General features: G+C 32.0%; 109 protein-coding genes, 1 pseudogene and 1 riboswitch (1 of these 111 running past the window's edge). Of the genes and pseudogenes, 75 read left to right on the top strand and 35 right to left on the bottom strand.

Annotated features, from left to right (window positions below):
- Positions 1–73 precede the first annotated feature (73 nt).
- Together PYW35_RS11530 and PYW35_RS11525 are read right to left on the bottom strand one after the other, a co-directional pair.
- Positions 74–946 (bottom strand): SDR family oxidoreductase, encoded by an 873-nt coding sequence (locus PYW35_RS11530; protein ID WP_103323187.1) that lies wholly within the window; start codon positions 944–946, stop codon positions 74–76.
- 87 nt (positions 947–1,033) lie between these two features.
- Complete coding sequence (locus PYW35_RS11525) at positions 1,034–1,882, bottom strand: oxidoreductase (protein ID WP_103323186.1); 849 nt, start codon at positions 1,880–1,882, stop codon at positions 1,034–1,036.
- A gap of 61 nt (positions 1,883–1,943) precedes the next feature.
- Between PYW35_RS11525 and panB the strand changes: the two genes are divergently transcribed.
- The 4 genes from panB to PYW35_RS11505 all read left to right on the top strand — a co-directional run bounded on the left by panB (position 1,944) and on the right by PYW35_RS11505 (position 6,488).
- Entirely contained in the window at positions 1,944–2,753 is an 810-nt protein-coding gene (gene panB / locus PYW35_RS11520) for a 3-methyl-2-oxobutanoate hydroxymethyltransferase (RefSeq protein WP_103323185.1), read from the top strand.
- Positions 2,750–3,592 (top strand): pantoate--beta-alanine ligase, encoded by an 843-nt coding sequence (gene panC / locus PYW35_RS11515; protein ID WP_103323184.1) that lies wholly within the window; start codon positions 2,750–2,752, stop codon positions 3,590–3,592. The genes panB and panC overlap by 4 nt, the downstream gene beginning before the upstream one ends.
- A gap of 365 nt (positions 3,593–3,957) precedes the next feature.
- Positions 3,958–4,824: a UTP--glucose-1-phosphate uridylyltransferase GalU gene (galU, locus tag PYW35_RS11510; protein ID WP_103323183.1), complete on the top strand. Its 867-nt coding sequence runs from the start codon at positions 3,958–3,960 to the stop codon at positions 4,822–4,824.
- 17 nt (positions 4,825–4,841) lie between these two features.
- A complete protein-coding gene (locus PYW35_RS11505; RefSeq protein ID WP_103323182.1) occupies positions 4,842–6,488 on the top strand; it encodes a phospho-sugar mutase in 1,647 nt (548 codons plus the stop codon).
- A 423-nt stretch (positions 6,489–6,911) separates the two neighbouring features.
- On the opposite strand, the gene PYW35_RS11500 is transcribed toward PYW35_RS11505, so the two are convergent.
- Positions 6,912–8,053 (bottom strand): IS3 family transposase gene (locus PYW35_RS11500; RefSeq protein ID WP_204107796.1). Its coding sequence is split into 2 segments (ribosomal slippage): positions 6,912–7,783 and positions 7,783–8,053, totalling 1,143 coding nucleotides; the frame shifts between segments, so codons are not numbered across the junction.
- 56 nt (positions 8,054–8,109) lie between these two features.
- On the opposite strand from PYW35_RS11500, the gene PYW35_RS11495 reads away from it, so the two are divergent.
- The 19 genes from PYW35_RS11495 (at position 8,110) to PYW35_RS11405 (ending at position 28,969) form a co-directional block, all read left to right on the top strand.
- Positions 8,110–8,745 (top strand): Wzz/FepE/Etk N-terminal domain-containing protein, encoded by a 636-nt coding sequence (locus PYW35_RS11495; protein WP_420870557.1) that lies wholly within the window; start codon positions 8,110–8,112, stop codon positions 8,743–8,745.
- A 14-nt stretch (positions 8,746–8,759) separates the two neighbouring features.
- Positions 8,760–9,449 (top strand): polysaccharide biosynthesis tyrosine autokinase, encoded by a 690-nt coding sequence (locus PYW35_RS11490; RefSeq protein ID WP_103323313.1) that lies wholly within the window; start codon positions 8,760–8,762, stop codon positions 9,447–9,449.
- Complete coding sequence (locus tag PYW35_RS11485) at positions 9,446–10,210, top strand: tyrosine-protein phosphatase (protein WP_103323312.1); 765 nt, start codon at positions 9,446–9,448, stop codon at positions 10,208–10,210. The genes PYW35_RS11490 and PYW35_RS11485 overlap by 4 nt, the downstream gene beginning before the upstream one ends.
- Before the next feature lie 53 nt (positions 10,211–10,263).
- Positions 10,264–12,066: a polysaccharide biosynthesis protein gene (locus tag PYW35_RS11480; RefSeq protein WP_413481864.1), complete on the top strand. Its 1,803-nt coding sequence runs from the start codon at positions 10,264–10,266 to the stop codon at positions 12,064–12,066.
- Between the two features lie 14 nt (positions 12,067–12,080).
- Positions 12,081–13,106: a nucleoside-diphosphate sugar epimerase/dehydratase gene (locus PYW35_RS11475; protein ID WP_103323310.1), complete on the top strand. Its 1,026-nt coding sequence runs from the start codon at positions 12,081–12,083 to the stop codon at positions 13,104–13,106.
- Positions 13,107–13,119: 13 nt separating this feature from the next.
- Positions 13,120–14,232, top strand: coding sequence for a polysaccharide biosynthesis C-terminal domain-containing protein (locus tag PYW35_RS11470; RefSeq protein ID WP_103323309.1), 1,113 nt, complete (start codon positions 13,120–13,122; stop codon positions 14,230–14,232).
- Between the two features lie 2 nt (positions 14,233–14,234).
- Complete coding sequence (gene wecB, locus PYW35_RS11465) at positions 14,235–15,359, top strand: non-hydrolyzing UDP-N-acetylglucosamine 2-epimerase (protein WP_103323308.1); 1,125 nt, start codon at positions 14,235–14,237, stop codon at positions 15,357–15,359.
- Positions 15,359–15,958, top strand: coding sequence for a CatB-related O-acetyltransferase (locus PYW35_RS11460; RefSeq protein WP_204107861.1), 600 nt, complete (start codon positions 15,359–15,361; stop codon positions 15,956–15,958). Before wecB ends, PYW35_RS11460 begins: the two co-directional genes overlap by 1 nt.
- 30 nt (positions 15,959–15,988) lie before the next feature.
- Positions 15,989–17,098: a glycosyltransferase gene (locus PYW35_RS11455; RefSeq protein ID WP_204107860.1), complete on the top strand. Its 1,110-nt coding sequence runs from the start codon at positions 15,989–15,991 to the stop codon at positions 17,096–17,098.
- A gap of 32 nt (positions 17,099–17,130) precedes the next feature.
- Positions 17,131–18,309, top strand: coding sequence for a lipopolysaccharide biosynthesis protein (locus PYW35_RS11450; protein ID WP_204107859.1), 1,179 nt, complete (start codon positions 17,131–17,133; stop codon positions 18,307–18,309).
- Positions 18,310–19,569: an O-antigen polysaccharide polymerase Wzy gene (gene wzy / locus PYW35_RS11445; RefSeq protein ID WP_204107858.1), complete on the top strand. Its 1,260-nt coding sequence runs from the start codon at positions 18,310–18,312 to the stop codon at positions 19,567–19,569.
- Between the two features lie 11 nt (positions 19,570–19,580).
- Positions 19,581–20,825, top strand: coding sequence for a nucleotide sugar dehydrogenase (locus tag PYW35_RS11440; protein WP_204107857.1), 1,245 nt, complete (start codon positions 19,581–19,583; stop codon positions 20,823–20,825).
- A 79-nt stretch (positions 20,826–20,904) separates the two neighbouring features.
- A complete protein-coding gene (locus tag PYW35_RS11435; RefSeq protein ID WP_204107856.1) occupies positions 20,905–22,101 on the top strand; it encodes a glycosyltransferase family 4 protein in 1,197 nt (398 codons plus the stop codon).
- Positions 22,098–22,988 (top strand): NAD-dependent epimerase/dehydratase family protein, encoded by an 891-nt coding sequence (locus PYW35_RS11430; protein ID WP_204107855.1) that lies wholly within the window; start codon positions 22,098–22,100, stop codon positions 22,986–22,988. The genes PYW35_RS11435 and PYW35_RS11430 overlap by 4 nt, the downstream gene beginning before the upstream one ends.
- Positions 22,989–22,990: 2 nt before the next feature.
- Positions 22,991–23,548, top strand: coding sequence for a sugar transferase (locus tag PYW35_RS11425; RefSeq protein WP_204107854.1), 558 nt, complete (start codon positions 22,991–22,993; stop codon positions 23,546–23,548).
- Between the two features lie 297 nt (positions 23,549–23,845).
- A complete protein-coding gene (locus tag PYW35_RS11420) occupies positions 23,846–24,199 on the top strand; it encodes a hypothetical protein (protein ID WP_103323595.1) in 354 nt (117 codons plus the stop codon).
- A gap of 46 nt (positions 24,200–24,245) precedes the next feature.
- A complete protein-coding gene (locus tag PYW35_RS11415) occupies positions 24,246–25,196 on the top strand; it encodes an accessory Sec system protein Asp2 (RefSeq protein ID WP_239102440.1) in 951 nt (316 codons plus the stop codon).
- A 118-nt stretch (positions 25,197–25,314) separates the two neighbouring features.
- Positions 25,315–26,628 (top strand): glycosyltransferase family A protein, encoded by a 1,314-nt coding sequence (locus PYW35_RS11410; protein ID WP_275068754.1) that lies wholly within the window; start codon positions 25,315–25,317, stop codon positions 26,626–26,628.
- A gap of 22 nt (positions 26,629–26,650) precedes the next feature.
- Positions 26,651–28,969: a bifunctional glycosyltransferase/CDP-glycerol:glycerophosphate glycerophosphotransferase gene (locus tag PYW35_RS11405; RefSeq protein ID WP_204107852.1), complete on the top strand. Its 2,319-nt coding sequence runs from the start codon at positions 26,651–26,653 to the stop codon at positions 28,967–28,969.
- Positions 28,970–29,020: 51 nt separating this feature from the next.
- Here PYW35_RS11405 and PYW35_RS11400 read toward each other — a convergent pair whose 3' ends face one another.
- Both PYW35_RS11400 and PYW35_RS11395 read right to left on the bottom strand, forming a co-directional pair.
- Positions 29,021–29,920: an Mph(C) family macrolide 2'-phosphotransferase gene (locus PYW35_RS11400; RefSeq protein WP_103322511.1), complete on the bottom strand. Its 900-nt coding sequence runs from the start codon at positions 29,918–29,920 to the stop codon at positions 29,021–29,023.
- A gap of 32 nt (positions 29,921–29,952) precedes the next feature.
- Positions 29,953–30,555, bottom strand: coding sequence for a DJ-1/PfpI family protein (locus PYW35_RS11395; protein ID WP_103322510.1), 603 nt, complete (start codon positions 30,553–30,555; stop codon positions 29,953–29,955).
- 161 nt (positions 30,556–30,716) lie between these two features.
- Between PYW35_RS11395 and PYW35_RS11390 the strand changes: the two genes are divergently transcribed.
- The 4 genes from PYW35_RS11390 (at position 30,717) to PYW35_RS11375 (ending at position 33,602) form a co-directional block, all read left to right on the top strand.
- Positions 30,717–31,418 (top strand): alpha/beta hydrolase, encoded by a 702-nt coding sequence (locus PYW35_RS11390; protein ID WP_103322509.1) that lies wholly within the window; start codon positions 30,717–30,719, stop codon positions 31,416–31,418.
- 268 nt (positions 31,419–31,686) lie between these two features.
- Positions 31,687–32,058, top strand: a complete 372-nt coding sequence (locus PYW35_RS11385; RefSeq protein ID WP_016911226.1) for a GntR family transcriptional regulator — start codon at positions 31,687–31,689, stop codon at positions 32,056–32,058.
- Complete coding sequence (locus tag PYW35_RS11380) at positions 32,045–32,926, top strand: ATP-binding cassette domain-containing protein (RefSeq protein WP_103322508.1); 882 nt, start codon at positions 32,045–32,047, stop codon at positions 32,924–32,926. Before PYW35_RS11385 ends, PYW35_RS11380 begins: the two co-directional genes overlap by 14 nt.
- On the top strand, positions 32,919–33,602 hold the full coding sequence (locus PYW35_RS11375) for a hypothetical protein (RefSeq protein ID WP_103322507.1): 684 nt from the start codon (positions 32,919–32,921) through the stop codon (positions 33,600–33,602). The genes PYW35_RS11380 and PYW35_RS11375 overlap by 8 nt, the downstream gene beginning before the upstream one ends.
- Before the next feature lie 86 nt (positions 33,603–33,688).
- Here PYW35_RS11375 and PYW35_RS11370 read toward each other — a convergent pair whose 3' ends face one another.
- Positions 33,689–34,504, bottom strand: coding sequence for a MerR family transcriptional regulator (locus tag PYW35_RS11370; protein WP_103322506.1), 816 nt, complete (start codon positions 34,502–34,504; stop codon positions 33,689–33,691).
- A gap of 153 nt (positions 34,505–34,657) precedes the next feature.
- Here PYW35_RS11370 and norA point away from each other — a divergent pair, with 153 nt between their 5' ends.
- Complete coding sequence (gene norA / locus PYW35_RS11365) at positions 34,658–35,803, top strand: multidrug efflux MFS transporter NorA (protein ID WP_103322505.1); 1,146 nt, start codon at positions 34,658–34,660, stop codon at positions 35,801–35,803.
- Positions 35,804–36,396: 593 nt separating this feature from the next.
- Here norA and PYW35_RS11360 read toward each other — a convergent pair.
- Entirely contained in the window at positions 36,397–37,539 is a 1,143-nt protein-coding gene (locus PYW35_RS11360; RefSeq protein WP_103322504.1) for an aminotransferase class I/II-fold pyridoxal phosphate-dependent enzyme, read from the bottom strand.
- Positions 37,532–38,437, bottom strand: coding sequence for a PLP-dependent cysteine synthase family protein (locus PYW35_RS11355; RefSeq protein ID WP_103322503.1), 906 nt, complete (start codon positions 38,435–38,437; stop codon positions 37,532–37,534). The genes PYW35_RS11360 and PYW35_RS11355 overlap by 8 nt, the downstream gene beginning before the upstream one ends.
- A 218-nt stretch (positions 38,438–38,655) precedes the next feature.
- On the opposite strand from PYW35_RS11355, the gene PYW35_RS11350 reads away from it, so the two are divergent.
- The 4 genes from PYW35_RS11350 (at position 38,656) to mhqD (ending at position 41,369) form a co-directional block, all read left to right on the top strand.
- Positions 38,656–39,087, top strand: coding sequence for a MarR family winged helix-turn-helix transcriptional regulator (locus PYW35_RS11350; protein WP_016913053.1), 432 nt, complete (start codon positions 38,656–38,658; stop codon positions 39,085–39,087).
- Between the two features lie 74 nt (positions 39,088–39,161).
- Complete coding sequence (gene mhqE, locus PYW35_RS11345) at positions 39,162–40,127, top strand: ring-cleaving dioxygenase MhqE (protein WP_016913054.1); 966 nt, start codon at positions 39,162–39,164, stop codon at positions 40,125–40,127.
- Between the two features lie 24 nt (positions 40,128–40,151).
- Positions 40,152–40,760, top strand: coding sequence for a flavin reductase family protein (locus tag PYW35_RS11340; protein WP_103322502.1), 609 nt, complete (start codon positions 40,152–40,154; stop codon positions 40,758–40,760).
- Positions 40,761–40,778: 18 nt separating this feature from the next.
- Positions 40,779–41,369, top strand: coding sequence for a methylhydroquinone degradation carboxylesterase MhqD (gene mhqD / locus PYW35_RS11335; protein WP_103322501.1), 591 nt, complete (start codon positions 40,779–40,781; stop codon positions 41,367–41,369).
- A gap of 87 nt (positions 41,370–41,456) precedes the next feature.
- Here the strand turns inward: mhqD and PYW35_RS11330 are convergent, their stop codons facing one another.
- Positions 41,457–42,752 carry a YhgE/Pip domain-containing protein gene (locus tag PYW35_RS11330; RefSeq protein WP_103322500.1) on the bottom strand — a complete coding sequence of 432 codons (1,296 nt, stop codon included), beginning with the start codon at positions 42,750–42,752 and terminating at the stop codon, positions 41,457–41,459.
- 156 nt (positions 42,753–42,908) lie between these two features.
- On the opposite strand from PYW35_RS11330, the gene PYW35_RS11325 reads away from it, so the two are divergent.
- The gene (locus tag PYW35_RS11325) at positions 42,909–43,523 is read left to right on the top strand and encodes a TetR/AcrR family transcriptional regulator (RefSeq protein ID WP_103322499.1); all 615 of its coding nucleotides are present in this window, start codon (positions 42,909–42,911) and stop codon (positions 43,521–43,523) included.
- Between the two features lie 182 nt (positions 43,524–43,705).
- Here the strand turns inward: PYW35_RS11325 and merA are convergent, their stop codons facing one another.
- The gene (gene merA, locus PYW35_RS11320; RefSeq protein WP_103322498.1) at positions 43,706–45,028 is read right to left on the bottom strand and encodes a hypothiocyanous acid reductase MerA; all 1,323 of its coding nucleotides are present in this window, start codon (positions 45,026–45,028) and stop codon (positions 43,706–43,708) included.
- Positions 45,029–45,217: 189 nt separating this feature from the next.
- On the opposite strand from merA, the gene PYW35_RS11315 reads away from it, so the two are divergent.
- From PYW35_RS11315 to PYW35_RS11285, 7 genes are all read left to right on the top strand, one after another.
- Positions 45,218–46,015, top strand: a complete 798-nt coding sequence (locus PYW35_RS11315; protein WP_103322497.1) for an SDR family oxidoreductase — start codon at positions 45,218–45,220, stop codon at positions 46,013–46,015.
- 28 nt (positions 46,016–46,043) lie between these two features.
- Entirely contained in the window at positions 46,044–47,927 is a 1,884-nt protein-coding gene (locus PYW35_RS11310; RefSeq protein WP_103322496.1) for a BglG family transcription antiterminator, read from the top strand.
- 2 nt (positions 47,928–47,929) lie between these two features.
- A complete protein-coding gene (locus PYW35_RS11305; protein ID WP_016912683.1) occupies positions 47,930–48,400 on the top strand; it encodes a transcriptional regulator GutM in 471 nt (156 codons plus the stop codon).
- Positions 48,388–48,939: a PTS glucitol/sorbitol transporter subunit IIC gene (gene srlA, locus PYW35_RS11300; protein ID WP_016912684.1), complete on the top strand. Its 552-nt coding sequence runs from the start codon at positions 48,388–48,390 to the stop codon at positions 48,937–48,939. Before PYW35_RS11305 ends, srlA begins: the two co-directional genes overlap by 13 nt.
- 10 nt (positions 48,940–48,949) lie before the next feature.
- Entirely contained in the window at positions 48,950–49,960 is a 1,011-nt protein-coding gene (gene srlE / locus PYW35_RS11295; protein ID WP_103322495.1) for a PTS glucitol/sorbitol transporter subunit IIB, read from the top strand.
- Between the two features lie 20 nt (positions 49,961–49,980).
- A complete protein-coding gene (locus tag PYW35_RS11290; RefSeq protein WP_016912686.1) occupies positions 49,981–50,331 on the top strand; it encodes a PTS glucitol/sorbitol transporter subunit IIA in 351 nt (116 codons plus the stop codon).
- 248 nt (positions 50,332–50,579) lie between these two features.
- Positions 50,580–51,998: an MFS transporter gene (locus PYW35_RS11285; protein ID WP_016912687.1), complete on the top strand. Its 1,419-nt coding sequence runs from the start codon at positions 50,580–50,582 to the stop codon at positions 51,996–51,998.
- 883 nt (positions 51,999–52,881) lie between these two features.
- On the opposite strand, the gene PYW35_RS11280 is transcribed toward PYW35_RS11285, so the two are convergent.
- The 3 genes from PYW35_RS11280 to PYW35_RS11270 all read right to left on the bottom strand — a co-directional run bounded on the left by PYW35_RS11280 (position 52,882) and on the right by PYW35_RS11270 (position 55,736).
- Entirely contained in the window at positions 52,882–54,294 is a 1,413-nt protein-coding gene (locus tag PYW35_RS11280; RefSeq protein ID WP_103322183.1) for a DHA2 family efflux MFS transporter permease subunit, read from the bottom strand.
- Between the two features lie 197 nt (positions 54,295–54,491).
- Entirely contained in the window at positions 54,492–54,935 is a 444-nt protein-coding gene (locus tag PYW35_RS11275) for a helix-turn-helix domain-containing protein (RefSeq protein WP_103322182.1), read from the bottom strand.
- 9 nt (positions 54,936–54,944) lie between these two features.
- Entirely contained in the window at positions 54,945–55,736 is a 792-nt protein-coding gene (locus tag PYW35_RS11270; protein ID WP_239102439.1) for an arylamine N-acetyltransferase family protein, read from the bottom strand.
- 105 nt (positions 55,737–55,841) lie between these two features.
- Between PYW35_RS11270 and PYW35_RS11265 the strand changes: the two genes are divergently transcribed.
- The 4 genes from PYW35_RS11265 (at position 55,842) to PYW35_RS11250 (ending at position 59,762) form a co-directional block, all read left to right on the top strand.
- Positions 55,842–56,657: a metallophosphoesterase gene (locus PYW35_RS11265; RefSeq protein WP_103322185.1), complete on the top strand. Its 816-nt coding sequence runs from the start codon at positions 55,842–55,844 to the stop codon at positions 56,655–56,657.
- A 44-nt stretch (positions 56,658–56,701) separates the two neighbouring features.
- On the top strand, positions 56,702–57,145 hold the full coding sequence (locus PYW35_RS11260) for a DUF3995 domain-containing protein (RefSeq protein ID WP_103322180.1): 444 nt from the start codon (positions 56,702–56,704) through the stop codon (positions 57,143–57,145).
- 892 nt (positions 57,146–58,037) lie between these two features.
- The gene (locus tag PYW35_RS11255; RefSeq protein WP_103322179.1) at positions 58,038–59,087 is read left to right on the top strand and encodes an ABC transporter permease; all 1,050 of its coding nucleotides are present in this window, start codon (positions 58,038–58,040) and stop codon (positions 59,085–59,087) included.
- Between the two features lie 12 nt (positions 59,088–59,099).
- On the top strand, positions 59,100–59,762 hold the full coding sequence (locus PYW35_RS11250) for an ABC transporter ATP-binding protein (RefSeq protein ID WP_103322178.1): 663 nt from the start codon (positions 59,100–59,102) through the stop codon (positions 59,760–59,762).
- A gap of 72 nt (positions 59,763–59,834) precedes the next feature.
- Here PYW35_RS11250 and PYW35_RS11245 read toward each other — a convergent pair whose 3' ends face one another.
- Positions 59,835–60,776 (bottom strand): nucleoside hydrolase, encoded by a 942-nt coding sequence (locus tag PYW35_RS11245; RefSeq protein ID WP_103322177.1) that lies wholly within the window; start codon positions 60,774–60,776, stop codon positions 59,835–59,837.
- 183 nt (positions 60,777–60,959) lie between these two features.
- Here PYW35_RS11245 and adcA point away from each other — a divergent pair, with 183 nt between their 5' ends.
- Together adcA and PYW35_RS11235 are read left to right on the top strand one after the other, a co-directional pair.
- Positions 60,960–62,504: a zinc ABC transporter substrate-binding lipoprotein AdcA gene (gene adcA, locus PYW35_RS11240; protein WP_103322176.1), complete on the top strand. Its 1,545-nt coding sequence runs from the start codon at positions 60,960–60,962 to the stop codon at positions 62,502–62,504.
- 138 nt (positions 62,505–62,642) lie between these two features.
- Positions 62,643–63,380 carry a class I SAM-dependent DNA methyltransferase gene (locus PYW35_RS11235; RefSeq protein WP_103322175.1) on the top strand — a complete coding sequence of 246 codons (738 nt, stop codon included), beginning with the start codon at positions 62,643–62,645 and terminating at the stop codon, positions 63,378–63,380.
- Between the two features lie 409 nt (positions 63,381–63,789).
- Here PYW35_RS11235 and phnE (PYW35_RS11230) read toward each other — a convergent pair whose 3' ends face one another.
- The 4 genes from phnE (PYW35_RS11230) to PYW35_RS11215 all read right to left on the bottom strand — a co-directional run bounded on the left by phnE (PYW35_RS11230) (position 63,790) and on the right by PYW35_RS11215 (position 67,206).
- The gene (gene phnE, locus PYW35_RS11230) at positions 63,790–64,599 is read right to left on the bottom strand and encodes a phosphonate ABC transporter, permease protein PhnE (RefSeq protein WP_103322174.1); all 810 of its coding nucleotides are present in this window, start codon (positions 64,597–64,599) and stop codon (positions 63,790–63,792) included.
- Entirely contained in the window at positions 64,596–65,393 is a 798-nt protein-coding gene (gene phnE / locus PYW35_RS11225; protein ID WP_016913047.1) for a phosphonate ABC transporter, permease protein PhnE, read from the bottom strand. The genes phnE (PYW35_RS11230) and phnE (PYW35_RS11225) overlap by 4 nt, the downstream gene beginning before the upstream one ends.
- On the bottom strand, positions 65,393–66,166 hold the full coding sequence (phnC, locus tag PYW35_RS11220; protein WP_103322173.1) for a phosphonate ABC transporter ATP-binding protein: 774 nt from the start codon (positions 66,164–66,166) through the stop codon (positions 65,393–65,395). Before phnC ends, phnE (PYW35_RS11225) begins: the two co-directional genes overlap by 1 nt.
- A gap of 83 nt (positions 66,167–66,249) precedes the next feature.
- The gene (locus tag PYW35_RS11215; protein ID WP_169925667.1) at positions 66,250–67,206 is read right to left on the bottom strand and encodes a phosphate/phosphite/phosphonate ABC transporter substrate-binding protein; all 957 of its coding nucleotides are present in this window, start codon (positions 67,204–67,206) and stop codon (positions 66,250–66,252) included.
- 221 nt (positions 67,207–67,427) lie between these two features.
- Between PYW35_RS11215 and PYW35_RS11210 the strand changes: the two genes are divergently transcribed.
- Positions 67,428–68,963, top strand: a complete 1,536-nt coding sequence (locus PYW35_RS11210) for a DNA-binding protein (RefSeq protein ID WP_103322172.1) — start codon at positions 67,428–67,430, stop codon at positions 68,961–68,963.
- 916 nt (positions 68,964–69,879) lie between these two features.
- Here PYW35_RS11210 and PYW35_RS11205 read toward each other — a convergent pair.
- The gene (locus tag PYW35_RS11205) at positions 69,880–71,418 is read right to left on the bottom strand and encodes a bifunctional metallophosphatase/5'-nucleotidase (protein ID WP_103322171.1); all 1,539 of its coding nucleotides are present in this window, start codon (positions 71,416–71,418) and stop codon (positions 69,880–69,882) included.
- Between the two features lie 243 nt (positions 71,419–71,661).
- On the opposite strand from PYW35_RS11205, the gene PYW35_RS11200 reads away from it, so the two are divergent.
- From PYW35_RS11200 to PYW35_RS11190, 3 genes are all read left to right on the top strand, one after another.
- Positions 71,662–73,386, top strand: a complete 1,725-nt coding sequence (locus PYW35_RS11200; RefSeq protein ID WP_169925668.1) for an ABC transporter ATP-binding protein — start codon at positions 71,662–71,664, stop codon at positions 73,384–73,386.
- 133 nt (positions 73,387–73,519) lie between these two features.
- Positions 73,520–73,900, top strand: a complete 381-nt coding sequence (locus PYW35_RS11195; RefSeq protein ID WP_103322169.1) for an RrF2 family transcriptional regulator — start codon at positions 73,520–73,522, stop codon at positions 73,898–73,900.
- Between the two features lie 70 nt (positions 73,901–73,970).
- Complete coding sequence (locus PYW35_RS11190; RefSeq protein ID WP_103322168.1) at positions 73,971–74,864, top strand: NAD(P)/FAD-dependent oxidoreductase; 894 nt, start codon at positions 73,971–73,973, stop codon at positions 74,862–74,864.
- 127 nt (positions 74,865–74,991) lie between these two features.
- Here the strand turns inward: PYW35_RS11190 and PYW35_RS11185 are convergent, their stop codons facing one another.
- Positions 74,992–75,207: a hypothetical protein gene (locus tag PYW35_RS11185; protein WP_103322167.1), complete on the bottom strand. Its 216-nt coding sequence runs from the start codon at positions 75,205–75,207 to the stop codon at positions 74,992–74,994.
- Between the two features lie 74 nt (positions 75,208–75,281).
- A riboswitch (SAM riboswitch) is annotated at positions 75,282–75,381 on the bottom strand.
- Between the two features lie 128 nt (positions 75,382–75,509).
- Here PYW35_RS11185 and PYW35_RS11180 point away from each other — a divergent pair.
- The 8 genes and pseudogenes from PYW35_RS11180 (at position 75,510) to PYW35_RS11145 (ending at position 84,585) form a co-directional block, all read left to right on the top strand.
- The gene (locus tag PYW35_RS11180; protein WP_103322166.1) at positions 75,510–76,169 is read left to right on the top strand and encodes a PepSY domain-containing protein; all 660 of its coding nucleotides are present in this window, start codon (positions 75,510–75,512) and stop codon (positions 76,167–76,169) included.
- 764 nt (positions 76,170–76,933) lie between these two features.
- Positions 76,934–77,785, top strand: a pseudogene (gene efeO, locus PYW35_RS11175) (iron uptake system protein EfeO).
- A 6-nt stretch (positions 77,786–77,791) separates the two neighbouring features.
- The gene (efeB, locus tag PYW35_RS11170; protein ID WP_103323575.1) at positions 77,792–79,030 is read left to right on the top strand and encodes an iron uptake transporter deferrochelatase/peroxidase subunit; all 1,239 of its coding nucleotides are present in this window, start codon (positions 77,792–77,794) and stop codon (positions 79,028–79,030) included.
- On the top strand, positions 79,005–80,708 hold the full coding sequence (locus PYW35_RS11165) for an FTR1 family iron permease (protein WP_103323574.1): 1,704 nt from the start codon (positions 79,005–79,007) through the stop codon (positions 80,706–80,708). Before efeB ends, PYW35_RS11165 begins: the two co-directional genes overlap by 26 nt.
- Before the next feature lie 573 nt (positions 80,709–81,281).
- Positions 81,282–82,142, top strand: coding sequence for an ABC transporter ATP-binding protein (locus PYW35_RS11160; protein WP_103323573.1), 861 nt, complete (start codon positions 81,282–81,284; stop codon positions 82,140–82,142).
- A 6-nt stretch (positions 82,143–82,148) separates the two neighbouring features.
- Positions 82,149–82,880 (top strand): ABC transporter permease, encoded by a 732-nt coding sequence (locus PYW35_RS11155; RefSeq protein ID WP_103323572.1) that lies wholly within the window; start codon positions 82,149–82,151, stop codon positions 82,878–82,880.
- A complete protein-coding gene (locus PYW35_RS11150; RefSeq protein ID WP_103323571.1) occupies positions 82,880–83,986 on the top strand; it encodes a sensor histidine kinase in 1,107 nt (368 codons plus the stop codon). Before PYW35_RS11155 ends, PYW35_RS11150 begins: the two co-directional genes overlap by 1 nt.
- Complete coding sequence (locus tag PYW35_RS11145; RefSeq protein WP_016913162.1) at positions 83,983–84,585, top strand: response regulator transcription factor; 603 nt, start codon at positions 83,983–83,985, stop codon at positions 84,583–84,585. The genes PYW35_RS11150 and PYW35_RS11145 overlap by 4 nt, the downstream gene beginning before the upstream one ends.
- A gap of 450 nt (positions 84,586–85,035) precedes the next feature.
- On the opposite strand, the gene PYW35_RS11140 is transcribed toward PYW35_RS11145, so the two are convergent.
- A complete protein-coding gene (locus PYW35_RS11140; protein WP_103323570.1) occupies positions 85,036–85,680 on the bottom strand; it encodes a FusB/FusC family EF-G-binding protein in 645 nt (214 codons plus the stop codon).
- A 219-nt stretch (positions 85,681–85,899) separates the two neighbouring features.
- Between PYW35_RS11140 and PYW35_RS11135 the strand changes: the two genes are divergently transcribed.
- On the top strand, positions 85,900–86,925 hold the full coding sequence (locus PYW35_RS11135; protein ID WP_016913107.1) for a hemolysin family protein: 1,026 nt from the start codon (positions 85,900–85,902) through the stop codon (positions 86,923–86,925).
- A gap of 157 nt (positions 86,926–87,082) precedes the next feature.
- On the opposite strand, the gene PYW35_RS11130 is transcribed toward PYW35_RS11135, so the two are convergent.
- Positions 87,083–87,628: a hypothetical protein gene (locus tag PYW35_RS11130; protein ID WP_103323569.1), complete on the bottom strand. Its 546-nt coding sequence runs from the start codon at positions 87,626–87,628 to the stop codon at positions 87,083–87,085.
- A gap of 283 nt (positions 87,629–87,911) precedes the next feature.
- Here PYW35_RS11130 and glpT point away from each other — a divergent pair, with 283 nt between their 5' ends.
- A complete protein-coding gene (glpT, locus tag PYW35_RS11125) occupies positions 87,912–89,273 on the top strand; it encodes a glycerol-3-phosphate transporter (protein WP_103323568.1) in 1,362 nt (453 codons plus the stop codon).
- A gap of 404 nt (positions 89,274–89,677) precedes the next feature.
- The gene (locus PYW35_RS11120) at positions 89,678–90,580 is read left to right on the top strand and encodes a helix-turn-helix transcriptional regulator (protein WP_103323567.1); all 903 of its coding nucleotides are present in this window, start codon (positions 89,678–89,680) and stop codon (positions 90,578–90,580) included.
- 50 nt (positions 90,581–90,630) lie between these two features.
- Here the strand turns inward: PYW35_RS11120 and PYW35_RS11115 are convergent, their stop codons facing one another.
- Both PYW35_RS11115 and PYW35_RS11110 read right to left on the bottom strand, forming a co-directional pair.
- Positions 90,631–91,671, bottom strand: a complete 1,041-nt coding sequence (locus PYW35_RS11115) for an NAD(P)/FAD-dependent oxidoreductase (RefSeq protein ID WP_103323576.1) — start codon at positions 91,669–91,671, stop codon at positions 90,631–90,633.
- Positions 91,672–91,857: 186 nt separating this feature from the next.
- Positions 91,858–92,790: an aldo/keto reductase gene (locus tag PYW35_RS11110; protein WP_016912777.1), complete on the bottom strand. Its 933-nt coding sequence runs from the start codon at positions 92,788–92,790 to the stop codon at positions 91,858–91,860.
- Between the two features lie 662 nt (positions 92,791–93,452).
- On the opposite strand from PYW35_RS11110, the gene PYW35_RS11105 reads away from it, so the two are divergent.
- Both PYW35_RS11105 and PYW35_RS11100 read left to right on the top strand, forming a co-directional pair.
- Positions 93,453–93,944, top strand: coding sequence for an LLM class flavin-dependent oxidoreductase (locus PYW35_RS11105; protein ID WP_226908950.1), 492 nt, complete (start codon positions 93,453–93,455; stop codon positions 93,942–93,944).
- A 23-nt stretch (positions 93,945–93,967) separates the two neighbouring features.
- Positions 93,968–95,109, top strand: a protein-coding gene (locus PYW35_RS11100) for an IS3 family transposase (protein WP_201628971.1) whose coding sequence is annotated in 2 segments (ribosomal slippage) — positions 93,968–94,238 and positions 94,238–95,109 — 1,143 coding nt in all. Because the reading frame shifts where the segments join, the coding sequence is not laid out codon by codon here.
- A 73-nt stretch (positions 95,110–95,182) separates the two neighbouring features.
- On the opposite strand, the gene PYW35_RS11095 is transcribed toward PYW35_RS11100, so the two are convergent.
- A complete protein-coding gene (locus PYW35_RS11095) occupies positions 95,183–96,013 on the bottom strand; it encodes an aldo/keto reductase (RefSeq protein WP_103323063.1) in 831 nt (276 codons plus the stop codon).
- Positions 96,014–96,225: 212 nt separating this feature from the next.
- Between PYW35_RS11095 and PYW35_RS11090 the strand changes: the two genes are divergently transcribed.
- From PYW35_RS11090 to PYW35_RS11075, 4 genes are all read left to right on the top strand, one after another.
- Positions 96,226–96,456: a hypothetical protein gene (locus PYW35_RS11090; RefSeq protein WP_226908932.1), complete on the top strand. Its 231-nt coding sequence runs from the start codon at positions 96,226–96,228 to the stop codon at positions 96,454–96,456.
- A gap of 174 nt (positions 96,457–96,630) precedes the next feature.
- On the top strand, positions 96,631–97,845 hold the full coding sequence (locus PYW35_RS11085; protein WP_103323062.1) for a NupC/NupG family nucleoside CNT transporter: 1,215 nt from the start codon (positions 96,631–96,633) through the stop codon (positions 97,843–97,845).
- Positions 97,846–97,934: 89 nt separating this feature from the next.
- Positions 97,935–98,420, top strand: coding sequence for a DUF1648 domain-containing protein (locus PYW35_RS11080; protein WP_016912765.1), 486 nt, complete (start codon positions 97,935–97,937; stop codon positions 98,418–98,420).
- Positions 98,421–98,430: 10 nt separating this feature from the next.
- Positions 98,431–98,988, top strand: a complete 558-nt coding sequence (locus PYW35_RS11075; protein WP_103323061.1) for a DNA-3-methyladenine glycosylase I — start codon at positions 98,431–98,433, stop codon at positions 98,986–98,988.
- Positions 98,989–99,036: 48 nt separating this feature from the next.
- Here PYW35_RS11075 and PYW35_RS11070 read toward each other — a convergent pair whose 3' ends face one another.
- Complete coding sequence (locus PYW35_RS11070) at positions 99,037–99,477, bottom strand: MarR family winged helix-turn-helix transcriptional regulator (RefSeq protein WP_103323060.1); 441 nt, start codon at positions 99,475–99,477, stop codon at positions 99,037–99,039.
- A gap of 229 nt (positions 99,478–99,706) precedes the next feature.
- Here PYW35_RS11070 and PYW35_RS11065 point away from each other — a divergent pair, with 229 nt between their 5' ends.
- Together PYW35_RS11065 and PYW35_RS11060 are read left to right on the top strand one after the other, a co-directional pair.
- Entirely contained in the window at positions 99,707–100,465 is a 759-nt protein-coding gene (locus tag PYW35_RS11065) for a threonine/serine exporter family protein (RefSeq protein ID WP_016912768.1), read from the top strand.
- A gap of 10 nt (positions 100,466–100,475) precedes the next feature.
- Positions 100,476–100,937 carry a threonine/serine exporter family protein gene (locus PYW35_RS11060; protein ID WP_016912769.1) on the top strand — a complete coding sequence of 154 codons (462 nt, stop codon included), beginning with the start codon at positions 100,476–100,478 and terminating at the stop codon, positions 100,935–100,937.
- Positions 100,938–101,025: 88 nt separating this feature from the next.
- On the opposite strand, the gene PYW35_RS11055 is transcribed toward PYW35_RS11060, so the two are convergent.
- Complete coding sequence (locus PYW35_RS11055) at positions 101,026–101,469, bottom strand: YtoQ family protein (RefSeq protein WP_103323059.1); 444 nt, start codon at positions 101,467–101,469, stop codon at positions 101,026–101,028.
- A gap of 106 nt (positions 101,470–101,575) precedes the next feature.
- Here PYW35_RS11055 and PYW35_RS11050 point away from each other — a divergent pair, with 106 nt between their 5' ends.
- Positions 101,576–102,094: a GNAT family N-acetyltransferase gene (locus tag PYW35_RS11050; protein WP_016912771.1), complete on the top strand. Its 519-nt coding sequence runs from the start codon at positions 101,576–101,578 to the stop codon at positions 102,092–102,094.
- Positions 102,095–102,401: 307 nt separating this feature from the next.
- Here the strand turns inward: PYW35_RS11050 and PYW35_RS11045 are convergent, their stop codons facing one another.
- Both PYW35_RS11045 and PYW35_RS11040 read right to left on the bottom strand, forming a co-directional pair.
- Positions 102,402–103,625, bottom strand: a complete 1,224-nt coding sequence (locus PYW35_RS11045) for an Nramp family divalent metal transporter (RefSeq protein WP_016912722.1) — start codon at positions 103,623–103,625, stop codon at positions 102,402–102,404.
- Positions 103,626–103,652: 27 nt separating this feature from the next.
- Positions 103,653–104,594: an agmatinase family protein gene (locus tag PYW35_RS11040; protein WP_016912723.1), complete on the bottom strand. Its 942-nt coding sequence runs from the start codon at positions 104,592–104,594 to the stop codon at positions 103,653–103,655.
- 311 nt (positions 104,595–104,905) lie between these two features.
- On the opposite strand from PYW35_RS11040, the gene PYW35_RS11035 reads away from it, so the two are divergent.
- Positions 104,906–106,339, top strand: coding sequence for a sucrose-specific PTS transporter subunit IIBC (locus PYW35_RS11035; protein ID WP_103323058.1), 1,434 nt, complete (start codon positions 104,906–104,908; stop codon positions 106,337–106,339).
- A 78-nt stretch (positions 106,340–106,417) separates the two neighbouring features.
- A complete protein-coding gene (locus PYW35_RS11030; protein WP_103323057.1) occupies positions 106,418–106,747 on the top strand; it encodes a hypothetical protein in 330 nt (109 codons plus the stop codon).
- Between the two features lie 52 nt (positions 106,748–106,799).
- On the opposite strand, the gene PYW35_RS11025 is transcribed toward PYW35_RS11030, so the two are convergent.
- Both PYW35_RS11025 and PYW35_RS11020 read right to left on the bottom strand, forming a co-directional pair.
- A complete protein-coding gene (locus PYW35_RS11025; RefSeq protein ID WP_103323056.1) occupies positions 106,800–107,360 on the bottom strand; it encodes a TetR/AcrR family transcriptional regulator in 561 nt (186 codons plus the stop codon).
- Positions 107,361–107,574: 214 nt separating this feature from the next.
- Positions 107,575–108,474, bottom strand: a complete 900-nt coding sequence (locus tag PYW35_RS11020) for an ABC transporter substrate-binding protein (RefSeq protein ID WP_103323055.1) — start codon at positions 108,472–108,474, stop codon at positions 107,575–107,577.
- A gap of 138 nt (positions 108,475–108,612) precedes the next feature.
- Between PYW35_RS11020 and PYW35_RS11015 the strand changes: the two genes are divergently transcribed.
- A complete protein-coding gene (locus PYW35_RS11015) occupies positions 108,613–109,512 on the top strand; it encodes a DNA-3-methyladenine glycosylase family protein (RefSeq protein ID WP_103323054.1) in 900 nt (299 codons plus the stop codon).
- A 39-nt stretch (positions 109,513–109,551) separates the two neighbouring features.
- Here PYW35_RS11015 and PYW35_RS11010 read toward each other — a convergent pair whose 3' ends face one another.
- Complete coding sequence (locus PYW35_RS11010) at positions 109,552–109,968, bottom strand: OsmC family protein (RefSeq protein ID WP_103323053.1); 417 nt, start codon at positions 109,966–109,968, stop codon at positions 109,552–109,554.
- A gap of 408 nt (positions 109,969–110,376) precedes the next feature.
- On the opposite strand from PYW35_RS11010, the gene PYW35_RS11005 reads away from it, so the two are divergent.
- Positions 110,377–111,429 carry an ABC transporter permease gene (locus PYW35_RS11005; RefSeq protein ID WP_103323052.1) on the top strand — a complete coding sequence of 351 codons (1,053 nt, stop codon included), beginning with the start codon at positions 110,377–110,379 and terminating at the stop codon, positions 111,427–111,429.
- 2 nt (positions 111,430–111,431) lie between these two features.
- A complete protein-coding gene (locus tag PYW35_RS11000) occupies positions 111,432–112,109 on the top strand; it encodes an ABC transporter ATP-binding protein (protein ID WP_016913200.1) in 678 nt (225 codons plus the stop codon).
- 113 nt (positions 112,110–112,222) lie between these two features.
- On the opposite strand, the gene nfsA is transcribed toward PYW35_RS11000, so the two are convergent.
- The 3 genes from nfsA to PYW35_RS10985 form a co-directional block, all read right to left on the bottom strand.
- A complete protein-coding gene (gene nfsA, locus PYW35_RS10995; RefSeq protein ID WP_103323051.1) occupies positions 112,223–112,978 on the bottom strand; it encodes an oxygen-insensitive NADPH nitroreductase in 756 nt (251 codons plus the stop codon).
- Between the two features lie 393 nt (positions 112,979–113,371).
- On the bottom strand, positions 113,372–113,734 hold the full coding sequence (locus PYW35_RS10990) for a helix-turn-helix domain-containing protein (protein WP_182475355.1): 363 nt from the start codon (positions 113,732–113,734) through the stop codon (positions 113,372–113,374).
- 392 nt (positions 113,735–114,126) lie between these two features.
- Positions 114,127–115,343, bottom strand: partial view of a homocysteine synthase gene (locus tag PYW35_RS10985; RefSeq protein WP_103323049.1) — the 3' portion only. It continues 67 nt past the right edge of the window; the window shows 1,217 of its 1,284 coding nt (coding positions 68–1,284); the start codon falls outside the window, past its right edge — the gene reads right to left on this strand; its stop codon occupies positions 114,127–114,129.

Here is a 115,343-nt window from a genome sequence, read left to right as displayed (position 1 = left end):
GCTTAAAAATTGATTGTTATCACAAGAAAAATTTTTCAAAACTTTTTTCTTAAAATCATTTTGTCATATAATATTAAGTTGTCATAAAGTCTCCACCATTAATGTGGATGACTTGTCCTGTTACGTAAGTGGAATCTTGTGATGCTAAATAAACATATGCTGGTGCATTCTCACTCGGTTGTCCTCGTCTGCCTAGTGGCGTTTCCGATCCAGCGTTTTCTACTTTGTCTTTATCGAAAGTTGCTGGAATCAATGGTGTATATATTGGGCCAGGTGCGACTGCGTTCACACGAATGCCTTTATCAGCTAATGAAGTCGCAAGAGAACGCGTGAATGAGACAATGGCACCTTTAGTAGCAGAATAATCAATGAGATGTGCGGAACCACGATATGCCGTCACACTTGTCGTATTAATAATGACATCTCCCTTATTTAAATGGGGCAATGCAGCTTGTGATAGATAAAACATACCGAAAAAGTTCGTTTCAAACGTTTCTTGTAGCTGGTCTTTCGTAATATCTTCGAAATGATCTTGTGGATGTTGAATACCACCGTTGTTAACTAATATATTGAGTTGACCAAAGTCTGCGATGACTTTGTCTACAAGTTCTTGAGCATGATTGTCTTTTTTTAAGTCATGTTTATAGGCTTTTGCTTTAACGCCGATTTCTTCAAGTCTTGCCAATGCATATTTGGCATCTTTATCTTCATCGTAATAAGCGATGGCAACATTTGCACCTTCTTTAGCAAAAAGGATAGCAGTTGCTTCACCAATTCCGGAATCCCCACCTGTAACAAGTGCTACTTTTCCTTTTAATTTACCGCCAGCTTTATAATCTTCATCTTCGATAATAGGTTTTGGTTCCATTTCATGTTCTATACCAGGTTGTACCTGTTGCGTATAACCTTCTATTTCTTCATGCTTTTTTTCGAATTTATCTTTCATAAAATTACCCACCTTTATGGTTAAACTTATATTAATTTTTACCCGAATATAGAAAATTAAAACGATTTTACACTGCAGGCATGCTTATTAAAATGTACTTAAAATGGCGTAAGTACTGTCTAAATAGGGTGTGGATAACTGATGTTTTTGACTAAGGTTGTATATATAACCTTGAATATATTGAGTTTCTAAAGGTCGCGCATTAATCATGTCATAATACATGCTTGTTCCCATATCATCTGGGTATCCTTCATAAATTTTCATAATGCTTTCTTCTAAATCATCATCAAAATGTACATTTTCAGCTTTTGCAACACGCTTGCCTTCTACTAATAAGTTATAACAAAGTGTTTTGACTTCGTTAGACTTTAGTACTACGGCAGGTTGTCGCGTCAATGCTGTTACAGTGTTAATACCTAAATTAACGATGAGCTTGTACCACACATGTTCGGGATAATCTTCAAGACACTCGATATTGAGCAAACTGTCTTGTGTAACGGTTTGAAGTTCAAGCGTGTTGTTATCTAGAGGGAGCTTTAAAGTCCAATCTCTAAAATGCGTGACGCTATTTTTATCTTTTTGTCCACTTATATAAACAACTGCATGATATTTATAAGGATGATTTATTTTTTGTAGCTGTCCATAGCCATTTTGAGTTAAAATAATAACACTGTTTGAGTGTATGACATTGTTAAGGTATGGGATGATTGAATCGAGTTGGGTCGTCTTGACGGCAATAAATAAAATATCAACTGGTTCATGAGCATCTTGCAGGGCATGAACCGTAAATTCATGTTGCTCGCTATGATTGTATTCTTGGAAGCTAACGGTGGAATTTGATCTTCCAAATAGCGCAACGTTATGACCAGATTGATTTAATGCATATGCGATAGCTGTGCCAACTGCACCAGGACCGATTATTCCAAACTTTTTCATTTATTATTTTCCTTTCAATGTTAATATATACATAATAACAAAAATGAGAAGGTGGTACCGGATGAAAACCATAAAACAATTGTTGACGATGAAGGAACAAAAAGAGAAAATTTCTATGATCACAGCATATGATTATCCAAGTGCTAAACAAGCAGAACAAGCAAAGATAGACACAATACTTGTTGGGGACTCTTTAGGTATGGTTGTTTTAGGATATGACAGCACTGTAGAAGTAACGATGGAAGATATGATTCATCACGCTAAAGCAGTTAGAAGAGGTGCGCCTGAAAGTTATGTAATCGTTGATGTGCCTTTTGGTGCAGTAGGCGTCGATCAAACGACAGACATGAAGAACGCCATTCAATTATATAAAGAAACGAAAGCAAACGCCGTCAAAATCGAAGGTGTCCATGTAGAATTGATTAAAGGGTGTACGCAAATAGGTGTACCAGTTGTATCACACTTAGGGTTAACACCTCAAAGTGTCGGTATTACAGGTTACAAATTACAGGCTGGCTCAAGAGAAGAAGCAGAACAACTAATAGAAGATGCGAAAAATGTAGAACAAGCTGGAGCCGTAATGCTTGTGTTAGAAGCCATACCGAGTGATTTAGCAGCCGTTATTAGCGCACAATTAACGATCCCAGTAATTGGTATCGGTGCTGGTAAAGAAACAGATGGACAAGTATTGGTATATCATGACCTATTAAATTATGGCTCAGAACATATCGCTAAATTTGTTAAGCAATACGGTGACTTTTCAAATGGCGTAGAAGCATTAAAAACTTACAATCAAGAAGTGAAAAGTGGTGCATTCCCTTCAGAAGCACACACTTATAAAAAGAAAGTGATGGGAGAGACAGATAAGTGACACAAGTAGTCGAGTATGTAAAAGACATGATGGATATCGCATCAACCTATCGATCACAAGGTAAAACAATTGGATTAGTGCCAACAATGGGTGCGTTACATGATGGCCATTTAAAAATGATGAAACAATCAATAGAAGAAAATGATGTAACGGCAGTAAGTATTTTTGTGAATCCATTACAATTTGGTCCTAACGAAGACTTTGATAACTATCCAAGACTATTTGCATCAGATTTAGAAAAATTACAACAAATCGGCGTAGACTATGTATTTCATCCGACAGTAGAAGAAATGTATCCAAGAGAGCTAGGCATGACAATTACTGTAGGGCACTTAGCACAAGTATTAGAAGGAAAGAAACGACCAGGACACTTTGATGGTGTTGTAACAGTCGTTAATAAACTTTTCAATATTATACAACCGACCAATGCATATTTTGGGAAGAAAGACGCACAACAACTTGCCATAATCGAAAAAATGGTAGAAGAATTTAATCATGCAGTTCATATCGTGCCGATAGATATTGTGAGAGAAGTAGACGGATTAGCAAAAAGCTCTAGAAATATATATTTAACTGATGAAGAAAGAAAAGAAGCGGTTCATCTATCTAAAAGTTTAGAATTAGCACAACAACTATATGATCAAGGCGAGAGAGATAGCGATGTTCTCATAAACGAAATCACACAATACTTACAGAAACATGTGAGCGGAGAAATCGTAGAAGTAGCCATATATAGTTATCCCGAATTAGAAGAACAAGTTACAATAAGCGGACAAATATTCATATCATTAGCAGTTAAATTTAGCCAAGCAAGATTAATCGATAATATTATTATTTAGGTTGAGGAGTAGGAGATTAGGTCATCCAAATATTGCGGGAATGAATAAAGAAAAGCCACCAAAGCTGATTTGGTGGCTGTTTTGTTGTGTTGAGAGATATAGTCCAAGTTATTCTATTGAAGAAGGATTAAATGAATACTATCGTTTAATCTTGAAAAGCACATATCATAAAGGTTTATTTATTATAAAATGGGAAATGTATGTTTAAAGATAAGAATGTTGAGTATATGTATAATGGCAACAGATAAACTGAAAATGCTATAATTATAACGTGGTAAAAATGAGAGAGTTTTACTATATTAAAAATAAACACTAATAATAGTTATTATATATTTTTTAAAAGCAATTTTATAAAGGGGATTACTATGACAAAAATAAAAAAAGCAATCATACCAGCTGCAGGTTTAGGGACGCGTTTCTTACCTGCTACGAAGGCGATGCCTAAAGAAATGTTACCGATATTAGATAAGCCTACAATTCAATATATCGTGGAAGAAGCGGCACGTGCTGGGATTGAGGATATTATCATCGTGACGGGTAAACATAAACGTGCGATTGAAGATCATTTTGATATTCAAAAAGAACTTGAAACGACATTGTTTGAAAAGGGTAAACTTGAGCTATTAGATAAAGTTCAATATTCAACAAACTTAGCGAACATTTTCTATGTTAGACAAAAGGAACAAAAAGGATTAGGTCATGCGATTCATACAGCTAAGCAATTTATCGGCAATGAGCCATTCGCTGTGTTACTAGGCGATGACATCGTAGAATCTGACAATCCTGCGATTAAACAATTGATGGATCAGTATGAAGAAACAGGCAAGTCTGTAATTGGTGTTCAACCTGTACCTGAATCTGAAACACATCGTTACGGTGTTATTGCGCCGAAGTCTCAAGAATCGCGTTTATACGAAGTAGAAAAATTCGTTGAAAAGCCTGCACAAGGAACAGCACCATCAAACTTTGCGATAATGGGTCGATACGTTCTTTCACCAAGAATCTTCGACTATTTAGAAACACAAACTGAGGGTAGTGGTGGGGAAATTCAATTAACAGATGCGATAGAACGTTTAAATAAAGATGATAAAGTATATGCATATGACTTTGAAGGTCAACGTTACGATGTTGGTGAAAAAATTGGATTCGTGAAGACAACGATAGAATATGCACTGAAAGATGAAGAAATGCGTGAAGAAATTAAGCGATATATTCAATCATTAGATATTTAGGTAAAGGGGATAGGACTTTGAGAGCACAATGGGAAGAGAAAGTTTCTGAAAGCTTAGTAGAACAATTTTATAAACTTCAATCAGAACAAGAAATTGAAGAAGGGTTTTCAGATGTATTATCCTTTGGAACTGCAGGCATTAGGAGCACCTTTGGTATTGGACCTGGGCGTTTAAATAAATTTACGATTCAAAAGTTCGCTTTAGGTTTCGCTAAATATATAAAGCGTATAACAGCGCAGCCTAAAGTTGTTATCCATTTTGATACAAGATATTTATCTAAAGAATTTGCGATTGAAATAGCGAAAGTATTAGGGACGAATGGTGTGCATGTCATTTTACCTGAAACTTTCAAATCAACACCAGAACTATCATTTGCAGTAAGACATTTAAACACAACAGCAGGTATTATGATCACAGCGAGCCATAATCCTAAGAACTATAATGGCATTAAAGTGTATGGCTCAGACGGTGGCCAACTGCTCACAGATCCATCATTAGAGCTGAGTCAATGTATGGAGACAGTGCAAGAACCATTAAACATTAAAACAACAGACATCGAAGTACTAAAAGAAGAACTAGTCATCGTACCATTTAATGAAGCAACAACAATTGCTTATAAAGCAGCTGTTAAAGCATTAGTAGGTGAATTTAAAACGACATCAACTAAGACTGTTTTGACAAGTTTACACGGGACGAGTCTCCCATTATTATCTGATATTTTAAATGATCTGTTATATACAAACCATGTCGTAGAAGAAGCGCAATCAACACCGAACGGAGACTTCCCAACAGTGAATATTGCGAATCCAGAAGCGGAAGATACATTTGAATTAGGTAAACAATTAGCTGAACAAGAAGATGCACAGTTGATCGTTGCAACGGATCCAGATGCAGATAGAATAGGTATCGTTGAAAGATACGAAGATGGAACGACGAGATATTTCAGCGGAAACGAAATAGGCTTGTTGCTTATTAAAATTAGACATGATGCATTATCAAATGATCGACTAAAGTACATCATTAAATCCGTTGTAACAAGTACATTAAGTGAGAAATTAGCTAAATCATTAGAAATAGGCGTCATTAATGTTCTAACAGGATTTAAATATATATCAGAACAGCTGATGAACTTAGAGAACAACCCATCAAAGCTCGTCTTAGCCTATGAAGAAAGCCATGGTTATTTAGTAAATGATTTCTCAAGAGATAAAGATGCGATACAAACAGCTGCATTGCTTATCAAATATAAAGAACAACTCGCACAAGAAAACAAAACATTTAAAGATGTTATAAATAATATCTATCAAGAACACGGGCATTATAAAGATAGAACACTATCACCAACATTTGAAGGCGCAGAAGGCAGAAGAAAAATTAACAATATTATGCATAACTTCAAACAGCTAGATACCATTGAAATATCAAACTTAACACCATTGTTTATAGAAAACTATATTACGAAAGAATCATTGAATGTTAAAAGTGGTAACAAAGAAATCATACACTTGCCACAAACAGATTTGATCAAGTTCATATTTGAAGAAGGATTTATAGCAGTAAGACCATCAGGAACAGAACCTAAAATGAAATTATACTTCTCATTAGATGTAGAGAATTTAGAAGAAGTCATTGAAGAATTTAAAGAGAAATACGGGTTGGAATAGCATACCTAAAAGCCTCATTGAGATACACTCAATGAGGCTTTTTTATGTGCATTAATACCAATTAATGGAATAATCGATGTAAAAAGTAACTTACTTATTTGTGATTAAAACTTAATTACAATTTAAGAGAAAAATCACAATAAAAATTTTGTAACATAATAAAAATTTAAATATGATTAATAAAAAAATAAATATTTTTAATGGTTCTAAAGTATAAAAAATATTAATCAAAAATTTACAAACAAACAATTGTAAATGTTAATAATTATTGTATAATTAAATAGTATTAAATGTGAAAAAATGGAGGATTTTATGGAAGAAACAATTGATTTAAGTAAATTATTTGCAATATTAAAGAAAAACATGAAGTATTTAATAAGGCACTGCACCCTTACTAAGGGAGCTCAATAAAAACACTATTTTCTAGGCTGCTAATTTCCTATATTCTATAGGGGATAAGTAGCCTAGTTTTTGTTGAATTCTAACTTTATTATAGTTTTCAATGTAATTTTCGACAATATCTATTACAATGGTATTAGAGCTTCTAAGCTCACTGTTTAAGTAGAATGTTTCACACTTTAGAGAGGCATGAAAACATTCTATTGGGGCATTATCAGCTGGCGTTCCCTTACGGGACATGCTTCTGGTAATGCCTTTTTCTGTACATAGGGCATAGTATTCATAAGAAGTATACACACTTCCTTGATCACTATGTAATATAGTACCTGGTTCCAATTGAAGTTGTTTTAATGTCTCATTTACTAATTCTTGATTTTGTTTATTACCGATTTTATATGCCACAATTTCACCATTGTAAGCATCCATGATAGATGAAAGATACAACATTGTATTCCCGAAGGGTAAATAAGTGATATCTGTTAAAAGTACTTCTAAAGGTTTCTCTGCTTTGAAGTTTCTATTTAATAGATTATGTGTTTTATAATATGCATTCCCTGGTCTTTTCGATTTTTTCATTCGTACTTTACAATTTAAATTATGTTTTTGCATAATCCTTTGTACTTTTTTGTGATTAATTGGTTTATTATTTTTTCTATTTAACAAGGCAGTTATTTTTCTATAACCATATGTAAAACGATGTTTCTTACATAGTTCTATAATTTCTCGTTCATCCTCAGATATACTGAAATCTTTGTTTTTCCATCTGTAATAATTTGATTTTGGAATATCTAAAGTTTCTAAAATGACTTTCACTGTATATTTAGATTTCAATTCATTTACTAATTCAACAACTACCTCTGGGACCACTTCCTTTCCAATTCCTTGTACTTTTTTAAAATTTCATTTTCTACTTCTTTGCGCTTTAATTCAATTTTTAGCGTCTCAACAGTACTCAATTCTTCATTTCCTTTTCCGTAGGAATATTGTTTACCTACTTGTTGATTGAATCTATGTGTTTCCCCATTTCTATACCATTTCCACCACACTTTAACTTGAGATTCATTTTTAATATTTAAAGCATCCATTATTTCTCTTGTACTATATCCTTTAAGTTTCATTTCTACTACTTTATATTTTGTTTCAACTGAATATGCCACTCTTTTCATAGAAAAAACACCTCCGTATAAATTCATTTTAATATGAATTCAACGAAAGTGTTTTTATTTTACTCCCACATCATGGGGTTAGCGCAATAATTTTACCGATAGTTTTTCTTGTTTTAAGTATGGTGATGACATTCTTATTTATCACACCTAAATATTCATCTTCAACACAAGTACTTGTTAACCAAAAAGAAACAGACAGCCAAATGATGGCTCAACAAGTGCAATCAGACTTACAACTCGTGAATACATACTCAGAAATTATTAAGAGTCCAAGAATATTAGACAAAGTATCTAAAAATTTAAAAGGGAAGTATTCTAGTAACGAAATTTCAGGCATGCTTACAGTTAGCAATCAAGCAGAATCTCAAATTTTAAACATAGCTGTTGAAAATGAAAGTCGTGAAGCAGCAGGTAAAGTTGCTAATGAAATAGCAAACGTCTTTAGTAAAGATGTTAAGAAAATTATGAGCGTAGATAATGTTTCTATCCTTTCTAAAGCAGATAATAATGGGAGTAAAGTGTCACCTAAACCGCTTATCAACGCAGTGGTCGGTGTATTTTTAGGCTTAATTGTCGCACTTATTATAATATTCTTGAAAGAAATTTTAGATAAGAGAATTAAAACAGAAGAAGACGTAGAAGAATTGTTGGATTTACCAGTATTAGGCACTATACAAGACTTTAGTAAATAAGGGGAGGTAAGAATATGGCTAAAAATAAAAATGTAAAACCACTTATTACAGCAGATAAACCTAAATCAGTAATAAGTGAAAAATTCAGAGGTATTCGTACGAACATTTTATTCTCAACAGCAGATAATGATGTTCAAACGGTCGTATTTACTTCTGAAAAACCATCAGCTGGAAAATCAACAATTTCTGCTAACGTTGCAATTACATATGCACAAGCTGGATATAAGACATTGTTGATAGATGGTGATATGAGAAAACCGACACAACATTACTTGTTCAATACGACGAATATTGATGGTTTATCAAATTTAATCATTAATAAGACGGACTATTCTAAAGCGATTCATAAGACAGATATTTCAGGTTTAGATTTACTTACAGCGGGCCCGATTCCACCAAATCCTTCAGAATTAATAGGTTCAGAAAACTTATTAGAAATATTTCAGTACATAAAAAAGGAATATGATTTTATTATCATTGATACGCCCCCAGTAAATACCGTAACAGATGCGCAATTGTTCTCTGAAATTGCTAAATATGTTGTCTATGTATTAGATGTACAAAAGAATGATCGAAACACAGTTAAAAAAGGTAAAGAACTCATTGAAAAAGCGGGTGCAAAGATTTTAGGAGTTGTGTTAAATAAAGCACCTGAAGATAAATCATCTAGTTATTATTATTACTATGGGAAAGATGAACAATGATCGACATCCATAATCATGTTTTAGTAGGTGTTGACGATGGGCCACAATCTTTAGATGAAACCATTGCTCTATTAAAGCAAGCTAGAGCACAAGGGATTAAAGGTATTGTTGTAACACCACATCATTTACATCCTAGATATGATAATACTTTTGAAATGGTGTTAAAAGGTATTGATGAACTTAATAACATCGAAGAGATAGCGCAATTAAACTTACAGCTTTATCCAGGTCAAGAAATACGTATAACAGATAAGATTTTTGAAGAAATCGAGCAACAAAGCATTTACGGGATAAATAAATCAAGATACTTACTTATTGAACTACCTTCAAATGAAGTACCACACTACACCAAGAAACTTCTATATGAAATTCAAACTAAAGGCTATATACCTATTATTGCGCACCCAGAACGCAATAAAGCGATTGCTCAAAATATGAATTTACTATATGAACTGGTCAATCACGGGGCACTCAGTCAACTTACATCATCATCTTTAACAGGTGAACTTGGTAAGAACATACAAAAATTATCTATACAAATGATAGAACACAATTTAGTGCATTTTGTCGCTTCAGATGCACATCATTCAGATAGTAGACCATTTAGTTTAGGTGCTTTGTTTAGTACGCCTAAATTAAAAAATATTGAATCCGATATAAGCGTGTTACTAGATAATAATGAAGCAATGATTCAAGACAAAAGTGTGGTTACGGGAAGACCCATTGAATTTAAGAAGAATAAATTTTTTGGTCTATTTTAATTAAGGAAATCGGGGAATGAGAATTGAAATATATATCAATTAAGCAAAGACTTATGATGTTGTTGTGCATAGACTCAATAATTGTAACTTTTTCAGTGTTTTTAGGATATTACATCTTAGAACCATTTTTTGAGGGATACTCAATTAACGTGTTGATTTTATCATCACTCATATTGCTTATATCGCATCATGTATTCGCTCAAATATTCGATTTATATCATAGAGCTTGGGAATATGCGAGTGTCAGCGAATTAATATTAATTGTTAAAGCAGTTACAGGATCAATCGTTGCTACCGGGATTATTGTTCCAATATTTACGCAACAAGCACCTTTTTTACGATTGTATTTTATAACTTGGATGATGCACTTATTGTTAATCGGTGGATCCAGGTTGTCTTGGAGAATATATAAAAAGACATTTATTAGTAAAGAAGGTAAAAAGAAACCAACACTTATAGTAGGTGGTGGTAGAGGTGGTTCATTGCTCATTCGTCAAATGATGAATACACCATATATGGGAATGGAACCAGTTCTAGTAGTAGATGACGACCCTAATAAACAAAAAATGTCTATCGCATCCGGCGTTAAAGTTCAAGGTTACATTACAGATATACCAGAATTAGTAAAGAAATTTAAAATTAAAAAAATCATCATTGCGATTCCGACACTTTCACAACATAGATTAAGGGAAATCAATAAGTTGTGTGAAGGTGAAAATGTAGAAGTATTTAAAATGCCTAACATAGAAAATGTTATGTCAGGTGAAATTGAAGTTAATCAATTGAAAAAAGTAGAAGTCGAAGATTTACTAGGAAGAGATCCAGTAGAGCTAGATATGGCATCCATTTCAAAAGAATTAACACACAAAACGATACTTGTAACAGGAGCAGGTGGATCAATCGGTTCTGAAATATGTAGACAAGTATGTAAGTTCACACCAGATAGAATCTTACTACTTGGTCACGGAGAGAACAGTATATATCACATTCATCAAGAACTGATTGGACTATATAAAGAAGAAATAGAAGTAATACCCATTATTGCAGATGTTCAAGATAAAGAGCGTATGAAAGAAGTCATGCAAGCGTATAAACCATACGTTGTTTATCATGCAGCAGCGCATAAACACGTACCATTAATGGAGTACAATCCACAAGAATCAATTAAGAATAATGTTTTAGGAACAAGAAATACAGCAGAAGCAGCTAAATTAGCAGAAGTAAGTAAATTTGTAATGGTATCAACAGATAAAGCTGTAAACCCACCAAACGTGATGGGCGCTTCTAAAAGAATAGCAGAAATGGTTATACAAAGTATGAACAATGAAACAAGTAAGACAGACTTTGTAGCAGTACGATTCGGGAATGTGCTTGGTTCAAGAGGATCTGTAATACCACTATTCAAAAAGCAAATAGAAGCGGGCGGTCCAGTAACCGTGACTCACCCAGATATGACAAGGTACTTTATGACGATACCAGAAGCATCAAGACTCGTCTTACAAGCAGGCGCATTAGCAACAGGTGGAGAAGTATTTGTATTAGATATGGGTAAACCTGTAAAAATAGTAGACTTAGCGAAAAATCTTATTAGATTAAGTGGTTATAAAGAAGAAGATATCGGGATAGAGTTCAGTGGAATTAGACCTGGTGAAAAATTGTTTGAAGAATTATTGAATAAGGATGAAATACATCCAGAACAAGTGTACGAGAAGATTTATAGAGGGAAAGTTAAAGAAACTGACATAAAAGAAGTAGAAGTAATCATTTCAGATTTGCTTAACAATTTCACTAAAGAAAAGATTATTAATTATACCAACAATACTTGCAATAATAATCATGCTAGAAAAATACAATAGTAACGGGTGAGGATATGTTTAAAGGGAAAACAATATTAATTACTGGTGGAACTGGATCATTTGGAAATGCAGTGATGGAGAGATTTCTACATACTGATATTAAAGAAATTAGAGTATTTTCAAGAGATGAAAAGAAACAAGATGATTTAAGAAAAAAATATAATAATGATAAATTGAAGTTTTATATAGGTGATGTTCGAGATGTTGTTAGTGTAGAAAGTGCTATGAGAGGCGTTGATTTTGTCTTTCATGCCGCTGCTTTAAAACAGGTTCCTTCTTGTGAATTTTTCCCAATAGAAGCTGTTAAAACAAATATATTAGGTACAGAAAATGTTGTGCAATCTGCAATAAGAGCTAATGTAAAGAAAGTAATTTGTCTTTCTACAGATAAAGCTGCCTATCCAATCAATGCTATGGGTATTTCTAAAGCGATGATGGAAAAAGTGTTTGTTGCAAAATCTAGAAATGTGGATAAAGATCAAACATTAATTTGTGGAACAAGATATGGGAATGTTATGGCTTCAAGAGGATCTGTAATTCCTTTGTTTATTGAAAAAATCAAAAATAATGAACCATTAACAGTTACAGATCCTAATATGACAAGATATTTAATGAGTTTAGAAGAAGCTGTTGAATTAGTGATACATGCTTTCAAACATGCTGAAACTGGAGATATCATGGTTCAAAAATCACCTGCTTCTACAGTTGGTGATTTAGCACAAGCGCTATTAGAACTTTTTGAAGCGAAAAATGAAATTAAAATAATTGGTACAAGACACGGTGAAAAACAAGCTGAAACACTACTTACTAGAGAAGAATATGCTCAAGCAGAAGACATGGGTAATTATTACAGAGTTCCTGCGGATTCTAGAGACTTAAATTATAGTAATTATTTTGAAGATGGTAGTAAAGAAATAACAGAAGCGTTTGAGTATAACTCAGATAACACTTATCTGCTTTCAGTAGAGGAAATTAAAGAAAAATTACTCTCACTAGATCTCGTGAAAAATGAACTCAATAATCATAAAAATAAAGCTTAAATAGGAGGTTTACATGAAATCAATCGTCATAACTGGTTCAAATGGCTTTGTAGGAAAAAATTTAAAGTTTGATTTAAAGCAAACGACTGATTATCAAATACTTGAAATATCAAGAAATACTTCTATTGAAGAGAGAAATGAATATTTAACTAAAGCAGACTGTATTGTTCATTTAGCAGGTGTAAACAGACCAGTACATGAAAGTGAATTCTATGAAGGAAACGTGTCACTTTTAAATGAAATGTTAGATTCAATTAAGGACAATCCTAATAAACCTTCAATTATTTTATCATCTTCCATTCAAGCAAACGCTGATAATTCATATGGAAAAAGTAAAAATGAAGCAGAAAACTTATTAAAAGATTTTTCTAAAAATAATGGGAATAAAGTTTATATTTATCAATTACCGAATTTATTTGGTAAATGGTGTAAACCTAATTATAATTCGGTCATTGCAACATTTTGTCACAATATTGCTCATGGCAAAGAAATAAGCGTGAATGATAGAGAAATCATGTTATCACTGAATTATATTGACGATGTTATTGCTGAAATCAAGAGAGCAATTGAAGATAAACCTACTATTATTGATGGAAAAGTAGAAGTTCCGAATGTATATAAAGTAAGCTTAGGAAAAATTAGTGATTTAATAGTGTCATTTAAAGAAACAAGAGAAAAAAGAACTTTACCAAATTTAGATGATTCCTTTGAAAAAGCTTTATATAGTACTTATTTAAGTTATTTACCTAAAAATGAATTTAGTTATCCACTTAAAATGCACATTGACGAAAGAGGATCCTTTACAGAGTTTCTCAAAACGCCAGATAGAGGCCAAGTATCTGTCAATGTTTCAAAACCAGGCATAGTTAAAGGAAATCACTGGCATCACACTAAAAATGAAAAGTTCCTTGTCGTATCTGGTAAAGGTGTTATTAGATTTAGATTACCTGAATCAGATGAAATTATAGAATATCATGTGTCAGGGGATAACTTAGAAGTAGTAGATATTCCAGTAGGCTATACACATAATATTGAAAACTTAGGTACAGAAAACATGGTAACGATCATGTGGGTTAATGAGATGTTTGATCCAGAAAACCCTGACACATATTTCTTGGAGGTTTAAAAATGAATAAATTAAAATTGATGACAATTGTTGGAACTAGACCTGAAATTATTAGACTATCAGCTACTATAAAAGCTTGTGATAAATATTTCAATCAAATATTAGTACATACTGGTCAAAACTATGATTACACACTTAATCAAGTATTCTTTGAAGAATTAGAATTAAGAGAACCCAATCATTTTTTAGAAGCTGTAGGTAAAGATCTAGGTGAAACAATGGGGAATATCATAGCTAAATCTTATGAAGTGTTAGCAAAAGAAAAACCTGATGCACTTTTGATACTAGGAGATACAAATAGTTGTTTAGCAGCAGTATCAGCTAAAAGATTAAAAATTCCTGTATTTCATATGGAAGCAGGTAACCGTTGTTTTGACCAAAATGTACCTGAAGAAATTAATAGAAAAATAGTTGATCACGTGAGTGACGTAAATCTACCATATACAGAACATAGTAGAAGATATTTATTAGATGAAGGATTCAAAAAAGAAAATATCTTCGTAACAGGTTCACCAATGCGTGAGGTTTTAGAACAATATGAAGATAAAATTAATACAAGTAATGCACTGAAAACATTAAATCTAGAAAAAAACAAATACATCTTAATTTCAGCACATAGAGAAGAAAACATTGATATTGAAGAGAACTTTAATTCATTAATGAATGCTATTAACGAGATAGCAGAAAAATATCAATTACCAGTAATCTATTCAACACACCCAAGAAGCTGGAAAAAAATCGAGGAAAGATCATTTGAGTTTCATCCGTTAGTAAAACAACTTAAACCATTCGGATTCTTCGACTATAACGCATTACAAAAACATGCCTTTGTTGTTCTTTCAGATAGTGGAACACTGTCAGAAGAATCATCTATGCTTAAGTTCCCAGGAGTGCTAATAAGAACATCTACAGAACGACCAGAAGTATTAGATAAAGGTACAGTAATTGTTGGTGGCATTAAATATGATAACTTAGTGCAATCTGTAGAACTTGCAAGAGCAATGCAAAATAACAATGAACCAATGATAGATGCAATTGACTATATAGATACAAACGTTTCACAAAAAGTAGTGAAGATTATACAAAGTTATACGGAGATTATTAATAGAAATACATGGGGGAAATAATGTTAAAGAAAATATTAATCAATTTATTCCCTAAAAATTTTAAAAATGAGAATGTAAAAATAAATAAGCTTGCTTATGTTACTAACACAAATTTTAGTGGGAATAATTATGTTGACAGATTTTGTAGAATTCGGAATTCATCATTTGGATCTTATAGTTATATAGGATATAACTCTGATATAAATAATGTTCAAATAGGGAATTATTGCTCGATTTCTTCAGATGTGAAAATAGGATTAAACAGTCATCCAATTCATTTATTTAGTACTTCGCCTATATTTTATTCTGATACCAATCCTTTTGGTAAAAAGATAAACAAAATTAGTTATGATGATTCACCTAAAATTACAGTCATAAAAAATGATGTATGGATAGGTACAAATGTAATTATTATGGAAGGAATATCTATAGGGAATGGTTCTATAATTGCTGCTGGAAGTGTTGTTACCAAAGATATAGGCGAATATGAAATTGTAGGTGGTATTCCGGCAAAAATCATAAAAAAAAGATTTGATAAAGAAACAATCAAGAAATTAAGTGATAGCAAATGGTGGGAAAAAGATGCGAAAGAATTAATTAATTCTCAATTTCATCTATAGGACTATTTCAATAAAAAGGAATGAACTTTAATGAGAATTTTAAACATAGTATCTAGTAATATTGTTCAAGATCCAAGGATATTAAAACAGATGGAAACTATAAAAACATTAACGGATGATTATATAGTTTTAGGGAAAAATAACACCAATGTGACTGATGAGAGATTAAATAAATTGAAATTTAATTATAAATTATTTGGTTCAAATAATAATGAAAATTCCATAATCAAAAAAATAATAAATCGAATAAAATTCGGTAAAAATGTAATTCAATTCATAAAACAATATGAACCTAATGTAATTCACGCAAATGATTTTGATGTTTTATTAATAGTTTACTTAAGTAGATATAAAAAAGGGAAAATAATATATGATGCACATGAGATTTATTCGAAAAATTCTTTAGTAAATAAAATTAAAATTGTATCGGCAATTGTTCAATTTATTGAGAAAAAAATCGTCAATAGTATTGATGCTTTTATAACAGTCAGCAATGCAGCAAAAAGTTACTATATTTCACAGGGATATAAAAAAGAGCCTATAGTTATAACAAACGCACCAATTAAAGAAAAAATTGTATTGAAAAATAATAAGAATAATAGTTTTGAAATTGTGTATCAAGGTCAAATAGTTTCTAATCGTGGATATGAAGAATTTTTAGAAGCTGGGAGATATATTAATGATGAAAATATAAAACTAATTATTAGAGGTTTTGGACATTTAGAAGATGAGCTTAAAGGTTTGAAAATCAAGAGGAATATAAAGAATGTCTATATTGAAGGTCCGGTTGAAATGGATCAATTAGTAAAATCTATGAGTAGTAGTGATGTTGGTGTTGTCTTAACCAAACCTGCTTCAATTAATTTTGAATATACAGTATCGAATAAAATTTTCGAATGTTTACATGCTGGTTTGCCAGTGATTTTATCTCCAGTAAAAGAACATATTTATCTTAATGATAAATATGATTTTGGAATTATATTAGACGAAGTAACACCTAAAAAAATAGCTGAAGCCATTCTTAAATTAAAAGAAAATCCAGAATTATATAAAGAACTTAAAAGAAACGCTGTTAAAGCGTCGAATATACTTTCGTGGCAAAATGAGGAACAAAAGTTAATCGATATATATAAATTTTAATTTTTAATAAGTATTATAGAAAAGTGGGGATTATGAAAAAAATAAAAGATATTACAGTTAATATATTAGCGAATATTATTCCGATTATAATTATGCAATTAATACTTATTCCGGTGTTTTCGAGTAACAACAATAGTGAAGATTTTGGGGGATTCTTAGTAATTTTAACCTTAGTAAATATACTTTCAACTATTCTAGGAAATACTTTGAATAATATTAGATTAATTAATAAACATGAAGATGATATTAAAGAGTATACATATATAAACACTTTATTAATATTGATAATAGCCAATATAATTTTTACAACGATTTTTCTTTTCATATGGGGAGTAAAATTCAATGATATTCTGTTAATAAATTTATGGGGATCTTGTTTGTTAATAAGAAGTTATGTTTTTGTATATTTACGCTTAGAATTAAAGTATATAGCAATACTATATATAAATATTATAAGCGCAATAATATTATCCTTAGGTTCATTAATGATTTTTTATAATTTGGTAAATATTTATTTGGTATTATTTGTATCTGAAGCAGTTATAATACTTTCAATGATTCTAAATAGTAAAGGTTACTTTAAAGAATTTAAAATCAAGTTTATAAATCGTGAAAAAATCAAAAATTACAATTCTCTAATGGGTTCTAATATTATATTAAATTTGTTGAATTATTCCGATAGAATTTTAATCGGGTTATTTTTAGGAACTAGATATGTACCATTATTTTTTATTGCTACTATTGTTGGAAAACTTTCCAATCTAGTTATAAATCCAATGGTTACAGTTTTATTAAGTTATGAGGTAGACAATAAAAACACTTATTCAAGAAAAAAATATATTAGAATTTTCTTCATAACGATAATATTTTCAGTAATATTATCAGTTATTATTTCACTAATATCATATATGGTTATCAAAATTTTGTATCCTAATTATCTTGATGATGTAAAGAGCTTAATATTCTTATCAAATCTTGGTGTTATCTTACTATCAACAACTGCAATTTTACAAATGAAAATTGTTGCCAATAGTAAATTTAATTTAAATTTTAAAATCAATATCATTAGCTTAGTTGTATTATCGATTACAGGATATATACTAATGAATTTATATGGTATCTTAGGATTTTCGATAGCACTTGTACTGACTTCATTAATAAAACATCTAGTAATAATTATTTCATTAAATATGAAGTTAGGAGATAAATAAATGACTATATTAATATTTTTAATATTATCTTTTTCTTATGTATATTTCTTATATAAACATAACTTTAGGTTTATTAGTTTATTTTGGACATTAATGTTTAGCATAAGTTTGTTACTTCCAGTTTTAATTGGTAAATATTTTAATTATGGTTATATTATAAACGATGCTATATATAATAAGTTAGATAAAATTTATTTACTATGCTTAATAGTATTTATTATAAGCAATATTCCTTTTCAACTAAAAAAAATAAGGTTTAAAGATGGAAATATAAAATTGATCAAATATAATAATATAAAAGTTTCGAATAACATTTATAGTGTATTATCATTAATTTTAATCATTATGCTTGGTGTTGAAGTTATAACTACAGGTACTGTTTCAACTTTAGAATTAAATTCATGGGTTAAAATGCTACAAGGTTCAATTTTGTTGGGTTTGCTTTATACCTCTTATCTAAGATTTTTGTTCGCTGATAATAAGAAGACAAAAGTTATAAGTCTTTTGATTATTATTATATCCTTACTAATAGTATTAACTTTTATATTCGGAAGAAGAATATTAATATATCCAACTATTGCAGCAATAGTCCTCTATATATATAGAACAGGATATAAACCAAGTATATTAAAAGTAAGTATTTTAAGTATTTTTTCTATTTTTATTGGTTTACCTTTATTAATGAGCATTAGAACATTAGGAATAAAAGATGGTGTTAGTAATTTTATTGAAATAATTAAAGGCGACTATAATCAATATTTGAATTATTTAGCTATAGGAACTGATGTTACCTATTCATACTCTTTAGCAGCAATAATTCTTTCTGAGGATGTAAAGATTACATTCTTAACTTTATTTAAACCTTTATTTATATTTATACCAAGAAGTATTTGGCCAAATAAGCCTGAAGCGCTCTCTGAGGCATTAGTTCATAAAGTGAATTTACCTTTTGAAAAAGGGATGTCTATTCCACCAGGATTAGTTGGTGAGTCGTATGTTTATTTTGGAATAATAGGAGTTATTCTTGTGGGGATTATTTTTGGTGTTATATGTGGGATAGCAGATAATTATAGTCAACATTTAATAAAACAAAAAAATGGAAGAAATAGTATAAATTTAATAATGGTAATTATAGTCATGATACAAATAATTATGGGATCAATTAGAGGGGATACAGCTACAAATATTCAAGAGTCACTATATTTATTTTTACCACTATTATTAATATTAAATTTTTCGAGATATAAATTTAAAATTTAAGGAGTAATAACATGAAATTAACAGTTATAGGGTTGGGTTATATTGGTTTGCCTACAGCATTATTATTCGCTTCAAAAGGGTTAGATGTTACGGGAATAGATGTGAATGAAGCTGTAGTGAAAAAATTGAACAATAAAGAATTACATATTGAAGAGAACGGGATTCAAGATTTATTAGAGGAAACTATAGATAATAAAAACTTCAAGGCTTCAACAGAAGTGAAACATTCTGATTATTACATTATTGCTGTTCCAACTCCTCATTTAAAGGATAACAGTTGTGATGTTTCATACTTAAAAGCTGCTATATTGAAACTGAAAGATGTTATTAAAAAAGACGACACAATTATTGTTGAATCAACTATAGGGCCTAGAACAATGCAAGACATTGTACAACCTATGATTGAATCGTTCGGTTTTACAGTAGGTAAAGATATTTATCTTGCTCATTGTCCTGAAAGAGTATTACCTGGAAAAATTATTCATGAAATGATTCATAATAATAGAATTGTTGGAGGCATTACTGAAGCATGTACTAAAAAGACTATAAATTTATATGAACTTTTAGTTCAGGGAAAACTGCTTGAAACAAAAGCAAGTACTGCAGAGATGTCTAAGTTAATGGAAAACACTTATAGAGACGTGAATATAGCATTGGCTAATGAGTTAGTGAAAATTAGTGATACTTTAAATATAAACGCATTAGATGTTATTAAACTTGCTAATGAACATCCACGTGTTAATATCCATACACCTGGTCCGGGGGTTGGTGGTCATTGTTTAGCTGTTGACCCTTATTTTATTGTTGCCAGTGACGAAAAAAATGCTCAAATAATCTCTAAAGCTAGAGCAATCAATAATAGTATGCCAGATTTTGTTATTGGTAAAGTAAATAAGATTATGGAAACAATTAAAGGTAAAAAAATCACTGTATTAGGATTAACTTATAAAGGGAATATTGATGATATTCGTGAATCACCTGCATTAGATATCTATCACGAATTAAAATTAAAGTCTGATTTTGAAGTTGTTGCGCAAGATAGTCATGTACAACTTGACTGGGTTGAAAATGATATTGCAAAAGCACTTGAAAATAGTGATTTAGCATTAGTCCTAACTGATCATAATGAGTATAGAGAGTTAGCTAACTATGTGAACGGTACAATGAAACAAAATATTGTGTTTGATACTAAGAATGTCGTTAAAAATACAAAGGGATTAAAATATTACAATTTCAATAATATATACAATATTTAAATTTGACTACTGTATATGCTAAATAAAATTTTTGTTAAATTGGTGTTAAAGCGACTAGTTATGAGAGGAATCAATAGTTATGAAAAAAATACTAATCGTTTCACAGTACTATAAACCCGAACCATTTCTAATAAATGAAGTTATAGAAACTTTAAATGAAGAAGGATATGAGTTAACTGTTTTAACTGGACTACCCAATTATCCAGAGGGAGAAATATACAAAGGCTATGAACCTGGTATCACATACGAAAATGGTATTGAAGTTATAAGAGTTAATGCAAGACCGAGAAAAAAGGGGAAATTAAATCTTTTTCTAAATTACTTCTCGTTTGCTCTAAAAGGATCAATAAAAGCTCTGAAATTAAAAGGTAATTATGATGCTGTATATGTATATCAATTATCACCTGTTTTTATGGCTATTCCAGCGCTTATTTATAAATTGAAATATAAAAGGAAAATACTTTTATACTGTTTGGATTTATGGCCACAAAGTTTAATTGCAGGAGGCATTAAGAATAAATCTTTCATTTATAATCTTTTCTTAGTGATTTGTAAATTAATATATAAAAATGTTGATAAAATACAAATTTCTAGTAGCTTATTTGAAAAATACTTTAAAGAAGAGCTCAAGATTAATAAAAAATTGAGTTATTCACCACAATATGCAAACGATCTCTTTTTAAATAATGATATATACAGTGAAGTGAACATTAATCACGAAAAAATAAATATAATGTTCGCTGGCAATTTAGGAGAAGTTCAATCAATAGAAACAATTATAAAAGCCGTGCATGTCGCAAACAATTCTAGGTTACATTTTCATATAGTTGGTGATGGATCAAATAAAGAAAAACTTTTAAAATTAGTTTCTGAATTAAATATAGAAGACAAAATTACATTTCATGGTAGAAAGCCTATAGAAATGATGCCCATATATTATAGTAATGCAGATGGATTAATCGTTTCACTGAAAAAAGATGATATCATTTCATATACATTGCCAGGAAAAGTACAAACATATATGGCCAGTAGAAAGCCGATTATAGGATCTATAGATGGTGAAGCTGCTGAAGTTATTGAAAAATCGAAATGTGGGCTTGTTTCACCAGCTGAAGATGTTCAGAAGTTATCAGAAAGCCTAAATGAATTCTGTAGTATGAATTCAGAAGAAAGAAAAAAATTAGGGGATAATGGTTACAATTATTACAAACAAAATTTCACTAAGAAGATATTCATGGATAATCTGATAAAAGATATGGAGGAAATATCTAAATGAAACTATTAATAACTGGAGCAAACGGTCATTCAGGTAAACTGTTTTTAAAGAATTTATCAACAACAAACATAAAGAAATATGAAGAGATTCATATAATAGTTAGAAATGATGATTTAGATAGATTTATAGAAGAAAGTGGATTAAACATCATTAAGCATAAAGGTGATTTAACAGATGTTAAATTTTTAACTGAAGTTACACGAAATATAGATACGATCCTTCATATTGCAGGTGTTCAAATGAGTCGAAACTTATTTGAAGCAGCTATTAATAATAAAGTTAACTGGATTATTGCTGTTCATACAACTGGCAGATATTCTCAATTTAAAATGGCATCTGAAGAGTATATTAATATTGAAGATAACTTATTAACTTTGAGAGATGAAATTAATATAACAATTTTACGTCCAACAATGATATATGGTTCATCTAGAGATAGAAATATGTATAAATTAATAAAATTTATTGATAAAAGTCCTGTATTTCCGATATTTGGTAATGGTAAAAACTTAATGCAACCTGTTACTGCTACTGATTTAGCGATTGCTTATCAACAAGTATTAGATAATGCTGTAGTGTGTAAAAATCAAAATTATAACTTGTCTGGTAAGTATCCAATAAAGTATAAGGAATTAATTAAGACAGTTGCATCAAAACTAGATAAAAATATTATACTTCTTCCTATTCCTATCAAACTTTCATATTACGCTGTATTAGTAGGGAATCGTATATTACCTAAGTTTCCTTTAAATGAAGAACAAGTTTTAAGAATGAAAGAGGATAAGGACTTTACACACCTTAAAGCTAATAGAGACTTTGGTTATAGTCCTATGAGTTTTGATGAGGGAATTGAAAGTGAAGTTAATGAGTATAAAGGAGAAAAATAGAATTGAAAAGACTATTTGATTTTACAAGTTCATTATTTGCTATTCTTATTGCCTCTCCCTTTTTAATTGTTACATCTATTATTATTAAATTAGAATCTAAAGGTCCAATTGTTTTTAAACAAAAACGACCTGGTATAAATAATAAAATCTTTAATATTTATAAATTCAGATCTATGAAAGTTGAAACACCAGATGTAGCAACTGATAAAATTGATGCTAATATGTACATTACTAAATCAGGACGTTTTATTAGAAAAACTTCAATTGATGAATTACCTCAATTATTTAATATTATTAAAGGTGATATGTCGGTAGTTGGTCCAAGACCGGCATTATACAATCAATACGATTTAATTGCTAAAAGAACTAATGAAAATGTACATACTGCAAAACCTGGCTTAACAGGCTTAGCACAAGTTATGGGCAGAGATGATATTACAGATGATCAGAAAGTTCAATATGATAAATATTATGTTGAAAATCAAACTTTCATATTAGACATGTTTATTATATATAAAACGATTAGAAACACTATTACATCTGAAGGTGTGAAACATTAGAGTAAGTATAATTAACAACTTTAAATATTAGTTATGATAAATAAGCATTATCATTTTACCTTTCCTCACGGATTTGTGAACTGGTAGTGCTTTTTTAAATTTATATTAATAAAAGTTTATTGAGCATTATTATTTTTGTAATTAAACATATCGTTAAATGATGATGTTTATAATGTAATTGTTTTCATTTTGTAGTTAAGTAAATTTTTAATTAAAAATGTAAAAATCAATTTTACAAAAGTAAAAAATTGTAGTTTAATAAGAATATTGATTAAAAAACAGGAGAGAGGTAAGTCATTGAAAAATATAATTCTTGTAGTCATTATTTTCTGCCTTACAGTACTTTCAGCTTATTTCATGATAACAACAGATAATAAGCAGGAAGATAAAAAAGATGCCAATAAAGAAAAAACAGAACAAGCATCTAAGAAAAAAGAAAAAGCTCAGAAGAAACAAGAAAATGAGCCGAAAATTAAAACGCAAAAAGATTTATCTAAAGTTATATATAGCGATAAAGATGAACAAGCTAAGATGAATGCATATAATGAAGCAATTGATAAAGGAATACTTCCAAGAAGCAATAATTATCAAGAAGCGGTATATGCATATGAAGAGTCTGTATGGTTGAAGAATAATACGGGAACCGAATAAATAAAAATATAGAAATGATCAAGCATCTTCGAAAGGAATAATTAAATTGAAAGTTTTTAATTTAAATGATGATATTAAATACGAAAACCAAGAAAGAATATTGGTTAAAACAGGTAGTGATAAAAATTTATTACAACTTGCAAGAAAAGACAGTGGTTTGAAAATAAAGTATAAAGAATTGCTGGCAAATGATTATATCTTATACTTTCATGACAAAGAAATATCAAGATTTTGTAAGAGAGAGCATGTAAATAAATTATTTGATGGTTTGAATTTAGAACAATACAAAAATATTTTCTATAGACTTTCTATGCCACAAGGAAGAAAAGTGAACAATAAGGTAGAAAAAAAGTTAATTGTTATTTTTGCAAAAATGCCTGGTGCTAACCAATATGATAGTCCTAAAATCCCTCATAGAATGTTGCCTCCCTTTTTTGATGATTTAGAGAGAAGTCTAGTTAAAAATGTATATACAATGAGAATTATGGATTTGAATGTTTCTCATGGCTCACATTATATAAATACTGTAAATTATCCTGATTATGAACAAGAAATTCAAGAATCAATAGAAAATGTAAGGAACTATTTAGACATAGATAAGAAAAATGTTGTTTTTTATGGAGTGTCTAGAGGAGGAGCAGGTGCAATTGTACATGGAACCTCAATGGATTATAAAACATTAGCAGTTGATCCAATATTAAATATTGGAGATAAATTAGAAGCTAATGATAGAAGGTTATTAAAAGGATTAAGAAAAGAAGATTTAGTCCCTATGGTAAATGAAAATTTAAGTGTATCAAATAAATTTCAAAAAGTAATTATATGTAGTGAGAATGTGAAATTATATTATGAACAATCAATGCGCATAAACAAAGATAAAGCAAAAGTTATAAATATGAAAGATGATAAAATTACTTCTCATCCAGAAGTTTCTCCTAATACTGTGCCAGAGCAATTAATGATTTTAAATAATCTATTGAGCGGAGTAAGTGTGTAGATAACTATAAGTAGAATCATCTTATAATGTAGAGTTTAATAAGACGATTTATATAGAAGGTTAAGTAAATTGTGTTTTATAAGGAATGTATATTGATTTATATTTTAGGAGTGAAGTAATGTTTTCGGTAATAATCTCCACATACAATGGAAGTAAAAATATAATACATACGATTGAAAATATTGTGGAAAGTTTAAATAATTTCAACTATGAAATTATTATAATTAATGATGGAAGTACAGATGACACAAGGGAACTTCTTGAAGACTATAAAGATAATATTCAATTTAAAATATTTGATCAACTTAATAAAGGTATAAGCGCTTCTAGAAATAGAGGTATTAGACATTTAAGTGATAAATCAAATTATGTAGTATTTATAGATGATTCTGATACAGTAAAAAAGAATTTTTTTAGAAAAATAGATGAATTTTTCAATACCAACAAAGAAATTGATGTTGTAGCAACACCCCTTATAAGAACTAATAAGCAATTGAAAAAACACCATAGTTTAAATTATCGATTTCACTCTAATATAGAAATTGTTAATATACATAAAGATTATAAGTATATTCATTTTCATATTGGAGGTATGGCATTTAGAAAAGAAGTTTTTAAAAATGAATATTATAGATTTGATGAAAAATTACATTTTTGGGAAGACGCGAAATTTATTAATAATCTACTGTTAGATAAGGAAAAGTACGGATTAATACATGATACAGCTTATTTTTATAATAGTGAAAACCCAAATTCACTTAGTAAATCAGCGTGGACATTAGAAGAAAGATATATACCATTAATTGAGAATAGTTATATGTTTTTAATAGAACAATCTAATAAAAAATTTGATAAGACCATAAAGTATGTTCAGTTCTTAATTGGTACACATTATATTGAATATTTAAAAGAACATAATCAGAATAAAATAATAAATAGTCCATTTTTTGATAGAGAAGAATTTGAAAAATCGTCAAGAGTGTTATTTGAAAATATAGATTCTAACATTATTTATGATTTAAAAACACATTATTCTTATAAGAATTATATGCTAAATTTAAAAGGAGAAAAATTGATAACTAGTAAATTTTCAAATCAGCTAAGTGTATATATGCATTCATTTAATCTTGTGAATAGGAATATAACTTTTACATTTTCTAATGAAACCTGTTCATTACCTTCAGATTCTGAAGTATATATTGAGTTTTTAGGTGATAAAATGAAAAAAGCATCTCTTATAAGACAAAGAAGTTTTAAAATATTAGGGAAATCTTTTAGTGATTTTAGTAGAAATATTTATCAAGTTAAATTACCATTGATTTCTATATTTACAGGAAGTAGAATGCTAATAGTTCAAAATGATATAACTTATAAAATTAATAACCCTTCAATAATGAATAGGGTACTTAAAAATATAAAAAAAACAAAATAAAAATAATTTCGGAGGAAGTAAATTGAGTAATAAAATGAAAGTTTCTATTATTATTCCAGTATATAATGCTGAAGAATTTATCATAGAAACATTAGAGTCTGTTGAGAAGCAAACATTTAAAGAGAATTTTGAAGTTATATTAATTAACGATGGTTCAGAAGATAACTCAGTTAATTTAATAAATGACTTTATAGCAAATAGTGAAAAAGAGAACATCCATTATAAAATGCATGATGATGGTGAGAATAAAGGGCAAGGTGCTAGAAGAAATTTAGGTATTGATATAGCTACTGGTGAATCGATATTATTTTTAGATTCTGATGATTTAATTGAAGATACAACTTTGGATATAGCATACAAGAGATTAAGTGGAACAAAAGAGAATGATTTTGTAATCTTTGAATGGGCTTATTACTATCCAGAAACTGGTGAAACAAAGTATGTTAACAAAGAAAAATACAATCTTAAATTAGCATTATATCGTAATACAGTTGAAATGTTATTAGGGTGTTCAACATACTTTAGTGTAAACAAACTATATAAAAGATCATTTTTACAAAGACATCAAATTAGATATGGTGAAGGATATATTTATGAAGACTTCGAATTCTACGTTGCTTGTGCGCTAAAAGCATATCGAGTACCGGTAATTTCTAATATTTTATATAAAGTTAGAGTACATGATAAATCTACTACTAAAACTGATTATACAAGTACTAAACATAGAGACTCATTCTTGATAGCAATAGAAAATGCAGCATCAAAATTACAAGATGGCTATCGTGATCAATATACCCCTTATCAAGTGAATAAATACTTTATATATAGGGCTTTATTGTATTCAGAAAAAAGGTTGCCAAATAATAAAAATATGAGAAATGATTTCATTAAATCGACAATGAAGATCATAAACGAGTATAGTCCTAATATTAAGGTTCCAAACGGCGTATTACCATTATATAATTATGCATTTTCTAAAGGCGTAGTTAAAAATTTAGATGTAGCAGAGATGAAAAAATTATTTAAACTGCATAAAAAAAATAAAATTAATTTCTACTACACACGAGAAATTGAAAAAAATAAACGAAAAAATAAAGTTATAAATAAAGTGAAGAATAATTATTACCTTAAACCTTTAGTTTATAATACAAGAAGAAAAGTTCATGCAAAAAGAAATAAAAAAAGAGCAAATGAAATTGAGAATTATATGAGTTTAAAAGTAAAATCTGGAAATATTATAATGATGGGATTCGATTACCAATATCGAGGGAATTCTAAGTACTTATTTGATTATTTAAAGGATTTATATGAACCAGAAAATCTCAAATTTGTAACATTTGATAAAAAGGTGCCTGAAGAATATAGAATTAATCCAAAAAGTAAGGAATTTTTCAATTATTTCTATACTTCAAATATAGTGATTTGTGAATCGTGGATACCAGCTGCATTTAGAAAGAAAAAAGGCCAAAAATGGATTCAATTATGGCATGGTACGCCATTTAAAAAAATGTTGTTTGATTCAAATGAAGCGACTATGCTAAGTTTAAATCCTAATCATAAAGTGAAGATGAAAAACGATATTGCAAGATGGGACTACTTAATTGCAGATTCAGAAAAGGCAAAACAAAAATTCAAGACTTCATTTGATATCTCGAGTGATAAAGTGATAACTTCTGGTTATCCAAGGAATGAATGGTTGAAAGAAAATCATTCTAATGAAGAGTTAGTTAGAGAAATTAAAATTAAAAATAATATTCCACTTGATAAGAAAATTATACTTTATGCTCCAACTTGGAGAGATTATAATTATAAAATTGCTGAAAGTAAAAAAGATAAAGATTATATGCTTCAATTCAGAAAAATTTTAAATCATTTAGGGAACGATTATTGCATCATTAATAAAGCACATTCTATGGATACACAGCCATCTTGGAACAATGGAATTACACAAGTATATACTGTTAATGATAAAGTGGAAACACAGGAATTGATAGCTATATCAGATGTTATAATATCTGACTACTCATCAATTTATTTTGATGCTATTCATATAGATAAACCATTTTATTTCTTGATTAAAGATTATCCTAAGTTCAATTTATCTAGAGGTGTCTACTTAGATATGTATAATGATATATTGAAATTGGTAGCAAAAGATGAAGCAGAACTTGCTAAAAAAATTAAAACAAATGTTTTTAAAGATTTTAAAGCACCAGAAAATTATATTAATAAAAATATTGAGAATGCAAATGAAAGCATAGCTCAAATAATATCAGAGAATATAAAGCAAGATGAAAAGAGTATTGAAATAAATCACTCTAATAGTATGCAACAAGTATAATGCTTGTAAAATGAAAACCCATCAACATCCAGTTGATGGGTTTTTTATTTACTATTCTTCCACACCTAATTCTTTCTTCGCCATTTTTTCATATGCAAATTCTCCAGATTCCATTGCGAATTCTGCGATGAACAGTGGAAATACGGCATTGAGTTCGATGATATGTTCTTTCATTCGAGGCCATGTGTTTCCTCCTGCGCTTTTATACGCTGCTATGAGTTGTTCAAGGCCTTCTTCACCGAATACGCGATGATGTCCCATGAAATCCATTGACGGGTCGGAATGCGTTGCTTCTGTCCAATCTATGAACCCTGTGACGTTTGCGTCGTAATCTACTATAATATGTCCAGGGTGTAAGTCTCCGTGTATCATGGTTGCATATTCCGGCCAAAGTTCATCGTTTTCTATCCATTGTTGCCATCTATTCCATATTTCTTCAGATACGCCATATGTTGCTTTTACGTTTTCCATTCTTTGTTGAAAGTCGTTTCTAATATGTTGAATGGATTTGGTCTTGATATGTTGTGCAGTAATATTTTCTTCAGGAATGCTATGCAAATCAACAAGTGCTTCAGCCAATGTGTTTACAAAATTATCGGGTACGGGTTTATGCTCAATTTCCCATACGTATTTTTGTATTTGAGGATCTATTGTAGCTGCAGCCACACCGGTAAGCTTTGGATAAGCAATCAGATCCGCTTCATGCACTTTCCATTTTGGCACTTCAAATGATACATGCTCTTGTAAAAAGTCGACAGTTTGTTTTTCGGATTGTGTACGCTGATAAACATCCGCTCTTCTCGGTATCCTTAACACCCAATCTTTATCATGATCATCTTTAGCAAATGCAACTTGAAAATCTAATCCCGAATCATTCAAAGTAATCGTTTCAGGTTGGATATTCAAACCATATTGCGCTGCGATTTTTACAATTTTGTTATGTTGCGTCATATTATGGGCTCCTTATTTCTATATAATTGTGTTTATCCAATTTCTCCATATTTCAGTTTATATGCTACAAATCCTGATTTATAGAAGTATTTATTTTTCTCTGCCTCTTTGTTGTCAATCAGTCCGAGTGCGAGGATGACGTTAAAGGCGAAGTCGACACTGCTTGATCCGTTTGCTGTGACGAGATTTTGATCGATTACGCTATCTTCATTTATGAAGTCTATTGAATTTGTATATAGTTTAAACTTTTCATCTGTCGTCCATGTGTTTAAGTCATTCCCGGTATGCTTGAAACCTGTTAATAAATGATTTCGAGCTAGGAAATCTACTGCGCCACATATAGCACCGACGATGATGCCTTCGTCTAATGATGTCTTAATCAGTTGTATCAGTTGTTCGTTTTCAAGAGTGGCCCAACTGTTGCCGCCTATAATGATTAAAGCATCGTAAGGTTCTGTAATTTGATCAATGGGATAGTCAACGATTGTCTTGATTTGACCGATAGATGTAACGGTAGATTCTCCTAATGACACAGTGTCAATTTTAAATGAATGTGACATGGAAAGTTCTGCTGCGACATAACTTAATTCCCAATCTGCATATGCTTCTGTAAGTACGATTAATGCTCTTTTCATAATATAAGCACCCCTTTGTTTATCTGATATAAATGTTTAATTTTATCATGATACAAATGTTGTGGTTATGCAAATGATAACGCATTGCATTTTATGTTATGATGGATTGAATGATAACATTTCTCAATTGATTTTGGGAAGATAAGGTGGGGTGGAAGATTATGCAAGATGTACAAAAAATCTTATGGAATGATCGTTTATTAACGATAGCAATGCCCATAGGTTATGATGAAGAAAATCCTAAACCGTTTACGACTGTGTTTGTACAAGATGGTGATGATTTATTTAGTGAACACATTAAAAATAATCCGAAAAACATCATGTTCGTCGGGTTAGAACCTGTAGAACGAAACAGGGAATATACACCGTGGGAAGCGGATGTAGAACAAGCGCATTATGCTGGGGAAGCGGAGCAATATTTAGATTTATTGGAATTCGAGTTAATCCCTTTTCTTAAAGAGAACTATCATATATTTGATGAAGCTGAATATTTAGCAATCGGTGGAGGCTCGTTCGGTGCGTTAGTATCTTTATATGCATTGTTAACACGACCACACATATTCGGCCACTATATACTCATCTCAGCATCAATGTGGTATCCAAACTTCGTTGAATTTATTAACAGTAGTAACGAAATTGAATATCCACGTCACGTTTATTGGTATGTCGGTGAACAAGAAGGCGCAGAATATACGAATATTTTAAGAAATATGGTACCTGACACATATGAAGCAGTTGAATTGTTAAAGGGAAAGCTTGCTCATCCAGAATCAAGTTTAACGTTTGTCACGCAACCAGATGGTATTCATAGACAAGAATACTTTGAAAAATATTTCGATAAAGCCGTGAATGATTTGTTTTAAAATGTGAGTGATAGTACCTATATCAAGTTTTTTAAAATCCTCATCACTCTTGTTAGAGTGGGACAATGGAATCTTTTTGTAAAATTAGATTTTTGTCCCACTCTTTTTTTGTGGAAAAATAATATGTTTTAAATACTGATATAATAAGGGCTATGGCTTTATAATTAAAACAAAACATCATAAATATGTTTGACAAATAACATGAACGATATTATAGTTGATTACACAACTAATCAACCAATCATGTTATAGGATAAGGAGAATGAAAATGAAACCTACTTTAAATGATGATACACCTATATTTTTGCAAATTGCAGATATGATTAAAGATGATTTAGTTGAAGGACTTTTGTCAGAAGGTGAACAAATACCTTCCACAACAGAACTTTCAAACTTTTACAATATCAATAGAGCGACGGCTCAAAAGGGTATTACGCTGTTGATGGATGAAGGCATTGTTGCTAAGAAGAGAGGTATTGGTGTATTTATAGCTGAAGATGCGCGCGATAAGCTTATAAATACGAGAATGCAAGACTTCTCAAATTCTTATATCCAAAACATGGTTAAAGAAGCAAAAAGACTAAATATAAGTAAAGAAGAATTAATTAGAAGGGTGGAGCAGGACTATGACAATCATTGATATTCAGGATATGTCGTTTAAGTACAAAGATGAATACGTTCTTCAAGATTTAACACTTCAAGAAGAGAAACCTATGATTATTGGATTGTGGGGTCGCAATGGTTCAGGTAAGACGACGTTAATGAAACTCATGTCAGGTCAAGAGAGACAGAATTCAGGGCAAATATCTATATTAAACCTTAATCCATATAATAACGCAGCAGCAACAAAACAAATCACATATTTAAGAGAAAATCACTTTTTCGGTAAGACTTGGAATGTGAATGATGCTATGAAATTTGCTTCAATGTTCAATGACAATTGGAATCAAGAAGAAGCGGATTATTTAATTGATTTATTCGAATTACCGAGAAAAAAGAAAATTAAAACGTTCTCTAAAGGTATGCATTCGATGGTGCAAAGTGTCATTGGTTTAGCGAGTCATGCGCCAGTTACGATGTTAGATGAACCAACAAATGGCTTAGATGCTTATATGAGAAAAATATTTATGAAAGCATTGAGAGACTCATTTGAAGAAGATCCAAGATATATTATGATTTCATCGCATCATATTAAAGAAATCGAGAAAATTTGTGAAAAACTGATTGTTATATCAGGTCATCAAGTGAAATTACATGAACCTATTGAGTATTTCCAATCTAGAGGTGCAATATTAGTTGGTAAATTGGAAAATATACAACAAATTGTTTCTGGTGACGATATTATTGAGGAGTCTATAATAATGAATCAACATAAAGTAATGGCTGATATACCATTTGATGACAGGTTGATTGAACAATGTAGAGATTTAAAGATTAAAGTGGATAAGGCAAGTATTCAAGACTATTTAGTCAATATAACGATGACAAAGGAGGCTAATCATGGGTGATTTGAAAGGTTCATTCTTTATTATATTTAAAGAACTAAAAATACAACTTTACACATTTAGTATCGTGCTTCTGGCATTAGCAGCATTATATTTTGTTATTGGATTTTATATCGAACCTTCAGACGAGTTTAGTCCATTATTGTCTGGACCAATTTACGGTATATTAGGCTTCCTTCCATTTTTCCTATATGGAGATCCATTTAAATCAGCTGTTGAACTTGGCTCTACGAGAAGACAATATATTTTTAGTTTATGGTTAAGTTACTTTATATTTATTGTCAACATGCTTGTTATACACGAAATCGTCAGTTACTTGTTAGAGCTTGTTTCAGACATTTTTGGTAGTCATGTTACATTGAAGAGAGCGGGAGATGTCCTTCCAAATGCCAATACTTTTGATAATATGTGGGTAGACTTCTTAGCTGTTATTTTTATTGCAGGTATATGTTTCTTGGTCGGTGCAATTATGTATCGTGTTGGTATTATTCCAACGCTAATAGGGATATTATTAGCAGGCGTAATCGTCTTTATATGGTATGTGCTTGGTGACATGATGCCATTCTTCAAATGGGTATGTCATCATATATATGAAACACTCCATATACTAGGTGCTATCGGCATTGTTTCAACTTTATTAGTATATCCATTAATCATCAATGCAAGATTAAAAGAATAATATTCAATATCAGGCTGACTACAATGTATGAAACTTTGTAGTCAGCTTTTGTATGTTATTACGCAGTTTTGCTATGTGGAGGTTTCTTATTCTATTTCGATCATAATCTTCGTTATATATTCGTTCTCGTTATTCTTAATTACAGAGTCAAATACGAATTCTTCAAAGACATATTGCCCGATTGTTAAATTCATTTCTTCTATTTTTTGTAGCATTTTTAAATATGTTTCTTCAATATTTGTATCCAAACCTAAATGATAACCGATTAAGTACTGTCCTTTTAAGGTAATGGTATTCGTATAATCATTTTTCGCGTTAGGAATTTTAACGTACAGATAGCTATAATTATGATATTTCTGATTTAAAATTTCATTTCTATTTGATATAACGCCGATTGGTTGGCTTGAAAAAAGGGCGTGTGCTTTAAGTTCTTCAATAAAATGATTAATGGATATTAAAAAATCAAGTTCTGAAGCATTTGCGATATTATCACTTATATAAAATGTTGTTTCTTCTATATTGTGTAATGAAATTTCATCGAAAGGTGTCTGTATCGCTTCTTTAATGAGTTGAATTTTATCATTGATAATCATTTCGTTATAATCTAAATGTTGTTTCTGTTCTTGAATCGTCTTTTTCTGTTGATGCATTAAATTTAAAAAGTGTTCAGGAGATTTGTTTTGTGTATATTCTTTAATTTCTTTAAGTGGCATGCCTAATTCTTTCAATAATGTAATCACACTAATTAATTCAATCTGTTTAATGGAGTAATAGCGATAGCCTATTTCATTTTTATAATCAGGCTTAAAAAGGTGGATTTTATCATAGTAAATGAGTGTTTGACGGCTCACATTTGTTAAGCTCGCAAACTCACTTATCGGTATTTGATTAATTTTTTGCATAAATTGTTCTCCTTCTCTTGACTGTATAGTTACTATACACTATAAATTGTATATATTAAAGTTTGCGTAACGTTATGCAAATGGAAATAAATAGATTAGAATATAGTGAAAATCACTTAATATTTACAAATGTAACGAATAAGGAGGTCTAAAATGAATAGTAAGTTAAATGTTTTATATTTTAATATATTTTTAATGTTTTTAGGAATAAGTATCGTTATTCCAGTATTACCAACGATTTTATATGATTTAGATTTAAACGGAAGTGATTTAGGCGTATTAGTAGCAGTGTTCGCATTGTTCCAAATGATTGCATCACCATTTGGAGGACGATTTGCAGATAAATTTGGTAAAAAAATTATTATCATTATTGGACTCCTATTATTCTCCATTTCAGAATTTATATTTGCGATGGGTGATACATTTTCAATACTTTTACTATCAAGAGTATTAGGTGGAATCAGTGCAGCGTTTGTAATGCCAGGCGTAAATGGTATGATCGGTGATTTATCTACATCTGAGGATAGAGCGAAGAACTTTAGTTATATGTCAGCAGTTATAAATACAGGATTTATAGTAGGACCAGGTGTAGGAGGATTCTTAGCAGAAATTTCGCATAGAATGCCTTTTTATTTTGCCGGTGGACTAGGCATAATAGCTTTATTATTTTCGATATTCCTTTTAAAAGAAGCAAGTGAAGATGACTCCACAGAAACACAGAAAACAAAAGTTAAAGAACCATTCCCATATAAATTGTTTGTTGTACCTATTATTATTATGCTAATACTTTCATACGGTTTAGCATCGACAGAAACAATGTTCTCATTATATACAGCAGAAAAAGTAGGATTTGAGCCGAAAGATATTTCTATAGCCATTACAGGTGGTGCGATAGTCGGTGTCATATTCCAGTTGTTCTTATTTGAAAAACTTGTCGGGAAAATAGGTGAGATTAAATTAACGTTATTCTCATTAATATATTCAGTACTGATTTTAGGGGCATTTTTAATCGCTTCAAAATACATTACAGTCATGCTCGTAAGTTTTGTTATTTTCATTGGATTCGATTTAATCAGACCATCCATGACAAATTATTTCTCAAAACTAGCCGGTAATAATCAAGGTACAGCAGGTGGATTAAACTCAGCTGCAACAAGTGTAGGTAACTTAATCGGACCATTAGTAGCCGGAGTAGCATTTGATATTAATATAGAATTCCCATTGATCATCGCCATGGCATTCTTCTTAGTAGCCGCGGTCATCATCGTCTTTTATAAACCAAATAAATTTAAATTTTAAAAAATAAAACGCCGAAGCTGGGAGCTCGGCGTTTTTTTCTGATGAATAGGAGGGCTATTTATCAAGTGAGTGAAGGATAGGAAGGGTTATTTATCAAGTCAGGCTCCACATGATAAATAGCAAAAGATGACTGGGACATTAACATACTAGATTAACGAGAAAGAGCGTAAATTCTTAAATAAATAGGAATTTACGCTCTTTTCTTATATTGGTAGCCATTAAAGTTTACCCAAATTTTACCAAAATCGCACGATATCTTCTGAGTCTTCGTGCGTTTTACCCATATTTTAAAACATACAGGCGTCCTATGTTGCTTGTTTAGTAAGTCTTGCAACATACAGACGTTCTATGTTGCTTGTTTGATAAGTCTTGCAACTTAGAGCCGTTCTATGTAGCTTGTTTGGTAAGTCTTGCAACATAGGGACGTTCTATGTTGCTTGTTTGTTGAGTCTTGCAACATACAGGCCTTCTATGTAGCTTGTTTAGTAAGTCTTGCAACATAGAGCATGTACTTAAAAGAACAAACGAAAACATATCACACTACTTACAAATATCAGTAGTGTGATATGCTTTTTTATTTTAAGCATAGATTATTATATTTGATTTAATGCATGTTTTAAGTCTGCTACTAAATCTTCTGTATCTTCTATTCCGATTGATAATCTGATCAATCCGTCTGCGATACCTTCTTTATGTCTAATTTCTGTTGGGATAGATGCATGTGTCATTAAACTTGGTACGGATATCAAGCTTTCTACTGCACCTAAACTTTCTGCTAAAGTGAACAATTGAGTATGTCTAATCACTTCTTTTGCTTTTTCTACGTCTGCTACTTCAAAAGATATAATACCTGGATATCCTGATGCTTGAGTAAAATGAACATCACGGTTAACATGGTCTTCATTCAATGGGTGGATCGTTTTAACTACATTGTCGTGTTGTTTCAATAAATCAACGACTTCTTTAACATTTCTGTTGATTTGTTCTAGTCTTAATCCTAAAGTTTTGATACCACGTGTTAATAAATAGCTATCTTGCGGTCCTAATATACCACCAGTAGAATTTTGGATGAATGCAATGCGCTCACCAAGTGCTTCATTAGCAGTTACAACTAATCCTGAAACGACATCGCTATGGCCACCTAAATATTTTGTAGCAGAATGAAGTACAATGTCTGCGCCTAAATCTAAAGGATTTTGGTAATAAGGTGTCATAAATGTATTATCTACAACTGTTAAAATATCATGTTTTTTAGCAATTTCACTTGCTGCTTTAATATCTGTAATTTGTAGTAATGGATTTGATGGTGTTTCAATGAATAACATTTTAGTTTCTTCTTTAATAGAAGATTCTATATTTTCAATGTTAGTCGTGTTAATAAAATCAAAAGTTATACCAAATCGTGTGAATACTTTTGTTAATGCACGGTAAGTACCACCGTATACATCAGAGTTAATTAAAATATGGTCGCCTTTATCTAATAACATAATAACTGCAGATATCGCTGCCATTCCTGAACCGAAAGCATAACCATTTGTACCATGTTCTAAATCAGCGATTAAAGTTTCTAAAGCTGTACGAGTAGGGTTAGCCGTTCTAGAATATTCGTATCCTTGTCTTAGTTCTCCAATACCATCTTGTTCGTATGTGCTTGTTTGATAGATAGGTGTTGTAACAGCACCTGTATATGCGTCAGTTGTTTTTCCACCGTGTATAAGTAGCGTTTTTTTATTCATTATGATTTCCTCCGTAATTAAATATATTTTTAGACATGTATCGATCACTACCATCAGGGAAGACGACAACGATATGGCCTTGTTCTATTTGATTTGCAACATCAATGGCTGCTTGTAATGCTGCACCTGACGAGCTGCCGGCCAGAATACCTTCATTTAATGCAAGTCCAGATACATTTTGAAATGCATCTTCGTCACTGATGACCTTAATGTCGTCTACTAATGCGCGATCTAAAAATGTCGGCCACTTTTCAACGCCAATGCCTTCTGTATCGTGTGAATGTTCTTTTCCTCCAGCAAGAATACTGCCTTCAGGTTCTACAATGATGTTACGAACATCGTATGATTTCATAACTGAAGCGGTCCCAGCAAAAGTGCCTCCAGATCCAGCGCCAGCAATAAAGTAATTGATGTTTGGACATTGTTCGAGTATTTCTGTCGCTAATGTATTGACATAAGCTTGTGGATTTTCTTTATTTCCAAATTGATTAATGTAGTAAGCGCCGTGATCTTCTGCATATTTTCTCGCATGTTGTTGGGCGCCAATCATACCTTCAGAGCGTGGCGTTCTTCTTACTTCTGCTCCTAAAGCTTTCATAATAGTCATTTTTTCTTCAGAAAATCCTTCAGGTGCATAGATGACACAATTAATATGGTAATGATTGGCTACGATAGCGAGTCCAATACCCGTATTACCAGCAGTAGCTTCTACTATCGTATCTCCTGATGTAAGTTCACCTTGATTGATAGCTTGTTCAATTAAATGCTTTGCCAATCTATCTTTGATGCTTCCCCCGATGTTGTAACTTTCTAATTTTGCATAAATCTTCACACTGTCTGTGCTGTAATGTTCTAGTAAAACGAGTGGTGTATTCCCAATTAAATCAAAAGCTTTCATCCCATTACTCCAATATTTGTTATTATAAACCTTAGTTTTTCAATAAGAATTATATGTTATTAAATTTTAAAAAGCAAATAAAGTAAATTTGTTAGAAAATTGGAAAAACAACAAATAAATTAAATAGGTATATTTTTTATACTCAAATCTGTTGACTTTCAATTTTAGTCGCGTTACAATTATCTCGAAATCGAAATAATATTTGAATAGGTGATGACATGGATAGAACAGAAGAATCTTTAAAAGCTTTAGTAGGTATAAAACGTACGAACGATACGTTAGACCGTATTGTTAAACAAGATATGAAGAATTACGGTTTAAATATTACTGAATTTGCTGTTATGGAACTTTTATATCATAAAGGTGATCAGCCTATTCAAAAGGTTAAACAACGCATTCTCATAGCAAGTAGTAGTACAACTTATGTTATTGACCAACTCGTTAAGAAAGCTTATGTAGCCCGTCGTCAAGATACAGAAGATAAACGTATTACGTATGCCGTATTAACAGAGAAAGGGCATGTATTAATGGATAAAATTTTTCCACAACATGCCGAAACAATAGAAAAAGCATTTTCTATTTTAGATGACGAAGAACTTGCTATATTTCGAAGAGCACTCAAAAAAATAAGCGCGTTTTCTACTGAGTAGATTGAAGCGCAAATTTTTTTAAATTATATTATTTCGAATTCGAAATAAAAACAAAAAGAGAGAAGGAAACTATAATGAGTAATAATAATGAACTTATCGGTATCCATCACGTAACTGCCATGACAAATGATGCAGTTAGAAACTATGAATTTTTCACGCAAGTACTAGGTATGCGTTTAGTTAAAAAAACAGTAAACCAAGATGATATATATACGTACCATACATTTTTCGCAGATGATCAAGGATCACCTGGAACAGACATGACATTTTTTGATTTTCCAAACAATCCTAAAGGCAGTAGAGGTACAAACTCAATTAGCCGTGCAGCATTTAGAGTACCTAATGACGCAGCACTTGAATATTATTTAAATCGTTTTGAAGAATTTGGCGTGAAACATGACGGCATTCAAGAATTGTTCGGCAAAAAAGTATTACCTTTTGAAGAAGAAGACGGACAAAGATATCAATTAATTTCTGATGAGTTGAATAAAGGAGTTAAACCCGGTATACCTTGGAAAAATGGCCCGGTACCTGAAGATAAAGCCATTTATGGATTAGGTCCAATCGAAATAACAGTCAGCTATTATGAAGACTTTAAATCAGTATTGAAACAAGTATTCGGTATGAAACCGATTATCGAAGAAGATGATGTAACAATATTAGAAGTAGGAGAAGGCGGTAATGGCGCTCAAGTAATATTGAGAAAAGACGACCAAAATCCTGAAGCAAGACAAGGTTATGGGGAAGTTCACCACGTATCATTTAGATTGAAAGACCATGAAGCAATTAAAGCATGGGAAGATAAATATAATGAATTACGCATTGGAAACTCAGGTAATGTCGATCGTTTCTATTTTGAAGCGTTGTATGCCAGAATTGGACATATACTCATAGAAGTTTCTACAGATGGACCAGGATTTATGGGAGATGAGCCTTATGAAACTTTAGGTGAAAGTCTGGCGTTGCCACCATTCTTAGAAGCAAAACGTGACTATATTGAATCTGAAATTAAAGCATTCGATACAAGTACAAAACATTAATTCAACAAAGAAGGAGCGTCTATTATGAAGAAGATACGACCTGAAGCATTATCACAAAAAGAAAATTATAAATTGTTAATTGGATCGATTATCCCTAGACCTATCGCACTTGTGACAACACAATCAGACAGTGGGTTATTGAATATTGCACCATTTAGCTTTTTCAACGTTGTATCTTCAGACCCTCCAATATTGTCTATAGCCGTACAGCGTGTAAACGGTGAACCGAAAGATACGGCGAGAAACATTTTGCAGAACAACGAAGCGGTTGTGCATATCGTTGATACTGATAATGTCAAAGATGCCAATCAAACTGCCGCATTATTAAGTCCAGATGAAAGTGAAATTGAGCGTACTGAGTTTGAACAGGTGGATTCTGTTGAAGTTTCCGTACCAGGTTTGAAACAAAGTAAAGTACGGTTCGAAACAGTATTAAAAGAAGATATCGTCATTAAAAAAGACGGTGAACCTGTTTCAGATTTACTACTATTGGAAGTGAAGTATTATCATTTCGATGAAGCCATTTATGACAATGGCTATATTAATAAAGATGAATTAAGCGCAGTAAGCAGACTTGCAGGTAATGACTATGCTGAAATCGGTAAAACATTTACCATCGAAAGACCACAATAAGAATGGAGATGTCAAAGAATGAATCATATATTTAAACAAGGTGACCAAGGTAAGCCAATATTCTTGTTATTGCACGGTACAGGCGGTAACGAAAGAGATTTATTACCATTAGCAGAAATGCTAAATCCAACTTATAGTGTATTAAGCGTTAAAGGCGATGTGTCAGAAAATGGCATGGCAAGATATTTCAAAAGATTAGCTGAAGGCGAATATGACCTAGAAGATCTAGAGTATAGAGGACAACAGTTATATCAATTTATAAAAGAATCCGCTAAAGAATATGAATTTAAACTAGAAGATGTGATACCAGTAGGCTTTTCAAACGGATCCAATATGGCGATTAATCTAATATTAAGAGAAGAAACACCATTCCAAAAAGCATTGTTATTCGCGCCACTCTATCCAGTAGATTTACAAAACAATCATAAAGACTTATCAGCATTTAAAGTCTTCTTATCAATGGGCGAACAAGATCCAATTGTGACAAAAGCACAAAGCGAACACGTTATAGAAATATTTAAAGAACGTAACGCAACCGTAAGTGAAACATGGGTGAACAGCCACGAAATCACACAAGAAGCTGTACTTGCAGCGAGAGAAATATTATAGAAAATAACAACTCATTTCTACCTGAATAAATCAGTGGAATGAGGTGTTATTTATTTTGAGTTGGGATTTATGTCCCAGTCTTTTCGATTAAGATGGTACTTCAGTTCTTGTTGGATTATGCTTTCTTATGATAGCTGCTGATAAAGTAGATATACCACCGAATATAATAAATGCTATAAACATCCATATTGTGCTATTAAGTTCTAAACTATGATTTAAGAATATGAGTTCTCTTAAAGTCTCTGCATAATGTCTAAACGGATTCCAGCTTATCATATAATCTTGATAAAACTGTGGTAACATTTGTTTCGGTAACATGATGAGCTGTAAACTAAAGAATAATAATATCATAAATATTGGAATAGCTTTTATACCTAACCAAGTCATAAATCCTAGTATTAAACTGATGAACGCTAATATAGCAATTGAGATATATAATGCGACTCTATTTGGATGATCGATTGTGACATCTAATACACCAGTTAAAAAGTAAATGTATCCAAAGCCACCTATGAACGCTGTAACGAATGCTGCTCCAAATTGTCCAATTGATGCAATGATACGACTTTTTACGGTAATGTTATGACTTGTTCTAAATGAAAAGAACAGAATAACGGATCCAACTAATGATGCTAGCCATATTGGTGTAAACATAAGAAGTGGCAAGTTACCGTTTGCTTGATGTGATTTTACTGAGTTTATGTTATTTTTATCGATTTTCACAGGATTTGTAAGTCCTTGAATATCAGAAGGTGATATAGCGATGTTCATTTTTTCTAACGTTTGTATGCCTTGTTTTGAAATTTGCGTATTCAGTTGATCACCGATAGTTGTAAGTAATGTGTTAGCTAATTGTGCACCTTGCATGCTTGAACCTTCATTCACAATAATTTTAACATTTCCTTGTTTTACTTCTACTGGCTCAACTTTGTTTTGACTTTGCATTTTTTGAACTTGCTCTGGTTGTATTTCTCCATTTTTGATTTTTTCTGTCATTGCTGTTTGTATTTCTTTCATTTTTCCATCTTGCGCAACTTTTTGTACTTTACTCATTGAATGTTTTGAAAGGTTTTTATCTAAAATTAATGCGCCGTAATATTCTTTGTCTTTAAAACCTTGTTCTAAAGCCTTCTTATTATCTACTTCTATCCATTCAACTTTTTCTGAAAGTTCTTTATTGTCTTTAATGTTTTTTGTAAAAGATTCTCCGATATTCACATCTTTATCTTGAATGGATGTGCCGTTGTCTTGGTTTACGATAGCAAGGGGTATTGATTTTGGTTCGGGATTATATGCTGGTATAAATGCTATAGCTAAAATTAAAAGAATGACGACTACGAGAATGGGTGTCATCCAATATAGTTTCTTTTTAAAAATATTCATATTATGCCTCCTATTTAATGAACAATGTGTTGATTATTAATAACAATGTTTATTATAATAGAATCTAGCACATATACAATCGCCAATTGTTTACGATACGTTTATTAATCAACAAATGAATAAAAAGTGTTCATTAAATAAGGAGTTATGATAATAATGGCTGAAGATCGTCGAGTTAGAAAAAGTAAAACTGCGATAAAAAATGCATTTATACAGCTTTTAAAAGAGAAAAATATTGAACGAATTACAATACAAGAAATTTCGGATTTAGCAGATGTAAATCGAGGAACTTTTTATTTAAATTATGTAGATAAATATGCTTTGTTAGAAGAAATGGAAAATGAGCAAATTGCCGAAATAAAAAGTTTTGTAGATATAAGAAATATAAATTTAAGCAATAGAACAGGTGAAGCGTTTATTGAAGAATTTTCAAATAATGTGATCAAAAAAGTCATCACGCATATCAGTAATAATCTGGAATTTTATCAAGTTATATTGAATTTAGAAAGAAAAAGTCAAATAGAAGAACAAATAGCAGATATTGTAAGAAGTAATTTAACCTATTTAATAGAAGATAAGGACGATGTTTTCGGTATACCTATAAATTATTATTTAAGTTATGTAACAGGCTCGATGATATCGATGATTAAATATTGGGTATCAGATGATCAACGTGTGTCGATTGATGAATTTGTACAGTATATCGCAACAATTGCTTCGAACGGGCCATTATCTATAATGAGAAGAATGGTAGATCAGAAAAATAAATAAACAAAAACCTGATTAGTTAGCTGCTAATCAGGTTTTGTTATGAATTTATAAAGTCAGGCTCCACATGATAAATAGAGCCATTGAATTTATCAAGTGAAGGTCCACATGATAAATAGCACCCACATATTTCAAAAATAACCCCAGACAACAGTATTGTTGTCTGGGATCATCATTAAAACTTCCTATATATTAAATAAATCGTTGAATGATTCTACCATTGTAGGGTGTGTGTATATATTATCTCTTAATGTTGTATATGGAATGTCTTGATCCATTGCAAGTTTGATAAAGTTAATAATTTCTTCTGATTCTTTGCCAAATAAACTAGCACCCAATATCAAATCACTATCCGCGTCTACTACGACTTTAAATAATCCTCTATCATCGTGATTAACTTTATGACGTGGGATATTTTTAACTTCAATTTTTCCTTCTTTAATATGGTGACCTTCTTTTTTAGCTTTGCTAGCTGTGAATCCTATACGAGCAAGAGGTGGGTCTAGGAACACGGTATACGGGACATGACCTCTATTTTTAGTTGAACGTTGTTGGCTGCCAGTTAAGTGATCTTTAACAATTCTATAATCGTCTAAAGAGATGTAGGTAAATTGCGCGCCACCTTTAACATCACCGACTGCATAAATATGGTCTACCGTTGTTTGTAAAAATTCATTTACTTTAATTTCACCTTTATCTCCAAGTTGAATATCGGTATTTTCTAAAGCTAAATCTGTATTAGGAACGCGTCCTGTAGCGAGTAATACGGCGTCACCTATAATGTCACCTTGAGTCGTGTGCACTTTCGGGCGATTACCCTCTGTTGAAAATGCGGTTACTTCAGCGTCGTCTATAAATTCTATGCCACGATTTAAAAATTCTTCATATATACTAGATGCTACGTCTCTATCTTCAGTTATTAAAACATGCTTCTGACTGTTAACTATTTTCACTTTACTACCTAAATTAGAAAATATAGTCGCGAATTCTAATGCGATATAGCCGGCGCCAATGATAACGAGTTGCTCTGGCAAGTTATCCAGCTCCATAATACCTTTAGAATCATAAATATTTTCAGTAGATTTAATACCTTCAATATCTGGTATGTTTGAGCGATTGCCAGTATTAATGACAATATTTTTCGCTTGTAATGTCTCCACAGTTTCGTTTGATTCATCTAATAAAATGACTGTTTCATTATCTTTAAACTGAGCTTTATACGTATATACATCAATGTTGTCATCTGAATCGAGATTATTAAAATTCTTCTTATTTAAAGCAGCAACAACATCTTTTTTACGAGTCATTGTTTCAGAAAATGAATTTTGTTCAGTACTTTCGTGTAATAAAGTTTTACTAGGAATACATCCGACATTGATACAAGTACCACCGTACATATTTGAATCTTGTTCAACAACCGCTATTTGTTGGCCTTGTGCAGCAAAGTCTTTAGCAAGCGTCTTTCCAGCTTTACCAAAACCGATGATCAATGTATCGTACTGTTTCATGAATAAAACCTCCATTAATGTGTCTTTATACACATTATAATCCTTTTAAAAATATATATCTGACTTCGGGCATTGGGAGCGATTCATGTATTATTTTATTGATTTCAAATTTATGCACAAAATTTGAAATTAATTATGAAAGCGTTTCAGACTATAATGAATTTACAACTTAACATAGGAGGAAATGAAATGACTCATAATTGGTTAGAGATAGAACATAAAGTGATTATCGTAACAGGCGGAACATCTGGAATAGGTAGACAAATTGTAAATTCACTATTAGAAAATGGTGCAATTGTTTATAATGTAGACTTAAAGGATGATCCAATTAATAATGAAAATTATTCCTTCATACAAACTGATGTAACAAATGAAGAAGCAGTTCAAAGTACAGTTCATAGGATTATAGAAGAACAGTCTCAAATAGATGTATTAATTAATAATGCTGGTATTAATTTACCTAGATTACTGGTAGATGTTAAAGGTGAAAAGCCAGAATACGAAATTAATATGAAGGATTTAGATTTAATGTTTGGTGTGAATTTAAAAGGTCCTATATTATTTAGCCAAGAAGTAAGTAGACAATTTGTTAAACAAAATAAAGGTGTAATTGTTAATATTTCTAGTGAAGCTGGACAAGAAGGTTCAGAAGGACAAAGTATATATTCCGCTACCAAAGCTGCATTAATTGGATTTACAAGAAGTTGGGCTAAAGAATTAGGTAAATATAATATTAAAGTTGTTGCAATTGCTCCAGGTATACTCGAAGAAACTGGATTGCGTACTAAACAATATGAAGAAGCATTAGCATATAGCAGAAATACAACAGTAGATAAATTAAATGGTGATTATTCAAAATCTATACCATTATCTAGAGTTGGTGGATTATCAGAAGTTGCTGATTTGGTTTGTTATTTAAGTTCTGATAGATCTAGTTATATTACTGGCACTACCATTAATATTTCAGGTGGAAAATCACGAGGATAAGACTAAGAGAAAGAAAGGGGGGAAAGTTATGTTATTAAATAAAAAACATTTATCTATAATAGGAATATTGCAAAAAGAAAATATTTCTATTGAAAAACTTTCCCACAAACTTTCTATTTCTCAAAGGACTTTATCAAATTATATTAATCAATTACAAATGCAATTTGAAGGATCAATCAGTATTATAAAGCAACATCATGAGTTTTCTATGATTGTTTTAGATGAAACGGTGTTCTTTAATATTTTAAAAAAACTTAAATTAAGTATAAGTGAAAGCCTAAATGAAATAGAAGAAAGAGAAGAAAGAGTCTTTTGTTATTTGTTAAATAATGGTGTTTGTACGATAGATGACATTGCAGATGAACTTTATATAAGCAAAAGTGTTGTTCATAATACGTTGAATGAAATTAAAAATATAATTAAAAACTATAAAGTGGAAATAAAAGGTACACAAAATGTCGGCCTAAGAATAGAAGGTAATGAAATAGAGATTAGAAAAGTCTTAATTGAATGTTTTTCTAATCCATACCAAAATATGGAATTACCAAAACAAATTATTCATGTGCTGAAAGATATTGAAAAAGACTTTAATTTGGATAGTGCAACTTCTGAAAGAATCAAACTTTCAACTAAAGTTATACTTTCTAGATTAAAAGAAGGCTATAATATTCAACAAAATGTGCAGATTGACGAAAGAGTATTTGAATCTGAAGATTTTATGGCGGTTAGTAATATAAAAGAATATATTTTGAATCATTATGAAGTACAATTTCCAAATCTTGAAATACTATTAATTGTATTTCAAATTATTGGTAGAAGAGCTTCAATAATTGATGAAATTATTAATGAACGAGATCAATCAACTTTAAACAATATTGTTAAAAATACGATAGATGATATTAATTTTTACTACACAATAAAGATTGACGAGCAGCTTTTTAGTAATGACATTCAATTGCACATTAAGTATTTAATAAACAGACTCATTTTCGACATTAATATCCAAAATAATTTAATTGATGAAGTTAAAACGAGATATCCATTCGCATATGAGCTATCGAAAGTGTTAGCCGAAAACATAGAAAAAGAACTAAAAATTAAAGTTCCATTGAATGAATTAGGCTTTCTATCAATATATTTCAGTGTTTATTTACAGCAGTTAGAACAAAAATTCAAAGAAATTAAGACAATTGCATTCATAACAAATCAAGGTTTGAGTAGTTCTAAGTTAGTGACAGTTCAATTAAAAAAAATATTTGGACAACAAATTGAAGTGAAGGTAATGAATGAAAATGAAATGCAATTGAGTGATTTAGATAAATTTGATTTAACGGTTTCTACTATAAAAAATAATAGATTGTTCAACAAAATTATTTATATAGACAATATACTCGATGAACAAGCGTTGAAACTGAAGATAGAGCAATTTCTAATTTATAAAGATGTTAATAATCGTAATCTATTTAATCAAAGTATTATCGTTGATTTCATAAAAGAATCAGACGTATATCATATTAATGAAAGTATGAATTATGAAGATGTGATTCAGTATATGGCTCAAGAAATGATTGAAGAAGGTAAAGTTGATGATAATTTTTCTCAAAGAATTTTAGAACGAGAAAAAAGTAAGTCTACTATAACGGGATTATTAGGGTTTCCACATACAAGCCATTATATGGATAATATTTGGGTTAAATTTGTCATTCTAGATCAACCCTTACTAGATTATGAAACGGTGAAAGTCATTGTACTTGTGGCAACACCAGAGAATGAAGTGAACGAAGCGGTACTAATTCGACTATATGAAGAAATCTTAGCTATCACAGCTAACAGTTATATTATTAAAAAAATAAATAGTGATACGGATTATATAGCACTAGCACATATATTAAATAAAGAAATGGGGAGTTAGCTATGTTTTTCATTATATTGATTATAATGTTAGCTGTTGGCTTTGTTATCCAGTATTTACTGGGATTAGTTCAAATTAAAAACTTTACGAGACACTATACGCTCATGAGAGAAAAAGGACGTGTTGCAATTGGAAGACGTCCAGCAATATTTAAAGCTGGAACGCTGGTGCTTTTGCAAATTAATAACCGTAATGAAATTGAAGAAGCAAGGTATATGCAAGGCGTGACAGTGTTCTCTAAATTTAAAAAATTAAAGGGATTAGAAGGTTATAAAATTAATAAGTTAAGAGATACTGATTTGCAAAATTACAATAAATTATTAATTAAAGCAATTTTAGATGCACAGCACACATTTAAAGTTATTCAATCGGGTGGAGAAATTGAGAAGATTCCTTCACCGATGATGAAAGCAGTTAAAAAAATAAATAACATGTTTAAAAAAGAAGGGAGTAAATCATCATGGACATCATAGTAAAGTTAGCGGAAGGCTTTATTAAATTATTTCAAACTGGCGCAGATACGTTTATAGATTGGATGACGACGATTGTACCACTTGTATTAATGCTGTTGATTGCAATGAATACATTAATTCAATTAATAGGTGAGAATCGTATTAATATTATTGCTCAAAAATCTTCAAAAAACCCATTATTAAGATATTTAGTATTACCATTTTTAGGTTCATTCATGTTAGCGAATCCCATGGTACATTCACTTGGTCGATTCATGCCAGAAAAATATAAACCAAGTTATTTTGCATCGGCAGCGCAATTTGCTCATACGAGTAACGGTATTTTTCCACACATAAACCCAGCAGAATTATTTATTTTTATGGGTATTGCAAATGGTATTCAACAATTAGGTTTACCAATGACAGACTTAGCAGTTAGATATTTACTTGTAGGTTTACTCATGAACTTTATCGGAGGATGGGTTACAGACTTTACAACAAGTTATGTAGAGAAACAACAAAAAGTTAAATTAAGTACAGAAGTTAAATTAGAGGGATGAGGTGAATAAAATGAGTCAAAAGGCTAAAATAGTAAAAGGTTCAGGTGGTTTCGGTGGACCACTGGAAATTGGTGTAGAAGGTAAAAAAGACAAAGTTATGTATGTAACAGGTGGTCACAAACCAGATATTGTTGATAAAATTTGTGAAATCACTGGGGGATCTCCAGTAAATGGTTTTGAAACTTCTGTACCAGAAAACGAAATTATGGTAGCAGTAATTGACTGTGGTGGTACATTAAGATGTGGGATTTATCCCCAAAAAGGAATACCAACTGTAAACATTATGGCAACAGGTAAGAGTGGGCCATTAAGACAATATATAACTGAAGATATTTATGTTTCAAATGTAGATGTTGATCAAGTATCAGTAGTTGGAGATGATGTTTCAAATAATAAAGGGACATCCGTCAGTACGACAGAACAACCAGTTGAAGAAAACACAGCATATTCTAAAGATAAAAAAATCATGGAAACAAGAGCAGAACAAGAAAATAAATCAATTTTAACAAAAATCGGTCTTGGTGCTGGTAAAGTAATTAATACTTTCTACCAAGCAGCACGTGATGCAGTCGAAACAATGCTTCATACAATCATACCTTTCATGGGATTTGTAGCTTTATTAATTGGTATTATTCAAGGTTCAGGAATAGGAGATTTATTCGCAAAATTTATGTCGCCATTAGCAGGTAATATATGGGGATTATTGGTAATAGGCTTTATTTGTTCACTTCCATTCTTAAGTCCATTACTAGGACCTGGCGGTGTAATAGGACAAGTATTAGGTACTTTAATTGGTGTTGAAATTGGAAAAGGAAATATACCTCCAAACTTAGCACTTCCAGCATTATTTGCTATCAATACACAGAATGCGGCTGACTTTATACCAGTGGGATTAGGATTAGCAGAAGCAGAAACTAAAACAATAGAAGTTGGCGTACCATCTGTACTATATTCACGGTTCTTAAATGGTGTTCCTAGGGTATTTGTCGCATGGTTAGCAAGCTTTGGACTATATAAATAATATTAAGGAGTGCTCATGTCATGTATCAAACAGAGATAAAAAGGATTGGAAAAGATGCGAAAGCATTTGAGGCAGAAAAGATGATTATATTATTTGGAGATAACGCTCCAAATGAATTAGTAGACTTTTGTTATATAATTGATATTAAACAAGTAGAAAATGAAATAACAGAATCTAATAAATTAAGTATAGATGGTATAGAATATCAAATTACTAAAGTTGGTTCAGCTGTGAAGAAAAATTTAAATGACTTAGGACATATCACTTTAAAATTTGATGGAAGTACAGTTGCAGAACAATCAGGATCATTATACTTGGAAAACAAACCATTAGTTAATATTGAAGTAGGAACAAAAATAGAAATTAAATAAAAAATAAAGACAGGGAAAAAGCTTTTGAATGAGCTTTTTCTCTGTCTTTATTATTTTTATCCACAAAAAAAAACAAGAAAAAAGAGAAATTTTACATAATTGGTCGACCACTCATGAAGCTTTTAACGTTATACGTTTGTGGTGTTTTTCACAAGATAGCCACCGGTATAAAAGGGTAATTTTACAGTTGTATTAATTTTTCAATCTGTTATTATACATAACTATATTGAAAGGGTGTTTACGAAAACATGAAATTCAACAAAAACAAAATTAATGTTGTAGATATGAAAAAAACTAAGAAAAGTGTATATGCAACAGGTATAGGTAATGCTATGGAATGGTTTGACTTTGGTCTTTATTCTTATTTAGCAATTATCATCAGTAAAAATTTCTTCACATCAGTAGAAAATGATGAATTGAAATTAGTATTTACTTTCGCTACATTTGCGATTGCATTTTTAATGCGACCAATTGGTGGTATTATATTCGGGAGAATCGGGGATAGACTCGGTAGAAAAACAGTCCTCACAACGACGATTGTCTTAATGGCAGCTTCTACTTTAATAATTGGTTTATTACCAACTTATGATCAAATAGGTATTTGGGCGCCAATACTATTACTAATCGCTAGAATTATTCAAGGTTTCTCAACTGGTGGGGAATATGCAGGTGCAATGGTCTACATTGCTGAATCTTCTCCAGATAATAGAAGAAGTGTTCTTGGTAGTGGTTTAGAAATAGGTACGTTAGCAGGTTATATACTTGCATCATTATTAGCAAGTGGTTTATTTATTGGTTTATCAGATGCACAAATGCAAGCTTGGGGTTGGAGAATTCCATTTATCCTAGGTGCGCCGCTTGGTTTAGTAGGTCTATATTTAAGAAGAAATCTAGACGAATCACCAATTTTTGAAAATGAAATATCTGAAAATGAAGAAAAACCAGAGTCGTTCATATCCATTATCCAAAATCACAAAAAAGATATTATCGTATGCTTTATAGCAGTTGCATTCTTTAATATTACAAACTATATGTTACTTTCATATATGCCATCATATTTAGATGAAGTAATTGGTATTTCTAGTACAGTAAGTACGGTATTAATTACAAGTGTCATGATTGTTATGGTACCATTAGCATTCTTCTTTGGTCGTTTAAGTGACAAAATAGGTAACAAAAAAGTTGTATTAATGGGTACATTTGGTTTAACAGCGACTTCACTGTTAGCATTTCACTTCATGGGACTTAACCAATTAATGTTTGTATCGTTAGGTATATTCATTCTTGGATTCTTCTTATCAACATATGAAGGTGCTATGCCAAGTTTATTACCAAGTATATTCTATACAGACGTTCGTTACCGTACATTAGCCGTAACATTTAACGTGTCTGTATCAATATTTGGTGGTACAACACCGTTAGTTTCAACATGGTTAGTACACGCAACACAAAATCCATTAGCACCAGCTTATTATTTAACAGCTGTAAGTATTATAGGATTTTTAACAATACTTGTACTATTTGAAACAACTTCAGGAAAAGCATTAAAAGGATCATATCCAACCGTATCATCTGAAAAAGATTTCGAACACGCTGTCGAAAATCCAAAAGATTCATTATGGTGGAATGAACAAGAATTACAAGAAAACAAAGTAAAAACAGACTAAGTTATCAACAGTCTCGTTTACAATAGAAAACAGTAGAAATTCATTTTAAAAATTGAATTTCTACTGTTTTTTCTTATATTTTTTCGTTTGTTCTTTTAATTACATGCTCTAAGTTGCGAGACTGACCAAACAAGCAACATAGAACGGCTCTAAGTTGCAAGACTGACGAAACAAGCAACATAGAAGGTCTCTAAGTTGCAAGACTGACGAAACAAGCAACATAGAAGGTCTCTAAGTTGCAAGACTGACCAAACAAGCAACATAGAAGGTCTCTAAGTTGCAAGACTGACGAAACAAGCAACATAGAAGGTCTCTAAGTTGCAAGACTGACGAAACAAGCAACATAGAAGGTCTCTAAGTTGCAAGACTGACCAAACAAGCAACATAGAAGGTCTCTAAGTTGCAAGACTGACGAAACAAGCAACATAGAAGGCCTCTAAGTTGCAAGACTGACGAAACAAGCAACATAGAACGGCTCTAAGTTGCAAGACTGACGAAACAAGCAACATAGAAGGTCTCTAAGTTGCAAGACTGACGAAACAAGCAACATAGAACGGCTCTAAGTTGCAAGACTGACCAAACAAGCAACATAGAAGGTCTCTAAGTTGCAAGACTGACAAAACAAGCAACATAGAACGGCTCTAAGTTGCAAGACTGAGCAAACAAGCAACATAGAAGGTCTCTAAGTTGCAAGACTGATGAAACAAGCAACATAGAAGGCCCGAATGTTGCAAGACTGGCCAAACAAGCAACATTCAGACCTCGCTCCCGCCACAGACCTCAACCTCATCCACTCATAAAAAAAACAACTCATTTCTAACTGAATAAATCAGTGAAATGAGTTGTTATTGATTTTGAGTTGGGATTAATCTCCCAAGCTTTTTTATTTACTTGTTAGTTTTGGTTTTTTAACAAATAGTGATGTAATGAGTCCTAATGCTGCGACAACGCTTATAAAGTAAAAGACAAATTGAATGCCATGCGCGATGATTTCTCTTTCGCCTAAATCACTAGATCCTCCAGTGACTTGTTGTTGTCCGACTGTATAAAGTGTAATCGCTAATGCTGTACCAGCTGATCCTGCTACTTGCATCAATGTGTTCATAGCGGCTGATCCATCGGCATATAAATGCGGTGGAAGCTGATTTAAACCATTTGTTTGTGCTGGCATCATAACCATCGTTACACCTAAGAATAATACGATGAATAAACATATGATCATCCAAACAGGTGTCGTTGCTGAAATTGAAATTGAAAATCCTATAGCAGCTATAAGTATGAATAGGAAACCAGCTATTCCGAAGTATTTTGCACCATATTTATCAAATAATGTTCCGATTACCGGAGATAAGATAAAGTTTGTTGCATTACCTGGTAATAGCACAAGACCTGCTAATGCTGCTGTTAATAGTAAACTGCCTTTTAAATAAATAGGTAATAAAATGGCTGTTGATAAAATAACAAGCATTAATAAGAAAATCATGATAACACCTAATGTGAACATTAGATGTTTAAATACTGTTAAATTCAACATTGGTTCTTTCATTTTCGTTTGTCTAGAACAGAATAGCACTAATGCAATGATACCGATAAGTAGTGGTAACCATACAATTGGAGAACTGATAGATATTTCTGCCATCGTACTCAATGCATAAATTAATCCTGCGAAACCGATTGTTGATAAACAAATCGAAATAAAGTCGATTTTTGGTTTCGTTATTTCTGATACGTTATTTATTTTAACGAATGCAATGATTGCTAAAACAACATAAAATATTGAACTAAACCAAAAAATGAAATGCCAACTTAAAGTTGTAATAATGATACCTGATAATGTTGGCCCAACAGCTGGTGCTAGTGTGATAACTAATCCCATTACGCCCATAACAACGCCTCGTTTGTTAATTGGGAAAATGTTGAGCATCACTGTCATCATAACGGGTAGTATAATTCCAGTTCCTACAGCTTGGATAATACGTCCGATCATTAAAACGGCGAATACTGGTGAAAGTGCTGCAAATAATGTACCAATAAATGAAATAATAAATCCACCTAATACAAGTTGTCTCGTTGTAAACCAACGTGTTAAATAGGCTGAGATTGGTACGAGAATGGCAAGGACTAATAAATATCCTGTTGTTAACCATTGTGCAGTAGGTGCACTTATATCATAGTCTTGCATTACGTTTGTTAAACCCATGTTTAATGCTGTTTCTCCAAATAAACCGATAAATGCACCTAACATTAAAATAAGCGCCATCGTTTTTGGATTTTTTACTTGTACTTCTGCTTTCATAATAAAATCTTAATCTCCTTCTACTAGTGAATACACAATCGGTGTGTATTAATATTTTGCTGAGAGCTTATGCAACTAGCAAAAGCATAGTGTTTATAGTATTGTTATTATTTCTGTTATAGCCGTTCTCAAAAATAGCAACTTACTCACTTTAGCAGAATGATACGTAAATTGTCAACTAGGTTTACAAAAATAAATTATTGATTTTCTATATCCCAATCCATCTTCAAAATTTCTCTCATTTTATCGACATTATCTGATCCGATTGTTTCGATGAGCTGCTGCTCTATCATCTGTTTATGTTTCTTACTTTCTAAAAAGCAAGCCTCACCAAGTTCTGTTAACTGTATTGATTTTTCTTTTTTGTTGCCTTCAACATCTTGAATGTCTACGAGTCCTTTTTTATTTAATTGTTTCACAAATTTGTGTACGGCTTGTCTAGAGATATTCACACTTTTTGTAATGTACGCCATATTACGATTATGCTTAAAAATCTTGGCCATAATATACCATTCAGAACTAGAAATGTATATGTCATGCGTGTTATTCCACATATCTTCTATTTTGGTACGTACGATACCATGTCGTTCACTTAATAAATCGAATAAATCTAAGTCTTGTAATTCACTATTAGATATCAATTTCTGACCTCAACTTTCTAATGCTTTAATTGTTGCATCTATTCCAAAATGTTTTTTTATAAGCTTTTTATAATTATCATGTGTAACTCGTTCTTTTTGTTTATCGTGTCGAGTCGTAACGGTTAAATGTTCGTTAGACATACTTACTCTACCATAATGTTTAGGCATTGTAATAATTAAATTTTGAACAAATATAGAACGAGGGTCATGCTCGTTATAATGTAAATGCTCTATAAAATAAGGCCAATTTCTCGGTGTGAATTGGGTCTTGTAAGAAGTACGCCAATGTTCACGATCTATTTGTTTTTGAAGGTGTATCGTATCATCTTCATCAGTGATAGCGCGGTAATAACCATTCGTATCATGAATAATGTGAACGTCATCTGGACGCGTTATAGGTATAGCTTCAGTAGGTAAATCACCAAAGCCTACATCGGCGATATAATCTTTATCTAAATGAACAATAGTCGACATATGTGAACCATCACGACTCCAACTATCATTTGGCGCATGAACCGTTCCAGATACGCAATCTAGGTGAAAGCCTTTTTCTTTTAAATAATTTTGAAATAAAGTATTCATTTCATAGCAAAAACCACCACGGTGTTGATGTACAATTTTGTTGAATAAATCATCAACATTTACAGAAATAGGTACACCATTCTGTACGTTTATATTTTCAAAAGGCACTGTATACATAAACCTTTTAATGTAATGATTTAAACTATTTAAATCTACTTGGTTAAATGTTTTAGCGTCTATTTTTAAAAAGTGTTCAAATTGTTGAATGTCCAATGTCATTCCTCCGATCAAATTGTCAATTCTATTATAAAGGATATCGAGATAGAATATGTTACTATAAAATTGATGTTACACGGTTATATTATAGAAAGCTAGGTCATGTATATGAGAATTGGAACGATTTCAGATTTGCATATAGATAGAAGCAAAGATTATTATCCACAGGACTTTGAGTTCATTTTAAGTAAAGAAATCGCACGTTTGAAATTAGACGTGCTCTTAATCGCGGGAGATGTTTCTAACCATTATTTACAAACGATTCAATTTGTTCAAAATGTAAAACAACAATCAAATATAGAAGTGTTATTTATTCCGGGTAATCATGATTATTGGAAAAGTGAACAAGAAGAAAAGACGTCTTATGAAATTTTCGAATATTATAAATCACAACCTGAAAGCATTATTGGTAGTCCATATATAATTAATGATGAATGGGCGATAGTAGGGCATAGCGGTTGGTATGATTATAGTTTCGCAGATCATGATAAATTTAGTTTAGAAAGATTAGAGCACAGAAAATATTACGGCTCAACTTGGTTAGACAAAGAACATATCGATTGGGGTAAATCGGATTTAGAAATGTCTAAATTAGCAGCAGCCTCTGTGAAAAATGATTTGGAACAAGTGAAAGATAAAAATATTATATTAATGACGCATATCGTCACACACAAAAAGTTTGCCGTACCAATGCCACATAGAATATTTGATTATTTTAATGCTTTTATAGGAACGTCAGATTTTGATCAATTTTATGAAATATATCCAATTAAGTATAGTATTATGGGACATGTACATTTTCGTAATATAATAGAAGAAAGTGGGATACAGTATATATGTCCTTGTCTAGGATATCAAAGAGAATGGAGAACAAAAAATTTAGAAACTGAAATACAAAACACTATACAAATCATTGAAATATAAAAGGAAACGCAATCAGAAGTTAAATGATTAAAATAGGTGATAAGATGAAAAAGTATATATCATTATTTGTTATAGCAGGTATCGTTCATACACTGTTCTCGTTGTATTGGGGACTAGGCGGGAACGCGGGATTAATAACAGTAGGTTCCTGGGTGTTTACGTTAAGTGCACGGTTTGGCATATGGATGAACATGGCGTTAATCGTCGTCGCACTCATTAAATTCGGCGCGACTGTCATACCATTGACCTTAACAAATCACTTCGATAAAAGAATATATTATATATCGTTAGCCGGTAGTGTTTTTCTCATATTGTATGGCGGGATAAATACAATAGTAGGTTGGTTGAAGCTCTTTAAAATAATAGAAAATCATAATTATTTCTCAACAATTGGCCAAGCATTCGTATGGGATCCATTGTTTTTATTATGGGGTATCGGGTTGTTAGGTTACGTATTGTCGTTGCATAAGTTTATGAGTAAAGCATGATTAAAAAGTTCGTTGGAACATTCCAACGGACTTTTTTCTATTAATTATTACGATTTTGAAAGTGCATGCTTGCCTGGGGGTATGGCTCGAGCCTGTAGTCGCGCGGCATACTATTCCCCCTGGCGTCAGCACTTTACAAAATCGAGGGGAATAATCATTTCTATAATATTTTTTCGTTTGTTCTTTTAAGTACATGCTGAATGTTGCAAGACTGGTCAAACAAGCAACATAGAAGGTCTATATGTTGCAAGACTGACGAAACAAGCAACATAGAAAGCCTGAATGTTGCAAGACTGGCTAAACAAGCAACATAGAAAGCCTGTAAGTTGCAAGACTGACCAAACAAGCAACATAGAAGGCCTGTAAGTTGCAAGACTGATCAAACAAGCAACATTCAGACCCTGATTCAACTCAAAATAAGACGCTTTCGTGCAAAGTCTTGGATTAACTGCGAACTTAACTCACAACATGTGCAATGTCTTGGATTAACTGCGGACTTAACTCACGACTTAGTCAATGTCTTGGATTAACTCAGTACTTAACTCACGACATAGGCAAAGTCTTGGATTAACTTCAGACTTAACTCACGACATGGGCGATGTCTTGGATTAACTTCAGACTAAACTCACAACATGTGCAATGTCTTGGATTAACTTTGTACTTAACTCACGACATAGGCTATGTCTTGGATTAACTTTGTACTTAACTCACGACATAGGCTATGTCTTGGATTAACTTCGGACTAAACTCACGACTTCACCATTTTCCAGATTTAACTCACGTCAATAGGTTTATAGTTAGTATCTTACAATATTGTTAATGTTGTAAAATACTTATTTTATAATGTTATAATTAAATAGATAATAAATGTTTAAAGGAAAGGTTGGGAAATATGTTCTTAGCTTGGAATGAAATGAGAAGAAATAAGACGAAGTTCGGTCTAATCATTGGTGTGCTTGTCATGATTAGTTATCTGCTGTTCTTATTATCTGGTCTTGCAAATGGCTTGATGAATATGAATAGGGAAGCGGTCGATTTATGGAAAGCTGATGCTATTGTATTGAATAAAGATGCCAATCAAACGGTTGCTCAATCTTCTATTAATACTGATGATGTCGATGGGAAATTTGATAAAAGTGAAGGCTTGAAACAAACTGCAGTCATTGCGTCAGATGGAAAATTAAAAGAAAATGCGACTGTATTTGGTATAGATGGTAAAGGATTCTTGATGCCTAAATTAGAAGATGGAAAACTTTTTGAGAAAAGTAACGAAGTTGTGGCAGACCATACTTTGAAAACAAAAGGTTTTAAAATTGGTGATGAATTATCACTTTCTAATAGCGATGAAAAACTTAAAATAGTTGGTTTCTCAGAAAGCTCGAAATTTAATGCATCACCAGTATTGTTTACGAGTAATGAAACGATAGGTAAGTTAAATCCGATGCTTAAAGGAGATAATATTAATGCACTTGTCGTTAAAGATAAAAATTGGAATGATGTTCAATTAAATAAAGACTTGGAAGTAAATGAAATGGAAGATTTCATTACTAACTTACCGGGTTATCAAGCGCAGAATTTAACGTTAACATTTATGATTGTCTTTTTATTTGCGATATCTGCGATGGTTATAGGTATTTTCTTATATATTATCACGCTACAAAAGAGAAACTTATTTGGCGTATTAAAAGCACAAGGATTAACGAATGGCTTTTTAGCAAGATCGGTTATGAGCCAAACGATTATTATCGCTTTAATAGGTACATTGATCGGCTTAGGTTTAACTGTATTAACAGGAGCATTCCTACCAGAAGCGGTACCTATTAAATTTGATTACTTAACAATGTTTATATACGGAATTGCGTTAATATTGGTCGCAATTTTAGGAAGTTTATTCTCCGTATTGAGCATTAGAAAAGTAGAGCCATTGAAAGTTATAAGTTAGGAGGAACTTGTCATGTTAGCATTTGAAAATGTAAGTAAATCATTTAAAGACGGTAATCGAACGATAGAAGCTGTGAAATCTACAAATTTCAATTTGGAAAAAGGTGAGCTCGTCGCTATTATCGGTCCATCAGGTTCCGGGAAAAGTACACTTTTAACGATGGCTGGTGCACTACAATTACCATCAGAAGGTACGGTATCAATAAATGGACAAAAAATTAATCCATTTAATGAAAAGCAGCTTTCTAAATTAAGATTAAAAGAAATTGGATTTATTCTGCAAACGAGTAATCTCATTCCATTTTTAACTGTGAAACAACAATTTGAGTTACTTAAAAAAGTGAAAAAAGGTGTCATGAAAGAAGACGAGCATAAAAGGTTATTAAATCAACTTGGACTTGATAAAATATTAACTCAATTGCCAAGTGAAATATCAGGTGGACAAAAACAAAGAGTAGCAATTGCGAAAGCATTATATACGAACCCGTCTGTGATACTCGCAGATGAACCAACAGCTTCATTAGATACAGAAAATGCTATAGAAGTAATGGAAATATTGAAAAGAGAAACAAAAGAACTCAACAAGTTATGTATTATCGTGACGCACGATGAAAGATTAACAACATATTGTGATAAAGTCTTTAAAATGGTCGATGGAGAATTGAAACAGCAATAATTAAAAAAGCCGCAGAAATTCATTGTAAAAAATGAGTTTCTGCGGCTTTTTCTCATGCCTTAAAAGGTATATTTAGTGATAGCTTCTTAACGATTGTTCCATAATATCCCATGCTAAATCGACATCTACTTCAGTAGCGAAATAGGCATTTGGTTTATGACGATAAGTATTGTTCAAATCGACTGACATTGTACCATACGTTAATGTACTTTGATTTTCGATTTGGATGTATGTGTGTTGTAGCTTAAATATATTTGGATTAAGTAAATATAAAATTGTACAAGCATCATGAATAGGGCCACCATCCATGTCGAATGCTTCTTTATATGTTGATTGGAAGAATTTTAATAATTCTACAACAAAATTTGATACTTTATTCTCAATACGACTAAAACGATTGATGACAGGACCATCTGCTAATAATTGATGTGTCACATCTAATCCGAAGACGACAATGGGAATACCACTTTTAAATACTTTTTGAGCGGCTTCTGCATCTACCCAAATATTAAACTCTGCTGTTGGTGTCCAGTTCCCAAAAGTGCCGCCACCCATCAGGACAATTTCTTGTATATTGCCCGCGATTTTAGGCTGTTGAATAAGCGCCATTGCAACATTCGTTAGTGGACCAGTTGCGACGATCGTTACAGGTACGTCACTGTTCAAAACGTGCTCAACTATAACATTTACACCGTGTTTATTTGTAGCTTTTAAATTTGGCTCTTTAGGCAATTGAGGACCGTCTAAACCACTTTCTCCGTGAATACTTTCAGCAAAAGCCGCTTCTTTAATTAAAGGTCTATCCGCACCTGTAGAAACAGGTATATCTCCACGATTAATAATGTCTAATACATTTAATGCGTTCGTTGTATTCTTATCAACTGATTGATTTCCTGCAACAGTTGTAACGGCGACAATGTCTAACGGACTTGTTTTGGCACCAGCTAATATTAACGCAATGGCGTCGTCATGTCCTGGGTCACAATCCATAATTATTTTTCTGTTTTGTGTCATCCAAACACTTCCTTCTTAATAAATAGTGTCTTCACATCATTATACTAAAGCGATTTCATGTTAACAAAGTATACGAATAAAAGATTAATTTAATTTATTTGAAAATAAGGTCTTGTCTTTTATGCGATTAAAGTATATAATTTTAAATCGTAAACGTTACTATTTGTAAAAGGAGTGTACGAGATGAAAAAATGGATGGGGTTACTATCAATTGTCTTTGTTCTTTCTATTGTATTAGCAGCATGTAATCAATCGGACAGCAAAGATCATGATTCAGATAAATTAAAGGTTAAGACGACAGTTTATCCACTCAAATCTTTTATTGAACAGATTGGTGGTAAACATGTAGATGTTGAATCTATTTATCCAGCAGGAACAGATTTACATAGTTATGAACCAACGCAAAAAGATATTTTAAACGCGAGTAAAGCAGATTTATTTGTTTATACAGGTGACGATTTAGATGCCGTAGCAAAAAAAATAGCAGCAACTATTAAACAAGATGATAAAAAATTATCACTTCAAAATAGTATTGATCAAACAGAATTGTTAACAGATCAACATGAACATGAAGGTGAACATGAGCATGAAGGCCATGATCACGAACATGAAGGGCATCATCATGGTGGTTATGACCCACACGTTTGGTTAGATCCTAAACTGAACAAAGATATGATTAAAGGTATTAAAGACGAATTAATTAAAAAAGACCCTGATAACAAAGCATATTATGAGAAAAACTTTAAAAAGTTAAATAAAGATTTAACGGATATTGATGATGAGCTGAAAGATATAACGAAAGATCATCAAGGTCATACAGTATTTATCTCTCATGAATCTTTAGGCTACTTATCTCAACGTTACGGATTCGTTCAAAAAGGTGTTCAAAGTATGAATGCTGAAGATCCAACACAGAAAGAATTAACTGAAATTGTTAAAGAAATTAAAGATACAGATGCTAAATATATTCTTTATGAAAATAATATTTCATCTAAAATCACAGATACGATCAGAAAAGAAACAGATGCTAAACCATTATCATTTAGCAACATGGAATCTTTAACTAAAGAACAATCAGACAACAAAGACCTTTCTTATCAAACTTTAATGAAAGAAAATATTAAAAATATCGAAAAAGCATTAAATGATAAAATCAAAACTAAAGACAATAAATCCGAAGCAGCACACGATAAAGCAATTGAACAAGGATATTTTAAAGACGAACAAGTTAAAGATCGTAAGCTTTCAGATTACGAAGGAGACTGGCAATCTGTTTATCCATATTTAAAAGACGGTACGCTTGATGACGTGTTTGAACATAAAGCTGAAGAAGGCGATATGTCCGCTAAAGAATATAAAGCGTATTACGATAAAGGGTATAAAACAGATATAGAAAATATTAAAATAGATCAAAATAAAATGAGCTTCACTAAAAATGGTCATACGACAACTGGAGAATATGAATACGATGGATATGACATCCTTAAGTATGAAAAAGGAAATAGAGGCGTAAGATACACTTATAAATTAAAAGGTAAAGCAAGTGATGATTTACCGAAATATGTACAATTTAGCGATCACAATATTTATCCTAAAAAAGCAGTACATTTCCATATCTTTATAGGCAACGATAAAGATAAAGTATTAAAAGAATTAGATAATTGGCCAACATATTACCCTTCAAAACTCTCTAAAGATGAAGTGAAAGAAGAAATGTTAGCACATTAAAAATAACGCCTACCAAACGATGGTAGGCGTTATTTATTTTTGGGGCTTGTGTAGCTATATCATATTAAAAATATAGATATAAGTTTATCTTTTATGCTATTTATCTATATACTTAATACATAAAGGGGGGATATACTTATGACTAATATTTATGATGATCCGGAATTTTTTAAAGGTTATAAAAGTAAGAGAAACAATCCTTTAAGTTATAATGAGGTTGTTGAAATGCCTGAAATGAAAAGACTAATGCCTAATTTAGAAAACCAAAATATTCTTGATATAGGCTGTGGAATGGGGAATTTAATAAGTTATATTCTTACACATAACCCTAAACATATAACTGGTGTAGAACAATCTCAAAATATGATTAATGAAAGTCGCAAGAAATTTAAATCAATGCCAGTGACACTACATCACACAGAATTTATGGCATTTAATACAGAAGAAAAGTTTGATGTTATTGTGTCATCACTTGTATTTCATTATATAGAGGATTTTAGAAAATGTTGTCAAAAATTAAGCCAATTGCTAAATAATGGGGGCGTTATTTTATTTACTATGGAGCACCCTATACAAACAGCGACTATGGATCCAGAAGTAAAAAAACAAGATGAAAACGGTGTATATTTACGGATGGAAAATTATTTTGATGAATCAATACGATCTGCTAACTGGCTTGGTAAAAATGTAGTTAAATATCATCATACAATTGAGACTATTTTTAATAGTTTAATTGGTCACGGTCTGGAAATTGAATGTGTAAAGGACCTTGGACAATCAGAAGAAGTATTTAAATATTATGATGAAGACAAAATAAATAGTTTGAAACAATACCCTCCATTTCTGCTAGTTAAAGCAAGAAAAAAAGAGTTTTGAAATACAAAAATACTGAGATTTAAAAACGTCCTTCAAAGTGGACAGTAAGAAAAAAAAACTTTGAAGGGAGCATATCAAGATATCGTGCGATTTTGGTAAAATCTGGATAAAGCGCACGAAGACTCAGAAGATATTGTGCGATTATGGAAAAATATGGATAAAACGCACGAAGACTCAAAAGATATTGTGCGATTTTGGTAAAATCTGGATAAAATGCACAAAGACTCAAAAGATATCGTGCGATTCTGGTAAAATATGGGGAAAACGCACGAAGACTCAGAAGATATCGTGCGATTCGAGCGAAATCCAACCCAAATCGCACCAAAAACCCAAAAAATTCCAACTGCTGAGTCAGTTGGATTTTTCGTTATATAAGATAATGACTGAGTTAATAACAACAATGCTCAACTTAAACTAATTTCTTTCTTATTTTACCTGAAATGATATCTATCACTGCTACCATAATCACTAACCCAATGAGTATGATACCTACGCGATCCCATGTTCTTGTTTGTAGTGCAAATATTAATGGTGTTCCGATACCACCTGCTCCGATTAAGCCTAAAATGGATGCTGATCTCAAGTTGAGCTCGAATCGATACAATACTAACGAAATATAGGATGGTAAGATTTGAGGAACTACTGCAAACATTAATGTTTTAATGGAGTTTGCACCACTGGCTACTAATGATTCAGTAGGACTTAAATCTAAATTTTCGAGGTCTTCTGCAAATAATTTACCCATCATACCGATTGAGTGAATTCCTAATGCGAGCACACCTGAAAATGATCCTGGTCCGACTGCTTTTATAAAAATAATTGCCATAACGATTTCTGGGAATACACGGATGACGCTTAAAATAAATTTACTTGTGCTGGAAACGGCTTTGGATTTGACCATGTTTTTTGCAGCTATAAAAGCTAATGGTATACAGAATATTGCTGATAAAAATGTACTAATTACTGCGATTGCGAATGTTTCTAAAAGTCCGCGTAATAAATCCTCGCCTTCAGGTATGTATACATAAGACCAATCTGGATGGATCAAGCCATCTAAAATTGAACGCATAATTGTTCCGGATTGCTCTTTAATTTCAAATGCAGGGATACCTAAGAATGCCCAAATTAATAGGATTAAGACGATAATGGATGATAACCAGCGATATAATATATTGTTTTTTTGAGTAGGGGACTGAAGTCGATTTGTTTTGTTTGTCATACGAGTTTCTCCCTCACTTTCGTGCTAATGATATCTATAATGACTACGATAATAAGCGTTACGAGAATGATTGTGAATGTCTTTTGATATTGGAATAAACCTAATGTTTGATCGTAATACAAACCAATACCACCGGCACCAACTAAACCAAGTACGGCTGCTGCTCGTATGTTGATTTCAAATGCGTATAATACATAAGACATATATGGTGCGATTGCTTGTGGGATAACAGCATATGTAATCCATTTGAGCTTGTTTGCACCTACTGCTGTCATCGCTTCTAAAGGACCGTCATCAATACTTTCTAAAGACTCATACATCAGTTTAGAAATAATGCTGATAGATAAAATGATAATGGCTAAAATACCTGGAATTTGACCAATACCAAAAATAGCTACAAAGACGGCTGCCAATAATAAATCAGGGATTGTTCTCACAATGTTTAAAATAAATCGACATGGAACAGAGATCCAGGTTGATTTGATAACATTGTTGGCACATAGCATAGAAATAGGAATGGATATGATCGCCCCGATGAAAGTACCGACAATGGCCATACGAATTGTGTCTAACATTGGCTTTGTAATATTTGATAAATAACTTATATCTGGTGGAAACATGTTTTTAAAGAGTTCCAGCATTTGAGGAATGCCATACATTAAGTCACCTAAGCTAAATTTCGTATATAAAAAGCTCCATATAACTAAAACGGCTACTATTACTATTGCAAATAAGTGTTTTAGGGAAGATTTACGTTCCAAATAAGGTTCTAAATGATCTTGTTCCTTATCCATTATTTCACCCCTAACTTTTCATCACTTTTAATATGACGTCCGTATATTTCTGCGAATGTGTCGTCGTTTGCTTCAGAAGTAGGGCCGTCAAACACTAATTCTCCAGCACGTAATCCGATTATGCGAGAACCGTATTCACGGGCTAAATCCACAAAATGTAGATTTATAATAATCGTGATACCAAGCTCTTCATTGATGCGCTTTAAATCGTCCATAACTTGTTTAGTAGTGAGTGGATCCAATGAAGCAACTGGTTCATCAGCGAGTATAATAGATGTTTCTTGGCAAAGGGCACGTGCAATAGAAATTCTTTGTTGCTGACCGCCAGATAATTCATCTGATCGACTAAAAGCTTTTTCTAAAATGTTGACTCTATCTAATGCTTCTAATGCTTTACGCTTATCCTCTTTAGGAAACATGCTAAGTACCATTTTCCAAGTGGGGTGATAGCCTACGCGACCACTTAGCACATTTCTAATTACAGAAGAACGTTTCACTAAATTGAAATGTTGGAAAATCATGCCGATATTACGTCTCATCGCCAATAAATTTTTACCAGTAGCTTTCGTAATAGATTTACCTTCGATGATGATTTCTCCATCTGTAATATCATGAAGTCGATTGATTGATCGAAGGAGGGTGGATTTACCTGCACCAGACAAACCTACAATGACTGCAAAATCGCCTTTTTCTATATTTAAATTAATGTTATCGAGGCCTTTATGCCCATTTTTATATACTTTTGTAACGTTTTTAAATTCTATTTGACTCATACGAATCACCTTTCATGTAAATAAAGAGCCCAACTCGCTAAATAGGAGCTGAGCCTTTATATTAGAATATTTATGCTTAAATCTTATTTTTCGTTATCATTAACTTTTTTACCGTAGTCACGCACGATATCAAATTTAGAGTCTTTACTATCTACGTAACCTTCATGGCTATAAACTTCACTTACAATATCATGGCCTTTGTCTGTTTTTGCGATATCTTTAAATGCTTTGTTTAATTTATCGCGCCATTTGTTATCCATATCACTGCGAACTGAGATCGTGTCATTTGGAATAGGTTCTGTTAATTTAACAATTTCAGTATCTTTAAATACGTTAGGTTGGTCTTTCTTTAAAATGTTTCGTGCATCTTGGAATGTAACGGCTACGTCAACATCTCCATTTAATAATGCGATAATTGCTTGGTCATGACCTTTCATATTGGTAATATCCATATCATTCATTGGGTCAATACCTGCATCTATTAATTCAGCTACAGGATACGTGTAACCAGCAGTTGATGAAACATCTTGTAATGCTATTTTCTTACCTTTCATATCTTTTAAAGATTTAATGCCTGATCCTTTTTTCACAATGAATTGTGATTTATACTCATCGACTAATTCATCGCTGTTTGAACCATCTTTTTTAACGCCGTAACGTTGTGCTTGTAATAACACATCCGCTGCTTTTTGATCATGCGCTAAAGTATATGCTGTTGGCGGTAAAAACCCTACATCTACCTTTTTAGATTTCATGGCTTCTACAATAGTATTGTAATTTGTTGATACAGATACTTTGACTGGAATACCCAATTCATCTGATAGTAACTTCTCTAATGGTTTCGCTTTAGCTTCTAACGTATCTGCATTTTGAGAAGGTACGAATTGTACTGTTAATTCTTTAGGCTTGTAGTCTCCACCTTTTTTGTTACCCGATGTCTTTGATTCGATGCTAGATTCCCCATTGCCGCATGCTGCTAATACAAAAATTGCGCCTAGTAAAAAGATGAATAGGCGACTCACATACTTCTTTTCCCTCATAAAATTCCGCCTCCGAATATGTATTCTAATGTCCTACATATGAAATGCTATCATACTAAAAATACATATTTTGTTTGAAATTGGTAAACTATGTAAAAGTTCTGTTATGTATATGAAGTACAATAAAGTTATATGTATTTTGATGTAAAATATAGTTAATTTTCATTTATTTTAATTTTTTTAAACTAAAATGGAATTATCAAAGATAAAGGAGTGTCACAATGTCTTATTTTAAAAAGTTAGCTTTAATCGGTATGGTTTCTATTGCAACATTATCAACTGAAGTCGCGTATGCGGGTGAAGCGCCAGTTATTGGTGATAATAGTAATGGGCAAGTTCTAGTAGATAATACGCACGGGCAAACTGCTGGAGCTGCTGATTGGGTGATAGATGGTGCATTTTCAGATTATGCCAATTCAATTGCTAATCAAGGTTACCAAGTTAAAGAATTACGAGATCAATCAGGTATTACAGCGGATAGTTTAATCGAGACGTCTATACTTGTCATACCTGAAGCAAACATTCCATTTAAATCAACTGAACAGCAAGCCATTTTAGATTACGTTAAAAATGGAGGAAGTGTCATATTCATTTCCGATCATTATAATGCAGACCGTAACTATAACAGAATTGATTCATCTGAAATCATGAACGGTTACAGACGAGGCGCGTATGATGACATAACTAAAAATATGACTGAAGCTGAAAAAAATTCAGAAGCGATGCAAGGCGTTACTAATTCTGACTGGTTATCAGAAAATTTTGGTGTAAGATTTAGATATAATGCATTAAATAACGTTAAAGCAACGGATATCGTGCAAGGTGAAGAAGGATTAGGTCTTGGCGAAGGTGTTCAATCCGTATCGATGCATGCAGGTTCAACATTAGCGGTTACCAATCCTAAAATTGCAAAAGGTATCGCATACTTACCAGATAATTTAACGGAAGCAGATAAATGGGGTCATGCGGTAGATCAAGGTGTATATAATGGTGGCGGTAAAGAAGAAGGAGCATACATAGCTGTTTCTAAAGTAGGTAAAGGTAAAGCAGCATTTATAGGGGATTCTTCAATGGTTGAAGATATTACACCTAAATATAAAAGAGAAGATAATGGTAGTACAAAGAAAACATATGACGGATTTAAAGAAGAAGATAATGGTAAGTTACTTAATAATTTAACAACTTGGTTAGGTAAAAAAGAAGATTATACAACATTTGAAGCATTAGGCATTACATTAGATCAAGAAACGACATTACTAGACTCAGAAATACCAGAGAACAGTAAAGAAACACAAGCTGAACCATGGTCTCAACCGAAAGACGGTTACGAATGGTTTAATAGTGAAACCTTTGCACCGGGAAGTTATGGAGGCCCAGAAAATGCTGGTGGTGACGATGATAACCCGGGAAATAATCAAGGTACAGCTACTTTAGAGTATCCTGAGTCAGTAGTAAGCGGTGAAACTTTCAAAGTGACAACAACATTAAATGGGTACGATATTAATAGTACAATTAATGATTTGAAGCTAGGAATGTATACTGAAGGTGGTCAACAAATAGGTAAGATTAGTCTAGACGGACAACAAGCGAGTAATTATGGTTATAGTCAGCCAACAGCAGTCAAAACTGATGGTGAAGGCAATGCTCAAGTTACATTCACAGTTGAAGTTAAAGAGGGCGTATCTGGAAACGCTAACATTAGGTTGAAACAAGGCAGTACAAATGTAGTGACAAAACCAGTAACAGTTCAACCATAAGTGATGGGGTTTGTGAAGAGATTGGGATTGTAGTGGGGCCGGGGGTCTGGATTGGGGTCTGAATGTTGCAAGTTTGGTGAGTCTTGCAACATAGATCATGTATTTAAAAGAAAAAAATGAAAAATGGTAGCTCCTAGAGCTACCATTTCAGATCGTGGACAAACCAAGCGTATTCAAACGTTTGGTTTGTTTTTTTGTCTTTTTTACATGTTTCATTCAAATATTTTACTAAAAAAGTTCAACTTTTTGGGTTCAGTACAGACATTGCTCAAGTCGTGAGTTAAGTCCAGAGTAAATCCAAGACATAGCCTATGTCGTGAGTTTATTCCGGAGTTAATCCAAAACATAGGCGAAGTCGTGAGTTAAGTCCAAAGTTAATCCAAGAAATTGCCCAAGTCGTGAGTTAAGTCCAGAGTTAATCCAAGAAATTGCCTAAGTCATGAGTTAAGTCCAAAGTTAATCCAAGAAAAAGCCGAAGTCGTGAGTTAAGTCCAGAGTTAATCCAAGAGATAGTCGAAGTCGTGAGTTAAGTCCAAAGTTAATCCAAGAAATTGCCCAAGTCGTGAGTTAAGTCCAGAGTTAATCCAAGAAATTGCCCAAGTCGTGAGTTAAGTCCAGAGTTAATCCAAGAAAATGCTCAAGTCGTGAGTTAATTCCGGAGTTAATCCAAGAAATTGCCTAAGTCGTGAGTTAAGTCCGAAGTTAATCCAAGACATCGCCCAAGTCGTGAGTTAAGTATTGAGTTAATCCAAGACATCGCCGAAGTCGTGAGTTAAGTCCGAAGTAAATCCAAGACATCGCCCAAGTCGTGAGTTAATTCCAGAGTTAATCCAAGACATTTTTGTACATACTTAGATTGTCGTTTTTGTACATATTTAAATTAGCATTTATACCAAGACATTGACCAATTCCTGAGTTAATACACCACTTCAAAATCCAAAACATTTGGTATGGATTCAACCGAGTGATTTTGTAAATATTGAATGATTAATGCTGCACCTTCTTGTTGTATTTCTTTTACAATTTGATTGGCATTAAACATATGGTAACCGCCGCCACCAACAGATCTATAGTTGTTGATGACTATTTTGTATGTTGATTTTATATCTAAAGGTTTACCTTTAACTAAAATGTTTTGAGCGCGTTCTCCTATAGGTTGTCTAATATTTAATGTATAAGATAACCCGCCAAACATATCGTAGTTGAAGTGTTGTGGTTTTGGTTCTAGAAATGCTGGGTTAACGGTCAGTTCATTATTTGAAATCTCGAAATATGATGCAGAGCGTTCTAAAGCTAGCTTTAAATCGTACCCAGTTACTTCAAGTACATTGAATGTGTTTGGGAACGGATAATTGTTTATAATATCTCTCATTGTGACGGCATTTCCGAAACCTGTTGCCGAATCAAATAAAGCTGTTGCTGAAATATCTGCGCCGCTTGCTTCCATCTGTACATAATTTAATAAATTGATTAAAGGATGTGGTTTCGTCCTTGCTGTAAAATGATCTTCAACATACATTGGAGTTGAAAAATGGGTGATGTTTTGGTCTAACCATTCATTAACTTCATCATTTATTTTTAATACTTTATCTTCAACATTAATGCTAGGTTCTTCCTCTTTAACATATAAAATTTCACTATGAGATGAGGAAATTTGATGTGTTGTTTCGTCGATTGTTAAAGTGATTTTGCCGAGACAATCTCCTTTTGAACCTGGTTGTATAATTTCGGTTTGGTTTATTTTTTCAGCAATTTCGCGGTGTTGATGGCCAGTAATTAAGACATCTATTCCTTCTACTTCATTAAGTAAATCATAACCTTCATTCTCTCCAGTGATTAATTCAGTTGGTTCGCCAGTTTGAATGTCTTTCTCAAATCCGCCGTGATAGCATACAACAACTATATCCGATAGATCTCGAACTTCTTGTATGAGTTTAGACGCTGTTTCCTTAGCTGGTTGAAAAGATAATGCTTCGATTGTTTCGGGTTTTTCCCAATTAGGTATGTATTGCGTCGTTAACCCTATAACGCCAATTGTTATATCGCTTTTATCAATATAAATAACGTCATGACCTGTAAATGGTTGGTTATCTTTTAAAATATTTGCGGATAAAACAGGGAAATTAAATGAATTGAGCGTGTCATACAAATAAGGTAAACCATAATTAAATTCATGATTGCCAATTACAGCAAAATCAAAGCCGACTTTGTTATATATATCACTTAAATCTTTACTTGAATGCAATTGAGAATATAAATATGAACATAGCGGCGAACCTTGTAAAAAGTCGCCATTATCCATCACAATTACATGTTCATGCTTGTTTTTAATATTATCTATCATGGTTTTTATTTTTAATAGACCTTTCGGTAAATCTTGATGAGATGCTTGATAATCTGTTGGAAAGATATAACCATGGATATCACTAACTGTTAGTATTACGACTTCTTTCATTTTTAATGCCTCCAATTTTGGATATTACCTCCATTATATCGATTAAATGTCATCGTATTATGAATGTCATACTAAGAAACTGTAAAAATAAGATAAGTGAAGAATTTCTGAATTGATAAAGGTTGCCTAATTAACCATTTATTTCGGTTACAAAAATAATTTTTTGCGATTTACTAAATGTTGAAGTATTAATTTTTTTCTATAGTATAATGTTATTTAGTCGAAATTTTACATAGGAGGTAAATTATGAAGGTGTTCTTCCAATATTATAAACCCTATAAAGGATTGTTTTTCTTAGATTTTGGTTCTGCTGTCTTAGTAGGTATTCTTGAATTAGCTTTTCCGCTAGTTACGAGTATATTTATTGATCAGTTGTTGCCAACTAAGAATTGGAGTTGGATTGTCATTTTTGTATTTCTGTTATTATTCATATACGCTGTTGAATCTGTCTTAAAATTCATAGTGACGTATTGGGGGCATAAACTGGGGACTAATATTGAAAGAGATATTCGTAATGAACTTTATGAACATATTCAAAAAATGAATTTTGGTTTCTTTGATAACCAAAAATCTGGTAAAATCATTGGTCGCTTAACAAATGATTTAATGGATATAGGTGAAGTAGCACATCATGGACCAGAAGATGTCTTTGTTGCGATTATGACACTGGTAGGCTCGTTTATTATTATGCTTACAATAGATGTGAAACTTGCGCTCATTACTTTCTGTGTAGTGCCAATAATTTTTGTGTTAACGATATACTTTAATCAAAAAATGTCTGGTGCTTTTAAAAATTTATTTAGTAATGTTTCAAGGTTTAATGAATTAATAGCTGATAATGTTGGTGGAATGAGACTTGTACAAGCTTTCACGAATGAAGGACATGAATTAGCAAGATTTAAAAAAGTAAATGATAATTTCAGAGAGACTAAGTTAAAAGCTTACTCATATATGTCTTGGAACTTATCTATTAGTCATATTGCTCAAAAATTAACATTAATTTTCGTTTTAATTTTAGGAAGTTACTTTGTATTAAATGATTCCTTAACATACGGTGGTTTTGTGGCATTTATTATGATTACGAATTTATTATTTAAACCTTTAGAGTCGATTAATATGGTTATTGAATTATTCCCTAAAGGTATAGCAGGTTTCAAAAATTTTAAAGAAATTGTGAATATGGATCCTGAAATTAAAGATGATGAAGATGCCATCGAGTTTATAGAGGAACCTGATACTATCGAATATGAAAATGTATCTTTCAAGTATTCTGATAAGTTAATTTTAAATCAGTTATCCATTAAAATTGAGCAAGGCGAAAAAGTAGCATTAGTAGGACCAAGCGGGGGAGGTAAAACAACGATTTGTTCGTTATTACCAAGGTTCTATGACCCGTTACAAGGAAAAATTAAAATTAATGATAAAGATATTAAATCTTATACATTAGAATCATTAAGAAAACAAATTGGTGTTGTTCAACAAGATGTATTTCTGTTCGGTGGAACATTAAGAGATAACATCATTTATGGTAACTTGGACGCAACTGAACAAGAAGTTCATTATGCAGTCGATCAAGCGCAGTTAAGAACTTTTGTAGATGAATTACCGGAAGGATTAGATACTGTCGTAGGGGAACGCGGTACAAAATTATCAGGTGGACAAAAGCAGCGTATTTCAATTGCGAGAATGTTCTTGAAGAATCCACCAATTATTATTCTAGATGAAGCGACGAGTGCATTAGATGTTGAAACTGAAAATAAAATTCAATCAGCATTTAAAAACTTATCACAAGGAAGAACATCACTGATCATTGCGCACAGATTAAGTACGATTAGACATGTCGATCGAATTGTATATGTCGAAAAGGGTCAAATTCAAGAAATGGGTAGCCATGATGAATTGATGAATAAAGGTGGCAAATATAAAGATTTATATATGTCACAGTTTGAACAAATCGATGAATTTTAAATAATAAGTGGGACAGTAATCTAATTTTAAAAAAGATTCTGTCCTACTTTTTTGCCTTTTTAAACAAAAGAATAGACAAAATTTAAATAAGTGCTATTATAGAGTTGTAATATCTATGATTAAGAGGTGTCGTATGAAAATTTCAAAAGGTACAGACTATGGTCTACATGCATTGGCATATTTAATTGCTAAAAGAGAGCAACAACCGATCAATGTTAAAAGTTTATCTGAAGTATTAAATATATCTGTAACATATTTATCTAAAATATTAACGCAATTAGTAAAAGCAGGCGTTATTAAATCAGCATCTGGTGCTAAAGGTGGCTATTATTTAGTGAATAATTGGGAACAAATTTCTGTTTACGATATTATAACAGCGATTGATGGACATCAAAGCACACTTGAAGATAGCTTTAACCACGGCCCTGAATGTAAAATTCAATCTATTTTATTATCAGCAGAAGATGAAATGACGAATGCTCTAAAAAATAAAACTTTAAAAGATTTAATGTAAGTTAAATCTTTTTTTAAACTAATCGTAGATATTATAACTCTATAATAGATGAGAAAAGGTGGCGTATAAAATGTTTGATTGTATCGTAATAGGTGGAGGTCCAGCAGGATTGGCAAGTGCTTTAACTTTAGGAAGAGCATTGAAGAAAACGTTAGTCATAGATAATAATAATGCCAGAAATAAAGTGACACAAAAATCACATGCATTTTTAACACAAGATGGTGTAACGCCAGAAGAATTAAGAGCAAAAGCAGAACATGATGTAGATCAATACGAAGATGTTACACGTGTGAATGATACTGTGGCAAACATTATTAAAGAAAATAATCACTTTATAGTTGAAACAAAGCAGGGAAAATATATAGCAAAAAAAGTTATGATTTGTACTGGATTGAGAGAAACATTACCGGAAATTAAAGGATTAAAAGAGAGTTATGGGAAGTCAGTGTTTTATTGTCCATGGTGTGACGGCTATGAATTAAGAAATAAACCATTGCTCGTTGCAGTCCAACCGGGACAAGTGAAACATATGGCCGTACTTATAAGTAACTGGTCAGATGATATCGTCATAAGTAGTCGTGATTTATCATTGTTAACTGCTGAAGATAAAGCATATATGGACAAAAAGAACATACAATTAATAGAAAGTGAAGTAACTGAATTTAAGCACATAGATGGTGTAATTAATGAAGTTTTATTTGAAAATGGCACACACATTTCAAGAAGCGGTGCGATAATTGGCGTTAAATGGGATACAGAATTTGAATTTTTAAGTGGGTTAAACATAGAAAGAGATGAAAATGGAAAAATTAAAATACAACAACTAGGAGAAACTTCAGTACCCGGTTTATTTGTAGCTGGTGAAACTAAAGATCTCATGGCATCACAGTTAATAGATGCAGCAGCAAACGGTAATCAAATCGCGAAATTTGTAGCAATGCAAATTATTATGGAATCAGAGTGAAATGGTGACTAGCCTTAAAAAAGTATGATGTTGCTGTTGCTAATATAATTTGAGGCTGAGACAAATGATTGTCTCAGCCTCTTAGCAAGTCACCTTATTTATAAAGTGTGGTTTCTTTATTTAGTGATTATTTTTTAGTAATACTAATATTAATTTCTAAGTTATCAAATTGAAACTTATGCTGATTGGATTCATTGAGAAAATGTTCTTCTGTTTCAATTCTGCCTAATTCTGACATGAGTTGATTTTTTTGAGCTGTTTTCAACATTGAACCTGAATAACTTTTTGCCGGATGTGCTTTTAACTCTGCTAATTCTGATAAAATATCTTCTCTTGTTCTCATATTTATTGCCTCCTAAAGTTTTAGTTACAATAAAACAGCTCATCTTAAGATTAAGAAGAGCTGTTTAGAGAATCTTCTTATCTTTCAAGTTACACTTGTTGGATTTAGCACAGTACACACGCCTGTTGCTGAGGTTTCATCGGGCCAATTCCCTCCGCCTACTCTTAATAAGACTTACGAGCTATTTTATTGTTCTTTTATAATAACGAATAATTTCAATTTTGTCTAATTTTATAATGAAATGTTTGAAAAATTTAGGAATGTCTATATATTAAGAGAATGTAAAGTTGAGGAGGAATATTATGAAATTTAAAATATTTTCACTTTTATTAGCGTCAGGACTTATTTTAGCAGCGTGTGGTAATGATGATAGCGATGATAAAAAAGACAATAAAGGCGCAGAAAAAACTGAACAAAAAACACAAGATGACAACAAAGATGATATGGATGACAGCAATAACGATAAAGATTCAAATGATGATCAAACTAGCGATGATCAAAATGCAAATAAATCGACAACTAATACTGTGAAATGGAATGACGTTAAAGTCTTTCCGGAAGAAGCAGTAAAAGAAGCTCAAAATGAAGCAAAAGGTGAATTGAAAGATTTATCTTTTGAAAAAGAAGCAGGAGACTGGAGCTACAAAGTAGAATTAGTAGATGGTAGTAATGAGAACAAAGTGCTGATTAATGCAGATGATAAATCCGTTGCTAACGTAGAAAATGAAACAGAAGATGACGATGATAATGATCAAACGTTTAAATTGTCTGATGTAGCAAAATTTGAAGACGTATTAAAAGTAGCCCAAGATAAAGCAAAAGGTGACTTAAAAGAATGGTCACTAAGTGAAGATGATGGCAAACTCGTTTATTCTATTGATTTGAAAGAAGGAAATAAAGATACTACAGAATTTAAGATTGATGCTAAATCAAAAGAAATACTTGAACAAGAACAAGACTAAATTGTTATATAAGAGCGCAAATTCTTTCAAGAAAAGAATTTGCGTTTTTTTTATGATGTTTTTTGAGACTTCGTGCGATTTGGCCATATTTTAAAACATACAGTCTTTCTATGTTGCTTGTTTGGTCAGTCTTGCAACATTCAGTGCTTTTATGTTGCTTGTTTGGCTAGTCTTGCAACATTCAAGCCTTCTATGTTGCTTGTTTGGTAAGTCTTGCAACATTCAAGCCTTCTATGTTGCTTGTTTGGTAAGTCTTGCAACATTCAAGCCTTCTATGTTGCTTGTTTGATAAGTCTTGCAACATACAGGCGTTCTATGTTGCTTGTTTGGTAAGTCTTGCAACATAGAGCATGTACTTAAAAGAAAAAAAGAAAAAATATTATAGAAATGAATATTTCTCCACGATTTTGCAAAGTGCTGACGCCCGGGGGAATAGTATGCGTGAGAGACTACAGGCTCGAGCCATACCCCCAGGCAAGCATGCACTTTCAAAATCGTAAGATTTTAATATAAAAAGAGCTATTTATCTCTCAGATTTTTTTGAGTCTCATCAAGAACAAAATATACATACATTTCCAAGTGATTATCATTATCAATTAAGAGTAACAAGACATTTTACAAAATAAAATAGTCAATTAACACCTTATCTAAGCCTTATATTTTATGTTTTTTTAAAATTCTATAATTTTTTTATTGACTATTACGCATTATAGGAATAAATTAAAGATGATAATGATAATCAATTAGATAGGAAGTGTGTATTAATGAAGAAGTTAATGACAACATTTTTAGCGAGTGCTTTAATTTTAACAGCATGTGGCAACAATGCTGACAAAAAGGCATCTGATGACAAAAAAGAGACGAAAGAAACAACAAAAGTTGATTTTTCTAAAGAAACTAAAGCATATAAAGCATTCACTGCTGAACAGCTAGACAAATTCTTAACAGATACTGAGAAATTTGTTGATGCAGTGAAAGCTAATGATATAGAGAAAGCTAAAGAAATTTATCCTAAAGCACGTATGTATTATGAAAGATCAGAACCTGTAGCTGAAAGTTTTGGAGACTTAGATCCGAAAATTGATGCGCGTTTAGCTGATATGAAAGAAGAAAATAAAGAAAAAGAATGGTCTGGTTATCATAAAATTGAAAAAGCATTATGGGAAGACAATACGACTGAAAATATGGAACCTGTAGCTGATCAATTATTAAAGGATGCTAAAGAATGAAGAGCTAAAGTTGATACTGTCGATGTAACACCTAAATTAATGTTACAAGGTTCAATTGATTTATTAAATGAAGTATCAAGCTCAAAAATAACAGGTGAAGAAGAAATTTATTCTCATACTGACTTATATGATTTCAAAGCAAACATTGAAGGGGCAGAAAAAATATTCGAAATCTTTAAAGACAAAGTTTCTGATAAAGATAAAAAGCTTGCTCAGACTACTCAAGAAAGATTTGATAATGTGAACAAACTATTAGCACAACATGAAACTCAAAATGGTGGATATGAAGATTATACAAAATTATCTAAAGATGAAACGAAAAAACTTTCAGAAGCTGTTGATAAATTAGGTGAATCATTAAGTCAAATGGCAGTTATTACGGAGTGATTAAGCATGTCTAATGAAGACAATTATATAGCCAGAAGAGATTTCCTTAAACTTGCTGGTGTTGGGGGAGCAGGATTATTAATAGGTTCTACTGGAGTTGGAGGAACTTTATTAGCTTCCCAATACTTTGCTAAAGACAAAACAAATGTGAAAAACAAAGTCAATTTTTATGGGAAATATCAGTCTGGTATAACGACAGAAGTACAAAAACATGTTTATTTTGTAGTTCTCACAATTAACAAGATGTCAGTTTCTGAAGTTAAAGAAATGTTTAAAATTTGGACGAACTATAGTGTTCATCTAATGAATGGTGAATTTGTAAAAGAGCTCGGTAAAAATAAAATGTTGCCGAGTCCTGATACAGGAGAAACAATCGGTTTAGATGCTAACCGTTTATCGCTTACTTTTGGAATTAGTCCTTCATTTTTTGAAAAAGTAGGTTTGAATAAGCGTAAACCAGAACTTTTAAAAGACTTGCCTCATTTTCCTAAAGATCAATTAGATAAAGCTTATACAGGTGGCGATATTTGTATTCAAGCTTGTTCAGATGATCCTCAAGTTAATTTTCATGCGATTAGAAATTTAATTCGAGTTGCTAAAGGTGAAGTGTCAATGAAGTGGAGTCAAACAGGTTTCAATTCATTTAAAGAGAAAGATGGAAAAATAGAAACGCCTAGAAATTTATTTTCTTTTAAGGATGGAACAGGAAATCCTGATGTCCATAATCAGTCTGAATTAGATAAGTATGTGTTTATTCAAGAGGGATGGGCTAAAAATGGCGCTTACTTAGTGGTGAGAAGAATTCAAATGTTGTTAGAAACATGGGACCGTACAGCTTTAGGAGAACAAGAAGCAACATTTGGTAGATATCGTCACTCTGGTGCACCTATAGGAAAAGAACATGAATTTGATACGTTTGATCCAAATATTAAAGATAAAAATGGCGATAAGTTGATTGAAAAAGAGTCGCACGTAAGTTTAGCAAAAGCATCGAAGACGAATATATTAAGAAGGTCATATTCTTATTCAGATGGTATTCATTCACAAACAGGAACATTCGATGCAGGTTTATTATTTTTATCTTTTCAAAAATCTCCTGAACAATTTATTAAAATCCAAAATAAAATGGGTGCAGTTGATAAATTGAATGAATATATAACACATCGAGGTTCAGGTATTTTCTTATGTTTACCTGGTGTCCGAGAAGGAGGATATTTAGGTGAAACGTTATTTAACCATTTTTAGTATTGTGATGTTCATTTGTTTGATTGCACCTTTAACGATTAAAGCCACAACAAGTTTAAGTGAAATTTATATTAGTGTGACGGATGCTAAGACAGCGATACAAGAGAAAGACAAACAAGCATTTAAACAACATTTTAAAGAAATTAAAGACAACTGGCAAAAAGTGAATCAAAATGATCATAAACTTGTTCAAACGATAAATGAAGATATTCATAAAGTCGAAGAAAGTAAGTCGTCAGAAGATAAAGAGAAAGCGTTAAATAAACTTACTTCAGATTTAATTGATTATGAAAAAGTGTTGAACCCTGTTGATAAACAAAAGAAAAGAGATCAATTGCAAAAAGAAATGCAACCGCTCATCCAAGAAATTTCTAAAGCTATAACAGATAAAGACTTTGAACAAGCGCAAGCAATCAATAATCAATTAAATGCAACTTGGACTAAAAATGAAGCAATTGTTCGTGAAGAAGATATAGGAAGATATGGTCAAATTGAAACAAGATTGATGTTTATAAGAATAGCGTTAACTAAAGATAAAGTAGATGCTGCAAGCGCACAAATAGAAGTGGAACAATTAAAGAAAGCATTAGATGAATATTATGCAGGTAAGAAGTCAGATGTGAAAACGGGTGACCAAGATGTGAATATTTTAAATAAACATCTTGATCAGGCGATTCGTAATATAAAAAATAATGATTTAGCTAAAGCTAAACAAGATTTACAACAGTTTATCATTGCGTGGCCAAACGTAGAAAGTGAAATCAGCACTAAAAACGGTGCGCTATATACTAAAATAGAACAACAAATCCCACAATTTGCAGGACAACTTGAGCAAGATAATAAAGACGATATTCAAGCTCACTTAGAAAGCATTAATCATGAAATTAAATCAACCATATCTAAGACGAGTTATACATTTTGGGATGCAGCATTAATTTTGTTACGTGAAGGCGTAGAAGCGTTGCTGATTGTGATGGCTTTATTAACAGTTACACGTAAATCAGAACAAAGAAAAGCATCAAAATGGATTGTTATAGGCAGTATGAGCGGTATCGCGCTAAGTATCGTTTTAGCATTTATATTTAAATCAATATTTGATAACTTAGGTGCAACAAGAGAGTTAACAGAAGGTATCGTAGGTATAGGGTCAGTCGTCTTGATGATTATCGTAGGAATATGGCTGCACTCTAAATCAAGTTTGGATTCATGGCAAAGCTTCATTAATAAAAATATGGATATAGCCATGTCCACAGGCAGTATCATAACATTTGGATTAGTAGCATTCTTATCCGTATTTAGAGAAGGTGCTGAAACAATCATTTTCTATTTAGGAATCGTAGGAAAGATATCAACATGGTCATTTGTTTTAGGTATTGTTGTCGCGTCAGTTATATTAGTGTTAATCGCGATATTCTTTAATCAAATAACAAAATGGATTCCAATACATCGATTATTCTTTATAATGTCATTATTCATATTTATATTGGCATTTAAAATATTAGGCGTAAGTATTCATACATTACAAATATTGAATATCGTGTCACAACACGCTATCAATAAATTACCTTTTATAGACATTGTAGGATTTTATCCAACATACGAAACACTCATACCACAACTTGCGCTAGTTATTATTGTAGTTGTTTATTATATGATGAGTAAGAAGAAAGGCACTTAATAAATTTAAGTGTCTCAGAGTGTCGACAAAGTCTTTTTTAGACTTTGTCGGCATTTTTTATGCGCATGCTTTCCGCGGGCATGTTCTCAGCCTGTAGTCTTCGAATCATGCTGTTCCCGCAGGAGTCAGCGCTAAACAAACACCAAATATTAACAAACTATTTTATAATATAGATGAAATTTTATTTAGGGGTTAATTCTATGTTAAATTTTATTTTGAATTTATCAAGTCAGGGTCCACATGATAAATAGAGCTGTTGAATTTATCAAGTCATGCCCCACATGATAAATAGAGCCGTTGAATTTATCAAGTCAAGATCCACATGATAAATAGAGCCCGTGAATTTATCAAGTCAGGGTCCACATGATAAATAGAGGCGTTGAATTTATCAAGTCAGGCTCCACATGATAAATAGAGCCGTTGAATTTATCAAGTCAAGCTCCACATGATAAATAGAACCGTTGAATTTATCATTCATGACATTTGTCATATCATATTCGTGACAGTTTGTACTTATAACGCATCGTGCTGTTATTTATACTTAAGTTAAATGAATAAAGGACGGTGATTGCTGTGATTGATGTTCAACAAGTAACGAAGATTTATCATGATAAAAAAGTTGTGAATGGTGTGTCTTTTCAAATTAATGAAGGGGAATGTACGGCTTTGATTGGCCCTAATGGTGCAGGTAAATCGACATTGATTGATATGATTATTGGCGATAGACATCCGAATGATGGACAAATTGTAAGTGATGACCATCAATTGGATAAGAAGCGGATGGGCATTTTGTTCCAAACGACTGCGTTTCCTGATGTGATAAAAGTTAAAGAGTTATTTAAACTTTATAAGTCGTTTTATAAAGATACGATTTCGATTGAAGATTTCAAAGAAATTACGAGATTCCGTGATGATAAATTAGAACAATTTGCGTCTAAGTTATCTGGTGGTGAACGTAGAATTTTAGATTTTGCGTTAGCGATTATCGGTAAGCCTGAATTTCTGATTTTAGATGAGCCTACTAGCGCGATGGATACTGAAATGAGAAAGCATTTTTGGAAAGTGATTGAACAAATGAAGCAAGAAGGTAAGACGATTTTTTATACTTCTCATTATATTGAAGAAGTTGAGCGTATGGCTGATCGTGTCGTTGTACTTAACAAAGGTGAACTTGTCATGGATAGTACACCTAGAGCGATTCGTCACAGTGAACATAAGACGCATATTCAAATTCCTTTATCGAGTAAACATATCATTGAATATCTTGAAAATGTTTCGGTGGAAGAAACGAAAGATGTATTAATCATTACTACACAAGATATTAATCCCGTTATGAAGACTTTTATGAAACATAATATGGATTTTAATGAAATAGAAATTTCAAAAGAGTCATTAATGGATACGATATTTTCAAAAAATGAAGAAAGGATTTGATGAGATATGTTATGGGCTTATTTTAAATCAGAATTATTGTTAATTTCTCGAAAAAAATCATATTTAATACTTTCAATCATGTTACCTCTTGTATTGTATTTAATTTTTACGGCAATGCTTGATTTGCCAAAAGAATATGAAACAAAATTTTATAAAGAGTACATGTTTAGCATGGCAACTTTCAGTTTAAGTAGTTTCTGTATTATGACATTTCCGCTAGAGATGATTGAAGATAAGAAAATAGGTTGGGCTAAAAATTTATTTAAAACACCTTTATCGCCAATCTATTATTATGCAGGAAAAGTGATGAAATTAATGTGCATGTTTTGCATAGCGATCATAGCGTTATTTTTAGTTGGAGGATTATATAGAGGTGTCGAAATGTCAGTTGGTGAATGGATGGGTTCTGGCATCTTATTATGGATAGGCGCTAGTATGTTTTTATCAATAGGCATACTCATTTCACAAATGAAAGACTTACAGAAGGCAAGTGCAGCGGCAAATATATTATATTTAGGACTTGCTATAGTAGGTGGTTTATGGTTTCCGACTGATCAGTTTCCCGATTGGTTAAAAGAAGTTTCATATGTAACACCGACTTATAATTTAAAAGAACTGTCTCTTTCATTTACAACAAACAGCGGTATTAACTTTGAATCGTTACTCATCTTAGCTGTTTATTGTATACTATTTATAAGTATCGCATTACTTATACGTAAAAAAACGGAAGTGATTTAATGTCTATATTAGAAAAAGTGAAAGCAAATCCGATAGGCACTTCAAATTTGATATATTTAATTTTTCCTGTGCTAAGTTTATCAGTGCTTGGACATAAAGGACCATTGTGGAGCGGTATACTCATCACCGTTCTATTTACTGTAAGTTATTTAATTATGATTTATGATGACTTATCTAAGAAAATTATTTTAAGAAGAACCTTATTAGTCATTCACTTTTTAGGCATCTTTTATTTTGTAGGATTTTTTAATGCTTCACATTTATTATTCTTCTTTTATGGAGCATATATCATACCCTATGTATTTCAATTGAAGATGAACTCAGTAGAAGTGTTCATGTATGTAAGTGCATTTGTATTCACTATTTTTATAATTGGATTAGATGACAAAGAATATTTAATGCTCATGATTCCAATGGCTATTGTCATTTTATTAGTTATGTACGGGAATTTTAAAGTATTAGAATCCAGAAAGCTACAAGAAAAAATACGCAATCAAAATGCACATATTAATACGTTGATAGCTGAACAAGAGAGAAATCGTATCGGTCAAGATTTACATGATACGTTAGGACATGTGTTTGCGAGTTTAAGTGTTAAGTCTGAACTTGCAATGAAATTGATTGATAAAGATGTAGATAAAGCGAAAAGTGAAATGGCGTCTGTTAATGAATTATCTAAAGATGCTTTAGTTAAAGTAAGAGCGATTGTCGACGATTTGAAATTACAATCATTTGAAGAAGAAATTAAGACGATGGATACATTATTAGAAAACGCGAATTTATTATTTGAATTTAGAAATGCTGATCGAGCTAAGTCGTTAAGTCCAACTAAGCAATCAGCTTTGTCGATGATATTGAGAGAAGCGGTTAATAATGTGATCAAACATGCAAAAGCTACTAAAGTGACAGGCGAAATTATTGAAGAGAATAAAAGCATCAGTATGGTGGTTCAAGATGATGGTATCGGAATGAAAAACATTTGTGAAGAGGATCTTAAAAGTATTAAACATCGTGTCGATGCAGTAAAAGGAAAATTAGATGTGAATAATTTAAATGAAGGCTTAAAAATAACGGTTATTTTGCCGAGGGGGGATGATACATTATGATTTCAATCGTGATAGCAGAAGATCAAGAAATGTTACGAAAAGCGATGGTTCAATTAATGGAACTGAATGATGAATTAGAAATCTTAGGTGATGTCCCGAATGGTGAAGATGCATTACAAATCATAAAAGATAAACAACCAGATGTTGCAATATTAGACGTTGAAATGCCTAAAATGACTGGACTCGAAGTATTAAAAGCAGTTAAAGATTTAAAATTGAATACAAAAGTGATAATTGTGACGACATTTAAAAGACCGGGATATTTTGAAAGTGCAGTAGCAAATGATGTAGACGCATATGTACTGAAAGAACGCTCTGTAGATGAGCTCGTTGTAACAATAAAAAGTGTTATGAATGGCAAGAAAGAATATAGCGAATCATTAATGACCTCTATGTTTAAATATAAAAATCCACTAAACCCAAAAGAACAACTTGTGTTAAAAGAAATTGGCAAAGGCTTATCAAGTAAAGAAATTTCAAAAGTATTATTTTTATCAGATGGCACAATTAGAAATTATACATCGACTATTATTGATAAATTAGAAGCGGATAATCGATTTGATGCCTGGCAAATAGCTGTTGAAAAAGGTTGGATATAGTAGGGTATTATATTTTAGATGAAAAATAACAGAGCGCAAATGCTTTGGAATCGTATGATATCTTCTGAGTCTTCATGCGATTTACCCAGAATTTACCAGAAACGCACAATATCTTCTGAGTCTTCGTGCGATTTACCCAGAATTTACCAAAAGCGCACGATATCTTTTGAGTCTTCATGCGTTTTATCCAGAATTTATTCATAATGCTCACTGAATATTGTAATCCTGATTTCACTTTGATTACCTCTCACGATTTTGTGAAGTGCTGACGCCCGGGGGAATAGTATGAGTGAGAGACTACAGGCTCGAGCCATACCCCTAGGCAAGCATGCACGAGCAAAATCATAATATTTTAATATAAAAAGGTCTCTTCACTAGGCATAGCCTAATGAAGAGATCTTTTGTTTTGAGAATGGGTGTTTATGTTCCAGACTCATAATCTTAAAAATATTATTTTGCTTTTACAGTGTGTATAAAATCATATAATCCGTCTAGTTGATCGAGTTGTTGGTTACAACGTTGACTATCATGGCAAATATAGTTGCCGTTCTTAGTATATGTTCCATCACCTTTAGATTTAGTTGTAGATAGGAACATAGAAACATTTGATTCTTTTTTACATATGCTGCAAATGCCAGGTTTAATAGTAGGTGATAAATCGCCCGACACACCTGTTAATATGCCATTTTCATACATTATTATAAATTTCTTTTGCTTTCCTGAATCATTCCAACCTATATAAGAAGACTCTTTTAAATCAATGCTTTCCCAATCTGGCTGTTTTAACTTTTTAGTCTTTTTAAAAAGTTTTTCCAATTGTTTACTTGAGGGCATTTCAAAAGGAATGACATAGCTTTTAAGTCCAAATAATACTTTCTCGACTTGCGCTCGAGAAATTCTTTTGTTCATGATTATATTTGTAAATTCTTCTATTTCAGAATGTTTCTCGCTAAAAAGTTGTGATATATGGTCATACGTGATTGCTTGAAAAGTATCAATTGTTTTTAAGTCGTTAACCGACTTATAGACATTAGATAATTGTTCTGACTTTTGTTTAATACTAACGAATTGATATGGTTGTATATAATTATTCATAAAAAATCCCTTCTTTAATTAATTTGATCGTTGGGTATGAATAATTGTAGAGAACATGACACATAAAGTAGCATCTTAAGATCCCTCCTTATCAGAAACTAGTATAGTCCTTTATCTACCTAATTTCAAATGTATAATATTATTAAAAATAATCGAAATAGTGTAAAATTAAATTACAATCTAAAATGGTTGTAATTTGTAATAACATGGAGGAATTAGTTGGGAACCGCTATTAGTTTAATTATTTTTATTGTATTACTTGCTTTAACTGGATTCTTTGTTGCAACTGAATTTGCAATTGTGAAGGTGAGATCATCAAGAATCAATTATTTAGCTAATCAAAATTACAAAAATGCTCAATCAGCAAAAAAAGTAGTAGATTATCTTGATGAATATTTAGCAGCATGTCAGTTAGGTATTACGATAACCGCATTAGGTATAGGTATGGTAGGAGAATATACATTTGAATTTATGCTTCATCCACTATACAGTAGCTTCGGTTTATCAGAGACGATGATTCATGTATTAACGTTAGTAAGTGCATTTGTTATTGCAACGTACTTGCATGTTGTAGTAGGTGAAATGGCACCTAAGACAATAGCAATTCAAAAAGCTGAACAAGTCACATTATTCTTTGCAAAACCAATCATACTGTTTTATAAATTATTATATCCTTTTATTTTTATTTTAAATGGTTCAGCAAGAATAATACTTAGTTTAATAGGCATGAAACCGGCTAAAGAGTCGGAATTATTTCATTCTGAAGAAGAATTAAAAATGTTGATTCAAGAGAGTCATCAAGGTGGAGAAATTTCATCAACTGAGTTGGAACATATTAATAAAGTTTTTATATACGATGAATTGACGGTGAAGGATTGCATGATATCAAATGATAGCATTGCAATGATTGATATTCATTCGAGCCAACAAGAAGCGATTAACTTCGTGAAAAATGGATATTATACAAGATATCCTGTGTTTAAAGAAAATGAAGCGAATATTGTAGGTTATATCCACGCCAAAGATTTATTAAAAGACAATATAGAACATATATCTGAATTAATTCATGATATTATACATGTCACAGAATCGGATTCTATTCAAAGTGTATTAGAAAAAATGAAAATCAAACGTGTTCATATTGCGATTGTATATAATCAACAAGATAAATTGGTAGGTATTATTACTATGGAAGATATCCTTGAAAATATTGTCGGGAATATTGAAGACGAACATGATAAATAAAATAGTATAACAGAAGAGCTTAAGACATCATTTCCTTGCTCAAAATAAATCACCCAAACCGTTGGATACATTGTCGGATTGGGTGATTTTTATATTTCTGATTTTGTAAAGTACATGCTTGCTTTAGGAATATGGTTCGAGCCTGACGCTTTATTTGTTAATGATGTTTTTTCTCTTTCGGTGGCCATACAAAATATGAAATACAAATAATTAAGTCGATGATGATGACAATTGTCCAAAGATGAATCACACCATCCATAGCTTCTGTACGATTTTTATCATGAATGAAATAAATGATTAAATGCAAAATCCCTGTTCCTATAAAGTAAGAGAGCAAATGTTTCAACCAGCTTTTAGCATAGTGTTTAGCGTAAGCCAATCCTACAGGTTTATTGGGTTTTGGTCCTTCTTTCATCACATAATATCTAAATCTATCATCTGCCCACTTTATCATGCTTTTTCCAAAAACAAGAGATACTGCTATATATACTGCAGCAATCGCATGAGGGATTTCAGCTGTTGCGCCATTTATGAGATCTACAGATGTTGTGATAAGCAGTATTAAATCTATAACGGGTGTAAGTGCTAGGAAGAATAAGCCTAACGTTTTCTTTTTAAAAATGTATCTTGTGACCAATCCGAGTAATATAACGACCCAAAAGGCTATTTCACAGAAAATAATGAGCCATACGATTAAGTTCATAGTTAGTCCTCCTTTATTGTGTTAGTCCAGCTATTTCTCCATCTATTTTTATTTAATGAATTTTTATTTTCTTCGTTATTAATTATTTTTGTCATATTCAAAGTATGACACATTTCAATACACTTGTTGTAAATAAAAGTTGTGAAAATAAATAATGTCATGTTGTAAAATGTTTCAAATTACATTGACTTTAACGTTGTCAAAATCTATGATGAAACTATCATCCAATCATTTACAAATCATTTACAATCTTTACAAATATTCAATATTAGGGGGATTCACTATGGCAAATTTTTTGAAACCAGCTAAACATATCGATCCACTACCAGAAGAACAGGTAGACGATACTTATAAGAAATTAAGGCTTAAAGTGTTTTTAGGGATATTTCTTGGTTATGCCGGTTATTATTTATTAAGAAAAAACTTTTCTCTTGCTATGCCTGCATTGATTGATGAGGGTTTTAGCAAAACGGAATTGGGGTTTGCTTTGTCAGCTATCTCAATAGCGTACGGATTTAGTAAATTTATAATGGGGACTGTTAGTGACCGGAGTAATGCAAGAATATTTTTAACGTTAGGGTTAGTGCTAACAGCTATCGTTAACTTGCTCATGGGTTTCATTCCTGTATTAACATCAAGCGTATTTATTATGTTTATTATGCTTTTCTTAAATGGTTGGTTTCAAGGGATGGGGTGGCCACCATCAGGAAGAGTACTTGTACATTGGTATAGTGTGAGTGAACGTGGAAGTAAAACGGCGATATGGAACGTTGCTCATAATGTAGGTGGCGGTTTAATGGCGCCAATCGCATTGCTAGGTATATCTATTACAGGTACACTTACGTTTGGATATTTAAAGGGGTTTGAAGGTGTATTTATTTATCCAGCTATCATCGCATTAATCATTGCATTTGTATCATACATTCTTGTTAGAGATACACCACAATCGATGGGGTTACCTCCGATTGAAGATTATAGAAATGATTATCCGAACAAAGAACAACAAACGTTAGAAGTTGAATTAACAACGAAAGAAATACTCTTTAAATATGTTTTGAATAATAAATGGGTATGGATGATTGCCGTTGCTAATATATTTGTTTATTTCGTTCGTTACGGTGTACTAGACTGGGCACCAACTTATTTAAGTGAAGAAAAAGGTTTCGACTTAAATGCTTCAGGTTGGGCATACTTCTTATATGAATGGGCTGGTATTCCGGGCACATTATTATGTGGTTATATTTCCGATAAAGTATTCAAAGGTAGAAGAGGGCCAGCAGGATTTATCTTCATGTTAGGTGTTACAATCGCTGTTGTTGTCTATTGGTTAAATCCTCCAGGAAATCCGTTAGTGGATAATATGGCTTTAATTGCTATAGGTTTCTTAATTTACGGACCGGTTATGCTGATTGGCTTACAAGCGCTAGATTATGTCCCTAAAAAAGCAGCAGGTACAGCAGCAGGATTAACTGGGTTATTCGGTTATTTAGGCGGTGCTGTAATGGCCAATATTATTATGGGCTTAACTGTTGATAAATTAGGATGGGATTCTGGATTCTTGTTATTAACAATTACGAGCATTCTAGCTATGTTGAGTTTCATCTTTACTTGGAACAAACGTGGTCAAGAAGTTGTGAAGTCTTAATGCAATATAAAAAAGGGGCTAGTACATAAATGTCCTGAATTATAATGATTTTGCAAAGTGCATGCTTGCCTAGGGGTATGGTTCGAGCCTGTAGTCGCGCGCGGCATACTATTCCCCCGGGCGTCAGCACTTTACAAAATCAGAAATATAAAATCACCCAATCCGAAAATGATTCCAACGGATTGGGTGATTTATTTTAAGTTGGGATTTATGTCCCAAACAGTTTTTGTTTTTTTAATATGAAAACAGATATTTTTAATTTTTATATATTTACTCATTAAAGTTTTGGAATTATAATATTATCGTTATAATTCAATATTTTGGCATTCATAATTTTACATTTTATTCAACTATGAATGATTGTCAAATATTTCAAAAGATAAAAATGAATTAGGAGATTTTTTGTGAGAAATATATATGAAATCAAATACTTAAAGTATTCAGCTACTAAATATCGTAACCATGTCGGGATTTCTTTTTTTGTTGTGCTTAAAGGTAAGGTTATGATGACGATTAAAGATGAAAGCACTTTTTACGAAGAAGGTGAAACATTTATTGTTAAGCATAATGAATGTTATAAACTAGATGTATTGGAAGGGAATATTGTTGTACAGATTCATTTATACGAATCATTAATTGAAACGATGGTACCAGAATTATTATCTAATCATTACCATCTTACTTCACAATCAGAAATTATGATGTTAAGAGATCAGTTGATATATTTATGTTGTTTAAATTTAACACACAAAAACAATCAGAATTTAAAAATTATGAAACAGCTTATATCTATTTTAGAAGTTTATAAAGAACGTTTATTTTTAAAGAATCATGATTGTCCAATTATTCATAAAAATGTTAATCCAATAATTGAAGAAATTAAAGATTATATTTTTGAGCATTACAACGAACGTATTACAATTAATACATTTACGCATAAGTATCATTTATCTGAGTCATATTTTTCGAAAATGTTTAAAGAACAAATGGGTGTGAATTTTAAAGATTATTTAACAGATATTAGATTATTAAATAGTATATATGATTTAATCCATACGCATGAAAAAGTAATAGACATTTCTGAAAAACATGGATTCTATAACGTTTCTGCTTATATTCATTCTTTTAAATTATATTATGGTGTCACGCCGAAAAAATATAGAGATATGATTCAAAATAGAAACGCACAATTTGCGAGACCAAGCTTTTTTAACGAGGTAGATTACGAAAAAAATCTTTCTATAGATGAAATTAAATTTTATTTAAGACATTTTGAACAAAAATATACCCAAACAGTTTGTACATAGCGAATGAACATAAAAAAGCAGTCTAGAAAATATGCTAGACTACTTTATGTTTATGATTGGGCAATATATTTTTTAATAACTTCTTTATTTTTCTCTTTAAATACATCATTATGACTTGAGACACGACCGCCTTCTTGTGCGTCAGGATCAATATAACTTTTTGCTAAGTTAGCTGCATTGGCAGCGTCATTAAAGCAAGATGCGATTAAATGAACTTTCGCGTCATGTTTAAGGATGTCTCCAGCTCCAAAAATGCCAGGAACAGACGTTTGACTATTTCCTAAACCTTCAATAAAGAAATCATTTACTAAGTTAACTTTAGTTTGTGCATTATGAAGTAATTCAGACTCACGATCAAAACCATGACTAATAATAACTTCATCAACTGGGATGATTTCTTGTTCTTTCGTTTCCACATTCTCTAATACGACTTCTGAAATCATTGGTTTATCAGGGTGACTGTTAAGTTGCTTAATAGCCATGCTCGGCTTCTTACTAATATCGAGTTTATCTAACAATTGACGCATATGTTCATGACCGGATATTTCTTCTTTTCTATAACAAATCGTGACACTTTTAGCATATTCAGATAAATCACAAGCCCAGTCTAATGCAGAATTTCCAGCACCTGAAATCAGTATATGTTTATTTTTATATTTTTGAATAGATTGAACGACATAATTTAAATTTGAAAGTTCAAAGCGTTCAGCACCTTCAATATCTAGCGTAAGTGGTTTAATGATTCCGCCACCAACAGCAATAATGATAGATTTAGAATGGTACTCGTTTCCTTTTGCTGTATATAAAATAAAATGTTGTTCTTCAACTTTTTTAATATCGACAACTTTTTCTTCTAAACAAACTTCTGGACCAAAATGAAGGCCTTGTTGAACTAAGTCTTGGATGACTTCATAGCAAGGTTTTGGAGCTATAGCGCCAATATCCCATATGACTTTTTCAGGGTATACATGCATTTTGCCGCCTAATTTACTTTGGAAATCTAGTATCCTTACGCTCATTCCTCTTAACCCGGAATAGAAACTCGCGAACAAACCCGCAGGACCCCCGCCTATAATCGTAACGTCTGTCATATTCATCAGTCATGATTCCTCCTATATTTCAACTTATTATCATTATCCTATATTTGCAAATGATAATCAATATCAATGAGTTAATTGTCTTAATATATTAATAGAAAGAACTCGTAATTTTTTGGAGAAATCATTATAAAAATAAAAAAACCGAGAACATGATTCATTTCTCGGTTGAATATTGCTTTATGAAATTGGGAATAGAGACTCTATTTGCTGAATGTTATCTTCAGTTAGTTGTACATCTAATGTTGTTAAGTTGTCTATTACTTGATCATTTCGCTTAGCTCCAGGAATAATAACATCCAATGAAGGTTTTGTTAAATAATAGGCAAGTACAATGTGTGCAACTTCAACATTGTGTTCTTGAGCAATTTCTCTTAGTTTATCAACTTTTTTAAGGTTTTCTTTAAACTGTTCACCTTGAAATTCAGGTTTATCCGCTCTTAAATCATCGAAAGTTGTATTTTCATCATATTTACCTGCAAGTAATCCAGCAGCTAATGGGAAGTAAGGAATAAACGTAATATCATTTTCTGCTGTATATTCTAAAATATGTTCGTTTTCGCGATTTAATAAGTTGTATTCATGTTGTATAACATCAACATTTCCATTTTTATTAGCTTCTTTTAATTGTTCTAAAGTAAAATTAGAAACACCAATTGCTTTAATCTTGCCAGCATCTTTTAACTCTTGTAATGCAGCAACTGCTTCATCTTTAGGTGTTTCATCATCTGGGAAATGAATATAATATAAATCTATATAGTCAGTTTGAAGTCTTTTAAGGCTATTTTCAACTTGTTCTTTAAGAAATTCAGGATCATTAGAAAGTTTCGTTTCTTCACCTTCAAAATAATGAGCACCTTTAGTAGCGATGACAACATCTTTTCTGTCATATTCTTTAACAACTTCACCTACAAGTTCCTCAGATCTACCAGGACCATAAATAAAAGCTGTATCTAATAAAGTTACGCCATTATCAATCGCAGCGCGAACAACATCTTTACCTTGTTCTTCATCAAGGTTAGGGTATAAATTATGTCCCCCAACAGCATTTGTTCCTAAACCGATTGGATTGACTTCAATATTTGATTTACCTAATTTAGCTTGTTTTACCATATAAATCGCTCCTTTCATTACTCTTTATATCTTATCATTCTAATAGGATATTAAAAAAATCATATGCTTATATAAAGTTTGGGAGTGGGGTATGGAAGTTTAGCTTGAATTTAGATTAAGAGATGGCTAAACATTCAAATTAGAGATAAATATCAATAAAGTTATCCATATAAGGTTTCTTTAATCATTGCCAATGGTAATAACATTCCTATACATATTTTAATCATGTAAATACCTACATGTCAAAATAGTACTATTTTTAATACTATGTCATTATTTATTGCCTACTTCAATAATGATACTATTTCAACTAATATACTAGATATAATATTTATTGAAAAGGGGTAATATAATGAATGAAACAATAGACTTATTAAAAAACCATAGTTCTATAAGAGATTTCGAAAATAAAGCGATACCTGAGGAACAGGTTAACGAAATATTTAAAGCTGCAAATTAAACTTCTTCTTTCAGCTTGCTACAAGATGTAACTATTATTCGTGTGACTGATAGCTCCTTACGCAAGGAAATAATGAAACTCAGTGGTAATCAAAATTATATTGAAGATGCTTCAGAGTTTTGGATATTTTGTTCAGATTTCAATCGTAATCAACAATAAAAACTAATTTTGTAAAATAAACTAAATTTGGAAGGAGCTATTTATGACTGAAAATAAAAAACAAATGTTGCTAGGATTAGGATTCACAGGGGCATATGGTGCAAATGCTAAAGCCTGGAAAAGCGAAGGAGTCAATAGTAATACTTATCCAGATATTAAAGCAGATATTCGTTATGCTCAACTTGCTGAAAAAGGAAAATTTCAATTTCTTTTTGTAGGCGATTTCCCTGGAGCAGTACCCGATGATAATAGTCATGTACCATCGATGACGCTTGAACCTATTATTACTTCTACTACAATTTTACAACAAACTAAACACATTGGTGTGGCATCAACTGTACATACTCAGTGGAATTTTCCTTATACTGTAGCACGTCAATTTAAGGGAATAGATTTAATGAGTGGAGGACGCATTGCCTGGAATGCTGTTACGGGATCAAGCCCAAAAGTAGCAGAACATTTAGGTGTTAATTTAATGGATAGTAAATCACGTTATGAAAATCACTATGAATTCGTTGAATTCATATTAAAATGAATTTATACGGAGGTGTTTTTTCTATGAAAAGAGTGGCATATTCAGTTGAAACAAAATATAAAGTAGTAGAAATGAAACTTAAAGGATATAGCGCAAGAGAAATAATGGATGCTTTAAATATTAAAAATGAATCTCAAGTTAAAGTGTGGTGGAAATGGTATAGAAATGGGGAAACACATAGATTCAATCAACAAGTAGGTAAACAATATTCCTATGGAAAAGGAAACGAAGAATTGAGTACTGTTGAAACACTAAAAATTGAATTAAAGCGCAAAGAAGTAGAAAATGAAATTTTAAAAAAGTACAAGGAATTGGAAAGGAAGTGGTCCCAGAAGTAGTTGTTGAATTAGTAAATGAATTGAAATCTAAATATATAGTGAAAGTCATTTTAGAAGCTTTAGATATTCCAAAATCAAATTATTACAGATGGAAAAACAAAGATTTCAGTATATCTGAGGATGAACGTGAAATTATAGAACTATGTAAGAAACATCGTTTTACATATGGCTATAGAAAAATAACTGCCTTGTTAAATAGAAAAAATAATAAAACAATTAATCACAAGAAAGTACAAAGAATTATGCAAAAACATAATTTAAATTGTAAAGTACGCGTGAAGAAATCGAAAAGACCAGGTAATCCATATTATAAGACACATAATCTATTGAATAGAAATTTCAAAACAGAGAAACCTTTAGAAGTACTTTTAACAGATATCACTTATTTACCCTTCGGGAATACAATGTTGTATCTATCATCTATCATGGATGCTTACAATGGTGAAATTGTGGCATATAAAATTGGCAAAAACCAAAATCAAGAATTAGTAAATGAGACATTAAAACAACTTCAATTGGAACCAGGAGCTATATTACATAGTGATCAAGGAAGTGTGTATACTTCTTATGAATACTATGCCCTATGTACAGAAAAAGGCATTACCAGAAGCATGTCCCGTAAGGGAACGCCAGCTGATAATGCCCCAATAGAATGTTTTCATGCCTCTCTAAAGTGTGAAACATTCTACTTAAACAGTGAGCTTAGAAGCTCTAATACTATTGTAATAGATATTGTCGAAAATTACATTGAAAACTATAATAAAGTTAGAATTCAACAAAAACTAGGCTACTTATCCCCTATAGAATATAGGGAATTAGCAGCCTAGAAAATAGTGTTTTTATTGAACTCCCTTAGTAAGGGTGCAGTGCCGATTGATCGTTGGCAGGTTTTTTTGTTTTTTAAAATTCTTCATATGTTGCTGGGTCTTGATCTTTAAGACGTCCGTTGTCTTGTGTTAATGCATCGATTATAGCTAAGTCTTCTGATTCTAAATAGAAATCGAAAATATCTATATTCTGTATTTGTCTTGCGATTGATGTAGATTTAGGGATTGGTACTACACCGTTTTGTACGTGCCATTTCAAGATGATTTGTGGAATGGTTTTGTTATATTTCTCTGCGATTTGTCCGATTTTTGCATCGTTTATGACTTCTGATGCTCGACCTAGTGGACTCCATGCTTCTATTATAATCCCTTTTTCTTTATGGTATTCTAGTACGTCTTTTTGATTAAAGTAAGGGTGTAATTCTATTTGGTTAACAGTTGGTAACACGCCTGTTTCTTTTTCTAATGTTTCGATGTGCTCTTCTAAGAAGTTACATACACCGATAGATTTAATAAGTCCAAGTTTTTGAGCATCAATTAATGCTTTCCATGCTTCGACATATTTTCCTTGTTTAGGGTTTGGCCAATGTATTAAATATAAGTCGAGATATTCAACGCCAAGTCTATAAATAGATTCTTGAATGGCATTTATTGCTTGATCGTAACTGTGATAACGTCCTGGTAATTTAGAAGTTACAATAATTTGGTCGCGATCTACGTGACTTTCTTGAATGGCTTTACCAACTGTACCTTCATTTTCATAGTTATATGCAGTATCAAGGATTCGATATCCATTGTTTAGTGCATTTACGATGGCATGTACGCCAGTTGTTCCGTTTAGCTTGTATGTACCAAATCCTACTTGCGGTAACACTTGTCCATCAATTAAATTATAATTTTCCATGATTATAATGCCTCCTATTTAAAATATAAAGACTCTACAATTGTAAACTATATCATATTATGATTTACGTACTTCAGTAATTAGCTTGCGAAAGTTTTTGAAGATAAAATTTCTTTTTTTAATTTTTAGTAAAACGTATTGAATTCATAGAATGAATGTAGTAATATGTATCTCATTGCGCAAGGTAAGTAGCTAATAGCTAGAGTCATATTATGGAGAAAAGAAGGGTTAAAATGGAGCGTGTATGTGTTATTTCATTAAGCATTATTGATGCGATAATGATACTCATGTTATTACTGTTTAATACATTCATTATATCTAACATTTATGTGTTAACAGTGTATGCTTTAATCATGGTACTGGTTTCTGGTTATATAGTTTATTTAGCTATAAGTATGAAATGTGATCAATCTATTAATCAATTTGATCAATATCCTAAATAATAGAATTTAACGAGTATATGATAATAATTTAAGCGAATAAGCCGTCTAGGTTTATTCGCTTTTTAAATTTTATTTAAAAAATTGTAATTGTGTTTTTAAAATGTAGTAACATACTTTTAATTTGCATGTTATAATTGTGGTGTTTTTAATAAATAAAAAGGTGGACAATAAACAATGTTTCTAATCATCAATATAATTGGTTTGTTGGTATTCATTGGTGTCGCTTTTCTTTTTTCTAGGGATAAAAAGAATATTGATTGGAAATCAGTATCCATACTTATTGCTATTAACTTAGCATTAGCATGGTTTTTCACTCAATTTTCTTTTGGAGCAAAATTTGTTAAAGGTGCGGCTGATGGTGTGTCGTGGCTTTTAGAATCTGCTTTTTCGGGAATTGGATTTGCATTTGGTAGCTTCACAGCGCCAGGACCAGGGAATATGGATATGGCAGTTTCAGCGTTACTACCAATTCTACTAGTTGTACCGATATTTGATATCTTAATGTATTTAGGTATTTTACCAAAATTCATTTCAATATTAGGTTGGTTTATTTCAAAAGTAACGAGACAACCTAAGTTTGAGTCGTTTTTCTCTATTGAAATGATGTTTTTAGGAAATACGGAAGCTTTAGCAGTATCATCTAAACAGTTAACGTCTATGAATAAAGTCAGAGTATTAACAGTTGCCATGATGTCAATGAGTTCGGTTTCAGGTGCGATTGTTGGTGCGTATGTAACAATGATTCCAGGGGAGTATGTATTAACTGCGATACCATTAAACATAATTAATGCGATTATTGTAACAACTATTTTAAATCCATTTGATTTAGATCCAGAAGATGATGTGGTAGCTGAGATTGACGAAGGGGAAAGACAACCATTCTTCTCATTTCTGGGGGATTCAGTAATCAATGCAGGTAAACTTGTATTGATCATCATTGCGTTTGTAATCGCATTTGTTGCAATTGCAGACTTGATTAATAAGTTATTAGGTATTATGGATCCTATTCCATACTTACCAGACATAAGGTTAGAGTATATACTCGGTATCTTTATGTTCCCATTTGCGATTTTACTTGGTATGCCAATTGGGGAAGCTTGGGTAGTGGCTCAACAAATGGCACTTAAAATTGTAACAAATGAATTTGTTGTGATGAGTACAATCAGTAAAGAGATAAGTGAATATTCAACACACAGAGCAGCGGTTATTAGTACTTTCTTAGTATCATTTGCTAATTTCTCGACAATTGGTATGATAATAGGAACATTAAAAGGTATTGTCAAAGATGATGTATCTAATTTTGTATCTAAATATGTGCCGATGATGTTGCTTTCAGGTATATTAGTATCACTGTTAACAGCAGCATTTGTTGGATTATTTGCTTGGTAAGCTATATAAACAATTTGAAAGTTTAAATTTAAGAGCAGCAAGCACATTATATGTACTTGTTGCTCTTTTTATATAAAGGGGGATATGTCGTGCTCAAACGTATGCTAGATATATCAAGTATTGTGATGTGGTTACTTTCTATTATATTAATCATGATTAACTTTAATGAGTTGCCCGATAAAATTCCGAGTCATTATAACTTTGCTGGAAATCCAGATGCATGGGCAACAAAGACTTTTGTCTTTATGATGCCAGCTTTAGGATTATTGATTTGGTTAATCCTTCATTATATTGTGCGTAATCCAAAGTTAGATAAATACATACATGTTCCATCACTTTACGGTCAGCCAAACAAAGCACAAATAGAAAATGCTAAATTACTTATTTATTTTATTAAGTTTGAAATGATGGCGTTGTTTACTTTTCTAGTTATTAAAGATTTGTACACAGCATTAGGCGTGCCTTTTAAATTAGGTGTTTGGGAGACGATGTTCATTTTAAGTGTATTTGGGTTAACGATTATCATATTTATGGTACGAAATCATAAATATGATAAAAAAGAAAATATGAAATGAGTGAGCGAGAATGACTGAATGTACATGGCCAAGTAGTGAGTTAATGAAAAAATACCATAAAGAAGAATGGTGTAGAATTAACAAAGATGATCAATATATATTTGAATTGCTTTCTTTAGAAGGTGCGCAGGCAGGATTATCATGGGAAACAGTCATACAAAAGCGTGAAGCGTATCAAGAGGCGTTTAAACAGTTTGATATAGAAAAGTGTGCGCAACTAACAGACGAAGAATTAGAGAACATTAGAACAGAATATAATGTTATAAAACATAAAGGAAAAATTCAATCTGTCAGAAATAATGCAATCATCGCCCAAGATGTTCAACGAGAATATGGAAGTTTAGCAGACTTTTTATGGTCTTACGTAGATGGTCAACCTATTATCAATAAGTGGCAGCGCACAAATGATGTACCTGCAGAAACTGAACTTTCGATAAAACTAAGTAAAGATTTGAAGAAATTAGGGTTTAAATTTGTTGGTCCGAAAATCGTGTATTCATTTTTGCAAAGTATCGGTATTATAGATGACCATATTATCACGTGTCCATACCATACTCACAACAGATAAACTAAATCCCACCAAAATAATAATGGTGGGATTTAGTTTATAGATGAGTTATTCAGATAAATTTTTATTCAGATTCGTTTGAATAAATTTTTCTATAGAATCTCTTAATTCTGTGATGTCTTCATAATCCATATCTAGTTCTTTAAATACTTTTAATACTTCTTCTGAAATTTGACCTTGTGTTTCAATGCCTTCTTCAGTAAGAGAAACTCGTAAATTTCTTTCATCATTAATCGCTCTTTCACGGTTAATGAATCCTTTTTCTTCAAGTTTTTTTAAAAGTGGTGTTAAAGTGCCAGAATCCAAATATAGTCTATCGCCTAAAGTTTTAATATTGATGACTTCGTTTTTATCTATAGATACAAGAACGATATAACCGGTATAAGTTAAGTTATATTTTTTCAACATTGGTGTATATTTTTTAATGAGTTCTTTTGACGCAACATATAATAAGAAACCAAGCTGCTTATTGATTGGTGGTAAATCCATTTTATCATCCTCCTTACGTCAAAATTAAGCCTATTATGAATTGTGTGTAAAGTCAAGTTGTATCAGAAATGTTCATAAAATAGAAGAAAATATGTTACGCAATAGTGTTTTAGTGAATTTTTGTTAGAATCAATATAAAATTTTGTGTTTTATTGTATTTAGAGTTAAATTGTAATCTATTATTTGATATTCTATTATAGATGTAACGAAGAAACGAGGTGTGTATAGTATGAATCAGCAACATTATCCAAAAGAATTAGTTCAAGAAATAGTCATGAATGCAGGGCTAGTTCTTTTAGAAGCGGGTTCAGAGGCGTTTCGCGTAGAGGATACGATGTTTAGAATGGCTAAGCATTTAGGTTATCCTAATAATCAATGTTATGTAAGTTCTACTATTATAAACTTTGCATTAGATATAGACGATAATATAAGAGTTTATAGAGTGAAAAAAAGAGATACTAACTTGGGAGATATTCATTATGTAAATAATGTTTCGAGAATGTTAGAAAAAGGACAAATAACAGCTGAAGAAGCGTTAAAGAGAATTCGTACTATACATGAATCACCATTACCATATTCACTTCCATTTAAAATGATAGCTGCTGGTCTCATTTCAGTATTTTTCTCATATTTATTCAGTGGTGCGAAAGAAGATATCATTGCGACCTTTATTGCAGGTGCAATAGGTTATTGTATAGTAGAATTATTACATTCATGGACGAGCGTGAAGTTTATCGCAGAAATCGTTGCGGCTTGCGCAATTGCTTTAATTGCTGTATATAATCAAATGCTATTAGGTGGAGATACATTGAATATTGCCATTATATCAGCAGTAATGCCTATAGTCCCCGGCGTATTGATTACAAATGCAATACAAGATTTGTTTTTAGGGCAATTGTTAGTAGGTATTTCTAAAGGTTTAGAAGCGACGTTTACTTCAATCGCAATAGGTGTAGGCGTAGGTATTGTATTGCTAATTTTCTCTTGAGAGGTGAGTTATGATCATAACAATCATATTGAATATAGTGTTTAGTTTTGGCGTATCTTTCTTATTTGGCATATTATTTAATTCACCTAAATATATACTAGTACCTGCAGGAATAGTTGGCGCAATAGGGTGGATAGCATTTCAATCGAGTTTGTTGTGGAATGAATCCGATATACAATCCTCATTTATAGGCGGTTTTTTCATAGGAATAATGGCGAACTTTATGAGTAAAAAATTCTTCTCCCCAGTGATCTTATTTATAATTCCTGGCATTATCCCTCTTGTACCAGGAGGCACAGCGTATGAAGCTATTAAAAATCTAGTTCTCAATGACTATCATGAGGCATTGATCACAATGATAAAAGTGGCTTTAATATCAAGTTCCATCGCACTTGGATTGCTTATTGCAGATTTATTAGCAAAAGTTTACTTTAAATATAAGAAACATATGCAATTGAAAAAAGTGAAGTGAGTGAGCGTATATAAACTTAAATAAGAACTCTAACGAGCAAGGTTGTAACACAAGCTCATTAGAGTCTCAATCCATTCATTAGAACAGTTTATTCATAAATATATTTAATAACATCTAGCGCTTGGTCTATTGTTTCTACAGTGACATTAGCTTTGTTTGATAGTTCTTTTAATGGATGGATTAAATCTGTAGGACGTACAAGAATCAATGGTTTGTTTAATGCAACTGCTGTTGATGCATCCATTGCTGTATTCCATTGTTTATATTTTTCTCCAAATAAAGCTATGACAATATCGGCTTTGTTCATTAATACTTGTGTACGTAAGTTATTGATATCTGATGCTGCGTTATCTTTGTAATAGTTGTTCGGTTGTTCGCCTAATATAGCTTCTCCAATGTTATCAGAGCGATCATGATTTGTTTGTGGACCTACAAACGTTAATGGCAAGTTGTTTTCTTCTGCTTTTTGAGTGATGTCTTCTCTCCAATTATCATGAATTTGTCCAGCTAAATAAATCGTAAGTTTTGTCATAAAATAATTCACTCCTTTTTTATTAGTTTAACATATTTAATTTAAACCTTATCTTTGATATGATGATAAAAATATTGAACATTAATTGTGGAAGAAGGTCGGGTACATGAACGAAATTGAAATCGTAGCGGTTAAAGATGAAGAAGTTGAAGCGTTATCTGATATTTGTAAAACAACGTTTAAAGACACGTTTGAACATGATATGTCTCAACAAGATTTATTTGCTTATTTTGATGAAGCGTATAATCATAAAGTACTGTTAGATGAATTACATAATCAACAGTCATGGTATTATTTTGCTAAAATAGATGGGGAAGTTGCAGGATACATGAAATTAAATGTAGGAGATGCACAAACAGAATCTATGGGTGAGGACTATTTAGAAGTTCAAAGGTTGTATATGTATAAACAATTTCAATCTAAAGGTATCGGCAGTAAATTAATGAAACAAGCTTTCGAAATCGCTGAAAAAGAACACAAGAAAAAATTATGGCTTGGCGTTTGGGAACATAACCATCAAGCATTAAAATTTTATACTAAGCACGGATATAAAATAGTAGGTTCTCATCAATTTATAGCAGGTGATGATGTTTCTACTGATTATATAGTAGAAACAACTTTATAAGAAGAAATAGGAGTAGGACATTAACACTCCAGATTTCACTTGAATCGCACAATATCTGTTGAGTCTTCGTGCGTTTTATCCATATTTTGCCAAAATCGCACAATATCTTTTGAGTCTTCGTGCGCTTTACCCATATTTTACCAAAATCGCACGATATCTTTTGAGTATTCGAACCATACCCCCAGGCAAGCATGCACTTTCAAAATCGTAAAATTCAAACATATGAAAAGAACTCTTCACTAGGCTATAACCTAATGAAGAGCTCTTTTATTTTGAGAACGGGTATATTATGTCCCACTCTTATTAATTAACTCATAAAACTTTGAACGGCATCTATTAAACTATAAATGCCTAAGAATGATACGGTTATAACGACGAAAAGTCCTATAATATTAAGCACAATTCCGTTAGCAAATTTGCCCATCATATTTTTCTTGTTTAAGATAATAAAAATTAATACTGCAATAAGCGGTAAAATGATACCGTTTAGTGCTTGAGCAATTAATAATACTTCTAATGGTTCAAATCCTAAAGAAGAAGTAATAATACCGATGAAAATGACAATTGCAAAAACGAGACGATATTTTTTGCTTTTTACACCACCTTCCCAACGAAGACAGCTGCTTATAGTAGCTGCTGCGCCCATTGGAGAGGCAATTGCAGAAGATAAACCTGCTGAGAATAAACCGATACTCATAAATAATGGTGCTAAATCACCGAGAATTGGTTTAAGTGGCTCAGATAACTCAACTAAACTCGTTACTTCTTTACCGTCTATTAATGTACCAGCTGTTATCAGAATAGCTGCTGATATAAGTCCACCAAGACCGATAGCGATAAATGTATCAAGTCTAACCAATTTTAAATCTTTTACGCCGTTAAAACGTTCATGGACAGAAGTTGCATGTATAAAAAAGTTATACGGAACAACAGTAGTCCCTATTAAGGCAATAATGGTTAAAAGAGAGCCGTTAGGTATACTCGGTATGAATGCCCCTTTTAGTACAGCACCAAAATCTGGTTGAATGATAATGACAGTTGTTATAAAAATAACACCCATAATAAGAACGAGAATGGTCATGACTTTTTCAATTAAAGCATAACTCCCTTTTAATCCTATTAATAATATGACAACACCAATTACTGGAGCGATTAAATTTTCAGGTATATCGAGTAAGTAGGCAGCCCCTAGAGAAGTACCTAATAAATCACCGGATATGTATGCTGCACAACCTACTGCTACAGCAACCATACTAAACCAAACAGTGATAATTTTAAGTAAATGATGATTAAAAATATCACGAATCGCTTCACCTAAACCTTCATTTGTAACGAGCGCTAATCGAGCGACCATTTCCTGTAATGCAATGGTTGCAATAATTGAAAATATAACTGCCCAAAGCAGACTATAACCAAATCCTGCGCCACCTTGAGTCATAGTTGTGACAGTCCCTGGACCGATAAATGAAGCGGTAATGATCATACCAGGACCGAATATACTAAACTTACTTCTTTCTCTCTTTTCTGCCATATGAATCCATCCCTTCGTCAATCAGCATTAAACTTTATTTAAGTATTTAATGTGTCCTGCTAATACATAAAGCACAGCTGTTGATACAAAGTGAGATGAATTCTGATTAGCATCTTGCATTGGATAAACTTCTACAAAATCCATTCCAACAAGTCCTAATTTACCAAATTCGTAAATCATCGTAAGTAATTCATAACTTGTAAGGCCGTTACCATCTACTGGACCTCCTGGATTAAAGGCGAAATCTAATACATCACTACATATTGTTAAATAAACAACATCTACATCTTTACTAGCTTGCGCGTAGATGTCCTGGGCAAATTTTCTTAAGTCTGATGTTTCTTTAATTTCATTAATTGTAATAGTAACAGCGCCATTTTCTTGAGCGAATTTACCTGTTTCTGGCTGATTACGAGGTCCGTGTATGCCGGTATGGATTAGACTTTCGTTACGAATGCCTTCTGTTTCATACAACCTCATAAATGGTGTGTTACGTGCAAATTGTTCATTTTCATAGTGTGGCATATTATCATAATGTGCATCTAAATGAATAATGCCGACTTTTTTCCCGGTATTAGTTAAACCTTTTAAAATTGGATATGTAATGCCGTGGTCGCCACCTAAGCCTACTAAGAACTTATTAGAACGCCATAAATTTTCTGCGAATGATTCAATGTTTTTTACTGTTTGATCAACATCATGAGGAACTGTTGAAACATCTCCTACATCACCAATTGATAAATGCTGATTTACATCTATATGATCTAATTCAGGAAGATAACCGCTATATCTAGCAGATGATAATCTGATTTGTTTAGGACCTAATTCACACCCCGTATAATCTCCCCAAGTGCATGGCCCTTCGAAAGGTACACCATATACGATAACATCTGTGGCATAATCTTTTTGTTTTGTTAAGTTTTTTCCACCTAAAAAGCAAGGCGTATTACCATAAATTCGTTCAGTCATTGTAAAAGGACTCCTTTCCATTAGTTAATGACCATTATATAAAAGTAAACAGGTGTTTTCAAATTTTTCTGAATATTGATGTTAAAATAGTGAATAATAATTTCAATATTTTTTGTGTTATGAGCGTAAAGAGGGCAATGTAAAATTTTTAGTAGAAGATAAAAAGTTAAATGAAAACATTTTCATATAGCGTCTATAGAGGATTGACAATTTAATTGGAACCGATTACAATCGTATCATGTATAAAAATTATTTTTTTGATACTTTTTGGTACCGGTACCAAAAAGCGTGACAATTGAGGAGGGAAATCAATGAATTATAAAAAGGAAGCCCAGAATATCACAGAAGCAATAGGCGGGAAAGATAACATTGAAGCTATTGCGCATTGTGCTACGAGATTAAGGATTGTGTTAAAAGATGAAGGGCAAGTAAACGAAGACAAATTGAATCAAATGGATGTTGTTAAAGGTACTTTTTCAACAGGTGGACAATATCAAATTATTATTGGGTCGGGTACGGTCAACAAAGTGTTTGCAGAAATGGAAGCTTTAACAGGGTTAGAAGCATCTACAAATTCTGAAGTGAAAGACCAATCATCTAAGAAATTAAATCCAATACAGCAATTTGTTAAAATGTTATCTGACATATTTGTACCAATTATACCTGCAATTGTAGCAGGTGGTTTATTGATGGGGATTAATAATATCCTGACAGCTAAAGGTTTATTTTATGATCAATCATCATTTATAGATATACATGATCAGTTTGCTGGTTTGGCAGGGATGATTAATATTTTTGCAAATGCACCATTTGTGTTTTTACCAGTATTAATTGGATTTAGTGCGGCTAAGAGGTTCGGAGGAAATGCATTCCTAGGTGCAGCACTTGGTATGATACTCGTGCATCCAGATTTAATGAATGGCTATGATTATCCAAAAGCTTTAGTAAATGGAGATAAAATTCCTACATGGGAATTATTCGGTTTATCTATAAAAATGGTTGGTTACCAAGGTCAAGTACTTCCAATATTAGTAGCATCATACATATTGGCTAAGTTAGAACTTGGATTTAGAAAAGTCATTCCATCTACATTAGATAATTTATTGACACCGTTATTATCATTATTCTTTACAGCATTCGTTACATTTTTAGTAGTAGGACCAGTGACGCGAACAGCGGGTTACTTCTTATCAGACGGTTTAACATGGTTATATGAATCAGGAGGCGCGATAGGTGGACTACTATTCGGTTTACTATACGGACCAATTGTTATTACAGGTATGCATCACAGCTTTATCGCAATTGAAACAACTTTAATTGCAGATCAAGCAAATACAGGCGGATCATTTATATTCCCGATAGCTGCAATGTCTAACGTAGCCCAAGGTGCAGCAACATTGGCAGCATTCTTTATTGTGAAAAATAAAAAAATGAAAGGTACAGCTTCAGCAGCCGGCATCTCAGCGTTATTAGGAATTACTGAACCAGCAATGTTTGGTGTGAACTTGAAATTACGCTATCCATTTATCGGTGCAATAGTAGGCTCAGGAGCTGGATCTTGTTTCGTAGCTGCTACAAAAGTAAAAGCAATCGCATTAGGAACAGCAGGATTACCAGGATTTATTTCAATTGCAACAGGTAGTTGGTTAAATTATATAATTGGTATGGCGATAGCAATCGTCGTTGCCTTTATTGTTACAATTGGACTTTCTAGAAGAAAAGTATATAGAGAAGAATCATTATAAAGAGACCAATCATAATATTTGTTTCATGCTCTAGTTATTTCGTACAATAAAGAAAGTAACGAAATGGAGGGTTAACGTATGAAATTAAATGAAATTGATGAAAATGAATTATATCCTACAGAAAAAGTTGGACCAAGTTTGTTAGGAACCATCATATATAAAGTAGGCGAACAATCACAATTTAAAGGTGCGTATATTACAACAAACGAGCGTGTTATTATGAGCGTGGATATGAACGGCGAACCTTATAAAAGAGTGTTCAGCTATCAAGATATTAAAGCTGTAACAATAGAAGATAAAGGTGTCTTATTTATTGAATTCCCACAAGGTAAAGTTGCTATGATAGATATCGAAGAAGGCGACAAAGAAGCATTCAAAGATTACGTAAATAATTTAGTACAAAAATAAGCATAATATAAAAGAACGCAAATTCTTGTTTTTTGAAGAGTTTGCGTTCTTTTTATTTTGTTTCATTTAAACTAATGATATTGATTTCGTTGAATATTTCATCTAGTTTTTCGAAGTCTAATCCACCTTGTACTGAATCAGACCAATGTATAATGGCCGCTAAATTTGTTCCGTATATATAAGGTAGTAAAGATTGTGGTAAATGTGTTGGCGTAGAGACTTTATCGATATTATCTTTGAAATCTTTACTAAAGACTTCTATGAAATGCTTAATAAGCTCATCGATAAATGCAGTGTCGTTGTTATCCATTTGTTTATCGAATACATCATTTAATTTATCTATAAAGGCTTTTTCCATAGATTGAAATGGTTTATGTAAACGATCATATAGATCCAACTTGAAGAAACCTTTAGTGTTTTCGCTTAACGTATATTGTAATAAATCGAATTTATCCATGAAATGCTTATAGAAAGTTGTACGATGTATGAGCGATTTCTCACAAATTTCATTCACTGTTATATCAGAGAAATTTTTAATAGTTAAGAGCTTAATTAAAGTTTCATTTAAAGCTTTTTTAGTTTTTATAACACGTAAATCAGTATGTTTATTCAAAATTTAATGTCGCTCCTTTTTTATACAGTGTATGCGTAAATGGTGAAAAATGCAAAGAAATAGTATGCGTGAGAGTCTACTGCCTTAGACCTTCCCCGAGGAAAGTGTGCGCAAAAAAAGACTGTCAACAAGTTCACTTTGAGTGACTTTATCGACAGTCTGAGATCTTTATTTTCGAGAATGGGTACTTATGTCCCAAGAACATACAAATTTATTATTTTGTTAGCATATCTTTGAGGTATTGTGTTTGTTTTTCGATAGAGATTGGGTCTGAATACATAAATTCATTTACTGGATAATAGTAAACGTGATCTTCTTTTACAGCTTTTGTATTTTTCCAAATGCTACCGTCTATTATAGAAGAACTTGGTGCTTTTCCGTCTTCAGTTGGTACAAGTAAATAGTCGCCTGTATATTTACTGAAGTTTTCAAATGAAGTCGTTAACCAGCCTTCTTTTGGAATATCTTTATCTGAAGCTTCTGGATGCTTAAATCCAAATCCTTGATAGATGACTTCCGAGCCTCTTCCGAAGTTCTTGCCAATTAAAGTGAGTTCTTTAGGACCGATTTCCATAATAGAAATTGTACTATCTTTGCCGATTTTTTCTTTTACAGCTTGTCCTTCTTTAGACATGAAGTCTTCTAATTCTTTCACTTGTTCTTTAGCTTTATCTTCTTTACCTAGTAATTTCCCGATTTCTACGTGTACTTCTTTGAACGTACGTTTACTATGATCGAATGGAACAGTAGGTGCGATTTTTTCATATTTTTTGATTTGAGGATTTGCATTATAAGTGATGATTAAATCTGGTTTTAATTTTGTTACAGCTTCAATGTCTTCTGAACCGACACGTTTAGCATCTTTATCATCTACATATTTAGATTTAGGGAAGTCTGCATCTGTTCCAACTGGGTCAACACCAAGCTTTTGGAAGTTACCTTGGTTTGCTGTTAATACAACAACTCGTTTAGGCTTATTTGGAATTTCAATTGTTTTTCCTTCGTCTGTTTTGTATTTATGTGTAGAACTTTTTGATGAGTCATCATCTTTACTACCACAAGCAGCTAAAATAAGTATTAATGCAGTGATTAATGTGAATAATTTTTTTGGCATATTTTTCTCTCCTAATTGATAATTACTTGCAATTATAACATGTATTTTCTTTGGAAAGATTTTAAAATTTTAATTTTTCTAATTTGTTTATTGAAAGATCATCATTCATAATATGAGTAACGATGGAGGTGAGATACGATGGAAGAAATTAGAATTGAGTGTCCTAAAATATTCGACTATGAACAATGTTTAGCGTATTTTAAAAGAGATGAAAATGAAGTGCTGTTTGAAGTAGTGGATCAAAAAATCTACCGTGCAGTAAAGATTGAAGATATTAAATTATTGTTATGTATCTCTTATGATCGAAATTATTTGATAGTAGAAATTTTAAATGGCATTTCCGTCACACCTGAAAAAGTAGAAAGATTAGTAGCTTTTATTGAAGAATGGTTTGATTTTTCTGCAGATTTATCATCATTTTATCAATATGGTCGAAAAAATGAGATATTGAGACCTTTAATAAATGAATTGTATGGATTAAGGTTAATTAGAATACCCGACTTTTTTGAAGCTATTTCCTGGGGAATAATAGGGCAACAAATTAATTTAACGTTTGCTTATCAACTTAAAAAGAGGTTAGTCGAACATTTCGGTGATAAAATAACATTCGAAAATAAAGATTATTATATCCATCCAACCGTCGATGTGATATCTAAAGTATCTGTGAAAGAATTAATGGATTTGAAATTCTCTAGAAGAAAAGCTGAATATTTAATTGATATCGCTAAAAGAATGCATTCAAAAATGTTGTCTAAAGAAATGTTGTTGAAAATGAAAGATGAGAAAGAAGTAGAAAAAGCGCTTGTAAACATAAGGGGAATAGGACCTTGGACGGCGCATTATGTCATGATGAGATCGTTAGGTATTAAAAATGCTTTTCCTATAGGTGATGTAGGATTACAAAACGCATTGAAAAACATTTTGAATTTGGAACAAAAGCCTACAAAAGAACAAATGGTAAAACTGAATGAAGGATGGGAACTGTGGAGTTCATATGCGACATTCTACATTTGGAGAGCACCACACTTAAAGAAATAAGACGTTAACTGATTATATTGTTAACGTCTTTATTTTTGTTTATAACGATTCTTCATGGCCATTAAATATCAGTTTAGGTTCAATCGTCGCTTTTAGTGAGTGGGCAACTGTACAATATTTTTCGACACTCAATGTGATTGAGCGCTTTAATTTTTTTAAGTCAACTTCTCCTTCAACATCAAATGTTAAAGTGACATGACGAACTGCACGAGAAGTCGTATCTTCTCTTTCATCATCAACAGTGATTTCTAGTTTTGTAACTTTGGCTAAACGTTCTTTCATAAGATTCGTAACATCTATTCCAGTACAACCTGCTAAGCCACTTAACATTAATTCAACGGGAGAAGGGCCATTATCGTCTCCTCCAGATTCTATAGGGGCATCAGAGATAATATCATGACCAAATTTTGATTGAGCTTTAAATGTTTTTTTACCTTGCCACGTAGATTTCAACATATAGTTAACCTCCTTGTTATTTTTAATTGATTTAATTGTATCAATTAAAGATGAAGTAAACTAATAAATAGGCTAGTCATTCAATCAACTTAAAACAAACTTATTTTAAGAGCCTAGGACATAAATGTCCGAAACTATAATGATTTTGCAAAGTGCTGACGCCCGGGGGAATAGTATGTGGGAGAGACTACAGGCTCGAGCCATAACCCCAGGCAAGCATGCACTTTACAAAATCAGAAATATAAAATCACCCAATCCGAAAATGATTCCTACGGATTGGGTGATTTATTTGAAGTTGGGATTTATGTCCGAAACTCTCTTTTTTTGTTTTATGTCATTTTGTTCATATTCAGTTCATATAAGGTCGCTATTATATAGATATACATTAAGAGAGAGGGACGGATAAACATGAAATTAGCACTTAAAGAACTTACTTATTACAAATTTAAATACTTGCTTGTTACTTTAATTCTATTCTTACTAGCATTCCTAGTATTATTTATTTCAGCATTAGCACAAGGGTTAGCGAAAGAAAACGTTTCGGGAGTTGAACAATGGAATAAAAGTGAATATGTTATCGCGAGCGACGCAGATAATAATTTAAGCCAATCCAATATAACAAAACAAACAAATCAAGATGTTAACAATGTGGCTAAAGGTGACACAATCAAAACGGCCATGCAGAAAGTTGAAACAGACAGCGGTAAAGCAGATTTAATGTTTACACAACTTACAAAAGACATTCAGCCTAAACCTTCAGAAGGTCACTTACCAAAAAGTAATCATGAAGTATTGTTAAATGAAAAACTAAAAGCAGAAGGTTTTAATGTGGGAGACAATATTAAATTAGCAGATGAAGATCAAACGTTTAAAATCTCTGGCTTCGCTGACAATATTATGTTCTCACATACTTCAATGGCATACGTTAATGAAGATGGAATGAAAGATTTAAAAGGTAATCATATTTCAGTGATTGCTTACGACAACTTGAATGACAATCAAAAAGATGAAATCAACAAATTAGATGATGTAAAAGTCATTTCACAAGATGATATGTTAAATGCCATTCCAAGTTACAATGCAGAACAACAGCCATTAAACTTGATGATCGTATTCTTATTCGTTATTTCAGCAATTGTCATTACAGCATTCTTCTACGTCATGACAATTCAAAAAACAAGTCAATTTGGAATTTTAAAAGCAATAGGCACTAAAAATAAAGCGTTGATTGCTTCGTTAATGCTACAAATCTTAATGATTACATTAATCGGAGTCGCATTAGCCATCGCTATCATATTCATTTTAGGAGGCGTTATGCCAGTATCAATGCCATTCTACTTAGATACTAACTTGATGTTATTGATGGTTGCAGTATTCATCGTCGTTTCATTAATCGGAGCCGTATTATCACTTATCAAAGTTATGAAAATTGAACCATTAGAAGCTATAGGAGGAGAATAATTATGGGACTAGTTGTTGAACATGTTACAAAATCATTTGGAGAAAAAGAAGCCAAAACACAAGTGTTAAATGATATTACATTTACAGCAGAAAAAGGTGAACTCATTGTATTAAACGGGGCATCTGGATCAGGTAAATCAACATTATTGTCAATTATTGGCGGACTTCTAGGTAAGAGCTCAGGTAAAATAACATTAGATGATTTAGACTATGTCGACTTATCAGATAAAAAATTGACAGATATGAGACTAAACCAAATAGGATTCATCTTCCAATCATCACATTTAATACCTTATTTAAATGTAACAGACCAACTTACTTACGTCGGTCAAATGGCTGGAATGGGTAAAAAAGAAGCTAAAGACAGAGCAGAAAAACTATTAACAGAAATAGGTTTGTCACATAGATTAAAAGCATATCCAAACGCATTGTCTGGTGGGGAAAAACAACGTGTTGCGATAATGAGAGCATGGATGAACCACCCAAAAATGATATTAGCAGACGAACCAACTGCAAGTTTAGATTCAAAAAGAGCAATTGAAGTAGCTAAAATGATTAGAAATAATGTGAAAGAAAATAATTCAATAGGCATTATGATTACACATGATGAAAGAATATTTGAATTCGCAGATAAAGTTATAAAATTAAGTGATGGTAGAATAGAAGAGAAAATATCATAAAAACGAAGAACCTGATGGAATGAACATCATGTTGAGACTTCGTGAAATTTTAAAATAAAAAGATCGCTTCACTAGGCTATAACCTAATGAAGCGATCTATTTTTATATTTTCTTTATTTTTTCATAAAGCCTTTAACGTTCAGGTTCTCTAATATGTCTGGTCTTGTTTTCTTGCTCATCATTTTTCTGATTTGCTCTGACCATGATTCTGAGCGTTTACCGTTTGTGCGTTTTTGATAATAATCTTGAATTTCTTTGTCGTATTGTTTAATTTGTTCTAATTGTTGTGTTTTGTCTGAATTGTATTGGTTCTCATGAAAGACGTGTTCGAATGGTAATCGTTGTTTTGGAGACCCTTGTTCGTCGTCACTTGGTACGCCAACTGCCATTCCGAATAGTGGAAAGACGTGCTCTGGTAAGCCTAATATTTCTCCTACGCGCTCAACATCATTTCGTAATGAACCTAAATAAACGATACCAAGTCCCATGTCTTCAGCTGTTAAAGCGACGTTTTGTGCTGCTAATGCAACATCTATCGTTCCTACTAAAAGACCTTCAGCAGATTCAAAGCTTGTTTCCATATTTCCTTTAGTTTCATTGTTTATTAAGCTATGTCTATAATAATCAATTACATAAACGAATAAGTAGCCATTGTCTACTACATGTTGCTGTCCTGAAACTTCTTTTAAAGCTTGTTTAATGTCAGGATCAGTAACACCGATTATGGAGTATGCTTGTACATAACTAGAAGTAGAAGCCATTTGTCCAGCTTCGACTAATTTTTGTACAGTTTCTTTTGATAGTGGTTCGTCTTTAAACTGACGTATAGATCGGTGTTGTTGTGTTAAATCGTATACAGATTGTTTCATTGTTTTGTTCTCCTTTTCGATACATATGATACTTAAATGTTATCAAAAAAATAAAAATTATTCAGTTCAGTTGACTCACAACTATCAAATGCCAATGAAGTGGGTGTCAAAATAAAAGATGTCTTCATTAGGTTATAACCTAGTGAAGACATATATATATATATTAAAATCTAACGATTTTGAAAGTGCATGCTTGCCTGGGGGTATGGTTCGAGCCTGTAGTCTCTCACTCATACTATTCCCCCGGGCGTCAGCACTTCACAAAATCGTGAGGAAAGATTATAAAGATTTTTTGCTACTTATCATTTGGGTTCTTTCGATTCATCCACTTATAATAACTCGCTCTAGAAATTTCTAGTTCTTGGCATAACCATACTATAGGATAAGTATCTTTTAGTGATTTGATCGTTTTGTACGATGCTTTTTGCCTGATTTTTCTTTCATCAACTGCCTCTCTATCTCTTCCTCTTTTTTTAATACTTCGTTTTCCATTTCTAAATATTTATTTCTTTCTTCAAGTACTTTTATACGCGCATTCAACTCTTCTTCTGGTGTCATGATGCTTTGTGGTTTACCTTTACCTCGGCCATCAATAAGACCATCTTCACCATGTTCTTTATACTTTTGAATCCAACTGTAAAGTTGGCTATATTTTAAATTGAATTTTTCAGAAGCTTCTTTGCACGTTATATTGTGATCTAAGCAATATTTTACAATCTCAATTCTTTCTTCTAATGTCGTTTTTTTAGTATTCACGATAGACACCTCGGGTTCATGTGATTTATTTTTCTTACCCTTAGTATACTGAATTATCCACTGACGTAAAGTTGATTTACTTCTTATGTTATATCTAATATCTAAACCTTCTAGCGAAATACCTTTATTTAAATAATCTTGAGCTACATTTTCTTTTAACTTCTTTGAATATTTTGGAAGAGAAGCATATGAGCACTGACTTGATAAAATCACGAGGGGTAAGCCAAGTGAAATCCGAGCTAAACGCACGAAGACTCAAAAGATATTGTGCGATTTTGGTAAAATATGGATAAAACGCACGAAGACTCAAAAGATAAACTTAAAAAAGCGCAAATTCTTAATTTTTAAAGAATTTGCGCTCGTTTTATATTAACTTCGGATGTTTTTGAAAGTTATTTAATTTTATTTAAAGCTTGTTCTAAGTCTTGAATAATATCATCACTAGATTCTGTACCGACGGATAGACGTACTAAATCTTTCGTTACGCCTGAAGCGATTTGTTCTTCATCAGATAATTGTTGGTGAGTCGTACTTGCTGGATGTATAACAAGTGATTTAGAATCTCCAACATTCGCTAATAGTGAGAACAGTGATAGTGCTTCTACAAAGTCTGGAATAGATTCAGAATCACCTTTAACACCAAATGTTAGAATTGCACCTTGTCCGTTAGGTAAGTATTTTTGAGCAAGGTCATAATATTGATTTGATTTAAGACCAGGATAATTTACCCAGCTCACTTTATCATGTGCTTCTAAAAATTCTGCTACTTTTTGAGCATTTTCTGAATGACGTTCAGTTCTTAAATGTAATGTTTCAAGTCCAATTAAGAATTGTTGAGCATTGAATGGTGATAGTGCAGGACCAATATCACGCAACAATTGAACACGCGCTTTTGTAATATAAGCTGCTGCTCCAACATCATTTACGTAAGAAACGCCATTGTAACTTGGGTCAGGTTCGACTAATCCTGGGAATTTTCCATTATCCCAATTAAATTTACCACTATCTACAATCACACCTCCGATAGAAGTTCCGTGACCTCCGATAAATTTAGTAGCTGAATGTACAACGATATCCGCACCATATTTAATAGGTTGTAATAGGTGAGGTGATGCAAATGTATTATCGACTATTAAAGGAATACCATTTTTGTGCGCAACTTCAGCGACAGCTTCGATATCCAATACATCTATACGTGGATTACCGATTGTTTCAGCGAAGATCAGTTTAGTATTTTCATTTATTGCTGCCTCAAAATTCGCTGGATCATCTGGGTCTACAAAATGTACTTTAATACCAAATTTCTTTAATGTAACGGCAAATAAATTATATGTACCACCATATAAATTAGTCGATGCGACAACTTCGGAACCATTTTCCGCTATGTTTAAAATGCTTAAAGTAATAGCAGCTTGGCCACTACCGACACTTAAAGCTGCCAAGCCATCCTCTAATAATGCGATACGCTTTTCAAAAACATCATTAGTTGGGTTCATAATTCGAGAATATATATTTCCATCTTCTGCTAAAGCAAATAAGTTTTTAGCATGTTCTGTAGATTTAAATGTGAAAGAAGTCGTTTGGTGGATGGGAACTGCTGTTGAACCAG

The organism is Mammaliicoccus vitulinus, assembly GCF_029024305.1.
GTDB classification, from domain to species: domain Bacteria; phylum Bacillota; class Bacilli; order Staphylococcales; family Staphylococcaceae; genus Mammaliicoccus; species Mammaliicoccus vitulinus.
Note: the sequence above shows the minus strand (reverse complement) of the source record. Positions and strands in the feature narration are given on the sequence as shown.

What these genes read in the sequence shown, in the direction of transcription:
- PYW35_RS11530 (WP_103323187.1), bottom strand. Translation starts at nt 946, where the DNA reads ATGAAAGATAAATTCGAAAAAAAGCATGAAGAAATAGAAGGTTATACG.
- PYW35_RS11525 (WP_103323186.1), bottom strand. Translation starts at nt 1,882, where the DNA reads ATGAAAAAGTTTGGAATAATCGGTCCTGGTGCAGTTGGCACAGCTATC.
- panB (WP_103323185.1), top strand. Translation starts at nt 1,944, where the DNA reads ATGAAAACCATAAAACAATTGTTGACGATGAAGGAACAAAAAGAGAAA.
- galU (WP_103323183.1), top strand. Translation starts at nt 3,958, where the DNA reads ATGACAAAAATAAAAAAAGCAATCATACCAGCTGCAGGTTTAGGGACG.
- PYW35_RS11490 (WP_103323313.1), top strand. Translation starts at nt 8,760, where the DNA reads ATGGCTAAAAATAAAAATGTAAAACCACTTATTACAGCAGATAAACCT.
- PYW35_RS11485 (WP_103323312.1), top strand. Translation starts at nt 9,446, where the DNA reads ATGATCGACATCCATAATCATGTTTTAGTAGGTGTTGACGATGGGCCA.
- PYW35_RS11480 (WP_413481864.1), top strand. Translation starts at nt 10,264, where the DNA reads ATGATGTTGTTGTGCATAGACTCAATAATTGTAACTTTTTCAGTGTTT.
- PYW35_RS11475 (WP_103323310.1), top strand. Translation starts at nt 12,081, where the DNA reads ATGTTTAAAGGGAAAACAATATTAATTACTGGTGGAACTGGATCATTT.
- PYW35_RS11470 (WP_103323309.1), top strand. Translation starts at nt 13,120, where the DNA reads ATGAAATCAATCGTCATAACTGGTTCAAATGGCTTTGTAGGAAAAAAT.
- wecB (WP_103323308.1), top strand. Translation starts at nt 14,235, where the DNA reads ATGAATAAATTAAAATTGATGACAATTGTTGGAACTAGACCTGAAATT.
- PYW35_RS11460 (WP_204107861.1), top strand. Translation starts at nt 15,359, where the DNA reads ATGTTAAAGAAAATATTAATCAATTTATTCCCTAAAAATTTTAAAAAT.
- PYW35_RS11455 (WP_204107860.1), top strand. Translation starts at nt 15,989, where the DNA reads ATGAGAATTTTAAACATAGTATCTAGTAATATTGTTCAAGATCCAAGG.
- PYW35_RS11450 (WP_204107859.1), top strand. Translation starts at nt 17,131, where the DNA reads ATGAAAAAAATAAAAGATATTACAGTTAATATATTAGCGAATATTATT.
- wzy (WP_204107858.1), top strand. Translation starts at nt 18,310, where the DNA reads ATGACTATATTAATATTTTTAATATTATCTTTTTCTTATGTATATTTC.
- PYW35_RS11440 (WP_204107857.1), top strand. Translation starts at nt 19,581, where the DNA reads ATGAAATTAACAGTTATAGGGTTGGGTTATATTGGTTTGCCTACAGCA.
- PYW35_RS11435 (WP_204107856.1), top strand. Translation starts at nt 20,905, where the DNA reads ATGAAAAAAATACTAATCGTTTCACAGTACTATAAACCCGAACCATTT.
- PYW35_RS11430 (WP_204107855.1), top strand. Translation starts at nt 22,098, where the DNA reads ATGAAACTATTAATAACTGGAGCAAACGGTCATTCAGGTAAACTGTTT.
- PYW35_RS11410 (WP_275068754.1), top strand. Translation starts at nt 25,315, where the DNA reads ATGTTTTCGGTAATAATCTCCACATACAATGGAAGTAAAAATATAATA.
- PYW35_RS11400 (WP_103322511.1), bottom strand. Translation starts at nt 29,920, where the DNA reads ATGACGCAACATAACAAAATTGTAAAAATCGCAGCGCAATATGGTTTG.
- PYW35_RS11395 (WP_103322510.1), bottom strand. Translation starts at nt 30,555, where the DNA reads ATGAAAAGAGCATTAATCGTACTTACAGAAGCATATGCAGATTGGGAA.
- PYW35_RS11390 (WP_103322509.1), top strand. Translation starts at nt 30,717, where the DNA reads ATGCAAGATGTACAAAAAATCTTATGGAATGATCGTTTATTAACGATA.
- PYW35_RS11385 (WP_016911226.1), top strand. Translation starts at nt 31,687, where the DNA reads ATGAAACCTACTTTAAATGATGATACACCTATATTTTTGCAAATTGCA.
- PYW35_RS11380 (WP_103322508.1), top strand. Translation starts at nt 32,045, where the DNA reads ATGACAATCATTGATATTCAGGATATGTCGTTTAAGTACAAAGATGAA.
- PYW35_RS11375 (WP_103322507.1), top strand. Translation starts at nt 32,919, where the DNA reads ATGGGTGATTTGAAAGGTTCATTCTTTATTATATTTAAAGAACTAAAA.
- PYW35_RS11370 (WP_103322506.1), bottom strand. Translation starts at nt 34,504, where the DNA reads ATGCAAAAAATTAATCAAATACCGATAAGTGAGTTTGCGAGCTTAACA.
- norA (WP_103322505.1), top strand. Translation starts at nt 34,658, where the DNA reads ATGAATAGTAAGTTAAATGTTTTATATTTTAATATATTTTTAATGTTT.
- PYW35_RS11360 (WP_103322504.1), bottom strand. Translation starts at nt 37,539, where the DNA reads ATGAATAAAAAAACGCTACTTATACACGGTGGAAAAACAACTGACGCA.
- PYW35_RS11355 (WP_103322503.1), bottom strand. Translation starts at nt 38,437, where the DNA reads ATGAAAGCTTTTGATTTAATTGGGAATACACCACTCGTTTTACTAGAA.
- PYW35_RS11350 (WP_016913053.1), top strand. Translation starts at nt 38,656, where the DNA reads ATGGATAGAACAGAAGAATCTTTAAAAGCTTTAGTAGGTATAAAACGT.
- mhqE (WP_016913054.1), top strand. Translation starts at nt 39,162, where the DNA reads ATGAGTAATAATAATGAACTTATCGGTATCCATCACGTAACTGCCATG.
- PYW35_RS11340 (WP_103322502.1), top strand. Translation starts at nt 40,152, where the DNA reads ATGAAGAAGATACGACCTGAAGCATTATCACAAAAAGAAAATTATAAA.
- mhqD (WP_103322501.1), top strand. Translation starts at nt 40,779, where the DNA reads ATGAATCATATATTTAAACAAGGTGACCAAGGTAAGCCAATATTCTTG.
- PYW35_RS11330 (WP_103322500.1), bottom strand. Translation starts at nt 42,752, where the DNA reads ATGAATATTTTTAAAAAGAAACTATATTGGATGACACCCATTCTCGTA.
- PYW35_RS11325 (WP_103322499.1), top strand. Translation starts at nt 42,909, where the DNA reads ATGGCTGAAGATCGTCGAGTTAGAAAAAGTAAAACTGCGATAAAAAAT.
- merA (WP_103322498.1), bottom strand. Translation starts at nt 45,028, where the DNA reads ATGAAACAGTACGATACATTGATCATCGGTTTTGGTAAAGCTGGAAAG.
- PYW35_RS11315 (WP_103322497.1), top strand. Translation starts at nt 45,218, where the DNA reads ATGACTCATAATTGGTTAGAGATAGAACATAAAGTGATTATCGTAACA.
- PYW35_RS11310 (WP_103322496.1), top strand. Translation starts at nt 46,044, where the DNA reads ATGTTATTAAATAAAAAACATTTATCTATAATAGGAATATTGCAAAAA.
- PYW35_RS11305 (WP_016912683.1), top strand. Translation starts at nt 47,930, where the DNA reads ATGTTTTTCATTATATTGATTATAATGTTAGCTGTTGGCTTTGTTATC.
- srlA (WP_016912684.1), top strand. Translation starts at nt 48,388, where the DNA reads ATGGACATCATAGTAAAGTTAGCGGAAGGCTTTATTAAATTATTTCAA.
- srlE (WP_103322495.1), top strand. Translation starts at nt 48,950, where the DNA reads ATGAGTCAAAAGGCTAAAATAGTAAAAGGTTCAGGTGGTTTCGGTGGA.
- PYW35_RS11290 (WP_016912686.1), top strand. Translation starts at nt 49,981, where the DNA reads ATGTATCAAACAGAGATAAAAAGGATTGGAAAAGATGCGAAAGCATTT.
- PYW35_RS11285 (WP_016912687.1), top strand. Translation starts at nt 50,580, where the DNA reads ATGAAATTCAACAAAAACAAAATTAATGTTGTAGATATGAAAAAAACT.
- PYW35_RS11280 (WP_103322183.1), bottom strand. Translation starts at nt 54,294, where the DNA reads ATGAAAGCAGAAGTACAAGTAAAAAATCCAAAAACGATGGCGCTTATT.
- PYW35_RS11270 (WP_239102439.1), bottom strand. Translation starts at nt 55,736, where the DNA reads ATGACATTGGACATTCAACAATTTGAACACTTTTTAAAAATAGACGCT.
- PYW35_RS11265 (WP_103322185.1), top strand. Translation starts at nt 55,842, where the DNA reads ATGAGAATTGGAACGATTTCAGATTTGCATATAGATAGAAGCAAAGAT.
- PYW35_RS11260 (WP_103322180.1), top strand. Translation starts at nt 56,702, where the DNA reads ATGAAAAAGTATATATCATTATTTGTTATAGCAGGTATCGTTCATACA.
- PYW35_RS11255 (WP_103322179.1), top strand. Translation starts at nt 58,038, where the DNA reads ATGTTCTTAGCTTGGAATGAAATGAGAAGAAATAAGACGAAGTTCGGT.
- PYW35_RS11250 (WP_103322178.1), top strand. Translation starts at nt 59,100, where the DNA reads ATGTTAGCATTTGAAAATGTAAGTAAATCATTTAAAGACGGTAATCGA.
- PYW35_RS11245 (WP_103322177.1), bottom strand. Translation starts at nt 60,776, where the DNA reads ATGACACAAAACAGAAAAATAATTATGGATTGTGACCCAGGACATGAC.
- adcA (WP_103322176.1), top strand. Translation starts at nt 60,960, where the DNA reads ATGAAAAAATGGATGGGGTTACTATCAATTGTCTTTGTTCTTTCTATT.
- PYW35_RS11235 (WP_103322175.1), top strand. Translation starts at nt 62,643, where the DNA reads ATGACTAATATTTATGATGATCCGGAATTTTTTAAAGGTTATAAAAGT.
- phnE (WP_103322174.1), bottom strand. Translation starts at nt 64,599, where the DNA reads ATGACAAACAAAACAAATCGACTTCAGTCCCCTACTCAAAAAAACAAT.
- phnE (WP_016913047.1), bottom strand. Translation starts at nt 65,393, where the DNA reads ATGGATAAGGAACAAGATCATTTAGAACCTTATTTGGAACGTAAATCT.
- phnC (WP_103322173.1), bottom strand. Translation starts at nt 66,166, where the DNA reads ATGAGTCAAATAGAATTTAAAAACGTTACAAAAGTATATAAAAATGGG.
- PYW35_RS11215 (WP_169925667.1), bottom strand. Translation starts at nt 67,206, where the DNA reads ATGAGGGAAAAGAAGTATGTGAGTCGCCTATTCATCTTTTTACTAGGC.
- PYW35_RS11210 (WP_103322172.1), top strand. Translation starts at nt 67,428, where the DNA reads ATGTCTTATTTTAAAAAGTTAGCTTTAATCGGTATGGTTTCTATTGCA.
- PYW35_RS11205 (WP_103322171.1), bottom strand. Translation starts at nt 71,418, where the DNA reads ATGAAAGAAGTCGTAATACTAACAGTTAGTGATATCCATGGTTATATC.
- PYW35_RS11195 (WP_103322169.1), top strand. Translation starts at nt 73,520, where the DNA reads ATGAAAATTTCAAAAGGTACAGACTATGGTCTACATGCATTGGCATAT.
- PYW35_RS11190 (WP_103322168.1), top strand. Translation starts at nt 73,971, where the DNA reads ATGTTTGATTGTATCGTAATAGGTGGAGGTCCAGCAGGATTGGCAAGT.
- PYW35_RS11185 (WP_103322167.1), bottom strand. Translation starts at nt 75,207, where the DNA reads ATGAGAACAAGAGAAGATATTTTATCAGAATTAGCAGAGTTAAAAGCA.
- PYW35_RS11180 (WP_103322166.1), top strand. Translation starts at nt 75,510, where the DNA reads ATGAAATTTAAAATATTTTCACTTTTATTAGCGTCAGGACTTATTTTA.
- efeB (WP_103323575.1), top strand. Translation starts at nt 77,792, where the DNA reads ATGTCTAATGAAGACAATTATATAGCCAGAAGAGATTTCCTTAAACTT.
- PYW35_RS11155 (WP_103323572.1), top strand. Translation starts at nt 82,149, where the DNA reads ATGTTATGGGCTTATTTTAAATCAGAATTATTGTTAATTTCTCGAAAA.
- PYW35_RS11150 (WP_103323571.1), top strand. Translation starts at nt 82,880, where the DNA reads ATGTCTATATTAGAAAAAGTGAAAGCAAATCCGATAGGCACTTCAAAT.
- PYW35_RS11145 (WP_016913162.1), top strand. Translation starts at nt 83,983, where the DNA reads ATGATTTCAATCGTGATAGCAGAAGATCAAGAAATGTTACGAAAAGCG.
- PYW35_RS11140 (WP_103323570.1), bottom strand. Translation starts at nt 85,680, where the DNA reads ATGAATAATTATATACAACCATATCAATTCGTTAGTATTAAACAAAAG.
- PYW35_RS11130 (WP_103323569.1), bottom strand. Translation starts at nt 87,628, where the DNA reads ATGAACTTAATCGTATGGCTCATTATTTTCTGTGAAATAGCCTTTTGG.
- glpT (WP_103323568.1), top strand. Translation starts at nt 87,912, where the DNA reads ATGGCAAATTTTTTGAAACCAGCTAAACATATCGATCCACTACCAGAA.
- PYW35_RS11115 (WP_103323576.1), bottom strand. Translation starts at nt 91,671, where the DNA reads ATGACAGACGTTACGATTATAGGCGGGGGTCCTGCGGGTTTGTTCGCG.
- PYW35_RS11110 (WP_016912777.1), bottom strand. Translation starts at nt 92,790, where the DNA reads ATGGTAAAACAAGCTAAATTAGGTAAATCAAATATTGAAGTCAATCCA.
- PYW35_RS11105 (WP_226908950.1), top strand. Translation starts at nt 93,453, where the DNA reads ATGACTGAAAATAAAAAACAAATGTTGCTAGGATTAGGATTCACAGGG.
- PYW35_RS11095 (WP_103323063.1), bottom strand. Translation starts at nt 96,013, where the DNA reads ATGGAAAATTATAATTTAATTGATGGACAAGTGTTACCGCAAGTAGGA.
- PYW35_RS11090 (WP_226908932.1), top strand. Translation starts at nt 96,226, where the DNA reads ATGGAGAAAAGAAGGGTTAAAATGGAGCGTGTATGTGTTATTTCATTA.
- PYW35_RS11085 (WP_103323062.1), top strand. Translation starts at nt 96,631, where the DNA reads ATGTTTCTAATCATCAATATAATTGGTTTGTTGGTATTCATTGGTGTC.
- PYW35_RS11075 (WP_103323061.1), top strand. Translation starts at nt 98,431, where the DNA reads ATGACTGAATGTACATGGCCAAGTAGTGAGTTAATGAAAAAATACCAT.
- PYW35_RS11070 (WP_103323060.1), bottom strand. Translation starts at nt 99,477, where the DNA reads ATGGATTTACCACCAATCAATAAGCAGCTTGGTTTCTTATTATATGTT.
- PYW35_RS11065 (WP_016912768.1), top strand. Translation starts at nt 99,707, where the DNA reads ATGAATCAGCAACATTATCCAAAAGAATTAGTTCAAGAAATAGTCATG.
- PYW35_RS11060 (WP_016912769.1), top strand. Translation starts at nt 100,476, where the DNA reads ATGATCATAACAATCATATTGAATATAGTGTTTAGTTTTGGCGTATCT.
- PYW35_RS11055 (WP_103323059.1), bottom strand. Translation starts at nt 101,469, where the DNA reads ATGACAAAACTTACGATTTATTTAGCTGGACAAATTCATGATAATTGG.
- PYW35_RS11050 (WP_016912771.1), top strand. Translation starts at nt 101,576, where the DNA reads ATGAACGAAATTGAAATCGTAGCGGTTAAAGATGAAGAAGTTGAAGCG.
- PYW35_RS11045 (WP_016912722.1), bottom strand. Translation starts at nt 103,625, where the DNA reads ATGGCAGAAAAGAGAGAAAGAAGTAAGTTTAGTATATTCGGTCCTGGT.
- PYW35_RS11040 (WP_016912723.1), bottom strand. Translation starts at nt 104,594, where the DNA reads ATGACTGAACGAATTTATGGTAATACGCCTTGCTTTTTAGGTGGAAAA.
- PYW35_RS11035 (WP_103323058.1), top strand. Translation starts at nt 104,906, where the DNA reads ATGAATTATAAAAAGGAAGCCCAGAATATCACAGAAGCAATAGGCGGG.
- PYW35_RS11030 (WP_103323057.1), top strand. Translation starts at nt 106,418, where the DNA reads ATGAAATTAAATGAAATTGATGAAAATGAATTATATCCTACAGAAAAA.
- PYW35_RS11020 (WP_103323055.1), bottom strand. Translation starts at nt 108,474, where the DNA reads ATGCCAAAAAAATTATTCACATTAATCACTGCATTAATACTTATTTTA.
- PYW35_RS11015 (WP_103323054.1), top strand. Translation starts at nt 108,613, where the DNA reads ATGGAAGAAATTAGAATTGAGTGTCCTAAAATATTCGACTATGAACAA.
- PYW35_RS11010 (WP_103323053.1), bottom strand. Translation starts at nt 109,968, where the DNA reads ATGTTGAAATCTACGTGGCAAGGTAAAAAAACATTTAAAGCTCAATCA.
- PYW35_RS11005 (WP_103323052.1), top strand. Translation starts at nt 110,377, where the DNA reads ATGAAATTAGCACTTAAAGAACTTACTTATTACAAATTTAAATACTTG.
- PYW35_RS11000 (WP_016913200.1), top strand. Translation starts at nt 111,432, where the DNA reads ATGGGACTAGTTGTTGAACATGTTACAAAATCATTTGGAGAAAAAGAA.
- nfsA (WP_103323051.1), bottom strand. Translation starts at nt 112,978, where the DNA reads ATGAAACAATCTGTATACGATTTAACACAACAACACCGATCTATACGT.